General features: G+C 36.2%; 107 protein-coding genes (1 of these 107 only partly in view). 69 read left to right on the top strand and 38 right to left on the bottom strand.

Annotated elements, in window-relative coordinates:
- Positions 1-155, bottom strand: the 5' portion of a protein-coding gene (locus tag GKP30_RS05540; protein ID WP_216828405.1) for an FAD/NAD(P)-binding protein. 1,012 nt of this gene lie to the left of the window's left edge; 155 of the gene's 1,167 nt are visible here — the first part of the coding sequence; its start codon is at positions 153-155; its stop codon lies beyond the left edge, outside the window.
- A 168-nt stretch (positions 156-323) separates the two neighbouring features.
- Between GKP30_RS05540 and dcd the strand changes: the two genes are divergently transcribed.
- On the top strand, positions 324-854 hold the full coding sequence (gene dcd, locus GKP30_RS05535) for a dCTP deaminase (RefSeq protein ID WP_216828404.1): 531 nt from the start codon (positions 324-326) through the stop codon (positions 852-854).
- Between the two features lie 114 nt (positions 855-968).
- On the opposite strand, the gene GKP30_RS05530 is transcribed toward dcd, so the two are convergent.
- Positions 969-2,510 carry a class I adenylate-forming enzyme family protein gene (locus tag GKP30_RS05530; protein ID WP_216828403.1) on the bottom strand — a complete coding sequence of 514 codons (1,542 nt, stop codon included), beginning with the start codon at positions 2,508-2,510 and terminating at the stop codon, positions 969-971.
- Positions 2,511-2,696: 186 nt separating this feature from the next.
- Here GKP30_RS05530 and GKP30_RS05525 point away from each other — a divergent pair, with 186 nt between their 5' ends.
- Complete coding sequence (locus tag GKP30_RS05525) at positions 2,697-4,733, top strand: ATP-dependent Clp protease ATP-binding subunit (RefSeq protein ID WP_216828402.1); 2,037 nt, start codon at positions 2,697-2,699, stop codon at positions 4,731-4,733.
- Between the two features lie 115 nt (positions 4,734-4,848).
- On the opposite strand, the gene arsA is transcribed toward GKP30_RS05525, so the two are convergent.
- The gene (gene arsA / locus GKP30_RS05520; protein WP_216828401.1) at positions 4,849-6,612 is read right to left on the bottom strand and encodes an arsenical pump-driving ATPase; all 1,764 of its coding nucleotides are present in this window, start codon (positions 6,610-6,612) and stop codon (positions 4,849-4,851) included.
- A 27-nt stretch (positions 6,613-6,639) separates the two neighbouring features.
- The gene (gene arsD / locus GKP30_RS05515) at positions 6,640-7,002 is read right to left on the bottom strand and encodes an arsenite efflux transporter metallochaperone ArsD (protein ID WP_216828400.1); all 363 of its coding nucleotides are present in this window, start codon (positions 7,000-7,002) and stop codon (positions 6,640-6,642) included.
- A gap of 158 nt (positions 7,003-7,160) precedes the next feature.
- On the opposite strand from arsD, the gene GKP30_RS05510 reads away from it, so the two are divergent.
- From GKP30_RS05510 to arsC, 3 genes are read left to right on the top strand one after another with little or no spacing between them, the layout of a single operon-like run.
- Positions 7,161-7,514, top strand: a complete 354-nt coding sequence (locus GKP30_RS05510) for an ArsR/SmtB family transcription factor (protein WP_328703122.1) — start codon at positions 7,161-7,163, stop codon at positions 7,512-7,514.
- A gap of 24 nt (positions 7,515-7,538) precedes the next feature.
- Positions 7,539-8,870: an arsenic transporter gene (locus GKP30_RS05505; RefSeq protein ID WP_328703121.1), complete on the top strand. Its 1,332-nt coding sequence runs from the start codon at positions 7,539-7,541 to the stop codon at positions 8,868-8,870.
- A gap of 57 nt (positions 8,871-8,927) precedes the next feature.
- The gene (arsC, locus tag GKP30_RS05500) at positions 8,928-9,347 is read left to right on the top strand and encodes an arsenate reductase (thioredoxin) (RefSeq protein WP_216828399.1); all 420 of its coding nucleotides are present in this window, start codon (positions 8,928-8,930) and stop codon (positions 9,345-9,347) included.
- Between the two features lie 195 nt (positions 9,348-9,542).
- Here arsC and GKP30_RS05495 read toward each other — a convergent pair whose 3' ends face one another.
- The gene (locus GKP30_RS05495) at positions 9,543-9,746 is read right to left on the bottom strand and encodes a hypothetical protein (protein WP_216828398.1); all 204 of its coding nucleotides are present in this window, start codon (positions 9,744-9,746) and stop codon (positions 9,543-9,545) included.
- Between the two features lie 341 nt (positions 9,747-10,087).
- On the opposite strand from GKP30_RS05495, the gene GKP30_RS05490 reads away from it, so the two are divergent.
- The 24 genes from GKP30_RS05490 to GKP30_RS05375 all read left to right on the top strand — a co-directional run bounded on the left by GKP30_RS05490 (position 10,088) and on the right by GKP30_RS05375 (position 41,354).
- Entirely contained in the window at positions 10,088-11,452 is a 1,365-nt protein-coding gene (locus tag GKP30_RS05490) for a sigma-54 interaction domain-containing protein (RefSeq protein WP_216828397.1), read from the top strand.
- A gap of 398 nt (positions 11,453-11,850) precedes the next feature.
- Positions 11,851-12,954, top strand: coding sequence for a TRAP transporter substrate-binding protein (locus GKP30_RS05485; RefSeq protein WP_216828396.1), 1,104 nt, complete (start codon positions 11,851-11,853; stop codon positions 12,952-12,954).
- A gap of 137 nt (positions 12,955-13,091) precedes the next feature.
- Positions 13,092-13,607: a TRAP transporter small permease subunit gene (locus GKP30_RS05480; RefSeq protein ID WP_216828395.1), complete on the top strand. Its 516-nt coding sequence runs from the start codon at positions 13,092-13,094 to the stop codon at positions 13,605-13,607.
- A gap of 2 nt (positions 13,608-13,609) precedes the next feature.
- Positions 13,610-14,938 carry a TRAP transporter large permease gene (locus GKP30_RS05475; protein WP_216828394.1) on the top strand — a complete coding sequence of 443 codons (1,329 nt, stop codon included), beginning with the start codon at positions 13,610-13,612 and terminating at the stop codon, positions 14,936-14,938.
- A 25-nt stretch (positions 14,939-14,963) separates the two neighbouring features.
- Positions 14,964-15,740: a 3-hydroxybutyrate dehydrogenase gene (locus GKP30_RS05470; protein ID WP_216828393.1), complete on the top strand. Its 777-nt coding sequence runs from the start codon at positions 14,964-14,966 to the stop codon at positions 15,738-15,740.
- A 576-nt stretch (positions 15,741-16,316) separates the two neighbouring features.
- Positions 16,317-17,657: an acetyl-CoA carboxylase biotin carboxylase subunit gene (gene accC, locus GKP30_RS05465; RefSeq protein WP_216828392.1), complete on the top strand. Its 1,341-nt coding sequence runs from the start codon at positions 16,317-16,319 to the stop codon at positions 17,655-17,657.
- 107 nt (positions 17,658-17,764) lie between these two features.
- Positions 17,765-18,397 carry a TetR/AcrR family transcriptional regulator gene (locus tag GKP30_RS05460; protein WP_216828391.1) on the top strand — a complete coding sequence of 211 codons (633 nt, stop codon included), beginning with the start codon at positions 17,765-17,767 and terminating at the stop codon, positions 18,395-18,397.
- A gap of 17 nt (positions 18,398-18,414) precedes the next feature.
- Entirely contained in the window at positions 18,415-18,912 is a 498-nt protein-coding gene (accB, locus tag GKP30_RS05455; RefSeq protein WP_216828390.1) for an acetyl-CoA carboxylase biotin carboxyl carrier protein, read from the top strand.
- A gap of 46 nt (positions 18,913-18,958) precedes the next feature.
- Positions 18,959-20,503 (top strand): acyl-CoA carboxylase subunit beta, encoded by a 1,545-nt coding sequence (locus tag GKP30_RS05450; RefSeq protein ID WP_407928586.1) that lies wholly within the window; start codon positions 18,959-18,961, stop codon positions 20,501-20,503.
- Positions 20,504-20,647: 144 nt separating this feature from the next.
- Positions 20,648-22,768 carry a methylmalonyl-CoA mutase family protein gene (locus tag GKP30_RS05445; protein WP_216828388.1) on the top strand — a complete coding sequence of 707 codons (2,121 nt, stop codon included), beginning with the start codon at positions 20,648-20,650 and terminating at the stop codon, positions 22,766-22,768.
- On the top strand, positions 22,765-24,957 hold the full coding sequence (gene scpA, locus GKP30_RS05440) for a methylmalonyl-CoA mutase (protein WP_216828387.1): 2,193 nt from the start codon (positions 22,765-22,767) through the stop codon (positions 24,955-24,957). Before GKP30_RS05445 ends, scpA begins: the two co-directional genes overlap by 4 nt.
- Complete coding sequence (gene meaB / locus GKP30_RS05435; RefSeq protein WP_216828386.1) at positions 24,950-26,077, top strand: methylmalonyl Co-A mutase-associated GTPase MeaB; 1,128 nt, start codon at positions 24,950-24,952, stop codon at positions 26,075-26,077. Before scpA ends, meaB begins: the two co-directional genes overlap by 8 nt.
- Positions 26,078-26,344: 267 nt before the next feature.
- Positions 26,345-27,394, top strand: a complete 1,050-nt coding sequence (locus GKP30_RS05430; RefSeq protein WP_216828385.1) for an EAL domain-containing protein — start codon at positions 26,345-26,347, stop codon at positions 27,392-27,394.
- Between the two features lie 165 nt (positions 27,395-27,559).
- Positions 27,560-30,799 (top strand): BTAD domain-containing putative transcriptional regulator, encoded by a 3,240-nt coding sequence (locus GKP30_RS05425; RefSeq protein WP_216828384.1) that lies wholly within the window; start codon positions 27,560-27,562, stop codon positions 30,797-30,799.
- Between the two features lie 119 nt (positions 30,800-30,918).
- Complete coding sequence (locus GKP30_RS05420; protein WP_216828383.1) at positions 30,919-31,794, top strand: alpha/beta fold hydrolase; 876 nt, start codon at positions 30,919-30,921, stop codon at positions 31,792-31,794.
- A gap of 56 nt (positions 31,795-31,850) precedes the next feature.
- Complete coding sequence (locus GKP30_RS05415) at positions 31,851-33,092, top strand: substrate-binding domain-containing protein (RefSeq protein WP_216828382.1); 1,242 nt, start codon at positions 31,851-31,853, stop codon at positions 33,090-33,092.
- A 111-nt stretch (positions 33,093-33,203) separates the two neighbouring features.
- On the top strand, positions 33,204-33,968 hold the full coding sequence (locus GKP30_RS05410) for an ABC transporter ATP-binding protein (protein WP_216828446.1): 765 nt from the start codon (positions 33,204-33,206) through the stop codon (positions 33,966-33,968).
- Positions 33,955-34,659: an ABC transporter ATP-binding protein gene (locus GKP30_RS05405; protein WP_216828381.1), complete on the top strand. Its 705-nt coding sequence runs from the start codon at positions 33,955-33,957 to the stop codon at positions 34,657-34,659. Before GKP30_RS05410 ends, GKP30_RS05405 begins: the two co-directional genes overlap by 14 nt.
- Before the next feature lie 68 nt (positions 34,660-34,727).
- Positions 34,728-35,597 (top strand): branched-chain amino acid ABC transporter permease, encoded by an 870-nt coding sequence (locus tag GKP30_RS05400; protein ID WP_216828380.1) that lies wholly within the window; start codon positions 34,728-34,730, stop codon positions 35,595-35,597.
- Positions 35,594-36,613, top strand: coding sequence for a branched-chain amino acid ABC transporter permease (locus GKP30_RS05395; RefSeq protein ID WP_216828379.1), 1,020 nt, complete (start codon positions 35,594-35,596; stop codon positions 36,611-36,613). Before GKP30_RS05400 ends, GKP30_RS05395 begins: the two co-directional genes overlap by 4 nt.
- 52 nt (positions 36,614-36,665) lie before the next feature.
- A complete protein-coding gene (locus GKP30_RS05390) occupies positions 36,666-37,703 on the top strand; it encodes a 3-oxoacyl-ACP synthase (protein WP_216828378.1) in 1,038 nt (345 codons plus the stop codon).
- Positions 37,703-38,590 carry an intracellular short-chain-length polyhydroxyalkanoate depolymerase gene (phaZ, locus tag GKP30_RS05385; RefSeq protein WP_216828377.1) on the top strand — a complete coding sequence of 296 codons (888 nt, stop codon included), beginning with the start codon at positions 37,703-37,705 and terminating at the stop codon, positions 38,588-38,590. Before GKP30_RS05390 ends, phaZ begins: the two co-directional genes overlap by 1 nt.
- A gap of 15 nt (positions 38,591-38,605) precedes the next feature.
- A complete protein-coding gene (gene fabG, locus GKP30_RS05380; protein WP_216828376.1) occupies positions 38,606-39,346 on the top strand; it encodes a 3-oxoacyl-ACP reductase FabG in 741 nt (246 codons plus the stop codon).
- Positions 39,347-39,590: 244 nt separating this feature from the next.
- Positions 39,591-41,354: an extracellular catalytic domain type 1 short-chain-length polyhydroxyalkanoate depolymerase gene (locus GKP30_RS05375; RefSeq protein ID WP_216828375.1), complete on the top strand. Its 1,764-nt coding sequence runs from the start codon at positions 39,591-39,593 to the stop codon at positions 41,352-41,354.
- A gap of 72 nt (positions 41,355-41,426) precedes the next feature.
- On the opposite strand, the gene GKP30_RS05370 is transcribed toward GKP30_RS05375, so the two are convergent.
- Positions 41,427-42,368 carry an AEC family transporter gene (locus GKP30_RS05370; RefSeq protein WP_236034908.1) on the bottom strand — a complete coding sequence of 314 codons (942 nt, stop codon included), beginning with the start codon at positions 42,366-42,368 and terminating at the stop codon, positions 41,427-41,429.
- A 208-nt stretch (positions 42,369-42,576) separates the two neighbouring features.
- Between GKP30_RS05370 and GKP30_RS05365 the strand changes: the two genes are divergently transcribed.
- Positions 42,577-44,061, top strand: coding sequence for a class I adenylate-forming enzyme family protein (locus GKP30_RS05365; protein WP_216828374.1), 1,485 nt, complete (start codon positions 42,577-42,579; stop codon positions 44,059-44,061).
- 169 nt (positions 44,062-44,230) lie between these two features.
- Positions 44,231-44,989 carry a TatD family hydrolase gene (locus tag GKP30_RS05360; protein WP_216828373.1) on the top strand — a complete coding sequence of 253 codons (759 nt, stop codon included), beginning with the start codon at positions 44,231-44,233 and terminating at the stop codon, positions 44,987-44,989.
- A gap of 3 nt (positions 44,990-44,992) precedes the next feature.
- Here GKP30_RS05360 and srtB read toward each other — a convergent pair whose 3' ends face one another.
- Both srtB and GKP30_RS23405 read right to left on the bottom strand, forming a co-directional pair.
- Positions 44,993-45,742, bottom strand: coding sequence for a class B sortase (gene srtB / locus GKP30_RS05355; protein ID WP_216828372.1), 750 nt, complete (start codon positions 45,740-45,742; stop codon positions 44,993-44,995).
- A 200-nt stretch (positions 45,743-45,942) separates the two neighbouring features.
- Positions 45,943-47,085 (bottom strand): fasciclin domain-containing protein, encoded by a 1,143-nt coding sequence (locus GKP30_RS23405; RefSeq protein ID WP_236034907.1) that lies wholly within the window; start codon positions 47,083-47,085, stop codon positions 45,943-45,945.
- Positions 47,086-47,405: 320 nt separating this feature from the next.
- On the opposite strand from GKP30_RS23405, the gene GKP30_RS05340 reads away from it, so the two are divergent.
- Positions 47,406-48,413: a TAXI family TRAP transporter solute-binding subunit gene (locus GKP30_RS05340; protein ID WP_216828371.1), complete on the top strand. Its 1,008-nt coding sequence runs from the start codon at positions 47,406-47,408 to the stop codon at positions 48,411-48,413.
- 44 nt (positions 48,414-48,457) lie between these two features.
- Here GKP30_RS05340 and nfsA read toward each other — a convergent pair whose 3' ends face one another.
- The 3 genes from nfsA to GKP30_RS05325 all read right to left on the bottom strand — a co-directional run bounded on the left by nfsA (position 48,458) and on the right by GKP30_RS05325 (position 52,012).
- Positions 48,458-49,204, bottom strand: coding sequence for an oxygen-insensitive NADPH nitroreductase (nfsA, locus tag GKP30_RS05335; protein ID WP_216828370.1), 747 nt, complete (start codon positions 49,202-49,204; stop codon positions 48,458-48,460).
- A 76-nt stretch (positions 49,205-49,280) separates the two neighbouring features.
- Positions 49,281-50,192: a DMT family transporter gene (locus GKP30_RS05330; protein ID WP_407928583.1), complete on the bottom strand. Its 912-nt coding sequence runs from the start codon at positions 50,190-50,192 to the stop codon at positions 49,281-49,283.
- Between the two features lie 53 nt (positions 50,193-50,245).
- A complete protein-coding gene (locus GKP30_RS05325; RefSeq protein WP_216828368.1) occupies positions 50,246-52,012 on the bottom strand; it encodes a B12-binding domain-containing radical SAM protein in 1,767 nt (588 codons plus the stop codon).
- A gap of 191 nt (positions 52,013-52,203) precedes the next feature.
- Between GKP30_RS05325 and GKP30_RS05320 the strand changes: the two genes are divergently transcribed.
- A complete protein-coding gene (locus tag GKP30_RS05320) occupies positions 52,204-52,836 on the top strand; it encodes a hypothetical protein (protein WP_216828367.1) in 633 nt (210 codons plus the stop codon).
- Between the two features lie 51 nt (positions 52,837-52,887).
- Here the strand turns inward: GKP30_RS05320 and GKP30_RS05315 are convergent, their stop codons facing one another.
- The gene (locus GKP30_RS05315) at positions 52,888-53,379 is read right to left on the bottom strand and encodes an AbrB family transcriptional regulator (protein ID WP_216828366.1); all 492 of its coding nucleotides are present in this window, start codon (positions 53,377-53,379) and stop codon (positions 52,888-52,890) included.
- Positions 53,357-53,965: an AbrB family transcriptional regulator gene (locus GKP30_RS05310; RefSeq protein WP_328703120.1), complete on the bottom strand. Its 609-nt coding sequence runs from the start codon at positions 53,963-53,965 to the stop codon at positions 53,357-53,359. The genes GKP30_RS05315 and GKP30_RS05310 overlap by 23 nt, the downstream gene beginning before the upstream one ends.
- 286 nt (positions 53,966-54,251) lie before the next feature.
- Here GKP30_RS05310 and GKP30_RS05305 point away from each other — a divergent pair, with 286 nt between their 5' ends.
- The 4 genes from GKP30_RS05305 (at position 54,252) to GKP30_RS05290 (ending at position 58,272) form a co-directional block, all read left to right on the top strand.
- Positions 54,252-55,274, top strand: coding sequence for an ABC transporter substrate-binding protein (locus tag GKP30_RS05305; protein WP_216828364.1), 1,023 nt, complete (start codon positions 54,252-54,254; stop codon positions 55,272-55,274).
- A gap of 105 nt (positions 55,275-55,379) precedes the next feature.
- Positions 55,380-56,375 (top strand): ABC transporter permease, encoded by a 996-nt coding sequence (locus GKP30_RS05300; RefSeq protein ID WP_216828363.1) that lies wholly within the window; start codon positions 55,380-55,382, stop codon positions 56,373-56,375.
- Positions 56,362-57,156 carry an ABC transporter ATP-binding protein gene (locus GKP30_RS05295; RefSeq protein ID WP_216828362.1) on the top strand — a complete coding sequence of 265 codons (795 nt, stop codon included), beginning with the start codon at positions 56,362-56,364 and terminating at the stop codon, positions 57,154-57,156. The genes GKP30_RS05300 and GKP30_RS05295 overlap by 14 nt, the downstream gene beginning before the upstream one ends.
- A gap of 210 nt (positions 57,157-57,366) precedes the next feature.
- A complete protein-coding gene (locus tag GKP30_RS05290; protein ID WP_216828361.1) occupies positions 57,367-58,272 on the top strand; it encodes a fumarylacetoacetate hydrolase family protein in 906 nt (301 codons plus the stop codon).
- 62 nt (positions 58,273-58,334) lie between these two features.
- Here the strand turns inward: GKP30_RS05290 and GKP30_RS05285 are convergent, their stop codons facing one another.
- Together GKP30_RS05285 and GKP30_RS05280 are read right to left on the bottom strand one after the other, a co-directional pair.
- Positions 58,335-59,102 carry a hypothetical protein gene (locus GKP30_RS05285; protein WP_216828360.1) on the bottom strand — a complete coding sequence of 256 codons (768 nt, stop codon included), beginning with the start codon at positions 59,100-59,102 and terminating at the stop codon, positions 58,335-58,337.
- Positions 59,103-59,214: 112 nt separating this feature from the next.
- Positions 59,215-60,396 carry a KamA family radical SAM protein gene (locus tag GKP30_RS05280; protein ID WP_216828359.1) on the bottom strand — a complete coding sequence of 394 codons (1,182 nt, stop codon included), beginning with the start codon at positions 60,394-60,396 and terminating at the stop codon, positions 59,215-59,217.
- Positions 60,397-60,858: 462 nt separating this feature from the next.
- Here GKP30_RS05280 and GKP30_RS05275 point away from each other — a divergent pair, with 462 nt between their 5' ends.
- Both GKP30_RS05275 and GKP30_RS05270 read left to right on the top strand, forming a co-directional pair.
- Complete coding sequence (locus GKP30_RS05275; protein WP_216828358.1) at positions 60,859-62,259, top strand: aspartate aminotransferase family protein; 1,401 nt, start codon at positions 60,859-60,861, stop codon at positions 62,257-62,259.
- A gap of 16 nt (positions 62,260-62,275) precedes the next feature.
- The gene (locus tag GKP30_RS05270) at positions 62,276-63,133 is read left to right on the top strand and encodes a MurR/RpiR family transcriptional regulator (RefSeq protein WP_216828357.1); all 858 of its coding nucleotides are present in this window, start codon (positions 62,276-62,278) and stop codon (positions 63,131-63,133) included.
- Between the two features lie 64 nt (positions 63,134-63,197).
- On the opposite strand, the gene GKP30_RS05265 is transcribed toward GKP30_RS05270, so the two are convergent.
- From GKP30_RS05265 to GKP30_RS05255, 3 genes are all read right to left on the bottom strand, one after another.
- Positions 63,198-65,138, bottom strand: coding sequence for a TRAP transporter permease (locus GKP30_RS05265; protein WP_216828356.1), 1,941 nt, complete (start codon positions 65,136-65,138; stop codon positions 63,198-63,200).
- A 222-nt stretch (positions 65,139-65,360) separates the two neighbouring features.
- Positions 65,361-66,368, bottom strand: coding sequence for a TAXI family TRAP transporter solute-binding subunit (locus tag GKP30_RS05260; RefSeq protein ID WP_216828355.1), 1,008 nt, complete (start codon positions 66,366-66,368; stop codon positions 65,361-65,363).
- A 190-nt stretch (positions 66,369-66,558) separates the two neighbouring features.
- Complete coding sequence (locus tag GKP30_RS05255) at positions 66,559-67,197, bottom strand: GerMN domain-containing protein (RefSeq protein WP_216828354.1); 639 nt, start codon at positions 67,195-67,197, stop codon at positions 66,559-66,561.
- 283 nt (positions 67,198-67,480) lie between these two features.
- Here GKP30_RS05255 and GKP30_RS05250 point away from each other — a divergent pair, with 283 nt between their 5' ends.
- A complete protein-coding gene (locus GKP30_RS05250; protein ID WP_216828353.1) occupies positions 67,481-68,566 on the top strand; it encodes an AI-2E family transporter in 1,086 nt (361 codons plus the stop codon).
- A 70-nt stretch (positions 68,567-68,636) separates the two neighbouring features.
- Complete coding sequence (locus GKP30_RS05245; protein WP_216828352.1) at positions 68,637-69,005, top strand: rhodanese-like domain-containing protein; 369 nt, start codon at positions 68,637-68,639, stop codon at positions 69,003-69,005.
- Between the two features lie 50 nt (positions 69,006-69,055).
- Here GKP30_RS05245 and GKP30_RS05240 read toward each other — a convergent pair whose 3' ends face one another.
- Entirely contained in the window at positions 69,056-69,187 is a 132-nt protein-coding gene (locus GKP30_RS05240) for a DUF3941 domain-containing protein (protein WP_216828351.1), read from the bottom strand.
- A 126-nt stretch (positions 69,188-69,313) separates the two neighbouring features.
- Here GKP30_RS05240 and GKP30_RS05235 point away from each other — a divergent pair, with 126 nt between their 5' ends.
- From GKP30_RS05235 to GKP30_RS05220, 4 genes are all read left to right on the top strand, one after another.
- On the top strand, positions 69,314-69,592 hold the full coding sequence (locus GKP30_RS05235; RefSeq protein ID WP_216828350.1) for a hypothetical protein: 279 nt from the start codon (positions 69,314-69,316) through the stop codon (positions 69,590-69,592).
- A gap of 102 nt (positions 69,593-69,694) precedes the next feature.
- Positions 69,695-70,486, top strand: a complete 792-nt coding sequence (locus GKP30_RS05230) for a serine aminopeptidase domain-containing protein (protein WP_216828349.1) — start codon at positions 69,695-69,697, stop codon at positions 70,484-70,486.
- 86 nt (positions 70,487-70,572) lie between these two features.
- The gene (locus tag GKP30_RS05225) at positions 70,573-71,394 is read left to right on the top strand and encodes a YitT family protein (RefSeq protein ID WP_216828348.1); all 822 of its coding nucleotides are present in this window, start codon (positions 70,573-70,575) and stop codon (positions 71,392-71,394) included.
- 14 nt (positions 71,395-71,408) lie between these two features.
- Entirely contained in the window at positions 71,409-71,903 is a 495-nt protein-coding gene (locus GKP30_RS05220) for a BsuPI-related putative proteinase inhibitor (protein WP_216828347.1), read from the top strand.
- A gap of 271 nt (positions 71,904-72,174) precedes the next feature.
- Here the strand turns inward: GKP30_RS05220 and GKP30_RS05215 are convergent, their stop codons facing one another.
- The 3 genes from GKP30_RS05215 to GKP30_RS05205 are packed head-to-tail and all read right to left on the bottom strand — an operon-like array spanning position 72,175 to position 76,590.
- Positions 72,175-72,345 (bottom strand): hypothetical protein, encoded by a 171-nt coding sequence (locus GKP30_RS05215; RefSeq protein ID WP_216828346.1) that lies wholly within the window; start codon positions 72,343-72,345, stop codon positions 72,175-72,177.
- Positions 72,342-75,323 carry a DEAD/DEAH box helicase gene (locus tag GKP30_RS05210; protein ID WP_216828345.1) on the bottom strand — a complete coding sequence of 994 codons (2,982 nt, stop codon included), beginning with the start codon at positions 75,321-75,323 and terminating at the stop codon, positions 72,342-72,344. Before GKP30_RS05210 ends, GKP30_RS05215 begins: the two co-directional genes overlap by 4 nt.
- The gene (locus tag GKP30_RS05205; RefSeq protein ID WP_216828344.1) at positions 75,316-76,590 is read right to left on the bottom strand and encodes a hypothetical protein; all 1,275 of its coding nucleotides are present in this window, start codon (positions 76,588-76,590) and stop codon (positions 75,316-75,318) included. The genes GKP30_RS05210 and GKP30_RS05205 overlap by 8 nt, the downstream gene beginning before the upstream one ends.
- 170 nt (positions 76,591-76,760) lie before the next feature.
- Between GKP30_RS05205 and GKP30_RS05200 the strand changes: the two genes are divergently transcribed.
- Both GKP30_RS05200 and GKP30_RS05195 read left to right on the top strand, forming a co-directional pair.
- Positions 76,761-77,063: a hypothetical protein gene (locus tag GKP30_RS05200; protein WP_216828343.1), complete on the top strand. Its 303-nt coding sequence runs from the start codon at positions 76,761-76,763 to the stop codon at positions 77,061-77,063.
- 128 nt (positions 77,064-77,191) lie between these two features.
- Positions 77,192-78,271 carry an NAD(P)H-dependent flavin oxidoreductase gene (locus GKP30_RS05195; RefSeq protein WP_216828342.1) on the top strand — a complete coding sequence of 360 codons (1,080 nt, stop codon included), beginning with the start codon at positions 77,192-77,194 and terminating at the stop codon, positions 78,269-78,271.
- 89 nt (positions 78,272-78,360) lie between these two features.
- On the opposite strand, the gene GKP30_RS05190 is transcribed toward GKP30_RS05195, so the two are convergent.
- Positions 78,361-78,666 (bottom strand): AzlD domain-containing protein, encoded by a 306-nt coding sequence (locus tag GKP30_RS05190; RefSeq protein WP_216828443.1) that lies wholly within the window; start codon positions 78,664-78,666, stop codon positions 78,361-78,363.
- A gap of 156 nt (positions 78,667-78,822) precedes the next feature.
- Positions 78,823-79,533, bottom strand: a complete 711-nt coding sequence (locus GKP30_RS05185; RefSeq protein WP_216828341.1) for an AzlC family ABC transporter permease — start codon at positions 79,531-79,533, stop codon at positions 78,823-78,825.
- Positions 79,534-79,713: 180 nt separating this feature from the next.
- Here GKP30_RS05185 and GKP30_RS05180 point away from each other — a divergent pair, with 180 nt between their 5' ends.
- Both GKP30_RS05180 and GKP30_RS05175 read left to right on the top strand, forming a co-directional pair.
- Entirely contained in the window at positions 79,714-80,274 is a 561-nt protein-coding gene (locus tag GKP30_RS05180) for a helix-turn-helix domain-containing protein (RefSeq protein ID WP_216828340.1), read from the top strand.
- 193 nt (positions 80,275-80,467) lie between these two features.
- A complete protein-coding gene (locus tag GKP30_RS05175; RefSeq protein ID WP_216828339.1) occupies positions 80,468-83,536 on the top strand; it encodes an efflux RND transporter permease subunit in 3,069 nt (1,022 codons plus the stop codon).
- Positions 83,537-83,825: 289 nt separating this feature from the next.
- Here the strand turns inward: GKP30_RS05175 and GKP30_RS05170 are convergent, their stop codons facing one another.
- The 5 genes from GKP30_RS05170 to GKP30_RS05150 form a co-directional block, all read right to left on the bottom strand.
- Positions 83,826-84,431, bottom strand: a complete 606-nt coding sequence (locus GKP30_RS05170; protein ID WP_216828338.1) for a hypothetical protein — start codon at positions 84,429-84,431, stop codon at positions 83,826-83,828.
- A 118-nt stretch (positions 84,432-84,549) separates the two neighbouring features.
- A complete protein-coding gene (locus tag GKP30_RS05165; RefSeq protein ID WP_216828337.1) occupies positions 84,550-85,002 on the bottom strand; it encodes a GNAT family N-acetyltransferase in 453 nt (150 codons plus the stop codon).
- 274 nt (positions 85,003-85,276) lie between these two features.
- Positions 85,277-85,498, bottom strand: coding sequence for a DUF3813 domain-containing protein (locus GKP30_RS05160; RefSeq protein ID WP_216828336.1), 222 nt, complete (start codon positions 85,496-85,498; stop codon positions 85,277-85,279).
- Positions 85,491-85,634, bottom strand: a complete 144-nt coding sequence (locus GKP30_RS05155) for a competence protein (protein ID WP_216828335.1) — start codon at positions 85,632-85,634, stop codon at positions 85,491-85,493. Before GKP30_RS05155 ends, GKP30_RS05160 begins: the two co-directional genes overlap by 8 nt.
- 78 nt (positions 85,635-85,712) lie before the next feature.
- Positions 85,713-86,531, bottom strand: a complete 819-nt coding sequence (locus GKP30_RS05150) for a Cof-type HAD-IIB family hydrolase (protein ID WP_236034903.1) — start codon at positions 86,529-86,531, stop codon at positions 85,713-85,715.
- A 179-nt stretch (positions 86,532-86,710) separates the two neighbouring features.
- On the opposite strand from GKP30_RS05150, the gene ctaG reads away from it, so the two are divergent.
- From ctaG to GKP30_RS05065, 17 genes are all read left to right on the top strand, one after another.
- Positions 86,711-87,640, top strand: a complete 930-nt coding sequence (gene ctaG / locus GKP30_RS05145; protein ID WP_216828334.1) for a cytochrome c oxidase assembly factor CtaG — start codon at positions 86,711-86,713, stop codon at positions 87,638-87,640.
- A 71-nt stretch (positions 87,641-87,711) separates the two neighbouring features.
- Positions 87,712-88,344, top strand: coding sequence for an SCO family protein (locus GKP30_RS05140; RefSeq protein ID WP_216828333.1), 633 nt, complete (start codon positions 87,712-87,714; stop codon positions 88,342-88,344).
- A 286-nt stretch (positions 88,345-88,630) separates the two neighbouring features.
- Positions 88,631-89,122 carry a hypothetical protein gene (locus GKP30_RS05135; protein WP_216828332.1) on the top strand — a complete coding sequence of 164 codons (492 nt, stop codon included), beginning with the start codon at positions 88,631-88,633 and terminating at the stop codon, positions 89,120-89,122.
- Between the two features lie 310 nt (positions 89,123-89,432).
- Complete coding sequence (argC, locus tag GKP30_RS05130; protein ID WP_216828331.1) at positions 89,433-90,485, top strand: N-acetyl-gamma-glutamyl-phosphate reductase; 1,053 nt, start codon at positions 89,433-89,435, stop codon at positions 90,483-90,485.
- Between the two features lie 31 nt (positions 90,486-90,516).
- Complete coding sequence (gene argJ, locus GKP30_RS05125) at positions 90,517-91,752, top strand: bifunctional ornithine acetyltransferase/N-acetylglutamate synthase (RefSeq protein ID WP_216828330.1); 1,236 nt, start codon at positions 90,517-90,519, stop codon at positions 91,750-91,752.
- Positions 91,753-91,776: 24 nt separating this feature from the next.
- The gene (gene argB / locus GKP30_RS05120) at positions 91,777-92,556 is read left to right on the top strand and encodes an acetylglutamate kinase (protein WP_216828329.1); all 780 of its coding nucleotides are present in this window, start codon (positions 91,777-91,779) and stop codon (positions 92,554-92,556) included.
- Complete coding sequence (locus tag GKP30_RS05115; RefSeq protein ID WP_216828328.1) at positions 92,553-93,683, top strand: acetylornithine transaminase; 1,131 nt, start codon at positions 92,553-92,555, stop codon at positions 93,681-93,683. The genes argB and GKP30_RS05115 overlap by 4 nt, the downstream gene beginning before the upstream one ends.
- Before the next feature lie 118 nt (positions 93,684-93,801).
- On the top strand, positions 93,802-94,881 hold the full coding sequence (locus GKP30_RS05110; protein WP_216828327.1) for a carbamoyl phosphate synthase small subunit: 1,080 nt from the start codon (positions 93,802-93,804) through the stop codon (positions 94,879-94,881).
- Complete coding sequence (locus GKP30_RS05105; RefSeq protein WP_216828326.1) at positions 94,874-98,050, top strand: carbamoyl phosphate synthase large subunit; 3,177 nt, start codon at positions 94,874-94,876, stop codon at positions 98,048-98,050. Before GKP30_RS05110 ends, GKP30_RS05105 begins: the two co-directional genes overlap by 8 nt.
- A gap of 49 nt (positions 98,051-98,099) precedes the next feature.
- A complete protein-coding gene (argF, locus tag GKP30_RS05100; RefSeq protein WP_216828325.1) occupies positions 98,100-99,062 on the top strand; it encodes an ornithine carbamoyltransferase in 963 nt (320 codons plus the stop codon).
- 303 nt (positions 99,063-99,365) lie between these two features.
- The gene (locus GKP30_RS05095) at positions 99,366-99,545 is read left to right on the top strand and encodes a YjzC family protein (protein WP_216828324.1); all 180 of its coding nucleotides are present in this window, start codon (positions 99,366-99,368) and stop codon (positions 99,543-99,545) included.
- Positions 99,546-99,925: 380 nt separating this feature from the next.
- Complete coding sequence (locus tag GKP30_RS05090) at positions 99,926-100,681, top strand: alpha/beta hydrolase (RefSeq protein ID WP_216828323.1); 756 nt, start codon at positions 99,926-99,928, stop codon at positions 100,679-100,681.
- Between the two features lie 43 nt (positions 100,682-100,724).
- Positions 100,725-101,645 (top strand): NAD-dependent epimerase/dehydratase family protein, encoded by a 921-nt coding sequence (locus tag GKP30_RS05085; RefSeq protein WP_216828322.1) that lies wholly within the window; start codon positions 100,725-100,727, stop codon positions 101,643-101,645.
- Positions 101,646-101,739: 94 nt separating this feature from the next.
- On the top strand, positions 101,740-101,907 hold the full coding sequence (locus GKP30_RS05080) for a hypothetical protein (RefSeq protein WP_216828321.1): 168 nt from the start codon (positions 101,740-101,742) through the stop codon (positions 101,905-101,907).
- A 63-nt stretch (positions 101,908-101,970) separates the two neighbouring features.
- A complete protein-coding gene (locus GKP30_RS05075) occupies positions 101,971-102,927 on the top strand; it encodes a BMP family ABC transporter substrate-binding protein (protein ID WP_216828320.1) in 957 nt (318 codons plus the stop codon).
- A 17-nt stretch (positions 102,928-102,944) separates the two neighbouring features.
- A complete protein-coding gene (locus tag GKP30_RS05070; protein WP_216828319.1) occupies positions 102,945-103,130 on the top strand; it encodes a ComZ family protein in 186 nt (61 codons plus the stop codon).
- 88 nt (positions 103,131-103,218) lie between these two features.
- Positions 103,219-103,488, top strand: a complete 270-nt coding sequence (locus GKP30_RS05065) for a penicillin-binding protein (protein ID WP_236034902.1) — start codon at positions 103,219-103,221, stop codon at positions 103,486-103,488.
- Positions 103,489-103,590: 102 nt separating this feature from the next.
- Here GKP30_RS05065 and GKP30_RS05060 read toward each other — a convergent pair whose 3' ends face one another.
- Positions 103,591-103,872: a hypothetical protein gene (locus GKP30_RS05060; RefSeq protein WP_216828318.1), complete on the bottom strand. Its 282-nt coding sequence runs from the start codon at positions 103,870-103,872 to the stop codon at positions 103,591-103,593.
- Between the two features lie 250 nt (positions 103,873-104,122).
- Between GKP30_RS05060 and GKP30_RS05055 the strand changes: the two genes are divergently transcribed.
- Together GKP30_RS05055 and fabF are read left to right on the top strand one after the other, a co-directional pair.
- Positions 104,123-105,055, top strand: a complete 933-nt coding sequence (locus tag GKP30_RS05055) for a beta-ketoacyl-ACP synthase III (RefSeq protein ID WP_216828440.1) — start codon at positions 104,123-104,125, stop codon at positions 105,053-105,055.
- A 57-nt stretch (positions 105,056-105,112) separates the two neighbouring features.
- Positions 105,113-106,351 carry a beta-ketoacyl-ACP synthase II gene (gene fabF / locus GKP30_RS05050; RefSeq protein ID WP_216828317.1) on the top strand — a complete coding sequence of 413 codons (1,239 nt, stop codon included), beginning with the start codon at positions 105,113-105,115 and terminating at the stop codon, positions 106,349-106,351.
- 69 nt (positions 106,352-106,420) lie between these two features.
- On the opposite strand, the gene GKP30_RS05045 is transcribed toward fabF, so the two are convergent.
- Positions 106,421-107,407, bottom strand: coding sequence for an LCP family protein (locus tag GKP30_RS05045; protein WP_216828316.1), 987 nt, complete (start codon positions 107,405-107,407; stop codon positions 106,421-106,423).
- A 253-nt stretch (positions 107,408-107,660) separates the two neighbouring features.
- Here GKP30_RS05045 and GKP30_RS05040 point away from each other — a divergent pair, with 253 nt between their 5' ends.
- Complete coding sequence (locus GKP30_RS05040) at positions 107,661-108,947, top strand: acetyl-CoA hydrolase/transferase family protein (protein WP_216828315.1); 1,287 nt, start codon at positions 107,661-107,663, stop codon at positions 108,945-108,947.
- A 72-nt stretch (positions 108,948-109,019) separates the two neighbouring features.
- On the opposite strand, the gene GKP30_RS05035 is transcribed toward GKP30_RS05040, so the two are convergent.
- The 7 genes from GKP30_RS05035 to GKP30_RS05005 all read right to left on the bottom strand — a co-directional run bounded on the left by GKP30_RS05035 (position 109,020) and on the right by GKP30_RS05005 (position 115,266).
- Positions 109,020-109,235 carry a sigmaY antisigma factor component gene (locus GKP30_RS05035; protein ID WP_216828314.1) on the bottom strand — a complete coding sequence of 72 codons (216 nt, stop codon included), beginning with the start codon at positions 109,233-109,235 and terminating at the stop codon, positions 109,020-109,022.
- 15 nt (positions 109,236-109,250) lie between these two features.
- On the bottom strand, positions 109,251-109,574 hold the full coding sequence (locus GKP30_RS05030; protein WP_216828313.1) for a YxlC family protein: 324 nt from the start codon (positions 109,572-109,574) through the stop codon (positions 109,251-109,253).
- Entirely contained in the window at positions 109,558-110,091 is a 534-nt protein-coding gene (gene sigY / locus GKP30_RS05025; protein WP_216828312.1) for an RNA polymerase sigma factor SigY, read from the bottom strand. Before sigY ends, GKP30_RS05030 begins: the two co-directional genes overlap by 17 nt.
- A gap of 77 nt (positions 110,092-110,168) precedes the next feature.
- On the bottom strand, positions 110,169-112,748 hold the full coding sequence (locus tag GKP30_RS05020; protein ID WP_216828311.1) for a CBS domain-containing protein: 2,580 nt from the start codon (positions 112,746-112,748) through the stop codon (positions 110,169-110,171).
- A gap of 47 nt (positions 112,749-112,795) precedes the next feature.
- A complete protein-coding gene (locus tag GKP30_RS05015) occupies positions 112,796-113,443 on the bottom strand; it encodes a hypothetical protein (protein WP_216828310.1) in 648 nt (215 codons plus the stop codon).
- A gap of 100 nt (positions 113,444-113,543) precedes the next feature.
- Positions 113,544-114,374, bottom strand: coding sequence for an ABC transporter permease subunit (locus tag GKP30_RS05010; protein ID WP_216828309.1), 831 nt, complete (start codon positions 114,372-114,374; stop codon positions 113,544-113,546).
- A complete protein-coding gene (locus GKP30_RS05005; protein WP_216828308.1) occupies positions 114,367-115,266 on the bottom strand; it encodes an ABC transporter ATP-binding protein in 900 nt (299 codons plus the stop codon). Before GKP30_RS05005 ends, GKP30_RS05010 begins: the two co-directional genes overlap by 8 nt.
- Positions 115,267-115,343 lie beyond the last annotated feature (77 nt).

Raw genomic sequence — 115,343 nt, 5'->3', positions numbered from 1 at the left:
TCGATAATAGATGTGCAATGACGCCACATGGATAATGGTTGTTCATTTGGATCTATAATGGCTAAATTTTCAATTGAAACTTTATTTTGTTTTAGGAGATATACAGCTGCGGTGCAACCTTGTATCCCACCACCAATAATTAGCCAGTCAAACATGATGTAACCTCCAGTTATATAATCGTAATCATTACTATTTAATATACAAAAACAGAATATAATTTGCAATGTATTCTTTAATGATAGGGGAGAATATGATAAACTACAAATCGGAATAGTTACGTTTTACTAAAAGTGTAAGTATTAGTGAGAGTGAGGAGAGCAGCAATGATTTTATCCGATAAAACGATAAATAAGATGTTGAGAAACGGAGAACTTACAATCGAGCCCTTAACGGAGGGGCAAGTACAACCAGCTTCAGTAGATATAAGATTAGGTACGCATTTTTTAAAGATTGATGAAAATGTAATTGAGTCAATCTCTCTTGAAAAAGAAGCCAAATATATTGAATTTGAGAGCAATGAAGTCGTGATTCCGCCCAACTCGTTTTTATTAGCCACAACCAAAGAATATATAAAACTCCCCAACTATGTAACAGCTTTTGTAGAAGGACGTAGTTCAATAGGGAGGATGGGGTTATTTATTCAGAACGCGGGCTGGGTTGACCCTGGGTTTGAAGGTGAAATTACATTAGAGCTATATAACGCAAACCGACTTCCTATTCGATTAAAATCAGGAAGAAGAATTTGTCAGCTTGTTTTTGCATTAATGGATCAGAAAGCAGGAGCCCCTTATCAAGGGAAGTATCAAGGGCAGCGTAAAGCAGTAGGAAGTCGTATATATAAGGATATTGATTGATGTTAATAGAAGAATATAATTAGAACCCTTCAACTTTTAATGTTTACCACAAGCACCTAGCGTAGAATTTTTGCTAGGTGCTTTACCTTCGTTTTTTGTTGGAACTTATCTAGTCTATATTCGCTTTCCTTGGCCTTGCCAGTGGGGTGCACGAAGTTCTGTTTTAAGTATTTTTCCTGAAGGGTTTCGTGGTAATGCAGACACAAAGTCAACCGATTTAGGTTTTTTGTAGCTTGCTAGTTTACCGTCACAATAGGTAACAACATCATCTTCTGTTAAAGAAACACCTTCTTTAGGAACGACAATTGCTTTTACAGACTCACCCCAAATAGGATCAGGTACCCCAATAACCGCTACGTCTAAAATGCCTGTATGTGTATAGAGAAACTCTTCAATTTCACGTGGATAAATATTTACGCCCCCACTAATAAGCATGTCTTTTTTTCGATCAACGATATAATAAAACCCGTCTTTATCTTGTCGAGCCATATCTCCAACTGAAAAAAATTCCCCGTAAAAAGACTCTCGGTTCGCAAGTTCATTTTTATAATATCCATCTAATAAGTATGGTGCTTTAATATAAAGTTCACCAACTTCACCAGCTGCTACTGGATTTCTTTGTTCATCTAATAGTAAGCATTCGACCATCGGAAATGGTTGTCCGACACAAGCATCTTTATTCCTAATATCCTTTGGCTTAATATTTAAGGTTATGGCTGTTTCTGTAGATCCGTAAAATTCGTGAAGATCTGTTCCTTTAAAATAATTAAGTATTTCATTTTTCGTTTGAGTTGGTAAAGGAGCGCCTGCTGAAATTAGCACACGCATTGATTGGTGGTCATACTTTTCTTTCGTAGCAGCAGGGAGATTAACGATGAAATTAAACATCGTCGGTGCCATAAAAGTATTCGAAGCTTTATATTTTTCAGTTAGCTGCAAAAATTGTTCAGCGTCAAACGTTTCTTGAATGACGACAGTTCCACCAACAATGAGTTGCATTAGTAAGAAAATCCAAGGAGCAGCGTGATAAATGGGGCCAGCAACAATATGAATGTCAGACTCGTCTAATTTATATTCATAGGCCGCTACCATGCCAGTTAAGACTCGAGATCGGTGAGAAATGACGACTGCCTTTGGCTTTCCTGTTGTGCCCGAAGTATAGCCATAATAAAATGGATCGGTTTCGTTAATTGTTACACTTGGTTCTTTAGTAGAACCCGATTGAAGGAAAGCTTCATATTGGTGAAATGGATACTGACCTTGTCCATCTACGACTAGAAGTGTATCTAATTGTGGAGTTGAAGCGATGACATTACGAATGAGATCTTCATATTCGCCAGTTGTTATCATAGCGCGGCATTCAGAATGATTAAGAATATATTCAATGTCCTTACTAAGTAAACGATAGTTGATTGGAACGAGAATTACGCCAATTTTGGCGAGTGCACCAATAATCTCAATATAAGCAGAATGATTTTTCATAAAAACAGCTACTTTGTCACCCTTTTGAAAGCCTTTTTTAGTAAATGCGTTAGCTAGTTGATTCGTTCTGATGTTCAGTTCTTCGTATGTAAGTATTTGGTTGTGAAATATAACCGCAGTTTTTTCCTTATATTTTGAACCATTCTGTTTAAAAAAAGAGCCAACAGTAAGCACAAAACTCACATCCTTTTTGAACAAGTATATAAACATTGTAACAAAATTCTGAAAATAAAAAAATAGAACAATTGGTCAGAGATGGTCAAAAAATAGTTGCCAATATTAGTCATATGGTATATATTTAAATTAATAAATGGTCAAATATAGTCAAAGTCAAATAATGATAAAAAGGAGTGAAAATCAATGAAATGTACAAAATGTCAAACACGTGAAGCAAATGTTTTTTTACAAGTCCAGGTTAATGGTCAAAGAAAAGAATTGACAGTCTGCTCTCACTGTTATGATGAAATTCGGCAAGGGGCTAAGAAGGGCGAAACGTTTTCACCATCTGACTTCCAATTTGATTCAATACCAACTGGAGAGAATTGTTCAACAGGCGCATGTAATCTTGAACCTGAAAAGTCGGGTGTATTAAAACAATTTGGACGTAACTTAACGGAAATTGCAAAAACAGGAATGATTGACCCTGTTATTGGTCGAGAAGATGAAATTGAGCAAGTAACTGAAATTTTAAATCGTCGTAATAAAAATAATCCAGTGCTAATCGGTGAACCTGGAGTTGGGAAAACAGCCATTGCAGAAGGTCTTGCCTTAAAAATTGTAGAAGGTAATGTACCAGATAAATTACGTAATAAAGAAATCATTTCACTTGATGTTGCTTCACTCATTTCAGGAACTTCATATCGTGGACAATTTGAAGAACGCATGAAGCAGCTATTAGATGAATTAGAAGCAAACCAAAATACAGTTCTTTTTATTGATGAGATACATCAGCTAGTTGGTGCAGGTAAAACGGAAGGGTCAATGGATGCAGGGAATATATTAAAACCAGCATTAGCACGTGGTCAAATTCAAGTAATTGGTGCAACAACTCTGAAGGAATATCGAGATATTGAGAAAGATGGTGCACTTGAAAGACGTTTTCAACCGATTATTGTAAAAGAACCATCTGTTGAAGATGCGATAACAATATTAAAAGGGCTAGCGCCAAAATATGAAGCGTATCATTCAGTAAAATACCCTGAAGATGTAATCAAAACATGCGTAGAACTTTCACATCGCTTTATACAAGATCGTCTGCTTCCAGATAAAGCCATTGATTTACTTGATGAAGCGGGCTCAAAGCTTAATTTAAAGGAAGCAGGGAGCAACCAATCTGCTATTGAATCAAGGCTAGAAGTCATTCAAAAAGAAAAGATTAAAGCGGCTGAAAAAGAAGACTATGAAAAAGCTGCAAAATTACGTCAGGAAGAACTGCAATTAGAAGAAAAGCTAAAAAATGCAGCTGCATATCAAGACCCAATTGTAGCTGTTGAAGACATTCAACTGTTAATTGAGAAGAAAACAGGCATACCTGTTCGAAAACTTCAGCAAAGTGAACAAGAAAAATTAAGAAATCTTCAAGCTCAACTAGGTAATAAGGTGATTGGTCAATGTGAGGCTGTAGAAGCTGTGGCAAAAGCAATTCGCCGCAGTCGTGCAGGCTTTAGTCGCTCCAATCGTCCAATTGCTTCCTTCCTGTTTGTAGGTCAAACAGGGGTTGGTAAAACAGAATTAACTAAAGTATTAGCTGAGGAGTTATTTGGAAATAGAGATGCTTTAATTCGTCTAGATATGAGTGAATATATGGAAAAACATACTGTTTCTAAATTAATTGGCTCACCTCCAGGTTATGTAGGACATGAGGAAGCAGGTCAGTTAACAGAACAAATAAGAAGAAAGCCATATAGCATAGTGCTCCTAGATGAAATGGAAAAAGCTCATCGAGATGTTCAACATCTTTTCTTACAAATTCTTGAGGACGGAAGACTGACAGATAGTCATGGCCGAACAGTGAGCTTTAAAGACACAGTCATCGTAATGACAAGTAATGCAAAACAACTTGACCATTATTTTAAACCAGAGTTTCTTAACAGAATTGACACTACAGTTCATTTCAATCAACTAGAAAAAGAGCACTTGCTTGAAATTGTTGAGTTAATGCTAAAGGATGTTTATAAAAAAGCAGCCGAACAATCATTAAACATTGAAATTACAACTGAAGCAAAAGAAATAATTGTAGAAAAAGGGTACGATCCCAACTTTGGTGCTCGTCCGTTAAGAAGAGCAATTCAAGAAAAGATTGAGGACCTAATTGTAGATTTAATTATTGATGAGGAAGATGTCAAAACTGTCAAAGTAGACGCATGCGATAAGGAAATTGTTGTAACTAAAAAATAAAGCCAGTATGCGATAAGGGTAATATTGAAAGGGACTCCCTAGAAAAGGAGTCCCTTTTTATTGTGAATTATTAGTTTTTAAATTTGTATAACAATAAACGCTAGGGTCATCACTCTTATTTTAATAATTGTTTCAATTGTCCTAATCCAATTAACTCTTCAACCTGCCAAGGAATTAAGACGGTTTTTTCCGCTAACTCTTCAGAAACATAACGAATCCATTTAGTTTCTGAATTTGCTCGTTGTAAGAGTATAGAGTCCTTTGTATTAGTTCCATAAAAGCTTTGATTAATGACCCACCATTTTGGAGTAATAGAAGCTCTTTTTAAATCATCTTGTAGCCTTGAAGCTTCAAAGACAGGAGTTGCTTCTGGCAGTGTTACTAGTACTACAGTTGTTTCAGTCGGGTCTTTTAAACGCGGTAAAAGCAACCGAACTGCTTCAGGCATGTCCCCGCTAGAGCGTGTTACTTCACGATGATACGACTCCGCGGCATCTAGTAATAATAATGTATGACCTGTTGGGGCTGTATCAATAACAACAAATGCCTCTTGTCCTTTATGAACGACCGCAGCGAATGCACGGAATACCGCAATTTCTTCGGTGCATGGCGATTCGAGGTCTTCTTTAATATAGGCGAGACTATCTTCATCCAAATCATTAGCTACCTTACTTAAAACCTCTTGCTTGTATTTTTCTACCTCTACCTCTGGATCAATCCTACTAACAGTTAAATTTTCAAAAGGTGTTTCATCATTGAGAATTAGTTCCAAATGAGCAGCAGGGTCAGTTGTCGTTAAGTGAACTGGATAACCTTTTTCTGCTAGGCCGAGTGCAATAGCAGTAGCAGTCGTTGTTTTTCCAACACCGCCTTTACCCATCGTCATAATGACACCCTTTCCTTGCTTAGAAACGCTATCAATTAATTCGTTTAATGATGGTAGAGAAGGTAGTACATTAGAATGTTCTTTAACAAAATCAGATGTACCATAACTAAATAGCTTCGTTAAAGATCTTATTCCAGTTAAAGAAAATGGAACGAGAGGTAAATAAAATGTTTCGTTTTTAGCTATACGTTCAGGCAGAGAGTTTAATGCTTTTTGATGTTTAGACTCTAACGCGTTAGCTATGAAGTCATCATCTTGTTGAGGTTGAAAAACCCCATTAATGATAAATTTTTGGTTTGTTATTCCAATTTCCTCAAGCTCGTTTGCGGCACGAGTGGCTTCTTGCAGTGAAGAATAATCAGGACGAGCTACAAGATAAATCGCCGTCTTTTCGTTATTTGATAAAACTTTAACTGTTGTTTCATAGAGTGCTTTTTTCTCTTGAAGACCAGAGAGAGGCCCTAAACAAGAAGCACCGTGAGTACTTTCATCTAAAAACGAACTCCATGCAGTTGGGAGTTGCAGTAGTCGCAATGTATGCCCAGTCGGAGCCGTATCAAAAATGATATGATCATACGATGCTGTTAGTTCCCCGTTTGCGAGCACATTTGTAAATTCGTCAAAGGCAGCAATTTCAACGGTACAAGCACCCGATAATTGTTCCTCCATATTCGTTATTGCTGCTTCAGGTAGCTTTCCTCTATAAGGGCCAATCACTTTTTCACGATAAGTCGCAGCGGCTTGCTCAGGGTCAAGATTAGCAGCAAAAAGTCCAGGACAAGATGTAATCTCCACGGGCTCTTGAGATAATTCGATTTCAAATACATCCTGCAGATTGGATGCTGGATCAGTACTTATGATGAGAACTTTTTTTCCTGAATGGGCAAGGTGACTAGCTGTAGCAGCGGCTGTGGTTGTTTTCCCAACACCACCTTTACCAGTGAAGAAAATATATCTTGTGTTAACTGCGTTTGCAGGCTGGAACTGTTCCATAAGTAGAACTCCTTTTTATCAACCTTATTATTGAACTTCTAAGTCAATTTTTAATGACTTTGGTTTAGTAACGAATGTGTTAATAGGTAACCCTGTCCATTCTGACAACTCATTTGCCGTCGGATAATTTCCTTTTTTCTTTAGTTCTCCATTGACAATAGTAGCAGGTAACGCATCAGTTCCCTCATCGTCAAGTAGCTGGCTTATTACTTCAGTTGTTACATAAGGTTCTGCATTTTGAGATAAATTATAGCGGACAGCATCTATGTTGTTCTTTTGTAATGTGTGAATATCTTTTGCGATTCGGGTTAACTCTGGGTCTACACTTGGTCCACATATCCCTGTAGAACAACAAAGTGCAGGATCAAAAATTTCAATTTTTAATGACATATTTACATCTCCTTTACAAATAAATAAATTGACATATAAGTATATGCTTATATAATAATGGTTGTAGATCATATTTACAATGAATTTGTTGTGAACAGTTGATGACTATAGTTTTTCTTAATACTTCAATAGCTATGTAAGGGGAAGGAGTGCCGTTCATGAACAATATGACTCAGGAGGTAGACATTAATAAGCTAGCAAATGTTCTAAAGTTATTAGGGGATAAAACAAGACTTACAATGATTGCATTGTTATTTGAAAGTGAATGTTGTGTATGTGAAATGGTTGAATTATTTGAAATGAGTCAGCCTTCCATTAGTCAACACTTACGGAAGCTAAGAGATGCAGGTTTAGTGAAGGAACGAAGGAAAGGGCAGTGGATTTTTTATTCATTAGATGAAACTAATCAGTATTATCCAATTATTGAAAGTTTGTTAAAGCACGTTCCATCACAAAGAGAAAAATTAGACCAACTCGAAGCGTGTGGATTACGCATTATTCAATGTGATTAATCATGTAAAAAGGAGAGAAGAAACGTGACACCTATTATTTTAGCAACGGTGATTTTTTTACTCACGTTAACGCTAGTGATATGGCAACCTAAAGGGTTATCTATTGGGTGGTCAGCGTCTATAGGAGCTGCGTTAGCATTACTTGTCGGTGTCGTAGACTTTGGAGATGTTTTAACTGTAACAGGAATTGTTTGGAATGCGACCTTAACATTTATAGCTATTATTATTATTTCACTCATTCTTGATGAAATTGGATTCTTTGAATGGTCTGCGTTGCATATGGCAAGATTTGCTGATGGGAACGGGGTCCGCATGTTTGTATACGTTGCATTACTCGGTTCTCTCGTTGCCGCATTCTTTGCCAATGATGGAGCTGCACTCATTTTAACTCCAATTGTACTAGCAATGGTACGGGCATTGAACTTTAAAGAAGCTATGATTTTACCATTTATTATGGCAAGTGGATTTATTGCTGATTCAACAAGTTTACCGTTAATTGTAAGTAACCTTGTTAATATAGTTTCAGCTGATTTCTTTGGTATTGGATTTGTGGAGTACGCTACGCGGATGATTGTACCAAACCTATTTTCACTTGTAGCAAGTATAATCGTACTATATTTATATTTCCGCAAAGACATACCTAAAAACTACAATATCGATCAATTAAAGGTTCCACACGAAGCAATCAAAGATCATCGAATGTTTAGATTATCGTGGTTTGTACTTGGTTTACTACTGGTAGGCTACTTTGTTAGTGAATTTATTTCATGGACAAATCCTGTGACAGGTGAAGTTGAGCACTTCCCAGTTTCATTTATTGCCGGTGTTATTGCGATTTTCTTTTTGATTATGGCTAGAAGAAGTCCAGCAGTAAATACAACTTCTGTCATGAAAGGTGCGCCTTGGACGATCGTTGTTTTTTCAATTGGGATGTACGTAGTTGTTTACAGCTTACGTAATGTTGGATTAACAGATGTGTTAGCTCAAGTTTTGGATGCAAGTGCTGATCAAGGATTATTTGCAGCAACGATGTCAATGGGCTTTATTGCGGCGATCCTTTCATCCTTTATGAACAATATGCCAACAGTGATGATTAATGCTTTAGCGATTGCTGATACGCAAGCAACTGGAGTATTAAGAGAAGCACTGATTTATGCAAATGTCATCGGGTCTGACCTTGGACCGAAGATTACACCAATTGGTTCCTTAGCGACCTTATTATGGCTCCATGTTCTTGCAACTAAAGGTGTGAAAATTAGCTGGGGTTATTACTTTAAAGTTGGAATTGTCATTACAATCCCTACATTATTTATTACACTATTAGGCTTATACCTTTGGTTATTACTAATAGGTTAAGTGAAACAAATGGTTTAACAATAGATAAAAATCTATATTGCTAAAGGAGATACAAAAATGAGTAAACCAATTATCTATTTTCTTTGTACTGGAAATTCTTGCCGTAGCCAGATGGCTGAAGGGTTTGGAAAAAAATATTTAGGAAACAAATGGGATGTGTATTCAGCAGGGATTGAAGCTCATGGTGTCAATCCAAACGCAATTAAAGCAATGAAAGAAATCGATGTCGACATTACCTCGCAAACATCAGATGTAATTGATCCTGAAATCTTGAATAAGGCGGATATGATTGTTACGCTTTGTGGTCATGCCAATGATGTATGTCCAGCGACACCACCTAATAAAGACAGAGAGCATTGGGGTTTTGATGATCCAGCGAAAGCAGAAGGAACAGAAGAGGAAAAATGGGAATTCTTCCAACGTGTTCGTGATGAAATAGGTGAACGTATTCAGAGGTTTGCAGAAACAGGAAAATAAAAAAGCCAATAACAATAAATACTTACCCGAATGTTTAATTTGGGGCTGTTAAAATTTGATGTTGATTTATCTCACCATACAATTGGATAAAAATAAGAAGCATCCTCATTGCATAAAAGGGATGCTTCTTTATTCTAACTTTATACTGACTAAGCAGTTGTTCTTTAATAAGGATGCAAAATATTGGTTCATATATTACGTTAAATGTACGTACGCATTTTGATGAATTCTTTCTTTCATGACGTACGTTTGAAAGACCATTTCAAGTGCAGTATCTTCACAACCTACTTTTTCTTTAACATCCTCAAATGTCCCATGTAAGAATTTATCGACTGTTAGCAATTTCTTCATTTTTACGGGGTTATATCCCATTGTCATCACCTTTCCTTTAGTAATCATAGATAAATGGATCCTTTGATGTTTTTATCTATTATTATCATATCGTGTCGAAATAGTCTATAAATGTGATCAAAAATTTTGAAGCAATTTCCAAGTTCATGATCACAAGAGTGAATTTATAAGTATGTACTATATATGTATTAACAACAAAAGGAAAAGGTGAAAGGGTTTTCACTTTATCCATATTCTGATTCGACACAAATTATGAAGCATTATCGTAATAAATAGAATTTAGAAAATTTTTAAATAATTCTTTAATGAAAACCCTATATTAAAAAGGAAAAATTGAATTAATAATTGAAGTAATTATAGAATATGAGAAGATGAAGGAATGATTTCATATGTTAAAATACGATTTCAATAAAGAAATATTAGAGGCTGTAATAGACACTGCTTATGAATGTATTGTAGTTGTTGATAAAGCGGGATGTGTTACATATATAAACCAGTCATACTGCGAGTTTTTAGGTGTAAAAATGGATGATGTATTTGGTAAACATGTTACCGAGGTGATTGAGAATACTCGTATGCATGAAGTTCTTGAGACAGGAAAGGAAGAAATTGCTCAACTACATTATCTTAATGGTACTTATATGATTGCTAATAGAGTCCCTATTCGACATAATGGTGAGATAATTGGGGCTGTTGGGAATGTTGTATATCGGGATAAAGAAGAATGGCAACAGATGAATACTCATATTAAAGGATTGATGTCTCAGCTAGAGTACTACCGTGAGGAGTGGCAGAAAACAACAGGTGTCAAATATAGTTTAGGAGATATTGTAGGGAAATCTGAAAAAATTCAACAAATTCATAGGCAAGTACAGAAAGTAGCTGCTAGTGATATATCGATTCTTTTAAGAGGAGAAAGTGGTACAGGAAAAGAACTGTTTGCCCATGCTATTCATCAATTAAGCAATCGTAGTCAAAAACCATTTGTAAAAGTAAATTGTGGAGCAATACCAGAACACCTTTTAGAGTCAGAGTTGTTTGGGTATGAGGAAGGAGCCTTTACGGGTGCAAAGAAAGGTGGAAAACCAGGTAAGTTTCAATTAGCAAATTCAGGTACTATCTTTTTAGATGAAATTGGAGATATGCCACTGAATATGCAAGTGAAATTATTACGTGTTCTTCAAGAGAAGGAAATTGAGCCAGTTGGCGCAGTAAAATCTAAGGTAATTGATGTTCGGGTTATTACAGCAACAAACCGACCATTGGAAAAAATGGTTAAAGAGGGCCGATTTAGAGAGGATCTATTTTACAGGGTGAATGTTATTCCTATAACTATTCCTCCATTACGAGAGAGAGTGAGAGATATTATTCTCATAGCCTATGCTTTAATCGAGAAGATAACCCAAAAGGTTGGTAAACGAAAGTTAATTCTTTCCCAAGAAGTTGAAGAGGTTTTATTACAGTACCACTGGCCAGGGAATGTTAGAGAGTTAGAAAATGTCATTGAGGCAGCTGTCCATTTTGCTAGCGGAAATGTAATAACAATTGAAGCACTACCTCAATACTTAAAAGAAAACGTGAGCCTTTCTACTGAAGAAAAAACATTAAAAGAAATTCTCGAAGAAACTGAAAGAAAAGTGATAAAGAATATGTTAATAAAGAACAATTATGATAAGTTAAAAACGGCTAAAAGTTTAAATATAAGCAAATCGAGTTTCTATGAAAAGTTAGCAAAGTATAAATTAAAGTATTAACGCATGTATAAAATTCCAGTATTTCGGAATCTAATCCAAAATACTGGAATTTTTTTGTTTATAGCTATCACAAAACACCCTTTCAACAATTGGTTATGTCTATCCCTTTTTATCATTCCGAATATACGGAAGAATTATAAAAACTTACTTTTCTCAAATTTCTGTTATGTTTAACAACTTATTTATAGATATTCTGTCAGAACGATAGATTTAGTTAATCTTTTTTTGTGAGTATAGATGAAATTAGTAAAATTTTATATAGTTTCCCCTTTTGGAACAAAACTTGCATTGCATAGAGTAAGTAAAGATTTGTTAATAGAAGGGAAGGGGATGTGCTTAAAGATAAATGTAAGCGTTTACCTAGTTTGGTATTTTAATAAAACTAAGGGGGAAAAAGAATGAAAAAAATGATGGTAATGCTTTTATCCGTTATTATGATTACTTCTATTTTTATGGTAGGGTGCACGTCTAAAGAGTCATCAGGTGGTGGAGAAGGAAGTTCAGACGCAGGGTATAGTGGTAAAACCTATAAATGGGTGGCGCAGTCACCATGGCCATCAGGAACAACCCTTCATTGGATGGCAGAAGAAATAGCTAGAGATATTACAGCAGCAACGGGAGGGCGTCTAGAAGTAGAAATGCATCCAGCAGGCTCAATTGTAGCAGCATTTGATATTTTAGATGCTGTTGATACAGGTACACTTGATGCCATTCATAGCTGGGAAGGTTATTGGGTTGGGCAAATTCAAGCAGCTGGCTTTTTTGCATCGATGCCTCTAGGAATGAATGAACAGCAATATATGACTTGGGTTCTACAAGATGAAGGTACAGAATTATGGAAAGAAACATTTGCAGATTACAATGTTGAAGTTCTACCAGCTGGTGCCTACACACCAGAAGTTTTCTACCATTCTACTGTTCCTATTCAAAATTTAGATGATCTAAAAGATTTAAGAGTACGTGGTTCCGCCTTCTGGGGAGAAATTCAATCACGCTTAGGGGCTAATGTAATAAATGTTCCAGGTGGAGAGGTGTATCAAGCACTAGAGCGTGGAATGGTTGATGCTGCAGAATTTGCTACCCCAACAGATAACTGGGGGTTAGGCTTCCATGAGGTTGCAGAATATCTTGTTGTACCTGGTGCACATCAACCAACTTCAACTTTCTCGTTTATGGTCAATCAGCAACGTTGGGATGAGCTTCCTGATGATTTAAAAGAGATTGTTATGCTTGTAACTGAAAACATGTGGGGCAAAGCTTGGTCTTATGCCGCTTATCAAGATATGCAAACGATGGAGAAATATAGAGAGCTAGAGGAGCAAGGAAAGCTAACGATAATCGAGTTTGATGAAGGAGATCAAGTTCGTATGAGTGAAGTAACGAATGAATACTATGCCGAGCTTGCTGAGAAAGATGAGCAGTTTAGAAAAGTATGGGAATCACAAAACAAATTCTTAGAAAAATACAACTATTGGAGAGACTTTATGAGTCCTAGTTACTAATGAGTTTAAACTGATTCATAACTAGAAGGTGATCTTCTACTTTCAATTAGGTACGAGAATAATTGGTTAATAATACTGCGTAAAAAGATGAGTTCCTTCTCATCTTTTTACGTTTCAAATCGTCAGGAGGGGTACAAGTGACGAACATCTTACTAAGAGTATCCAGAACTTGTGATGCCATAAGTGAGTGGGCAGGCAAAATAGTTAGCTGGTTTATTGGAGCATTAATATTAATTTTAACGTATGAGGTTGTTTCTCGGTTTGTCTTTAATAAAAATGTCCCATGGGCTATGGATGTTAGTTATATGCTTGGTGGTTCTGCCATTATCATTGGAGCTGCGTGGGCATTAAAAAATCGTCAGCATGTAAGGGTTGACGTCTTTTATGATCGATTTCCAACTAAAATTAAAGCAGTTGTTGATATTGTGTTTATTCTACTATTGTTTTTTCCGTTAATTATCTTTGGACTTTCTAATTCGTTTGATGCTGCTTTGCTTTCATGGCAAAGAAATGAACATATTATGACTGGAAACTGGCAGCCTCCTATATATCCTTTAAAAAGTGCAATTCCTCTCGCATTTTTACTTCTGTTTATTCAAGGAATAAGTGAATTGTGTAAAAGTATTTTACAGCTGAAAGGAAAGGAGGGGTAGTCATGGATGCTAGTGCATTAACTATTTTTATTTTAATGCTTGTAGGTTTAATGATTGGAATTTTTTCTGGGTATTATCTATTTATCGTTTTAGGTGCTCTTGGTTTGTTTTTTGGCCTCATTTTCTGGGGAGAAGGTGTCATTAATTTAATTACATTGAATGCATTTGATACGATTAGAAACTATTCACTCCTAGCTATTCCTTTATTTATTTTTATGGGTAATGTAATCGATCGTTCTGGGATTGCTGAACGATTGTTCCAAGCATTAAGTATCAACTTAGGTAGTATCCGTGGAGGGCTTGCAATCTCAGCATTACTTGTATCGATTTTATTCGGGGCGAGTACAGGAGTTGTTGGCGCAACCGTTGTAACGATGGGAGTATTATTTCTTCCTGCGATGCTAAAAAGAAATTATAACAAGTCTATGGCAACGGGTGTCATTTGTGCAGGAGGTACTCTAGGTGTTTTAATTCCTCCAAGTATTATGTTAATTCTTTATGGACCAGCTGCTGGTATATCAGTTGGTCAGTTGTTTTATGCAGCATTAATTCCAGGTTTATTAATGGGTTTTTTGTATATTGCGTATGTTCTTATCCGCTCGTACCTGAACCCAACGTTTGCACCTGCTATTCCGAAGGAGGAATTAGCTCAATATTCAACAAAGGATAAAGTCATTGGTATTCTCCATATCTTACCTGTTTTAGCAATAGTCTTGGCTGTATTAGGTTCTATATGGTTTGGAATTGCTCCACCAACTGAAGCAGCAGCTGTTGGTGCATTTGCATCGTTAATTGTTGCTGCAGCATATCGTGAACTTAATTTTTCAGTTATTAAAGAATCGCTCTACCGAACTGTACAAGTCTCGGCAATGGTTTACGCGATTATTATCTTTGCAGGCTTTTTTGTAAGTGTCTTTATGCGATTAGGCGGTGGTCGAATTGTTGAACAAGCTATTCTAGCTATTCCTCTAGAAAAATGGGGAATTTTCATTATGATGATGCTAATCGTCTTTGTCCTCGGCCTACTTATGGATTGGATTGCTTCTATTCTAATTATTATTCCTATTTTTACTCCAATTGCTGCGATGCTTGGATTTGATCCTATTTGGTTTGCGACAATGGTTTGTATTATGTATCAAACTTCCTTTTTAACCCCACCATTTGCCTACTCTATTTTTTACTTAAAAGGTGTTGCACCTAAGGAAGTACAAACGTCTGATATTATGCGAGGAGTATGGCCTTTTGTTGGTATTCAAGTATTAACTCTCATTTTATGTGCATTTTTCCCTGAAATTGTATTATGGTTGCCAAATAAGATGATCGGAAATTAGTCATTTAGGAGAAGGAGAGATAGAATTGCTTAACAATCGAGTGGTTTTCATAACTGGAGCTGGTAGTGGTATTGGCTTTGCCCTTGCTGAGCATTTTATAAAAGAAGGTGCCCAGTTAGCAATATGTGATATTAATGAGCAAAATTTGAACCAAGCTGGAGAAAATTTAAAAAGAATATCTGACCATGTACTGCCTATAGTTTGTGATGTAACGAATGAACAACAAATGGCAAAGACTGTTCAACAAATATTTGATCATTATGGAAAAATAGATATATTGATTAATAATGCAGGAAAGCAATTTATTTCAAATATTGAAGATTTTCCAACGGAAGCGTTTGAACTACTGACAAAAATAATGTTAATAGCTCCATTTATTTCAATAAAACATGTACTTCCAATTATGAAAAAACAAAAGTATGGTCGGATTATAAATATAGCCTCAATTAATGGATTAATAGGATTTGCTGGAAAAGCAGCTTACAATAGTGCAAAGCATGGTGTGATAGGGTTAACTAAAGTTGCAGCACTAGAATGTGCTAGGGATGGTGTTACGGTTAATGCACTTTGTCCAGGTTATGTTGATACACCGTTAGTACGAAACCAACTTGAAGATTTATCAAAATCAAGAAATGTAACATTAGAGCGTGTTCTTGAGGATATTATTTATCCGCTAGTACCGCAGCGGAGGCTATTAAATGTCGAAGAAGTTGCACATTATGCAACATTTCTTGCTAGTGAACAGGGTTCTGGGGTAACAGGACAGGCGGTAGTAATTGATGGTGGGTATACGGCCCAATAATAAAGAAGATCTTTGAGACTGATTTATATCAGTCTCTTTTTTAGTGAATTTTCATACAAAACAGTTTAACCTTACCTATAAAGAGCCAAAAAAAACCTATTGTTAAAAGACTTATTTAAATGAATATAGGAAGCCTTTTTTATCAAGGTTTCTAAAGTTGCTTCTTATAAACAATAAACAATAAACAATAAATAAAAAGGCTTTACAAAGGGAATATTACATTCATAAGGTTCTCAATTCATTTTTAAAAGCTTCACGCTCTGCGAAGAGCTTTTCTAAAAGATTATTGATTTTTATATCAAAAAAATTTTTATGAATATTTGTTAGAAGTAGAGACTAATGTTAACTATTAGGTTGCTAGTAGTTTATAAACTTTAATTGTACTCATTAAATATATGTTTACATCAATAAATGTTAACTTAATGTCGAAGTTTGGTTAACTAATAGAGGGTCAATGGTAGCTTTAAACTATATCTTGACAATTCTCGTAAATTTTCATAAAATTCAGGTATACAGACTGACTAGTCGGTCTTGATAAATGAACAAAGCTATATTAAGCGGAAAAAGGGTGAGAGAATGTTTAAAAAGGTATTGATTGCCAATAGAGGAGAGATCGCTGTCCGAGTTATCCGTGCTTGTAAAGAATTAGGTATTGAGACAGTGGCTGTTTATTCAGAAGCAGATAAAGAAGCATTACACGTTCACTTAGCAGATGAGGCATACTGCATTGGACCACACCTTTCTAGTAAAAGTTATTTAAACATGGTTAACTTGTTAAGTGTTGCTGTGAGTACTGGAGCGGACGCTATACACCCAGGATACGGGTTCTTAGCAGAAAATGCAGATTTTGCAGAGAAATGTGCGGAGCATAATATTACATTTATCGGGCCATCACCAGAAGCTATTAATAAAATGGGTGCAAAAGCAGTTGCTCGTGATACGATGCAAGCAGCAGGTGTTCCGATTGTACCAGGTACTGATGGAATTATCGAAAATATTGAAGATGCACTTGTTACTGCTAGAGATATCGGCTTCCCAGTAATGGTTAAAGCGACAGCTGGCGGTGGCGGGAAAGGTATGCGTGTAGCGCAGACTGAGGAAGACTTAAATAAAGCAATCTCAATGGCACAGCAAGAAGCTGAAACCGCTTTCGGTAACCCTGGTGTTTATTTAGAGAAATTTGTTGAGGAACCTCGTCACGTTGAAATTCAAATTATCGGAGATAGCTATGGAAATGTTGTCCATTTAGGAGAGCGTGATTGCTCTATTCAACGTCGACACCAAAAATTAATAGAAGAAGCTCCATCTCCAGCATTAGATGAAGAACTTCGTACACAGATGGGTGAAGCAGCATTAAAAGCAGCTCAAGCTGTTAACTACTGTGGTGCTGGAACGGTTGAGTTTTTATTAGATAAACATAAAAATTTCTATTTCATGGAAATGAATACTCGTATTCAAGTTGAGCATCCTGTATCTGAATTAGTAACAGGGGTAGACTTAATTAAGGAACAAATTTTAGTAGCGAGTGGTGAGAAGTTATCATTTACTCAAGAAGACATTCAAATCGAAGGATGGTCGATTGAATGCCGAATTAATGCAGAAAATCCTGATAAAAACTTCATGCCATCACCAGGGAAAATTGATATGTACTTACCTCCAGGTGGATTAGGTGTTCGTGTCGATAGTGCTGTTTACCCAGGATATACGATTACTCCATTCTACGATTCAATGATTGCAAAGTTAATCGTTCATGGTAGAGACCGTGAGGAAGCAATCGCAAGAATGAAACGAGCGCTGAATGAGTTTGTTATAGATGGTGTTGAAACAACTATACCGTTCCATCTTCGATTATTAGAACATCCAGACTTTATTTCTGGTAACTTTGATACAAAGTTTTTAGAAAAAAATAAAGTTTAAGAAGTAGCAAATAATAGGAAACATCAATAAGGTAAATGCAAAGTGTCTCCTGACTTTTGGAACAAAGGTTCCTAGAGTTGACCGTCTGAAATGGTAGGTGATTTGAAATGACACAATCAACTAAGGAGAGAATAACAGAAGCAGCCCTTCTATTATTTGAAGAAAATGGATTTCATGCAGTAACTGTTGATAAAATCGCAAGAGCGAGTGGGACATCAAAGGGCGGTTTCTATCACAATTTCAAATCCAAAGATGAGTTGCTATATACAATTCATGACTCATTTATCACATATGTACTAGATAAAGCGGAAGAAGCCTACCAAACATTTAACACACCAGCTGAAATATTATATGAGACTGTTAAATCCTTTGTAATGATGTTTGATATGTACAGGCCTCACGTTACTGTCTTTTATCAAGAAAGTTTATATTTAGCACCAGATTATTTTCAATCAATCAAACAGAAACGAGATCGCTATAAAGAAATGATGTTTAAGGTCGTTCAAGAAGGAATAGACCAAGGAGAATTTCGTCCAGAACTCCCTGTTCCTATAACATCAATGGGAATCTTCGGAATGATTAACTGGACATATAAATGGTATAAATCCAATGGCCGATATTCAATTGAAGAAATAGCATCGATTTATGCGGATTTCGTGATGCATTCAATATTAACAAAAGAAGCGGTTGAGAAACCTGAATATCAACGCTTTTTCTTAAAAAATCAATCAAACTTATAAACTAAGGAGTGTTTTTCATGTTTAAAATTACTGATCTTAAAGAACTTATCCGTGCGGTTGACAAATCTACTATTAGTGAATTAACGATTAAAGGTGAAGGGAAACAAGAAGTTACGATTAAACGTGGTACAACAACAGAATTTGCAGCACCTGCTGAAATAGTAGCGCCAGTAGCAGCGCCAACGCCTGCACCAGCAGCGGCACCAGCGCCAGCAGCAGCAGCTCAAGAAGAGAAGCAACCAGAAGCAGCAGCACCAGCTGTAGAAGATGCAAACCTTCATAAGATTACTTCACCAATGGTAGGAACATTCTACTCTTCTCCATCACCTGACTCTGATCCATATGTAAAAGCTGGTGATAAAGTGACACAAGAAAGTGTTGTTTGTATCGTTGAAGCAATGAAGTTAATGAACGAACTAGAAGCAGAAGTTAACGGTGAAATTGTAGAAGTATTAGTAGAAAATGGCCAATTAGTAGAATACGGACAACCATTATTCCTCGTTAAACTTGCATAATTGCAGAACTTAAATACCGATCAGAATGGAGGAATAGACAATGGACATGTTTGATAAACTCGATATTATGGAAGAACGCCGCGAAAAAGTTAAACTTGGTGGCGGTGAAGCCCGAATTGAAGCGCAACACGCAAAAGGCAAGTTAACGGCTCGTGAGCGTATCGACCTTCTTCTTGATGAGGATACATTTGTAGAAATAAACCCTTTCACTGAAACAAGAAGTGCTGAATTTGGTATGGCAGAAGCACCTGGTGAGGGTGTTGTAACTGGATACGGAAAAGTTGATGGTCGTCTCGTTTTCCTATTTGCCCAAGACTTTACAGTGTTTGGCGGAGCTTTAGGGGAAATGCATGCACAAAAAATTGCAAAAGTTATGGATTTAGCTGCTGAAAATGGCGCGCCATTCATCGGTTTAAATGACTCTGGTGGAGCTCGTATTCAGGAAGGTGTCCTTTCACTTGATGGATACGGTCATATTTTCTACCGTAACTCGATTTATTCTGGTGTTATTCCACAAATCTCAGTCATTATGGGACCTTGTGCTGGGGGAGCTGTTTATTCTCCTGCAATCACAGACTTTGTGTTCATGGTAGAAAAAACAAGTCAGATGTTTATTACAGGTCCAAAAGTTATTGAAAGTGTAACAGGGGCGAAAATTAATGCGGAAGATTTAGGCGGTGCACGCGTTCACTCTTCGGTAAGTGGAAATGCTCACTTTACAGCAGCTTCTGAAGAGGAAGTTTTAGCGGAAGTACGTAAGTTAATTAGTTATTTACCACCTAATAACGAACAAAAACCACCAGTAGTAGAGCCGAAAGAGAAGAAGCCTTTAAATGAGCGTATCGATGAATTGCTTGAAGTTGTCCCTGTTGATGGAACGAAGGTTTATGATGTTCGTAAAGTACTTGCCTTAATTTTAGATGATGGCGAATTTATGGAAGTCCAACCTAAATTTGCGAAGAATATCGTAAACGGTTTTGGTCGTATTAACGGAGAAACAGTAGGAATTGTGGCTAACAATCCAAAAATGATGGCTGGTGGGCTTGATATCGACTCTTCTGACAAATGTGCTCGCTTCATTCGTTTCTGTGATTGCTTTAATATTCCGATCATTACGTTTGAAGATGTTAGTGGATTTATTCCAGGTGTTCAACAAGAGCACGGCGGAATCATCCGCCATGGTGCAAAGATCTTATATGCATATTCTGAAGCTACTGTTCCAAAAATTACAGTTATACTTCGTAAAGCTTTTGGTGGTGCGTATGTTGCACTAAATAGTAAAGCAATTGGAGCAGATCTTGTGTTTGCTTGGCCAAATGCTGAGATTGCAGTAATGGGTCCAGAAGGTGCGGCAAATATCATTTTCGCAAAAGAAATTCGTGAAAGTGCTGATCCTGAAGCAACGAGGGCAGCAAAAATCCAAGAGTACCGAGAGCGCTTTGCTAATCCATATGTTGCGGCGGCTAACGGAATTGTCGATGATGTTATCGATCCGCGCGATACGAGAAAGAGCTTAGCGAATGCATTAGATATGCTAAAAAATAAAAAGAAATCATTACCGAAGAAGAAGCACGGAAACATCCCGCTATAAAAAAAGAGTGCGGGCAGGAGAGGGACCTAAAAGTAATTTATATATAATAGATAGAACAAGTGGAGAGTGCCGATTCGGTCGGACGGAGTAAATCGTTTGATAACATCATAATAAGAAGGGAGAGAGCGGTAAGTATTCGTTTGAGTGCTTACCGCAACTATTATGGAAGATAAAAAAGCATTAGAACCATTTTGGGAATTTCCGATTCCATCGTATGATGAATGGCGTGAAGTAACTGAAAAGTCGTTAAAAGGTGCTTCTTTTGAAAAGAAGTTAGTTACCAAAACGTATGAAGGAATTTCCTTACAACCGATGTATCAACGAAAAGATGCACAGGGTCTACCTTTTATCGATTCGCTTCCAGGGCAAAGTCCATTCTTAAGAGGAGCTGGGGCTGTCCCTTCTAAAGATAAGGCATGGGAAATTAGCCAAGAGCTTACGACATCAACGCCTAAGCAGTTTAATCTTGTTGCAAAACACGATTTATCGCGAGGCCAAACTGCATTGAATATTGTTTTAGATGAAGTGACAAAAAAAGGGCTTAGAATAGAAGATGCTCAACAATTAGTTGGGCAATCAGGATTAAACGTTACTAACGTAGAAGATATGCAAACAGCAATAGAAGATATTGATTTAGCGAAGGTTCCTGTTCACATTCACGCAGGAGCTAATTCTGTTCCAGTATTAGCTATGCTTTTAGGGGCTGCTAAAAAGAATAATACTGATGTTTCTGAGCTCAAGGGTGTTATTGGAATGGATCCAATTGGACAATTAGTCGAATATGGTTCAATCAATTACTCATTAGAAGATTGCTATAACGTAATGGCTGATACAGTAAAGTGGTCCAATGAAAATGCTCCATCTCTTCAAACAGTACTTGTTGAGGGAACACCATATCATAATGGTGGAAGTAGTGCTGTCGAAGAGTTAGCATTTTCATTAGCGACAGGAGTTGAATACTTACAGGCATTAACTTCTCGCGGAGTTTCAATCCAAGATGCAGCGAAATCAATAAATTTTGTTTTTTCAATTGGCGCAGATTATTTTATGGAAATTGGTAAACTACGTGCAGCGCGTATTCTATGGGCTAAAATTGTTTCTGCTTTCGGTGGAGAAGAGAATGATGGAACACTTAACATCCATGCACGAACATCATCATGGACTAAAACAAAATACGATCCATATGTAAATATGCTCAGAACAACTTCAGAGGCATTTGCAGCTGCAGTTGGAGGTGCTAACAGTATTCATGTTAGTCCATTCGATGAGCCAATTCAAAAATCAACGGCGTTTTCTCGTCGTATCGCTCGCAATATCTCAATTATTTTACAAGAAGAATCTCACATTGGAAAAACAGCCGATCCTGCTGGTGGTTCTTGGTACATTGAGGTACTAACAAATGAGCTAGCTGAAAAGGCTTGGGTACTTTTCCAACAGGTAGAGGAAACAGGTGGTATTCTCGAAGCATTAAAAGCAGGTATGCCACAGCAGAAAGTCGCTGAAACGAAAACGAGCCGTTTAAATAACATTGCACAACGTAAGGACATCGTTGTTGGGACTAATATGTATGCGAATACAACTGAAAAAGCAATTGAAGTCATACCAGAAGATGATACGACTTTTATTGAACAGCATTTAAGTGAGAAATTAAATGCAAAAGCAACAACAGTACAATTCAGTGCAGAAACAAATACTGTCGATCAAGCTCTTCAGTTTGCTATGAACGGGGCATCGGTTGCTGTTCTTGCAAGCAGTTTACGAAATGCGGATGATATTGTGACAATTGAACCGATCATTGCAAGTAGAGGTGCTGAAAAGTTTGAAGAACTTCGCCAAGCTAATGAAGCGTTTACAAAAGAGCATGGTGAACCAGTTAAAGTGTTCTTAGCCAACCTAGGGCCGATTCCTAGCCATAAAGCCAGAGCAGACTTTACGGCAGGTTTCTTTGAAGTAGGTGGATTTGAAATCATCCGAAATAACGGCTTTATGACTAGTGCTGAAGCATCTCAAGCGGCATTAGATTCAAAGGCTAGCGTTGTTGTTATTTGTGGAAAAGATGAAAGCTACCAAGAACAGGCAACTGATATTATTAAATCAATTAAACAAGCGAACGAAGATATTACAGTTATGATTGCTGGCAAACCTACGGAAGAAGATGAAGTGAACTACCGTAATGCAGGTGTCGACGAATTCGTTCATCTTCGTTCCAACTGCTATGAAGTTTTACGCAAGCTTCAAGTTGAGAAAGGGGTTGTTAAAGGATGACGAAGCCAGATTTTACGAATATATCTTTTACAGCAGAAAAGCCTTCTTCTAATTTAGACAACTGGCGCAAGCAAGCAGAGCAAACGACTGGGGCTTCAATAGAAGATCTAACTTTTCATACAACTGAAAAAATTGATGTGAAACCCCTTTATACGAAAGAAGATACGGAGGGTATGAAGCATCTCGATTATGTTGCAGGGATTGCTCCTTTCTTCAGAGGACCTTACCCAGCAATGTATAAAGCTCGTCCATGGACAGTTCGCCAATATGCAGGTTTTTCAACTGCAGAGGAAAGTAATGCTTTTTATCGACGTAACTTAGCAGCTGGGCAAAAAGGTTTATCGATTGCATTTGACTTAGCTACTCACCGTGGTTACGATTCGGACCATCCACGTGTAGTAGGTGACGTAGGTAAAGCTGGTGTTGCAGTAGACTCCATCTTAGATATGAAGATCTTATTTGATGGCATTCCACTTGATCAAATGTCCGTTTCGATGACGATGAACGGCGCTGTGCTTCCAGTTATGGCTTTCTATATTGTTGCCGCAGAAGAACAGGGTGTTAAACAAGAGCTTCTTTCAGGAACGATCCAAAATGATATTTTAAAAGAATACATGGTACGTAATACGTATATTTATGGTCCTGAAATGTCGATGAAAATCATTGCTGATATTTTTGAATATACATCCAAGTATATGCCGAAATTTAATAGTATTAGTATTTCGGGTTACCACATGCAAGAAGCTGGTGCTACAGCTGATATCGAATTAGGTTACACGTTAGCAGATGGTTTGGAGTATGTTAAGACTGGATTAAAAGCAGGTATTGATATTGATAAATTTGCGCCACGCTTATCCTTCTTCTGGGCAATTGGAATGAACTATTACATGGAAGTAGCTAAGATGAGAGCAGGACGTCTTATTTGGGCTAAACTTATGAAACAATTTAACCCGAAAAACGATAAATCATTAGCACTTCGTACACATTCACAAACGTCGGGATGGAGTTTAACTGAGCAAGATCCATTTAATAACGTTACACGTACTTGTATTGAAGCAATGGCTGCAGCATTAGGGCATACTCAATCGTTGCATACAAATGCTTTAGATGAAGCAATTGCCTTACCAACAGACTTTTCGGCTCGAATTGCTCGTAATACACAACTATACCTTCAAGATGAAACAGGTATTACGAATGTATTAGATCCTTGGGGTGGCTCGTACTACGTAGAATCGTTAACAGCTGAACTTGTTGAAAAAGCATGGGCTCACATTCAAGAAGTTGAAGAGCTTGGAGGTATGGCTAAAGCGATTGAAACAGGCCTACCGAAAATGCGTATTGAAGAAGCAGCAGCAAGACGTCAAGCTCATATCGACTCGGGTAAAGAGTCCATTATCGGCGTGAACAAGTATCGACTAGAAAAAGAAGATCCAATTGAAATTCTTGATATTGACAATACCGCAGTTAGAGAAGCACAAATTCGCAGGCTTGAAAAATTAAGAGCTGAACGTGATCAAGCGAAAGTTGATGCTGCTTTAAATGCGATCACTCAAGCAGCTGAAACAGGAAAAGGAAACTTACTAGAGCTTTCTGTTGAAGCAGCTCGTGTACGTGCTAGCTTAGGTGAAATTTCTGATGCGATTGAAAAAGTAGCCGGAAGACATAAGGCGGTGATTAGGTCGATTAGTGGAGTTTATAGTTCAGAGTTTGGTGATGCAGAACAAGTGAAAATCGTTCGTGAAATGACGGACGAATTTGAAGAGCGTGAAGGACGTAGACCGAGAATTATGGTTGCTAAAATGGGCCAAGATGGACACGACCGAGGTGCAAAAGTTATTTCGACTGCATTTGCTGATTTAGGATTTGACGTTGATATCGGACCGTTATTCCAGACGCCTGAAGAAGCAGCGTTACAAGCAGTTGAAAACGACGTTCACGTGTTAGGTGTAAGTTCGTTAGCAGCTGGTCATAAAACTCTTTTACCACAAGTAGTTGCTGAGTTAGAGCGTCTAGGACGCGGTGATATCGCAGTTGTAATTGGTGGGGTTATTCCAGCCCAAGATTACGATTACTTAAAAGAAAAAGGTGCTGCTGCTATTTTCGGACCTGGAACAGTCATTCCAGTTGCAGCTGAAAAAGTATTAGTAGAAGTAAATCGTAGACTTGGTTATGAGGATAGCAATGAGTAACGATAGATCTAGACCCGAATGGGCGACAGATCAAGCTGAAGGTTATGCAAGTCATTACCTAAAAGGAACTGAAGGGGGACATGACGGTATGACAAGCAATAAAAAAGCGGTGGCGGGGAATTCGTATCCTCGTCGCCGTCAGCTTTCTGTTGACGACTATGTAAAAGGAGTACTAGCAGGTAATCGTGCGATTATTGCTCAAGCCATTACTTTAGTTGAAAGTAACTCACAAAAGCATATCCAGCTCGGTCAAGAAGTATTAAAGAAATTAATGCCGTATACAGGTAACTCGATCCGTATTGGATTTACTGGTGTTCCTGGAGCAGGAAAAAGTACACTCATCGAAGCATTTGGGACGATGTTATGCGATCAAGGTCATAAAGTTGCCGTATTAGCTGTCGATCCGTCTAGTAGTTTATCAAAGGGAAGTATTCTTGGAGATAAAACGAGAATGGAAAATCTCTCGAGGAATCAAAATGCTTACGTTCGTCCATCCCCTGCTGGTGGAACATTAGGTGGAGTAGCTAGAAAAAGTCGTGAAACATTACTTATTTGTGAAGCGGCAGGTTATGACGTTATTATCGTTGAAACTGTAGGTGTTGGTCAGAGTGAAATTACTGTCCGTTCTATGGTGGATTTCTTCCTTGTTATCATGTTGACCGGGGCTGGTGATGAACTGCAAGGAATGAAGAAAGGTGTTATGGAAATTGCTGATGCCATCTTCATAAACAAAGCGGACGGTAATAATAAACAGGCTGCTTTAAATGCAAGAGCTGAATACAATCGCTTATTACACTTTCTTCAACCAGCTACAAAGGGTTGGGAAACACAAGCCTATACGGTCTCTGCTTTAACTGGTGAGGGTGTACCAAATATATGGGAAGTCATTCAAAGATACGAGCAGGAGACAAAATCATCAGGAGTGTTTGACGAAAGGCGAAAACAGCAAATGTTAGATTGGGTAAGGACGCTAATCGAAGACCAGCTAAAAACTCGCTTCTACCAAAATGCAAAAGTAAAAGAAAACATTCCAATCATTGAAAAGCTACTAATTAATGGCGAAACTTCACCAACATTAGCTGTCCAATCACTATTGGAAATTTATGATGAGCAAAATTAAAAAATGCCAGACACCTTATTGATAGGTGCCTGGCATCTTTGATTTTACTCAAGAGAATCTATATAAATTAAGTTAAAATTGACATTTTGCTACAGATTACCTAATCATCTTGTTGGTCTTCACTATAAAAATAGAATAAAATACTTATGAGATATATGATAGTGTTAAAGTCTTTTTAAAACGAGCTTTGTCTAAGGATAGGCCAAGGAAATTATTGAAAAGTTGTTTTATAGAATTTTAAATTTTTAGTTTACTGGGGGAAATCTTATGTCAGTTTGTTCGAGTTGCTCTTCCTTTCCTGATCTTAGTGAAAGCGGGTCATTGTTCATTTATTGTCGTGTAGAAGCTATTTTCTTGCAATTACTTGATAATATAAAGAAAACATATAGTTTAACATACGAAGGGCAAGTAATAAAAATCCCCTATGATACTTTCTTAATGCTAGAGCAGATAGTTAATGATATTGATCATACGTTAGAAGGGAATTCTGAGGGTGTGTTTGGTAGTTGGGGTGATGATCAGAGTCAGACTCAACCATATTTGTTTCCGACAATGACTCGATTTGATCAATTAAAGGAGAGAATTAATCATAGAGATCTACTAACAATTATTAATCAACGCAAATTTACACATCATGTTCAACCAATTATTAGCTTGAAGGATGATTCGCTCTATGGTTATGAGTTTTTACTAAGACAAACTGATAAAGAGTATCCGTTTTTTCCTGGAGAGCTTTTTGCCTTTTCACAGAGAGCTGGATTGCAATCTTTACTAGACAGCCATGCGAGAATTGCGTCAATTGAAGTAGGTGCGAAGCTTCTAGAGGAGGGGCAGAAGCGTTTTATTAATTTTTTACCTTCTTCAATCTATGATCCTAATCATTGTTTGAAGAGTACCTTCAAAGTAGTTGAACAATATAATGTTAATCCTAGTGACTTAGTCTTTGAAGTTGTTGAAACTGAAAACATTAAAGATATGGAACATTTAAAAAGGATTTTTGAAACTTACAAACAGCATGGCATCCATGTTGCATTAGATGATATTGGTTCTGGTTACTCAACAATAGAGGTATTAAAGGAGCTCAGTCCTAACTTTGCTAAAATTGATCGTCAGTTAGTGGATCACTGTGATATAGTCAAAGAAAAGCAGAAAAAACTTAAAGCGATACAAGATGTTGCTAATGGCAATAATATTATCTTATTAGCTGAAGGAATTGAAAGAAGAGAAGAATTACTATACTGTAAAGACATAGGTATTCATCTCGCCCAAGGCTATTATATCGGAAGGCCAGCACCTTTACCTTTACAAAATCAATAAATTTTTTTCTCTTAGCCTGACTGTTATAAGTCAGGCTATTTTGTTGCCTAGTGTTCTATTATTAAACCAATGTATCGTATAATCTTGTGAACGAAAAAATTTTTTATTGACTATTTTGTACCGACCATATGTTAAAATTAGAATATTCAAAAAAGGAGGTTGAATATGTTTAAAAATAGAATACCAGTCGTCCAAACAAAGTTTACTCCTCCGATACTAAAAGAAACGAACATTAGTCGCCTTCATTTAATGAAAAAGATGCGGGCAATGGATAACAACCGTCTAACACTTGTGCATTCAGGACCTGGGTATGGTAAAAGTACATCAATAGCTGCTTATTTAAACAATCAATCTAAACCATATTGTTGGTATTCAATAACGAAAGATGAAGATCATATCCATCCATTTATTATTCATATGATTTACTCGATTCAACAAAAGTATAGTCATTTTGGTCTTCGATTATTGGAGTACTTAATGACAGAAAGTGTCTTAAATATTGAAGATCAGATAGAATATCTTGCATCAGAGTATGTAAATGAATTACTTGGAATAAGAGAAGAATGTATCTTAGTTATTGATGATTTCCATCTTGTTGAAACGACAAAACCTATAGAACGATGGTTATTGTTTATTATTAAACATTTACCAAAGCACGTTCATCTCATTATTTCTAGCCGAGTTCGACCAACATGGGATATTTTTACGAAAATGATTGTTCATGGAGATTTAGTAGAAATTACAGAAAATGAGCTAGCTTTTTCTAAGGATGAAGTAGAAGTTTTATTTTCTGATTTTTATCAAATTCCTATTACAGAACATGAATTAGAACAAATCTATAATAAGACCGAGGGCTGGATTATCGCGATACAAATGGTATGGCAACAAATGAAACTTGATAGTTATATTAGGGAGAATGAATGGGAAGCACAGACGAATGAAGAATTTTTTAGGTATCTAGCACTTGAGGTATTTTCTAAACAACCAATAAGGATCAAAGAGTTCTTATTAAAAACAAGTATTGTTGAAGACCTGCATCCAGTGCTGCTAGAAGAAGTAGTAGGAATACAAAATTCTCGAGACTTATTAAGTGTATTAATTAAACAAAATCTATTAATTTATCAAGTTGGTCAAGAACAGTATAGGTATCATGCTTTATTTAGAGACTTTCTACTACAACAATTACAAGAAAACTCAAGCTTATTTAATTCACTTCATAATAAATTAGCCCAGTATTATAAAGGAAATGGCGATTATGAAAAAAGCATGTATCATTTTGCAGAAATTAAGAATTATGAACAAGTTGCAAAATTAATTCAAGCACAAGGTCTCGATTTGTTAGCACAAGGAAAAATTGAGTTGTTATCAAACTTTATAGATTGTTTGCCAGAAGTATTAAAAACCAAATTTGCACTCATTTGGTTTATTGAAGGTGAAATTAACAGATATTTTTGCTGTTATGAGAAAGCGCTTTCAAATTATAATCAACTAATTGACATTGCCGTAGCTAAAGGTGATTTAATTTGTGAAAGTTTAGGAAATGAAGGAAAGGCTAAAATATTCCTTGATACGATCCAACCTGCTAAAGCAGATAACTATTTAGCCAGAGCCATTGAGTTAATGGAAAAAAGTGATAAAAAGGAAGTTAGAATCCTACACCTATATAGTTTAATGGCAGAGAACCTAGTTAATTTAGGTAAAGCCTTTGAAGCAGAAAAATGGCTCTACAAGTGTAAGCAGCTAGATCCAAGGTATGAAAAAGAAGAGCTAGAATCTCGACTTTATTTAAGAACAGGACGTTTAGAACAGGCTAGGGAGCTTCTTGAAAAGTCCAAAGAAAGAAATGATATAACTAACGATCTATCTCGGTCTCATCGTGAAACTGACTTGATTTTGTCCATTGTATATTCTTATATGGGTGAAGCAGAGCGTTCTAAACGGTTAGCTGAACAAGGTATATTAAGAGGGACCTCAAGAAAAGCACCATTTGTGGAAGCGTGTGGGTGGATTCGGATGGGGCATGCGGTGCAAATTCAAAAACGTTATAAACCGGAGCTAGCGGTTCATTGCTATGAGACAGCGTTAGAATTAATGGATCAACTTAATATGTCTAGAGGTAAATCGGAAGCATACTTAGGTCTTTGTTTACTATATGGGAAGATTGGCGACTATCAAGCTTCCAGAAATGCGGGTGAACTTGCGTTAGAAGAACCGAATCGGGTTAAGGATATATGGCTATCTTCATATATTCACTTAGCTCTAGGTATAGCTGCGTTTTATGAAAAAAACGATAGGGTTGCCGATGAAGAGCTTTTGGCAAGCTACGAAGGGTTTAAGCAGTGTGGATGTTTATTTGGAGAAACAGCTAGTTTATTTTGGTTAAGTCGATTCGCTTTTTCAAGTCAAGATCAAGTAAAATTTATTTCGTTCATGAACAAGTTTTTAAATAGTATAAAAGATTCTCAATATGATTTCTTACTCACCGCTTCAACTTTATACGGTCCTAAGGATGTAGAAGAGGCGATACCGATGTTCTTAGAGGCAAAGAAACAAAGTGTTCGGATTGAACAAACCACGTCACTTTTAAATAAGTTGGGATATGAGCAAATTAGTTTTCACCCAGGTTATACGGTTAAAGTACAACTATTTGGTGACTTCCAAGTATGGCTTGGAGATAAAAAAGTAAATGATAAAGCGTGGAAACGGGAAAAGGCGAAAGAATTACTTCAACTTTTCTTAACGAAAAAAGGAAGGATGCTTTCAAAAACAGAGCTGATCTCACATTTATGGGCAGATGTTGATGAAGAAGCAGCCAACCGTGATTTTAAAGTCGCTTTAAATGCACTCAATAAAGTGCTTGAGCCTAATCGAAAACCGAGAGAAGTTCCGTTCTTTATTACTCGTGAGGGAAGTATGTATGGTTTAAACGAAGAAGCTTCATTCGATATAGATTGTTATGTTTTTCAAGAACACGTTCAACAAGGTATTGAAGAAAAAGACCTTTTTATTGCTAAAGACAAATTGATGCGTGGGCTAGAGCTATTTATAGATGAATTTTTGCCATCAAGAAAATATAATGATTGGTGCAGCGATGAAAGAGAACGTTTTTCATCTTTATACTTAAGAGGTTCCGAAAAGCTAGCCCAGCTTTTTGTTGGAGATGAACAGTTTGATGATGCAATCACCTTATGTGATGCTATCCTCAAAGTCGACCGTTGTTGGGAAGAAGCGTATAGGTTGCTAATGTATAGTTATTATCGTAAACATAATCGCCCGTATGCATTAAGAGTGTTCGAGAAATGTAAGAAAAATCTAGAACAAGAGCTTGGAGTTGAACCGATGGAGTCGACGTTAAGAATGCTTGAGGTGATTAAGGAGCCAGATAATATAGATACGGTCGTTTAAAAGGTAACTCAATTGAAACAAAATGACATGCGCCCATCGCATGTCATTTTAATTTGCAACTATAATGCAACCTTTAAGAATTAAAGTATAGTTAACTACTGAAGCCTAAGGAGGTGTGAATGATGAAAGATACAAAGATATATGCTAATGGATTACACTTTCATATGATCGATTATGGTGGTGAAGGTGAAGAAACAATTATTTGTATACATGGATTAACCGCAAATGGCCGATGTTGGGATGCTATCGCAGAAAAATTAGTTAAACATTATCGAGTAATGGCCATTGATTTAAGGGGAAGAGGAGATAGTTCAAAACCAGCTTCAGGGTACCATGTTAATGAACATGTAAAAGATATTCATGCCATTATCCAACAGTTAAATTTAGAGAAGGTCATCTTAGTAGGTCATTCATTAGGTGCGATGATTGGAGTTGTGTTTTCTTCGATGTATCCTGAAACTTTGTCTTCACTCATTCTAATAGATGGAGGCGAAGACTTAAGAGAGGAGGTAGTTGATTTATTACATCCCTCTATTAATAGAGTTGAAAGAAGTTATGAGAATTTTTATAGCTACATTACTCAAGTAAGTGAAATTCCATTTTTTAGCCCATGGAACAACTACTTAGAACAATATTTCTATTCCGATGTTGTTCATTATGATGACGGGACGGTTATCTCGAAGACAAAAAAGAACATTATCCAAGAAGAATTGGACAATTTAATGCAACCCATTATTAATACATGTCATTCGAGTATCACCGTTCCTACATTAATATTGTGGGCACCAAACTGTTTATTTCATCCTACAGCGTATTTAATTAGTAGAGAAACTGGGACCAAACTTTCTGAAATGATAGATGATAGTAAATTTATAGAAATAAGGGGAGCCAATCATTTTTCAATTTTGTTTCATGAGTTTGAACAGACTTCGTCGGAAATTATTCATTTCTTAAAAGAAGTTCAATCGAAAAAATCAATTGCAACTAAAATGTAACTCTAATCATCCATACTACAATTACAAGAATTTATTAATTTCAAGGGGGAAGTAAAATGGGTAAAAAGAAATTCTTTCTTAGTTTTTTAAGTTTAATGCTCGGTATATTTTTACTTACGGCTTGTGGTTCAAATGATACAAGTAGTGAACCTGAAGGAAATGTAGATCCTGAAGAAATGGATACAGAAACTGAAGAAGTTGTAAGAGTGGGTGTTCTTACTTCACTAACAGGTGCATTAGAGGCATATGGGGCGCAAACTGTGAAAGGATTTGAACTAGGTCTTGAGTATGCAACGAATGGAACGATGGAAGTTGCAGGTAAAAAGATTGAGTACATTATTGAAGACACAGAAACCCAACCAGACGTGGCTGTTCAGAAAGCGACAAGATTACTTGAAGATTACAATGTTGACTTCATTGTAGGTTCGTCTTCCTCAGGAGATACTTTAGCAGTGTTACCGTTAGTCGAAGAATATGAAAAAATTATGATTGTAGAGCCTGCAGTTGCTGATAGTATTACGGGAGCTAACTGGAATAAACATATTTTCCGTACAGGTAGAAGTTCTTCACAAGACGCGATTGCAGGAGCAGCAGCAATTGCAGCTGATGGGGTAAAAATTGCAACGTTAGCACAAGATAATGCATTCGGAAGAGATGGTGTTGGGGCATTTGCTCAAACAGCAAAAGAACTAGGAGCTGATGTTGTTCACGAAGAATATGCAGATCCAGCGGGAGTAGATTTCGCTGCAAATATTCAACGTATTATTAATGCAGAACCTGATTATTTGTTTGTCATTTGGGCAGGAGCAAACTCACCTTGGGGACAATTAGCTGACATGAAAATTCAAGATCGTGGAATTCAAATTTCAACAGGTGCTCCAGATATTGCTGCACTTCGCACAATGGATGCAGTCGTTGGTATGAAAGGTTTTACGGTTTATCATCATAGTCTACCAAGCAATGAAGTGAATGATTGGTTAGTAGAAGAGCATCAGAAACGTCATGGTGGTGAAATGCCAGACCTATTTACTCCAGGTGGTTTTTCAGCTGCAATGGCTGTTGTTCAAGCCTTAGAAAATAGTAATGGTGCAACTGATGCCGATACGTTAATAGAGACGATGCGTGGAATGACATTTGATACACCTAAGGGACCGATGACTTTCCGCCCAGAAGATCATCAAGCGATGCAAACAATGTATGCGATTACATTAGAACGCACAGATGATTTCGATTATCCAGTTCCTGTTATCATTCGTGAACTTTCACCAGAAGAAACAGCACCACCAATATTAAATTAACAACTGAAATGAGGCTGACTCTAGAAGCAAAGGTCATTCATCATCGGAAACTCGATGTAGATTGCCATTGATGAGTCAGCTTCATCCATCATAGGAGGAAGGTGAATGCCAGTGGATGTAATTTTAGAAACGAAAGATTTAACGATAGCCTTTGGAGGACATATAGCCGTTAATGGAGTGAATATTCAAATTGAGCGCAATAAATTGAAGTCCATTATTGGACCAAACGGGGCAGGAAAGACGACGTTTTTTAATATGCTAAGTGGACAATTAAAGCCTACTAGAGGATCGGTACATTTGAATGGTGAGGATATTACGGCATTGACACCTACTGCAAGAGTCCGTTTAGGTATCGGTCGCTCCTTCCAGATTACAAATGTGTTTCCTAACTTAACATGTCATGAAAATGTTCGTCTTGCTGTCCAATCGCAAGCTGGTGTCCGTTATAACATGTTTAAGCATTTTAAGCATTATAAAGAAATTGATCGGAAAACGAGTGAATTATTAAAAACAGTGTTACTTGAAAATAAAGCACAGGAGTTAGCTGTTAATCTAGCTCATGGTGAGAAAAGAAAACTAGAAATTGCCATGCTATTAGCACTGGAATCCGAAGTTCTCCTACTTGATGAGCCAACAGCGGGGATGTCGTTAGAAGAAGTGCCAATGATACTTGATGTTATCCGTAATATCCGTGATGAACGAAATCGGACGATTATTTTAATCGAACATAAGATGGATATGGTTTTAGACTTGTCAGATAGTATAATGGTTCTTTTTCATGGGACCCTTTTAGCTGACGGTGATCCCGAAGAAATTATGAAAAATGAACAAGTTCAATCTGCATATTTAGGAGGGCTCGAAGATGACGCTTCTTAAAGTGGAGCAAATCCAAACATACATTCAACAATACCATATTTTACAAGGTGTTTCTTTTGAAGTAAAAGCTGGAGAAGTAACCGTTTTATTGGGGAGAAATGGTGCTGGAAAAACAACTACACTGCGCTCCATCATGGGTTTAAACCCTATTAAGGAAGGGGCAATAACCTACAAGGAACAAGAGATTCATAGCTTACCAACGTATAAAATTGCTAATTTAGGGATTGGCTATGTTCCTGAAGATCAAGGTATTTTTGGCGCACTTACTGTTGAGGAAAATATTAAAGTAGCAATGAAAAAGAAAGATGATGAAACATTAGAAAGACTAGAATGGATATTGAATTTATTCCCTGATTTAAAGAAGTTTTGGAAGAAGAATGGTGGACATTTAAGTGGTGGACAAAAGCAGATGCTTTCGATTGCGAGGGCTTATGTAAATGAAAATGATTTGTTGCTAATTGACGAACCAAGTAAAGGGTTAGCCCCAATTATCGTTGAGAAGGTAATGGAATCAATCAAACAAATGAAAGAAAAAACAACAGTTGTCCTTGTTGAACAAAATTTTATGATGGCTAGTACAATTGGAGATCGTTTTTACATCCTTGATGATGGACATTCAGTGCACAGTGGAGAGATGGAAGAACTAAAGCAAAATGAAGAGTTAAAACGTCAATATTTAGGAATTGCTTAATTGTAAAGCTACGGTTTTAGTTCAACACTAATTTTCTAGTAGGAAATTGATTTAAAGGAGGGTCAGCTGTGGACTTATTAATAAGTATTACAATTAATGGATTGGCGACTGGAATGCTCATATTCTTATTAGCTGCAGGACTAACGCTAATTTTTGGTTTAATGGATGTATTAAACTTTGCCCACGGTGCTTTATTCCTTTGGGGTGCTTATGCGGGTATTTGGGCATTTGCTACAAGCGGAAGTTATATTGTTGGTGTATTAGCTGCAATTATTGCTGGCGTAATATTAGGGTATTTATTAGAACGTTTTATTATCAAGCCTGTTTACGGAAATCATATTCAACAAATTCTCATTACGCTTGGTGCGATGCTCGTTTTAAGCGAACTCGTAAAAGTAGTTTGGGGACCGAATATTATTCATGCTCAAAGTCCGAGTTGGCTTCAAGGCAGTTGGGAAGTAGGAAATATCTACTTAATTAAATATCGATTATTCATCATTCTAATTGGAATAATTGTCTTTTTCGGCTTGTTATTCTTGTTAAATAAAACGAAGCTAGGGCTCGTTGTAAGAGCTGGAGTTATCGATAAGGAAATGGTTCAAGCTTTGGGGATTAATATTCGTAAGATCTTCTTATTTGTTTTTATGCTCGGTTCAGGTATGGCTGGATTAGCAGGCTTACTGTTTGGTCCTTATTCAGGAGTAATCTATGCAGAGATTGGATTGGAATATGGGATTTTAGCCTTTATTGTTGTAATTATTGGTGGAATGGGAAGTGTACTTGGTTCGATGACTGCAGCAGTCCTTGTAGGAGTATTAGGTGCATATGCAGCTTATTTTGTACCAGAGTTAGCATTAGCGATCAATTTCCTAATCATGTTAGCGATCTTAGTCTTTAAGCCTTCAGGTCTTATGGGGACAAAGGAGGCCGTAAAATGAGCCGTTTAAAACAGTTGTCACGCTTTAAACTTACCTTAGCCGTATTAACGATTGGCTTATTCCTTTTCCCGTTTGTAAATGATTCAAGAACAATGCTTATTATGCTAACGCAAATTTTTATTTTTGCAGCTTTTGCGATGAGCTATGATATTCTTCTCGGTTATTCAGGAATTGTTTCTTTTGGTCATGCGATGTTTTTCGGAATTGGTGCTTATACAGTAGGTATTTGTTTGAAAGCATTTGGAGCTACAATTCCCGTTGTTTTATTGGCCGTCTTGATAACAATTATCTTTACAGCTGTCGTAAGTTATTTAGTCGGAATGCTGACGTTACGCTTAAAAGGTCACTTTTTTGCAATGCTCACCTTAGCCGTATCAAGTTTGTTTGTAGTTGTTGCCGAAAAATGGCGGTCAGTAACGATGGGTAACGATGGGTTTACATTTACGATACCAGATCTTTTCAGAGATCGAGTTTCCTTTTACATTATATGCTTAGCCTTTATGGTGATTATCTATCTTCTTCTTAGACGTTTTACCGAGTCACCGATGGGACGTGTATTACAAGCGATTCGAGAAAATGAACCTCGTGTTGAGTCACTTGGTTACCGTGTAATGCATTATAAAGTTACAGCTAATGTTGTTGCAGGTGTTGTTGCAGGTTTAGCAGGGATCTTATATGGAATGAGTTTGCGATTCGTTAATACTGCCGTATTGTCAGTTGAGTTAACATTAGATGCTCTTCTCATTACGATTATCGGTGGTGTTGGTACTTTATTCGGTTCAATTGTTGGAGCTGCACTCATTGAATTTGCAAAACACGGTCTTATGGATTTAGCAAAGGTGCATTGGATTTTTGAACGTTGGATTATTTTATTTGGAACCGTATTTATTTTAGTAGTTATGTTCTTCCCGAAAGGCATTGTTGGGACCATTCAACATTGGTGGGCGAAATATCAGTATAAAAAAGAAATACGAAAATCTATTCCAAAACAGTCGGGAGTAAATAAGGATATTTAATAAATAAGCATAGGTAGGAGCGTGTATATCAAATGAAAAGAGTGGATGTCGGATGAGAAAAGAAGACATCGGAATTGTAAGCACTGGTGTTTATATTCCAAATCAAATGATGACGAGTACCGATATTGCAGAGCAATCTGGAATTCCGAAAGAAGTTGTAGAAGAAAAGATGGGAATAATGAAAAAGCCCATCCCAGGACCAGTTGATCATACATGCCAAATGGGTATACATGCTGCTAAAAAAGCGTTAGATAAAGGGAACATTGATCCCAAGGAAATAGATTTGGTTATTTATATTGGTGAGGAGCATAAGGAATATCCTTTGTGGACAGCTGGTATAATGTTACAACGGGAAGTCGGTGCAACGAATGCCTGGGCATTTGATGTGGCTCTACGTTGTAGTACGACGATAATGGCTATGAAAGTAGCAAAAGATATGATGATGGCGGACTCTTCAATAAATACGGTGTTACTAGCGGGTGGGTATCGAAATAGTGATTTTATTGATTATTCAAACCCAAGAACTCGCTTTATGTATAATTTAGCAGCTGGTGGAGGAGCAATTGTTTTACAAAAGGGGTATCATTCTAATATTCTATTAGAAAGTCATATGATCACAGATGGAGCATTTTCTGAAGATGTCGTTGTCGTAGCTGGTGGCACAAAACAACCGATGACCAAACAAGCGCTTGAGAAAAAACTAAATTATTTGGATGTATTAGACCCAGAAGGTATGAAGAGACGACTTGAAGAAAAGTCGATGAAAAACTTTATTAAAGTTATTCAACGCTCTTTACAGAAAAGCGGTTATGTTCAAAATGATATTGATTATCTTGGTATCTTGCATATGAAAAAATCAGCTCATGATTATGTACTTCGTGAGTTAGGTCTTAAAGAAGATCAATCGATTTATTTAAGAGAGTATGGACATATTGGACAAATCGATCAAATATTGTCTCTAGAGCTAGCTCTTGATCATGGGAAAATAAAAAATGGAGATATAGTCGTTCTCGTAAGTGCAGGAATTGGCTATGCTTGGGGAGCGACGACGATCCGTTGGGGAACAGCAAATTCAGGAGGTGTTGTATAGTGTCACATACAACGTTGAATTCGGTAATCTTGCCAAATGGTGAGACGATTACTTATCGTGAAAGAGAAGGGGGAAATGAAGTCGTACTTCTCATTCACGGCAATATGACTTCATCAAAACATTGGGATATTTTAATGGATGTTTTACCTTCACAGTACAAACTGTATGCTGTTGACATGAGAGGTTTTGGTGGTTCTTCCTACTATAAGCCGATTGAGTCGATTAAAGATTTTTCAGATGACATCAAATGCTTTGTAGATGCTATTGGTTTAAAAAAGTTTTCTGTAATCGGCTGGTCTACAGGTGGAACCGTAGCAATGCGTTATGCTATTGATTACTTTAGTGATATTAATAAAATTATTTTATTATGTTCGGGATCGACTAGAGGCTATCCATTTGTGAGTGTGAATGAAAAAGGAGAATACATTCGCTTAACGACATTGGAAGAAATCAAAAAGGATGCAACGAAGGCGATACCAGTGTCGCAAGCATATGAACAACGAAATAAAGATTTTCTCAAAGCTGTTTGGAATTCACTTATCTATACAACTAATCAGCCTAATGATCAGAAGTATGACGAGTATCTGGAAGATATGCTAACACAACGAAATTTAACGGAAGTCTATCATGCGCTAAATATTTTCAATATTAGTAATGTTCATAATGGGATCGTAGAAGGAACAGGAGAAGCGAAAAATATTACTCACCCTATCCTCATTTTAGCAGGAGAAAACGATCTTGTGATCACTAAACAAATGACTGAAGAAATAACAGAAGATTTAAATGAACATGCGTTGGTCACTTATTTAAAAGGTTGTGGCCACTCACCACTTATCGATGACTTGGACCAATTAACCTTAGCGATTACGGATTTTTTACAGAAATAACAGGAGGATATAATAATGAGATTAAAAGAGAAGACCGCTATTATTACTGGAGCTGGAAACGGAATTGGGAAAGAAGCAGCACTTACATTTAGTAGAGAAGGAGCCAATGTCGTTGTTGCTGACTTTGACGAGGCTGCTGCAGGTGCAGTTGTAGCTGAACTAAAAGAAAAAGGTGGCAACGCGATTGCCGTAAAAGTTAATGTTGCTGATCAAGAAAGCGTTAACAACATGGTAGCAGAAGCTGTAAGTGCATTTGGAACAGTTGATATTCTAATAAATAATGCTGGAGTTACAGCCGATGCAATGCTACACAAGCTTTCTCCGCAAGAATGGCAAAAAGTAATTGATGTAAATTTAACAGGGGTATTCTACTGTACACAGGCAGTAATACCGAAAATGGTTGAACAAGGAAAAGGGAAAATCATTATGACTTCTAGTGTTTCTGGTATTTACGGGAATGTTGGTCAAACGAATTATTCGGCATCAAAAGCAGGGGTTGTTGGAATGACGAAATCATGGGCTAAGGAACTCGGTGGTCAAGGAATTAATGTTAATGCTGTTGCACCAGGGTTTGTTGAAACAGGGATGGTTGCTAAAGTACCTGAAAAAGTGATTGAGAAATTAAAGACCACAATCCCTGTTAACCGACTTGGTAAGCCTGCTGATATTGCTAATGCCTATTTATTTTTAGCATCAGATGAGTCTGATTATGTCAATGGAGCTGTCCTTCATGTAGATGGTGGAATTATGATGTAACAAGAGAATGAGATCGTTAACATATCAATATGTTAACGATCTTTTTTTGAGGAAAATGTAACTTCTATGAAACTAATGAATGGTAATCTAGCTTTTGAGATAGTTAGAGTAGATAACATTACAAAAACTCCATTTTTTATTTGCTTTAGTAATTGAAAATAGCGTTTCACTTTTCTCACATTAAATTTGGGAGGAGGAAGAAGCATAACTGTTTTCAAAACGATTTGAAAGGGGAGTTTTTTAGATGAGAATTACTAGTACCCTACTGGTTTCACTGTGTCTACTGCTAATGTTTTCAAGTAATGTATTTGCATCTGGATCATTTACAAGTCATTCATTTGGAGGGAAGACTTACAAGCTATATGTTCCAAGTGCTTATAACTCCTCGACACCTACTTCATTAATGGTTATGTTACATGGTTGTACTCAGGATGCAAACCAATTCGCAGCTGGGACAGAAATGAACGTTTTAGCAGAAGAACAAGGTTTTATTGTTCTATATCCTGAACAAACATCTAGCGCGAATTCAAGTAAATGCTGGAATTGGTTTGAGACGGCGCATCAATCAAGAGGAAGTGGAGAACCTGCTGTAATTGCTGGAATGGTCGAGCAAATAATAAATAGTTATTCCATTGATCTAAGTAAAGTATATGTTGCTGGGCTATCCGCAGGTGGAGCAATGAGTGTTATTATGGGTGCTACTTATCCTGATATTTTTTCAGGAATTGGGGTTGGAGCAGGACTAGAGTACAAAGCTGCAACGAACTCTTTACAAGCGTGGACAGCGATGAGCAGTGGTGGACCTGATCCCATTCAACAAGGCAGGTTAGCGTACCAAGCAATGGGACAGCAAGCTAAGGTATTACCAACGATTGTTTTCCATGGAAATAGTGACTTCACAGTACAGTCCATTAATAGTTATCAAGTAATTACTCAATGGGCGAAAACAAATGACCTAGCTTATGATGGACAGGAAAATACTTATTTTTATAACCAAGCAACAGAAGAAATACAAGGTCAAGTACCAGGAGGAAGAAGTTATACAAGGTCTATATATCGTGACCATTTAGGTAATAGATTAATGGAAAAGTATATTGTAGATGGGATGGGGCATGCTTGGTCAGGAGGTAGTTCCATGGGGAGTTATACAGATCCTAATGGACCAAGAGCGAGTGAATTAATATGGGAATTTTTCAATAGTAATTCTCATGAAGAGGAACCAGGAGAAGATGATATTCCATTAGTAACAACCGCCGATCCAGTAGGAGGAACGTATTCTGAACCCGTTTCTATAAATCTTCACACGAATAGAGAGGCGACAACTTATTATACACTTGATGGAACACCACCAAATGAAAATTCAGATATTTATTATATTCCAATAGTAATAAGTGAATCTACAACTCTAAAGTTCTTTTCAGTCGATACGGAAGGTGAAATAGAGGATGTCAAGACAGAGTCATATAATATCAATGGAGAGTCTACAAACACTTCTATTTTGACTTCAATTAATGAAGAGGACGGTTTTGTAGGGCGATTTTCTGCAGATGGTTTAAGTACAGCTATCTTAAAAGTTGGAGATAAAGGGATGTTTAATACGGATACTTATCGAACAATTCTTTCATTTAATACCTCATCATTAGATAGTAATGACATAATAACAGGAGCTGTGCTGCGGATATATCGAAAATCACTAACTGGAAATGTAGGTAGCTTAGAAATTGATCTAAAATCAGGTTACTTTGGTTCATCACCAACATTAGAACAAGCAGACTATTCAGCACAAGCAACGGCTAATAGTATCACTACTGTTCAAGTACCAGCAACCGATCAACAGTACGTAGATATAGAAATACCTAGCAACTACCTTGTTCATTTGAATAAAAGTGGTAAAATTCAAATCCGAATAAAAGCTAGTACGACCGCATCTTTTACAAATAATACTTTAGAGATATATGGTAGCAGTAACCAAGACCTTGCTCCCCAATTAATTCTATCTCTAGAATAACTAAAAAAGGTTTCCCTTGTTAATTAAGGGAAACCTTTTTCCATTCAATCAATATAAGCTCATTCGTTTATCTTAAGTACCCAACATCGAAACGATAAAAGCAATAATTGGAATCGTTAATAAAGATAGTAATGTAGAATATACAGTTGTAATCACAGCAAGTTCTTCATCATTTGAATACTTCGCAAATAGAACGGTTGCTAGCATAATTGTTGGCATAGCAGATAGAATAACGACAATATTTTTTATTAAAGTATCGAGTGGAAGTACAGACATGATAAAAATTGTAACGGTTGGAATGATCAACAAACGTACACCTAGCGGAAACCAAATTTGTCGATAAATAATAAAGCCTTTCTTTTGAAAAAGTGGAGGTAATAACATCCCTATATATAGCATCGCAAGTGGTGCTGCAAGTGCAGAGAGCATACTTGTTAATTGCCTAATAAATTGAGGTGGCTCTAAACCCGTTATAACAGATGTCAGTCCTATAATAATCGCTAATAATGGTAAATTAATTAATGCTTTTAATTGTCTAAATTGAAAATGTTTTTCTGATTGTAACATGTAAATGACAACTGAAAATAAAACAATATCCAAACCAGCATCAAAAATAGCAGCTAATAGTCCACCTATTGGACCGAAGATAGTTGCACAAAGCGGAATACCTATAAAACCTGTATTGCCTAAAGCAGCTAGTATCGTCATTTTTTTAGCAAAAGTACTTTCGAAACGTAATATTTTTGATAAAACCCATGCGAATAATAATGCTGCTAAATGGAAGAAAATCGATAATATAAAAATGATAAGAACTTGATGTAGTAAATTGGTTGTTACCTCTGTATTAAATACACCATTTAAAATAATGGATGGAACAGCAATATTTAAAATAATTAGTATGAGGACATGCTTAATTTCATTCGTTATTGTAACTTTAAATGCTAAGGTTGCCCCTAATGCAATAATAATTCCCATTACCATAATAGAAGTGGCGACAACATAAATATCCATCATAATACCTTCCTAGTTTAAAATAATAATAGTTTCATTGTAACTAAATCTGTAAAACTGTCAAAAAATTGTCGCCCTCGAATTCAGTTTGGGAAAACAAGAACAGCCAATTTTTAAGAAAGAAATCATCCTTTTCTACTTGTAACTCACTTGCAACCTCTTTCTAATAAGATAAACGTGTAAATGTTCATAGTGAAGGAGGGGCGGTAAGATGAGCTGGGATACAGATTGGTTTGCAAATCGGGCTCGTATTACCCCAGACAGAGTAGCGGTAGTCAATGGGGAAACGAACGAAAATTGGACGTATGAACAATTAAACACACGTGCAGAAAACTTAGCAAGTGCACTAAAAGAACGAGGAATTAATAAAAGAGACAGAGTAGCACTACTATCACCTAATCACGTTTGCTATTTTGATCTACTATTTGCTTGTGCAAAGCTTGGGGCTATTTTTGTTCCATTAAATTGGAGATTAGCTAGTCATGAATTAGCTTTTATTTTAGAGGATTGTCAACCAAAACTACTCATTTTTGACGAAAAGTTAGAAGAATTGATTACACCCCCTTTTCAAAGGGTTGCTATCAAGCTTAATGGAAGTGAGTATAGTAAATGGTTATTAGAAAAAGGAGTTAACCAACCAGCAAACGTTGAGAGTTACGAACCACTTGCAATAATTTATACAGGAGGAACAACAGGCAAGCCTAAAGGCGCAGTCCTGACGCATCGAGCGATTTTTTCTAATATAATAAATACAATTACAAGTTGGAATTTAAAGGCTGAAGACACGACCTTAACGTATTTACCGATGTTTCACACAGGAGGGTTAAATGCTCTTTCTCTACCATTGCTTCACATGGGAGGGAAAGTAGTAATTGCTGATCAATTTGACCCAGAGGAAGCTATTAGAATGTTAAATGATCATCAGTGTAGTATCGTACTGTTTGTACCAACAATGTATCATATGCTTATTGAGACAGAAGGTTTTCAATTTAGCTTATTCCCGACAATGCATACGTTTCTTTCTGGAGGTGCTCCGTGCTCATATAAAATATATGAAGCGTTCGCTAGTAAGAGGCTGCAATTTAAGGAGGGGTATGGGTTAACCGAAGCTGGTCCAAACAATTTTTATATTGACCCAGATAAAGTGAAAGATAAACAAGGATCAGTAGGTAAACCAATGCTATATAATAAGGTTCGGATTATTAATGAGGTAGGAAAGGATGTAGCACCAGGAGAAGTGGGCGAAATAATTCTTAGTGGACATCATGTATTTGATCATTATTGGAATCGTCCTGATGCGACAGCAGAAGCGATCAGAGACGGCTGGCTTTATACTGGAGATTTAGGTAAACGAGATGAAGATGGGTATCATTATATCGTGGGTAGAAAAAAGGATATGATAATTACTGGCGGTGAAAATGTGTACCCGCTTGAAATAGAACATATAATAGCAGAACATGAACATGTCGCGGAAGTAGCAGTAGTGGGTGTTTCTGATGAAAAATGGGGAGAGGTCGTTGCAGCATTTATTGTGCCTAAAAAAGGACACACTCTTCTAGTTAATGAAATAGAAAAACACTGTCGAAGATATTTAGGGGGATATAAAATCCCAAGAAGAATTCATCTTGTACCAGAACTTCCGAAGACTCCCGTAGGTAAAATTGATAAAAAAGAAATAATTAAATCAAGTTGTTAAAAGCTGACATAGTGTTGCTACTCATTCGAGGCTGTTGTGAACAGCCTCGAATGTAAAGAGTAGGCTCACTATTTAAGCTTTTTGTTTGAGTAATCCTGCTATCTTAATGATAGATGTTAGGATCTAATCGTATAGTTTAAAGAATAGTGTTTAAATATGGAGGAGCTAAATGATAGACTCACATATCCACCTCTATCAATATGATAATATTGAGAAAAGGATTGATCGATGGAAAAAAGAAGGTATTGAAAAGGTTGTAGCGGTATCAAATGATCTAAAGTCCTCGTATGAAACTTTAAAATTAAAACAACAATATCCAGATTTTATAATCGCTGGTGTCGGTTATCATCCCGAACAGTTACCGATCAAATCATCTGAAATAATAGAATTTAAAAACCTAATTAAATCAGAGAGGAAATTAATCTCTTTTATTGGTGAGGTAGGGCTTCCTTATTATCATTTGGATAAGTTAACAGATGATGAACAAAGACTACATATCGAGCAATTTAGCTACTGGGTCGACATAGCTAAGGAAGAAAAATTACCTTTAGCGATCCATGCTGTTCATTCTCAAGCAGAACAAGCTCTTACAATACTTAAACAGTTACCAGAAGTCCAGGCACACTTTCATTGGTTAAAGGCTCCTGAACAAGTCGTAAAACGGATTGTCGCAGCAGGACACTTTATTTCCGTCACACCAGAGATTTGTTACCGTGAGCGTGATCAAAAGTTAGCTAAAATGGTGCCTATTACGCAATTACTAATAGAAACAGATGGACCTTGGTCATACAATGGTCCTTTTGAAGGAACGGAAACGACACCCTTATTACTGAACGACATCCTTAATAAACTAAAGGAAATCAAAGGAGGACCATTCAGTCAGATTGTTCAGCAAACTGTCTCCAATACAAAAAAAATTTATCGTTAGAAATTATTGTATTCTACGTGCATGTACAACAAATCTAGCATCATCAAAATCATAAGCACATGTAGAAAGGGTAAGTAACTGATCCTCGTGTGTTATGTTAATATCATTTAGTTGAATTTGTGACTTTTTCTGAACTAAATGAAGAAAATCAAGATACTCTTTATCCGAGGAGAAATCCGTAACGATATAATAAAAATCGGTAGCTGTAACATATGCCGAGAAAACTTCCCACTCGGTCTCTTCAGCCAGTGATTGAATAGTAATCGTTCGATTATTTACAAAAAAATCCTCGTTCTCATAATTTAGCAATCCTTTAAACATTGAACCGTCTCTCATATGATGTCCATAAATAATTGAATGTCGATCGGAAAGATCTGGTGTATTCCGAAAATCCATAAAGATCGCGCCTGCATCTGATTTCGAATGTTGAAAATTATGGTCTAGGTAGTAATCATTATCATTCGTTTGAACAACTGGATAATCAATAGAGGTGTTTGGAACCGTAATCCATCCAATCGTATTTTTATTTATTTCTAGCAATGGTTGAAAGCTTTCTATAATTTTAGGTTCTTTTTGATCCTTGTTTTTCTTATGAGTTATTTCCGCATTCGGCAAGGATTCTGTGAACGTTTCTTTGACTGCTGCATACATCCGTTGATTTTTATAACTACCATAAAAGTAATTTACGATATGAAACATTGAAAATAAAAAAATACTAACACATATCCCGATGATCATACGTCTAACATTCATAACAAGCATCCTATCCTTAGATAAAGGGAGCTAATAGCTCCCTTTTATAGAGATTAAGAAAGTATAAAATTCGAAGATGTCTAGCTTCAGGTGCCATGGGCTCTAGGTCGCTTCGGTCCATCAAAAGTGTCTAAAAAGCAAGCTTATTGCTGGCCCTCCAGCGCTTGTCGCCGATAAGCAAGCACCTTGCGCCTTTCTGATTAGACTCTAGCAATCTTTTCTTTTCTAATAAAGAATAATGCAATTCCACCAGCAATTACAGCTAATAAAACATAGATAAGTACTGAATTATTACTTGTTTGCGGAATAGCAGGTGTTGCATCTCCAGACTCTGTAGCACCAGCATTGATTTCCTCTGCTGCCTCTTCTTCGTCAGCAACATCTCCAGTAGGGATTAAAACAGTATCAATAACGTGAATAACGCCGTTTGAAGCTTCAAAATCAGCAGTTACAACCGTTGCGTCATTAACTTGTACTGAGTTGCCTAATGAAATCGTCACTTTAGCGCCGTTTAAAGTCTCAACCTCTGCTCCATCTTCTAGATCAGTAGACATTACTTTGCCTGCCACTACATGATATAAAAGAATATCTGCAAGATCTTCACGAGCTAGTAATTCTTCTCCAGTAACTTCTAAAGCATCTAGTAGGTTAGCAAAAGCTTCATCAGTAGGAGCAAATACCGTTAAAGGACCTTCTCCTTTAAGAGCATCAACTAATCCTGCAGCTTCAGCAGCGGCTAATAATGTTTCAAAGTTACCAGCAGCAACCGCTGTTTCAACGATATCAACTAAACTACTTTCTTCTTCTGTAGCTTCCTCTTCAGTAGTCTCCTCTTCTGTAGCTTCTTCTGTTGGTGGTAATAAAACTGCATCAATAATATGAATAACACCGTTTGAAGCTTCAACGTCAGGAGTTACAACATTTACTCCATTTACTTGTACAGGATCTAAAGTGATTGCAATACTTTCCCCGTTTAATGTAGTAGCTTGCATTCCATCTTCTAGATCACTAGACATCACCTTACCTTCAACAACGTGATATAAAAGAATATCTACTAGTTGATCACTAGCTAGTAGTTCCTCTGCTGTTAAACCTAATTCTTCTAGTGCAGTAGCAAAAGCCTCGTCAGTAGGAGCAAATACTGTGAAAGGACCGTCCCCTTTAAGAGCATCAACTAAATCAGCGGCTTGAACAGCTGCTACTAATGTGTTGAAATCATCAGCAGCTACTGCTGTATCAACAATATCAGCATTGTTCTCTTCAGCAAGTGTTCCCATTCCAAAAGACATGGACATAAGTAAAATAAAAACCAGTGACATGACAAAAACCTTTGATTTGTGCATTTCAATTCCCCCTAATTTTTGGTTGTATAACTAATACACAACAAATGTATAATATATTTATAATAACGTAAAGTTAAAAGCTCTTAATTCTGAAAATTGTTACTATGGACTTATATAGTGATAGGTCTGAAATCCCATAAACAAGTTATTAAAAGTGATACTAATTATTTGCACTGCACGTTCATATTGTAATTAATAGGAGAATGATAGTTATCTATTATGTTTTGTATTTTGTATTAGCTTTGTATAACTAAAGAAATGGCGCTGTTAAAGTTTGGTGTTGATTTTGCTCATAGCAAAAAAATAAGGGGGAGTTGTATGTGAAACAAAGTAATCTTTTCTGTATTATCCTACTTCTAATTTTTGTTGTTTTAGCAGGGTGTACAAGTACAGAAGAAACTAACGTGGTAAACAGTGATGTAAATGCTGTAAGTGTAAAAGAAGAGGGCAGTCGGGAAATAAAGATAGTAACAAGTAAAGATAAAAATACATATTCAATCCTTGGTGAGATACTTGCCAAGCAAATCATTAATACAAATGTTGATAACGTAACAACTTCTCTATTATCCTCTGAAAGGGCCATTGCGAGTCTATATGAGGTTGTAGACGGGCATGCTGACTTTGCGATCGTTGAAACGGATATTGCGTACTACGCTACTCATGCAACAGATTTGTTTGAAGGAAATGTCCCAATTACTGGATTCCATGGTGTAGCATCAATATATCCTGAAGTACTCCTTATTATCGCAAGTCAAGAAAGTGAAATACAAACGGTTGAAGAGCTAGCTGGAAAAAAGGTTGCGGTAGGACAAAGGGGATCAACCACTGAAGCAAAAGCAGATCAAATTCTAAAATTACATGGAGTTTCTTTTGAGGAAATGAATACAAAAAGTATGGATATAGGTGAGGCTATAGAAAACATTAAGGACGGGACGATTGATGCCGCTTTTATTACAACAACCATGGAGTATGAAGAAATAGATTTATTAAATGAAAAAGAGAATGAGATAAGCTTCATTTCAATGAGTGTTGATAAAACGGCAGATATTGAAGGAGAATTTCCCTACTTTATTTCATTGACCATTCCTAAAGATGTGTTTGATACACCAGCTGAAGTGACTACAGTGGCAAACCAAGTAATGCTCATTGTGAACTCAAGTGTAGATGATGATATTGTTTATGAAGTGACAAAAGCAATAATGGAAAATGAAGAAAAGATTAGTAACCAACTTCAATTAGATAAAAATATTGAATTAGATAAAGTTATAGATCCAATCCCAATTGATGTTCATCCAGGAGCAGAACGTTTCTATAATGAGAAGCAATGAAATGCAAGAGGTTGAACAAATTTGTTCAACCTCTTACATTTGATTTATTTTAAATTATTACAACGAAACCCTTGTTGCTTCAACATCTCTGCAATGTTATCGTAGTAAGGTTTGCTATAAAAAGAAGCAACTCGTGTAGACCAATTAGAAGAAGTTTGGCCATTCGTTCGGTCAAGCGTATACTTTTCCATTTGTTGATCATATGTATCGATAATGTCTTTTAAGTTTGAATTATAAGTTTCCTTATGAAAAACAGCTTCTTTTGGGAAACGTGGTTTATGTCCAGGATCTTCTGCAGCGTACCCAATGCATAAACCTGAAATAGGAATTACGTATTTAGGAAGCGCTAATAATTCTATGACTTCTAGAGGGTTACGGCGAACCCCACCAATTGGAACACAACCTAACCCGAGTGATTCGGCAGCAGCAATGGCATTGCCCATCGCAAGGCCAACATCTGTTGCCCCGACTAATAATGAATCGACCTCATTTTCGACTGCAAGTTGTGTACCTTCTTTTTCCGCAGCTAATGATGCACGATAAAAATCAGCACAAAATACAAAGAAAACAGGAGCCTCATCGACATATTTTTGGTTGCCTACAAGTTCGGCCAATTTCTTTTTTGTTTGTTGATCTTTTACAGAGACTATTGAAACTTGCTGTCCATTTATCCATGAGGGAGCAGCTTGAGCAGCTTCAACAATCGCTAATAGGTGATCTTCACTTACTGGGTCGTTTGTATAACTACGGATGGATCTGTGGTTTTTTAATATATTAATAACTTCATTCATCTAGTTTCCCTCCTAGTCTTTTCAACTAAGGATAAGACTTTTAAAGAGGAAAATCAATTTTTTCAACCGTTTGCCATTAAGCTGAATGATCCATCTTTGTTTTTCTTTGGAATTTGGGCATAGATATATTCTGTACGAAGATTACTGAACAGATGACGAGAATAACACCAATATATTGCCAAAGAGTTAAAATTTCATAATAAAAAAACATACCAATAAAGGCTGCAACGACAGGCTCTAATGTGGCAATAATAGATGCTTTTCCAGCTTCAACGTGTCTAAGCCCTTTTGTATATAAAATAAAAGCCAATACGGTTGGGAATAATCCTAAACTACCAGCGTAAACCCATAGTTTTATATTGTTTAATTCACCAATCCACGTCCACACTTGACTGACAGGTAGGGTAAATAGTGCAGCAAATAAAAACGTATAAACGGTTACTGTCATCGGATTATACTTTTGTAAAGCGAATTTTCCAAAAATGCTGTATAAGCCATAAAATAGTCCAGAGCCTATACCTGCAATGACTCCAAGAGTTGTCATTGTTATAGACCCATTTGGTAACAGTTCAACTACGAGTATACAGCCGAATAAAGTCAAGGTAAGAGACAGGAGCTTTCTCGCCGTTAATAGCTCCTTAAATATAAGACGAGATAAGACAAGGACAAAAGCAGGAGCGGTGTATAGAAGTATTGCTGCTACTGATATGGAGGTTTCTTGGATTGCAACGAAGAAACACCAATTAAAAAAGACGATACTAATAATTCCAGTACCAATGAATAATGGACTATCTTTTAAGCGAACTCGAAGCCATTGTCGATTGACGAGAAGGCAATAGCTTAACAAAAAGATAACGGCACAACTGACACGGAGAGCAACAACTTGAAGTGGGGTTAAGCCGAGGCTATAAAGTTCTTGAACAAATAATCCAATTGTCCCCCAAAGAGCTGCACCTGCAGCAATCGATAAATATGCCCAACGATTCAAGTTCATATCCCTCCCTTTAAGATGCATGCTCTAAAGCTATTAGAAAAAACGCCTTATGAAAAGGCGCCTTGTTCTAATTGGTTTAAAGTGCATGTGTAATGTGTAGCTTTGTGTTCTTTTGGGTTAAAATAAGCGATAATTAACTGTTGGTTATTAATCACTTCTTTTGTTTTTATATAATGATCGAGATCAAAAGCAATCACTTCAATCATTGTATGCTTATGAAGGTCTTTTTCTGACAAACTTAATTGCGTAAATTCTTCAGATACATACTCTGGATAAGTGGCAATAGATTTTAAATAATGAGATTGCTGATCTTTCGTTAAGGAGAAATTCCACCAAGTTGTTCGCGGCTTATGTTTATGACGGATAAAATAATCATAAACCATTAAACCGTGAATGATCTCTAGGTTCTCCGTCTTTCTTGCTTGCAAAAATTCATATAAACGACGGAATAAATCCTCAAGCTGATGACCAATCTTAGACCAGCCTTGCTTGTCCCAATAGTCCCCAAATTGTTGGAAAAAGTCAAAGGCCGAATCAAACTCTTTTGTGACTAAGTATTCGATTGTTTCATCCATACGGTGATCATTCCAATACTTCTCTAACACATCCTCGACACGTTTTATTCTTACGATATCACTAAAAGGTAGAATATTGTTTCCAAGAATTTCATATGGAGCATGATCCATATAAACATAACCATGATCTTTTGCTCTTAATCGTAATCCCGTTCCTCTTAACATTTTTAAGAAACCAAGTTGCAATTCTTCTGGACGAAGAGCAAACACATCATTAAATGTCTTCTTAAACGAATCATAATCTTCCTCAGGTAAACCAGCAATTAAGTCTAGGTGTTGGTCAATTTTTCCACCTTCTTTAACAAGTGTTACCGTTCGTGAAAGCTTTTCAAAATTTTGTCTTCGTTTAACAAGTTCATTTGTAGCATCATTCGTTGACTGTACACCAATTTCAAATCGGAATATACCAGCAGGTGCGTTTTCGTTTAAAAACTCAAGTACTTCTGGACGCATAATATCTGCTGTTATTTCAAATTGAAACACGCAGCCCTCATGGTTATCAATAAGGAATTGAAAAATTTCAAGGGCGTAATCCCGTTTAATATTAAACGTTCGATCAACAAACTTAATTAGCTTCGCACCACTTTTAATTAAGAACAGTAAATCTGATTTGACACGTTCAATATCAAAATAGCGAACGCCGACTTCAATAGAAGATAAACAAAATTGACAGCTAAATGGACAGCCTCGACTCGTTTCAAAGTATGTCACACGTTTTGAGAGAGCTGGTAAATCTTCTTGAAAACGATAAGGGGATGGAATAGCATTTAAATCGAGTTTAAAGCTTGGTGGATTAACAATACCTTTTTCGTCTTTACGATAAGCAAGACCAAATACCATATGAAATTTTTGATCACTATTTAACTCATCTAATAGAAGTTTAAACGTTTCTTCGCCTTCTCCCACAACGATAAAATCAGCATGTGGAATTCGATCAAGCCAATAGGCTGTATCATAAGAAACTTCAGGTCCACCAAGGACGATCGTTACGTCTGGCATAATTTTTTTAAGCATCTCAACAACTTTAATCGTTTCTTCTATATTCCAAATATAACAGCTAAAACCAATCACATCAGGCTTTCTTTGATAGAGATCCGTTACAATATTCATGACTGGATCTTTTATTGTGAATTCGACCATTTCTACAGGATAATCTGGTTCAGCATAAGCTTTCAAACAGCGAAGCGCAAGACATGTATGGATATACTTCGCATTTAATGTTGTAACAACGACTTTCATTCCATTTACCTCTATTCTATATGACTATAATTTGTGATAATTTGTTAAAAGGGGTCTTTGGAAACTATAACGACAGTAATAATGAAAAAGATAACCCTTCATGCTCATTGTTTTACTTATGAGCAGTAATTTATACGTTAAGTATGATACCATATTTTCTATGGATAATTATATAGATAGGATTTGATATTATGTTGTTATTATTTCCAAGCTGGCTTTTTATTGTTTTAGGCGTGTTCGTAGTTGCCTTGATTTGTGCTGTTTTCTCTTTACTTATTTCGAGATGGATGAAAAAGAAAGAGTTAAAAGATAAACGATTAGAAAATATTTCAGCATTTTTAATTGTCATCGTCGTTGTTGCTAGTGCTATGTTTGTCAAAGAGAATATGTTTGTAACGGCATATGAAGGAAGTATCATTGTAACGGAAGCCAATGAAGTAGAAGTGGAATATACTAGTGCGGAATTCTTAACATTTAGTGATGTTGTCGTAATTGAATATCTTTTTACCCAAATGAATTATGGCGAAGAATTTGAAATTAGTAACCTAAAGGACGGTAGTTTACGAGTAGGTGTCGTTTTTGATGACTACAAGCCATTAATAGGATATATGCAGAAGTACGAAGATGAAGGTATTGAACGATACTTAAGACACCATTTTCCTTTTGATATTTATTATGAACGTGAACATGCTGGAGAAATTAATCGCGTAATTGAACAAAATGATCAAGGCCAATCCTGTGAAGAATTGCAAACTATAATAGAGACAGAATTGCAAAGAATAGAAGAAGATTACTACCAATATGAAGTAGAATGTAGAAAATAACGAGGGTGACATCTGTCAACCTCGTTATTTTTTCGTTATCAACTAAAAAACTTATCGTATGAATAAGTAATAGATGAGAAATGGCATGGCACTAACAATGAGCATTAGACGGAAAAGGTGAAGTGTAACAACAGTGGGAACGGACACGGGATATTTTTCAGCAAGTACGATCATTTCAGTCATTCCTGCTGGAGCAGTGCTACAAACTGCTGTTAATGTATCGAATTTAAGAAATTTCTTTAGAAATACTGCTAATAATAATGCACCGCTAATTTGTAATAATGGTAATAGAAGTGCAGGTAACCATATGGTTGAAAGTATAGAAAACGTTTCTTGACTAAATGTGAGCCCAATGCTACCACCGAGCAGCATTTGAATGATTCGTTTGGCTTTACTTGGTAATGGAGGTAGTTTATTTGTCTTCATTTGAACCATTGCAACCAATAATAAAGCACCTAGTAATGGACCTAAAGGAAAGGATGTCATGAAGCCAAGCCAGCCACCTAGTAATGCTAGCAGACTAGTGATGACCCAACGTTTCATATTGTTTTCCTCCTTTTTGCACCTCTTTACGATACAAGTAATCAAGTAAAATTGGAAAAATCGTCATGACACTAAGAACTCTAATAAGATGAAGCATAATGACAACAGGAGCATGTAATGACAATGTTTTCGCTATGGTAGCCATTTCAATCATTCCCCCTGGTGCTGCAGACAAAATAGAAACACTTTGATCAAAAGACGAGACTTTTGCCAGGATAAATCCACTAACAAGAGTAATGAAAAAAACACTAAATGTAATAGCAACAAGACTTGTAGCTAGTTGACGCAACTGTGCTACTGATAGTTTCATAAACGTTAATCCTACCATAAGTCCGAGCATTACTTGGAGAAGGAAAGCCATTGGAACCGTTGTTTCTAAAGTCAACAAATGAAATGTTTTCGCCAAACCAACAGCAAACATCGCCCCTATTATTGTACCAACAGGAAGCCTTAATTTTTGTCCGATCGTGCCACCAATAACTGATAAAGCAATAAAAAGTATGAACTGTAATACATCCATTGTAAATCGATCCTTTTCAACCGTGTTATCTTTCCCTACTGTATTGAAATGATAGGTTATTTGCAAGAACAATTTAGTGTTGAAGTGAAATCCTATTTAAGCCAAATATTTTATGTGAATTATCGCAAAGGTTTATTCCTTTACAAAAGCTATTCTGAAAAACAGTATAAACAAACGATTTAGAAAATATTCGCTACTAAAAAAGGACATTCATTCTATTTTTTGGAGTTTAAACGCGTATTTGCACAAACGCTTTAAACCGATAAAAAAAGTTGTTTACAACTCATTGATAGATATACTATGATAATACATAACTATTAGAAAATTATAAAAATTGTAGGGGGAAATGAAGATGAAAAAGTGGATGAAATTAGTGGGTACTGCGGCTGTTGGCATTATGGCACTATCTGCTTGTGGTCAGCAAAGTAGTGCACCAGCTGAACCAGAAGAAAATAATGCTGGAGAAGAAGCACCAGCAGAAGAAGAAGTAACATTTAAAATTGGGGCAACACAAATTGTTGAACATCCATCACTAGATGCTGCTTATGAAGGCTTCAAAAAAGCGATAGAAGATGCAGGTCTTTCAGTATCCTATGATTTCCAAAGTGCACAAGGAGATCAAAATAACGTTCATACAATCGCAAATAACTTTGTTGCGAATAATGTAGATTTAATTTTTACAAACTCAACAGTAAGTACATTAGGTGCATTAAATGCTACTAACGAAATTCCTATCGTATTTGCTTCTGTTTCTGATCCAGTATCAGCAGGACTAGTAACTGCATTAGACGAGCCTGGTGAAAACATTACAGGTGTAATCGATTTACATCCTGAATTTACAGAAAAAACTGTACAATTCATCGAAGAAAATTTCGAAGGAGCAACAGTAGGTATTATCATTGATTCTGGTGAGCAAAATTCAATTGCCCAACTAGAAGCTGTAAAAGCAGCTATGGAAGGTACTAGTCTTACACTAGTAGAGCGAAGTGTAGACTCTTCAGCAGTAGTAGCTGAAGCTGCTCGTTCTTTAGCAGATCGCGTAGATGTTTTCCTAATGACGACGGATAATACGGTCGTTCAAGGTCTTGGTGCTTTAGTTGGTGTAGCAAATGACTATGATATTCCATTAATCGTAGGTGACCCTGAATCACTAGAGGGTGGCGGATTTGCAACTTATGGAGTTGATTTCTTCTCGATCGGTTACCGCGCAGGTGAAATGGCTGTCCAAATTTTAAATGGTGAGAAAGTACCTTCTGAAATTAATGTAGAAATTCCACCAGAGCTAACATTACTAATCAATAAACAGGCTGCAGAAGAACAAGGTGTTGAGTGGAATGGTCAATGGGATGAAAGTGCTGAAGTAATTAATAACTAATAATTAGTTAAAGGGCGGGACTGGCTCAAGAAGCAATCTATTATTATCCTTGAGTCAGTCACGTTACTAGAGAAGATATTTCTAGATAGAGAGGAAGAGGTCACCATGTTTATCTCAATTTTTGGCTCAATAGAATCTGGAATCATTTATGCACTTATGGCACTAGGGGTCTACCTCACCTTTCGCATCCTTGATTTCCCCGACCTGACTGTAGACGGGAGCTTTGTGACAGGAGCAGCAGTTGCTGCGATGATGATTATTAATGGCTATTCTCCAATCATTGCAACATTAGTCGCTGTTATTGCTGGTTTTATTGCTGGTTGTGTCACAGGGATTCTTCATACGAAAGGTAAAATTAATCCGTTGCTGTCTGGTATCTTAATGATGATCGCTCTTTATTCAATTAACTTAAGAATAATGGGGCGACCTAACTTACCATTATTAAATGAAACGACAATTGTTAAACAACTAACTGGATTTTGGCAAACACTAGGATTTGATCAATTTTTTAATGGCATTTTAATGTTTCTAGGTGTACCACAGCTTCCACGTACATGGGCAGTCGTATTCTTTGCCCTCATCGTTACATTAACCGTAAAAGTTTTATTGGACCTATTCTTAAAAACAGAAGTTGGACTGGCACTTAGAGCAACAGGTGATAACAAACGAATGATTCGTAGTTTCTCTGCAAACACGGATTACCTAATCATATTAGGTTTAGGAATTTCAAATGGTCTTGTTGCTTTATCTGGAGCTTTAATCGCCCAATATGGCGGCTTTGCCGATGTTGGAATGGGTATCGGGATGATTATTATAGGACTTGCATCGGTAATTATAGGTGAAGCTTTATTCGGAACGAAGACGATTGCTCGGACTACGTTAGCGGTCATAGGTGGAGCGATCATCTATCGAATCGTTTTAACACTAGCCCTAAGAGTCGAGTTTTTAGAAACAGGAGATATGAAGTTAATTACGGCCTTTATTGTTGTTGCGGCACTCGTTACCCCGAAAATACTTGCTGCTCGCAAAGAAAAACGGAGACGATTAAAGAAGCGTACCGAACTTTCAAAAATAGGGGGGAATGGAAATGTTGCATCTTAATGACATTAGCATTACCTTCAACGAAGGTACACTTGATGAAAAGAAAGCCTTACAAAATATTAATCTAGAATTAAATTCAGGAGACTTTATTACTGTTATCGGAAGTAATGGAGCAGGGAAGTCAACTTTGATGAATACGATTTCTGGAACACTATCCCCAGATGTCGGCGAGGTTGTCATTGATGGTAAACCAGTTACACATTTACCTGAATACAAACGCTCTACTTTAATTGGCCGTGTCTTCCAAGACCCTATGGCAGGAACGGCGCCGACGATGACCATACAAGAAAACTTAGCAATGGCTTATTCAAGAAATAAAAAAAGAACGCTTCGATTTGGTGTAACGAAAAAAAGAAAAGACATGTTTCGGGAGTATTTAGCAACGTTAAATTTAGGGTTGGAAGATCGTCTCACAGCAAAAGTAGGATTGTTATCAGGTGGAGAGCGCCAAGCATTATCTCTACTAATGGCTACGTTCACTGAACCAAAAATTCTCTTGTTAGATGAGCACACAGCTGCGCTAGATCCATCAAGAGCAGAGCTCATTACACGCCTTACAGGAGAGATCGTTCGTAATTTCAACTTAACGACTTTAATGGTTACGCATAATATGCAACAAGCGTTAGATCTAGGTAATCGATTAATTATGATGGATAAAGGACAAATTATATTTGATGTTCAAGGAGAAGAAAAACAAAGTCTAACAATTGAAAAACTCCTTGCAGAGTTTCAGCGTATCCGTGGTGAACAAATGGCAAGTGATAAGGCTGTACTTGGTTAAAATAATAGGTAATCTTGAGGGGGAGCGTGGACACTATTAGTCAGCTCCCTTTTTATTTTTTGAGCCTATGTATTGATAATCGTTGATTCAACTTGAACAAAGTTTACCAAAAAACTCTTAAAAAAAGTAAATTCATTCTGCACCGAGAAAACTGAATAAGTAGTTTTAATAATATCCCAAAGATAAATATATTTAGGTAGGTGGTAATTGATGAGGTTTGCTACATTTGAATTGAAAGGGTTACAACGTATTGGATTTATTAGTAATGATGATGCGAGGATTATAGACCTAGAAAAAGTTCTTACTAGTAAAGGTAGTACTATTGGAATACCGAAAACATTACTGGAAGCAATTGACTTTGGTGAAGCGTTTATACATGAAGTGAGGTCAAGCATAGAGTGGCTTGGTCAAAGAAACATAGCTGATTACTCTTTTCTTTTTTCAGATCAAGAAGTGAAGTTAGTTGCACCGATACCTAGACCAAAAAAGAACATTTTTTGCGTAGGGAAAAATTATGCAGCTCATGCGATTGAGATGGGAAGTGAAAAAGATATTCCTGAACATTTATTAATGTTTACGAAAGCACCGACTGCTGTGATTGGACCTGAAGAATATGTATTAAATCATGCTCATTTAACGAATGAGTTAGACTATGAAGGAGAAATAGCGATAATCATCGGTAAGAAAGGTAAGGCTATAAAAGAAGAAGAAGCTCTGGACTACATATTTGGATACACATTACTTAATGATATTACGGCGAGGGATCTCCAAAAGAAACATAAACAATTCTTTTTGGGTAAAAGTTTAGATACGACATGCCCTATTGGCCCGTGGATTACACACTCAAGTGTAATAAAAGATAAAGAGTTAAAGATTGAAACGAGGGTCAATGGTGAACTGCGACAACAAGGTAGTACAGATCAGATGATATTCTCTATTCCGACAATTCTTTCGGTTATTTCCCAAGGAATGACGTTAGAGCCAGGTGATATTATTGCAACTGGGACGCCATCAGGAGTAGGAAGTGGATTTAACCCTCCTAAGTACTTAAAATCTGGTGATTGTATTGAGGTTATAGTGGACGAATTAGGTGTATTAAAGAATGTAATAAAATAGCTCTTAAATAAAAATATATTTATAAAAGGCTGACTTACCCTTTGGCTAGCAGGGAAATCAGCCTATTTTAGTGTTATTGTTAATGGAAAATCCCAAAGTTGGTCTTGAAGACGGTGTCTTTTAATTTTTAATGTAAGTGGATTTGGAATATCTATAGCAAATTCATAGTTAGCAATAACTGAATAATTGAACTTTCCTAGTTCAGTAGAAGTAGATACTGGATATATTTCCTCTCCAGAATACAAGATCGTTGTTTCAATCCCCTGCACGTTATGAACATCCTCAATATATAGCATTAACCTATTTCTGTCGGTTTGAATTCTCGCAATATTTAAGTCGTTTTCAACCTTGTTTTCGACATCATGTTTTAGGTTTTCAAATAAAACAGATTGACGATAATACATAGGCTTGGCATAGAATAGTACAGCTAATTCAGCACTGTTTGAGTTTAATTCTGGTTGGAAGTATTGTCGAAAATAAACTTTATTTTCAGGAAGAGCTTCCCCATCATCTGTTGTCCGAATAACTTCGGTTTTAACACTCGCATATTCATTTCCTAAATCATCTTCAATTACCCGTTGTAATGAAAACGAAAAGTGTTTTTCATCAATTGGATAGGGACCAATTTGTTCAATTTCAAAGGATAAGTAGAAAGCATTTTCATCATTTACGATTGAAGTGGAGTGACCAGTGTAAGCTACAGAAAGATGTTGGTTTTCAAAATATGGAGGAGAGGAGATTGACTTTGCTACTTTCGATTGATTGCCCAAACTACAACCACTAATTATTAACGTAATAGCAAGAATATAAGAAAGGATGGTTAGTTTCATGACGCACCTCTCAATTAAGATAGTTCCATTCTATCATTTTCTTTTGTTGTCGAATAGTAAATAAATAATAGAAAAACAAAGAAGGCTGACATTTATAGTCAGCCTTCTAATCTTATTTTACGAGCTCTTTACTCTTTTTACCTTGTGGTACATCAGGTAATTCATTAACAGAAATAACTTTATCAGTTCTCTTTGTTGGTTTTGTCCAATACTGCTCGTTTCCAGGTAGATCATCAAACCAAGCAGCATCCTTAGGACAGTCTAGCACCATAAATTTACCGTATTCATTATCACGTGACTGGTGATATTTTAAATAGGCTTTTCCATTTTCAATCGCTAAAATTTCAATTTTACCAGATGTATGACTCATTGATAAGCGAACTCGTTTACCTAAACCAGACGTGCGAGCCTTTGCTCCTTCAACGATATTATAAACTTCTTCAAGTGATAAGACGAAATCTTTGTTACCTGCAACTGGGCGGTTTACAAAGAAATAGTAAGGTGTTACACCAGCCCAAGATAGTTTATCTAACAATTCACCTAGAACGACTGGGTCGTCATTAATTCCTCTTAATACTGGAGTTTGGTTGACAACAATAGCACCAGCATCATGAAGAGCTTGGAAGCCTTTTCTCGCTTCATCCGTAATTTCTACGGGGTGATTAATATGAGCCATAATGTAAATTCGTTTTTCAGGAGTAGAGAATTCACGAATTAAATTTAGTAATTCTTCGTCTTCATAAATACGCATCGGGTTAAATACTGGTAATTTAGAACCGATACGGATAATTTTTACGTGATCAATTGCACGTAATTTTTCTAAAATATAACGTAGCTTTTTCGTTGCAAGAATTAATGGATCTCCACCAGTCAGTAGAACATTATTAATCTCTGGTGTATTGGCAATGTATTCTAATCCTGGATCTACATCAGACATAGCTTCTTTAACATCATTACGGAATAAACGTTTACGGAAACAATAACGGCAATACGCTCCGCAAACCTCAGAACAGATAAGTAGTGCTGTTGTTTTATATTTGTGCTGACACCCAGGAACTGCATAGTTGGTGTCTTCATCGGAAGCATCCCAGCGCCCATACTCATCTAATTCGTTCTCGTTCGGTATGACCAACTTCCGTATAGGATCGTTCGGATTATTCCAATCAATTAAACTTAAGTAGTACTCATTTACCCTGAAAACAAATTTATCGGTAATTTGTTTCAGTTTTTCTCTTTCTTCTTTTGGAATTTGCTCAAGTTTGTCAATGTTCATAATGTACTTCGGCTGAGCCACAACTATCAACCTCCAATATTCGTATTCTAGCAACATTATAGCAAGATTAATAGAAAAACGTCAAAAAAGAAAGAAATAATTAGTATCCATATAAAAATGAAGGATTTAATTCAATTTGTCTATGTATAAAAACAATTATGAAAGTTGACATTCAAAAAATACGAATATGAAATAAATATTTCATATTCGTATATTTTAGCTTTTAAGTATAACCAAACAAATACTTTGATAGCATAACAAAAAAAGTGTAAAAAACAGTCTAGTATATAGTTGTTCACACGATAAAAATAGGCATAATTTACAGGCCCAAATAGATTAAAATTGTTCATTTTTGAATTTTTCACTTCATAATATATAAAAATGAAAAAAATCATTCATATTTCGGTCGTATTAGTGTATTATGAAATATATCCTTCATATAAAGTTAAAATGAAGTGAAAATTTCAATTGGGGGAAAATACCTTGGCTATTAGAAGAGTGAATCAGCATCCGATTGTTACACTGTCAAATAAGACAAAAAAGTCTTATGAGTTTTTCAAACAGTCTAAAGAGGTAATGCCAGGAGGTGTTACTGCTAATATTAAGTATTTTGCACCATACCCTATTGTGATGGAAAAGGCAAACGGTGCTTATATTACTGACCTAGATGGAAATGTGTATATTGATTACTTGCTATCCTACGGAGCTCTGATGCTTGGACACGGGGATAAAAGAATAAAGGAAGCAGTAATTGAACAAATAGATAAAGATGGGACGAACCTTTTTGGAACACCACATGGATTAGAAGTGACAATGGGAAAGAAAATTAAAGAGCATTATCCAAGTATAGATTTATTGCGATACACGAACTCTGGAACTGAAGCAACACAACTCGCATTACGAATTGCTGCTGCTTATACTGGAAAGCATAAAATTGCTAAGTTTGAAGGCCATTACCATGGTGGTTATGATCAAGTATTACTAAGTGTAAATCCTTCTCTAGAAGATGCAGGTAACGCTAAGAAACCAAAGGCAGTTATGGAGTCAAAAGGGATGGATACCTATCATCAAACAAATACGATTATTCTTCCATTTAATGATATAAAGGCATGTGAAAAGATTTTAAGGGCAAATAAGGATGAACTAGGAGCTCTTGTTTTAGAGCCTGCTCAAGGAGGCTTTATATTAGCAGAGAAGGACTTTGTTCATCAGATTAGGGCTCTAACTGAACAATTGGGGATTGTATTGATCTTTGATGAGGTTAAAACAGGTTATCGTCTCGCACTTGGTGGTGCACAACAATTGTTTAATGTTAAACCAGATTTGACTACTTTAGGAAAAGTAATCGGTGGAGGATACCCAATTGGTATTGTTGGGGGAAAGAAAGAGATTATGATGGAAAGTGCTCCAACGATAGCGGCCGATGTTTTTGATACGAGTCAAAGTAAAAATTCTTCAGCAAAAGAGGTTTTGTTTCATAGTGGAACGTATAATGGTCATCCGACTATTCTTGCAGCAGGACTGAGAACGATAGAGGTTTTAGAAAAAGAAATAGATCGTGTAATCTCGATAACAGATGAATTAAAATCAAGGTTGGAAAGATTATTCAAATCCTATAACATTCCAATGAAAGCGGTTGGCGTGGGTTCAATTTTTAGTGTAATATTGACGGAGAAAGATAAAATTCTAAATTATCGGGACCTTCAAAAAACCGATCTAGCGACTAGAAAAGAGATCGATTTGCATTTATTAGCGGAAGGAATTTATACGAAACCATTAAATCGCTATAGTTTGTCAACTGCTCATACAATGAAGGAAGTAGAATTAACAGTTTCTGCTTATGAAAATGTATTGAAAAAGTTGTTCGGAGGACCTCGATACTAAAAAGGGATGAGGTTTTATGCTTCAGAGTGACGTATACAAAAGGATTGTAGATAATCTCGATAAAATGAGTAAATCTCAAAAGAAGATAGCCAATTATATTATTAATAATACTGAAACTGCGCCGTTTCTAACTGCTTCCAAGCTGGCTAAGAATGTTGGGGTTGGTGAAGCAACAGTTATACGATTTGCTGTTTTTATAAATTATAAAGGTTATCCAGACTTTCAGCGACATTTACAAGATGCATTAAAAAGAAAATGGACATCAGCTGAAGTATTTATGAAAACAACAGATGAAAAAGACTCACCAGAAAACTCTTTAAAAGAAGTGTTATCGGATGATATTCAAAACCTAAAAAATACATTACACCAAATTAGTCCAGAGAATTTTGAGCAAGCAGTAAAGGAAATTAAAAAAGCAAACCGAATTTATATTATTGCCTATCGAAGTGCAACGAGTCTAGGAATGTTTTTACAATTTTATTTAGATCTTATTTTACAAAATACAGAGATGATTAATCAGTCTGATGGGATGAGTGAACATTTATTAGATATTCAAAAAGACGATTTAGTCATTGGTTTTGGCTTTTCTCGCTATACAAAAAGAACGGTTGAAGCTTTAAAATATGTAAAACAAAGAGAAGCAAAAACAATAGTAATTACAGACCATCTTATGTCACCACTCGTACCATATGGTGATATTAACCTTATATCTTCTACAGAAATCAATTCCTTTATAGATTCTTTTTCAGCGCCGTTTAGTATTATTAGTGCATTAATTACAGCTGTTACTCGTTCGGACCATGAAAAAGTTGAAAAGCGTTTAAATCAACTTGAAGAGCTATGGGATAACTTTGATGTCTTTTATGAGGAGTGATGAGAAAGAGGCTATAATATACAGCCTCTTTTTTCTCATTCTCATGATTAAAGCAATGAGTGTTTTATTGAGTATTTGTTACAACTGCTTTTTTACGAAGAGATTGAACGATAGTAATCGCAACAAGAATCGCTACACCAGAAAGCGAAACTAATAAATTTCCAGGGTAGATTAACATAATTCCTGAAACGAATAATGCAATTCTTTCATACAGCTTTGGATTAGTTACATAGTAATTCATCATACCTGCACTAATTGCCATCATCCCAATAAAAGCAGTAATTAATGGCGGCAATAACGTCGTAATTGTAGCATCTTGTAGGACAAGGACTGGATTATAAACAAAGGCATAAGGTATTATAAATGCAGCAATCGCTAGCTTTAAGGCTGTTACCCCGGACTTCATCGGATTGGCCCTTGCGATCCCCGCTCCAGCGTATGCGGCTAAACATACTGGTGGAGTAATATCTGCGACAATTCCAAAGTAAAAGACAAACATGTGAGCTGCAATATCTGGTACTCCAAACATGATAAGAGCAGGTGCAGCCATTGATGCCGTTACAACGTAGTTAGCTGTTGTTGGTAGCCCCATACCGAGTAGGATACAAGCGATCATCGTAAAGAATAATAGTAAGAAAAATGATCCACTTGCTAGATCTAAAATTCCTCCAGCAATTTTTCCACCAAGGCCTGTCATAGTAACAATACCTACCACAATACCAGCACTCGCACACGCCGCAATAACTGGTAGTGCAACACGTGCACCTTGTTCTAATACATATAAGATTTTCCAAAAACCAAGTCGTGTTTCTTTGCGGAAGAAGCTGACAATAAAAGCAGTTGCGATACCAGCGAGTCCAGCAAATGTTGGTGTATATCCTGCGAGTAAGATCCCGATAATGGCGACGAGCGGCAAAATCAAATCAAGTTTTTTTAGTAGTCCAGCAATAGAAGGAAGTTGTTCTTTTGGTAAACCAAGGATATTATGTTTTTTTGCTTCAAAGTGAACGCCCATCATAACACCAGAGAAATATAGAATTGCTGGAATGATTGCAATAATAATAATTTGACTATAAGGTGTGCCAGTGTATTCTGCCATAATAAAAGCTGCTGCTCCCATTATCGGTGGCATAATTTGTCCACCAGTTGAAGCACTTGCTTCTGACGCTGCTGCAAACTCTGGCCTAAATCCAGCTCGCTTCATCATAGGAATGGTAAAGGATCCAGATGCTACAGTATTAGCAACACTACTTCCTGTAACCATTCCTTGTAATGCACTTGCTGTAACCGCAGCTTTTCCTGTACCACCAGTATATTTACCAGTTGCTCTAAAAGCTAAATCATTAAAGAATTTTCCAATTCCTGTATGGACAAGCATAACACCGAAAAATAGGAATAAGAAAATGTAAGTAGATGAAATTTGAATTGGTGTACCGAATATAGCACTAGAGCTAAAATACATTCTTACAGATAAAACAGACCAGTCAAAGCCAGCATGACCAAAGTAGGGAATTCCCTGCCCCCAAACACCGTATGCAAGGGCTGCCGATGCGATTACTACAATTGGTAGTCCAACAGCACGTCTTGTCGCTTCAAGGACTAATACAATTCCAAGTGTAGCTACGACAATGTCTATTGTTTCAAAACCAAAGATTATAGCGCGGTTCGTTAAGCGTTCATAGTTCCAAACGAGATAAAAGTTTACGTACAATGCAAGTCCTGCCAAGATAATGTCGTACCATGCAACTCCTGGCCGTTGAATTAATGTACGTTTAACTGGATAAAGAAGAAAGATTAGTGCAAGACCAGCACCAACATGAATAGCACCCTGAATCATAGAACGGTAAGGTCCAACAAATGCAGTGTATAAATGGAAGAATGTCATTGAAATAGCAATGACGCCTACGATCCATCCCCACTTACCAAGTGCCTGTCTGTATGCTTGCTCTTTATCATACTTGGCTAAAAGTTCTTTCTCTAGCTCCTTATTGTTTTTTTCTGCCAAAGAAGTCACCACCTTATAAATAAATTTCTCGACGGAAGGGTAGGATTAAGTTCCTGCCTTTTCGTCGAGAATTTCATATTTTATGTTTAAAAAGAAAAGAAATGAAGCTTTCCTTAGTAGTTTCCCTCTAATTCATTAAGTATTAGTTTAAATTTAATTAAAGCCAAGAAGGAGGATGACACCATTCTTTTTGTGTGTCATCCTCTACTTAGCATGTACGTATTAGTTTAATCCTGCTTCTTCAAAGTAACGCTCAGTACCAGGGTGAAGTGGTAATCCTTCAGCTCCAGATAATGCGTTATCTTTAGTTAAATGTCTTCCTTGTTCGTGAGTGATGTTCTCTGCATTTTCAAATAATGCTTTTGTAATTTCATAACCTAGCTCTTCACTAATTTGTGAAGTTGACCCTACTAATACAGCATACGCTGTAACAGTTTGCACTGGCTCTGTTAAGAATTCGTATGCATCAGCTGGAATTTCATAAGCCATATAACCACTAGTTTCTTCAATTTGACCTAATTGCTCAGCATCAATTGGTAGGATTTTAACATCACGTTGTAACGCTAACTCTGTTACACTACCTGCTGGTAGACCAAGAAGACCGAACGATGCATCAATTTGTCCGTTTTGTAAACGATCTCTTGCATCACCGAAACCTTCTTCAAAAGAGTCATAATCACCATCTTCGATACCGTAAGCAGCTAAGATAGCTTTTGCTGCAGCTTGTGTACCACTACCAGGAGGTCCAATTGCAACACGTTTTCCTTCTAAGTCAGCTATGGAATTAATTCCAGTTCCTTCAACAGTAATAATTTGCATTACTTCAGGATAAATGTGTCCCATAAAACCGAAGTTCTCAACATTCATGCCTTCAAATTCACCTTTACCATTTAATGCATCAAGTGCAGGAAGGTGTACAGTCATCCCAAGTTGAATTTCGCCTCTAGCAATTCGAGCTAAGTTATCATTACTTGCTCCAGTTTCAATGGCACTTACATTAAATCCTTCAACATCAACATTAGCATTTAGGACTGTTGCGATTTCAGTACCGAGTGGGTAGTATGTACCACCTGTACTCCCTGTTCCTAGTTGTAAATCCGTTCTAAAATCCTCTGCAACTTCAGGTGCGTCTTCAGCTGCACCTTCTCCGCCTTGATCAGTTCCACATGCAGCAAAAACTAACATGGCTAACAGAGTTACAAATAGAAATAGCATTTTTTTCATTTGCATGATATAAAAGCCCCCTTATATAATATTTTGCAAACCATTTATAATATATCTATATGTAGGTGAATCTGTCAAATTTCATATTAGTTACTAAATTAAGGGGATTTTCTAAAACTTTCAACATTATCTTGTGAAGAGCCAAATAAAAAAACGGTAGTAATTATACTACCGTATCGACGTATTAAAATAGAATTCAGTTGAGTTTTTCAATTGTGCTAGGGTCCATTGCTTCAATAGGTTCACTGGTGTCAACATGACCTGCTAATGTATTATGTTTTTCACCATCAATTAGTATTTGAGTTCTATCAAAGCCAAATTGTTTCATAACTAACGCGATTTGTTGTACAAGCATTCCTTCTCCACCTGATCCAACAGTTACGTTAAGTAATTCTTCCGAGAAAGATACATGAGCAATTCCGTCTTCTTCTTTAACGTACTGAACTTTAACATCTGAAGGAATTAAAGAAAATAATTCCTCATGTGCAGGGCCAGCAATTGTAAGTTCCATGGTTTTAAGGAATAGTTCATCTACTTCAGCCTCAATAGTTGTTTCTACTTTATACAAATTCATCACTTGTGAATCAGCAAAGTATAATTCAACTACATGAATGTTATCTTCAATAGCTGTCTCTTCATTGGTCTCATCTTCAATAACTGGTTCAGTTTCCTCTTTAACCTGTTCATCATTTTCTTCAATCAACTCTTCATTGTGATCAGAGTCAATTCCACTTCCACTTTCTTCAGGATCGATTGGGCCCTCTCCTTGTCCACAAGCTACTAGAATAAGTGCAATAAGGATTGATACTAATAAAAGCTGTAGTGAGTTTTTCATATAGATCCCCCTAGTTCGTAGAAGTTGGTTTTGTTATTCTAATTTTATTAAACCGACTTCTTTTATTGGTAATAGTAATTGAAAACCAATTTTTTTCTATTTTACAGTATAGTGAACAAATTTCAATCCCTTTTTAACGAACGGAAAGGTGGAGACAGGAACTGGACATTACGTAAGTTTTAAAAATTTATTAATTGAAGAAAAATTCATTCTAGTTGAATTCCCGTTAGCTAGTAATGATATAATGGATACGTTAACACAATTTTACATATGGGGTGAGAAAATGCCTCGTGGCAAATTTTTCTACTTTTGTTATGGAGTTATACTTATTTTTTTAATAATATTTTTAGGGTCAAAAGTGCAATTTATTTTTAGACCAATTGTTGTCCTCGTTCAAACCTTATTTGCACCAATTATTATTGCAGGGGTTTTATATTACTTGTCACGTCCTTTTGTTAATCTATTGTCTAGATGGATACCAAGGGGAATATCTATCTTAATTTTATATTTAAGTGCAATTTCTATCGTGACATTACTTGTGCTATTAATTGGACCAGAATTACAGCGTCAGTTTAACAGTTTAGTTCGAAACATGCCGTTTTTTATAAATGAAATGCGGGATCTACTTATTAAGTTACAGGAAAATGAATGGGTCGCAAGGTTTCAACAAAATGAAAATTATACAATAGAAGAATTAACGTCTAGGTTTGTTGAATATTTAAACGAAATTGTTTCAGCGGTTGGAACGAATGTTGCTGCATTTATCGGCTTTATTACAAACATTCTTATAATTATGATTATCATTCCGTTTGTACTCTTCTACATGTTAAAAGAAGGGGAAAAAGCGCCAAGACAAGTACTACGCTTATTACCAGCAAAACAGCAACAGGAAGGCCGACATATTTTAGGTGATATGGACACTGCTTTGAGTTCTTATATACAAGGTCAGATCATCGTCAGTTTTTGTGTTGGCGTGTTATGTTATATTGGATTTCTGATTATCGGTATCGATTACCCGCTTGTATTAGCATTAGTTGCCATGTTTACAAATGTTATTCCTTTTGTAGGTCCTTGGATTGGAACCATTCCAAGTGTAATTGTAGCTATGTTCCATTCTCCTTTAATGGTGTTTCTCGTCGTTGTGGTCATTATTATCGTTCAACAAGTTGAAAGTAATTTAATTTCACCACAGGTCATGGGAAGAAAACTAGCGGTTCACCCTTTAACAATTATTTTACTTCTCTTGGTGGCTGGTCGTTTTGCTGGCTTGTTAGGGTTAATTTTAGCAGTACCAACATATGCAGTTGGAAAAGTAATTGTCAGTCATACCTATCGATTATGGAAACTCAAGAAGTATCCAATTGACTAAGGGTAAACTAAGTAGTTTTACTCAAAGCCGAAACCAGTCCAAATTTAATTCTATAGATGAGGTGATTTACGTGTCATATGAACTAGATGGTATTAAGCAAATCCCATTTAATGAATTGCAAGAAATTATTAATGAAGGAAAACCAGAACCGATTATTATTGACGTTCGTGAACCTGAAGAATATGTTGAGGGGCATATTACAAATATCCCTCTAATACCAATGCACAATTTACCAGCCTTAATTAGTGAGTTTGAAAAAGATAAAGAATATATTTTTGTTTGTCGCAGTGGTAATAGGAGCCAAAATGTTGCACTTTTCTTTAAAGATCATGGATTTGAAAAAGTAGCAAATTATGCAGGTGGTATGCTTGGGTGGCAAGGAGAAATATCGACGGGGCTAGAACGTGTTATTTCTGAAGTGAAAGAACTATATAAATAAAAAGGATGACAGCTGTCATCCTTTTTTTATTGGTTGATATCGTTAGCGTATTATAGGTGGTCTGTCTTTTTAGAGTATTGTCTTTTACCATGTTCCGCATTTTTCTCACGGAGAATGTTCTTTTGTTGACGTTTAGCATTGTTATCTTTTTTCTTCTTGTCATCGTCCTTTGTTACCGACATTTAAGTTCCCTCCCTCATAATCGTTGTTCTTCTTTATTGTATCCATGCACTATTAATTCATCCGATACGTTTAACGATTTTTAATACGGGTATTAGTTTGATAACAATAAATGAGGAGGGTTATAAATGATTGGAAAGATAATGGCAACTGCAGTAGCAGCAGGAGCAATAGGAACTGTCGTATTTACACTAAAAGATAAAAGTAAACGTGACAAGGTAAAGAATAAGTTTAGGAAAAACCAACGTTCAAACGCAATTGAAATTGATAAAAATGCGGGACATCCAGACCCTTACGATATTAATGATAATACGATGGTAAGTGAGGGAGCGTTATACGCAGTTCAGCGTTATAATGAAGAAGTGGACGAAACAAATAGCGATAAAAAAATATCTTACTATAATTAGGAGCTGATAATTTCAGCTCTTTTTGTTTTTCCTTTTTATTGAGATGCGATAAAATAAATAAAACAAATGATATGTATAATTTAACATTTTTTGGAGGTTGTTATGTTCTCAATTGTACGAGAAACAATAGGTTCGGTCCCAGCTTTACATGTAGCTAAAGCAGAAAATTTTCATAATCCTTTACCACTTGTTTTATTTGAACATGGATATACTAGTGCAAAGGAGCATAACCTTCACTATGCCTATTTATTGGCTGAAAAGGGGTTTCGTGTAGTTCTTCCCGATGCATTGCATCACGGTGAACGAGAAAAGAACATTTCATTCGAGCAACGTGAATTAAAATTTTGGGATATTGTCGTGCAAAGTATTTTAGAAATTGCTGATATAAAACAAGATTTAGAGCATCGTAAGCTAATTCAAACTGAAAAGATTGCACTAGCTGGAACTTCAATGGGGGGAATTGTTACATTCGGAGCGTTAACGCATTATGATTGGATCCATGCGGGGGGTTCTTTAATGGGTTGTCCAAACTTCGAGGAACTAGCAAAAACGCATTTAACGCTCCTTAAAAATCAGAGTAGGGTTAGCGATAAATCGTTACAAAATCTTGAAGAAAAAATCAATTTTTTAACTAAGTTTGATTTGACGAACCAAAAAGAGAAAATTCGTAATCGTCCTTTATTTATTTGGCACGGTGAAAGAGATGACGTAGTACCGTATTCAATGACAAGGAATTTTGTTAAAGACGTTCAACATTCAATAGCTGAAAGTGAACGTAACCTAAAATTTGTCAGTGATCCATTAGCTGATCACAAAGTTTCCAGAGAAGGGCTATTAACCCTAGTGGATTGGCTAGAAAGTAACATTATTCAAACAGGTGAAAAAGCTCGCTGATTGTCAGTGAGCTTTCTCTTTTATCAGTGTTTAATATATACAGTAAAAGTTAAAACTACAAGTAGCAAGCAGAAGTAGGTGAATAAATGGAAAATGTAAAAAAATTAATTGCAGTCATAATTGGGGCACTTCTTTTAGCAGTTGGTTTAAATATCTTTCTTATTCCTGCTAATGTATTCGCTAGTGGATTTACAGGGGTTGCGCAGCTCATTGCAACTGTCATCCCGTTATCAACAGGGATCCTGTTATTGATTTTAAATATTCCTGTTGCAATCCTAGGGTGGATAAAAATAGGTAAAGCCTTTACTCTATATAGTTTTATCAACGTAGTTCTTACCACATTTTTTCTAGAAATTATACCTGTTATTGAAATTTCTACGGATCTTCTATTAAATGCGGTATTTGGAGGGGTCATATTAGCTCTTGGTGCGGGGATTACCTTAAAATGGGGAGCATCTTCAGGTGGTTTGGATATAATTGCACTCATCTTATCGCGTAAAAGTGACCGTCCAGTCGGTATTTACTTTTTTGTCTTAAATGCGTTAATTGTTATTACTTCAGGGTTATTATTTGATTGGGAGAGAGCTCTTTATACTCTAGTTACCCTATATGTAAGTTCCAGAGTGATAGACGCTATTTATACACGTCATGTTAAATTAACTGCTTTTATCATTACAAAAAATGCTGATAAACTCAGAGAGGCTATACATAATCGAATGACTAGAGGTATAACACGGTTGCCTGCTAAAGGTGGGTATTCACAGGAAGATAAAGAAATGTTAATGATTGTCATAACGAGATATGAACTCTATGAATTAAAGCAAGTTATTCAAGAAGTAGACCCAAGTGCTTTTACAAATATTGTGGAAACTGCAGGAGTTTTTGGCTTATTTAGAAAAGAATCATAGAAAGGATGTTGAGGATGAAAAAATTCCTTAGTTTATTAATAATAATGATAGTAGCTATGGTTGGGTGCGGTACGTCTGATGAAGTTACGGAACACGTTGACGAAGGAAAGCAAGGAGGAGAAGAAGTGAGTACATTAGCAACATCTCTAAAAGTAGAAAAAGAAGAGGATAAACTGTCATTTACAATTTCACTTACAAATAAGGGTGAAGAGGCAGTTATGTTAGAATTTCCGACAGGACAGCTTTTTGATTTTATCGTCGTTAATGAAAAAAGTGAAGTCCTCTATAAGTATTCTGAAGGAATGATGTTTACCCAAGCAATTGTTCAAAAGGAAGTAGGTCCTAGTGAAACGATTTCATTTAGTGATGAATGGGATTTAATGGTAGACGGTCAAAGAGTACCTCCAGGCCGTTACCGAGTGTTAGGTGAACTGCCAATTATGACAGTCAACGGTAGCGAAGCATTTAGAGAGCAATTTCTTGTTGAAGAAAATGTCATAATAGAATAATTATCATACTAAACAAAATATAAGCTTTATTCTTGTCTAAAATTTATAAGATGGTTGTAGTAAGTAAGAGAGTGCAAATTATATAATTTGTACCTCTTTTTTTATGTTTTAACAACAGGAATGGGGGTTAGTGAAACCTAAAGCAAGCGAAAAACGCTTTTCAAAGAGCATGTGATGACTCAAAAGAGAAAAGCATTTATTATGTTTGACTTCCTGAGCTTATAATACAAAAAAAGGCGGCCAAAATGTTGGCCGCAATCTTTTAAACAGCTTACGATGAAGTCCACTCTTTTTTAGCTGCATGTTGAATCGCTTCGATTAATTCACGCCATTCTTTACCGAGTTCCTCTGGACGGGGACTTTGGAATTCTGGTCGAAGGAATTCTCCTGTTCTACTACCTCGCCAATATTCGTTAAAAACGGGTGGTAATGTATTTTTCACGAAGGATCACTCCATTCAAGTAAAGATTTTAGTTCACTCGTTGATAATTCAGAGATACTTGTTTCATTTACTGACAATACATCCTCTGAAAGTGATTGTTTTTTGATGAGGAGTCGATCAATTTTTTCTTCAATCGTACCTTTTGAAACCAGCTTGTGAACAGTTACTTTTTCCGTTTGGCCAATCCGGTAGGCTCTATCCGTAGCCTGATTTTCAACAGCAGGGTTCCACCAACGGTCATAATGGATCACATGGTTTGCTGCGGTTAAATTTAAACCAACTCCACCAGCACGTAGTGATAGGATGAATATTGGCTTTTTAGGGTTTGATTTGAATTCGGAAATAAGTTTTTCACGTTCTGGTCGAGCTAAGCCACCATGGAGGAATGGAACTTCAATATTGAATTGTTCAGCAAGCCCTTTTTGTAATAACTCGCCCATCTCCCTATATTGAGTAAAAATTAACAGTTTTTCTCCGTTGTCGATGATTTGCTCAACTAGCGTAAATAATAAATCCCATTTTTCAGAGCGATTATGAAGCACTCCCCCTTGATCTTTTAAAAATTGTGAAGGGTGGTTGCAGATTTGCTTCAGTTTTGTAATACTACTTAAAATTGTTGCCCTGCGTTCCATTGAACTTTTCTCATCGATAGAAGTTAAAAGTTCGTTTACGACGGCTTGATACAGTGATGCTTGTTCTGCAGTAAGTCCGACTATGTATGTTTGCTCTGTTTTATCTGGCAATTGAAGCTCTAATGCTTCGTCTGATTTCTTTCTTCTTAATAAAAACGGTGAGATGAGTAGTCGTAATTGTTGTACTTTCTTTTCGTTTGGAAGTGTGCTTTCAATTTCTCTAATAAAAGCTCGTTGAAACTGTTGAAAATTACCTAAATATTTATCATTAAGCATATCCATAATGGACCATAATTCTTTTAATTTATTCTCAATTGGTGTACCCGTTAAGGCGATGCGATGAGAAGCTTTTATTAATTTGATGGCTTTTCGTTGTTTTGTTTCAACGTTTTTTATTTGTTGTGCTTCATCAAGAATAAGTCCGTTCCAAACAGTATTTGTGAAGATTGTATCATCACGAAACGCCAATGCGTAGGAAGTAATGATAATATCATATTCCCAATCAGTTACATCTTTATCTGTAAGCCGGTCACCCCCATGGTGCACAAATATTGATAAATGAGGAGCAAACCGTTGTAATTCTTCCTCCCAGTTTCCTATGAGTGATGTTGGACAAATAATGAGAAAAGGTGTAGAAGAATGATTACCCGATTGGTTTTCGATCACTGCTAACATATAAGCGATTGTTTGAATAGACTTTCCAAGTCCCATATCATCAGCAAGACAAGCACCAAAGCCAACTCTACGCATATGAAACAACCATGACATTCCATCTAATTGATAAGGCCTAAGTTCTCCTCTTAAAGAAGGAGGTGGAGGCATGGTAGTAACTTGTTTATTGAGTGTGTTATCGATTGCGTTCGCTAACTTTTCATCCCACTGAATGGAAACTGAAATTCCTTCATTTTCCTCGGCATCGTCTAGTAAATAGGCTTTCCACGTCTCTAGAAGAGAAGTCTCGCTATTTTTTTGTTTGTTTAAGTATGTTTTTAAATGTTTTGCTTCTTTAGGATCCCAATAGAGCCATTTTCCGTTCCATTTGATAAATGGTGTTTTTAAATTAACTAATTCGGTAAATTGCTCGTGTGTAAGTTTTTCACCGTTCAAGACGATTTCAAAGTTGAAATCACTAATGTTCTCCCAATTAAAAAGTGATTCATTATCACTTGAAATATCAGTAGGTTTATCAGCAACAAAAATGTTTGTTTGAAAGTGATAAGGTCTCTTTTTTAACCAGTTTGGAACGACTACACCTATTCCTATACTACGTAACTGGTCATACTGATTGGTTAGAAGATTGTAGACGACATCCTTGGATACTAGTGCAGTTGGATGAGTTATTGATAGAGAAGAAAGTTCAGGGGCGAGTTGAACAATCTCGTAAATATCCTCTTTAAGTCGGGTTATCGGATTAACTCTCCAAGGATGTTGCCCGCCATGTAAATCTTCAAGTGAAACAATAATGGATGGATCTTTCCGATCTTGTAAGAAGATCATAATCTGCCAGTTTTCTTCATCATCTTGAGTTGGCTCTTCAATTGCAATAGTTGTTTGAAATGGTACAGCTGGTATTGCACCAAGTTCTTCAAGAAATGTTTTATTATCTGCAGGTTGTTTTCTTGATTCATCTAATAGGTAATGTTTTGAAGCATGCAGCTGTTCAAATGCGTGTTGAACCTCGTTATCCTTTGCAATAAAATATTGAATAAAATGACTGCAAAGATCATTTGCCAATTGTTTAAAAGATGGGTTTTCTTGATGATTATTAGGGAAGTGAACACCAGACTCCATTAATGAAAAGGATACGGGAGGTATTGTTGTTTCCCAGTCTTCCCAATTCCATTTCGCCAACTCCCAAGATCCTGTTTGGGAGAGGATTAGGTTGCCGTTTAGAATTTCTGTCTGCAACAGTGAAAAAACATTAAGCCAATAGACAAAGTCGCTGGCCAAAGTTATCTTGGGTAATTTTTCCCAGGATTTCATATTCTCAACGTAGCGTGGTAAATCTTTTTTGTGAATGACGATTCCTTCTAATGGAAATATAAAATCGGTTGAAGTGGCATTTGCTTGATAAACGAGAGTTTCACCTACTTCACTATAGAATACTCGATCTTGAACAGGTGCCTTTAAAGATGCTTTTTTTGTTTGTACAAATGTCCCATAAAAAGTTGAAGGATCATTTTGAAAAAGCGTTAACTTTAGCTCAAATGGTGAATATAAAAATGGATATTGGAAGTTCAAGTAATCTTTATATTTTTTATGTTGTTTCTGTTCACCCCAGATAAAGAAAAAATCACCTACCCATCCACCATGGATGAGGACGTTAGTTGGATTATAATTACTCATCAATCGTTTTCATCTCCTGAATTAATGCACGGTAAGTTTTATAAGTTTGACTAAAAATCGTTATAAATTGTTTAAAGCGGTCAGGTTGATTTGATAAATGATACAAACCCTTTAACTTTCTCATATACATAACAGCTTCTGAGTAATGAGAGCGCATTTTCTTCTCTACTAATCGAACGATAAACTGGTGATAAATCGGGATTGTTCGATCTGGAAGATGCTTTTCAAGCTGCTCAAGTAATTGCTGCTTTTCATTACTAAGTTGAAATGGATGATGTTCATTATTTAAAAAATAATAGATCGCAGCGTCCCAACGTTTTTCGTAAAGAAAAATTTGCATCATTAAATTCTGTATTTGTGGATATGTTAGCTGGTCACTAAGGTGTTCAGAAACTCTATCAAATAAAAGATGTCGTTCTTTTTCATTTAGTGAGGATGATAAATCCTTATAGGTTTCGAATGTAGGACGATTCATCCATTTGCTTAAACGGCTTGTTAAATCAAAAGATGCATAGTTTTTTTCAACTAAAGTGTTATAAAAAGGCTGTAGTTTTTCAAGGTGTCCGTTCCAACTAGGTGAGAAAAGGTCAAACCACCTTTGAATCGTATCCCACTCTTGACGACTGTTTAATAGTGTAAAGTGATGATACAAATCATTGGCAGTTAGTCTTTGTTTATAACTTTTTAAGTAAGTAAGTGATCCGACGCCATCTTGACATATTAATGCTAATAAACTAGTGGTCATTGATAAATTAAAGTGATCTTCATATTCGTTGTGCAATTGTTTGAAATATTGATAATAAGAATGTGCCCAGTTTTCTTGTTCATTTTCTATAAGCCACTTAGCGAGAATATCGCTCCAAACTAAACTTCCAGTATTCAGATATTTTGTATAAAGTTGAATAAAAACCTCAGTAATTGTTTTCCTTTCCTTTATCGATAATGTATGATTGTGTTCTTTTAGTAAGGTGATAACGCGATTCCCTAGTGAAGATAAGAACTGATCAAATCTTCGTTCATAGGCAGAATAAGTTGTAAATTTTATCCCTAAAGATAGCAAACCGTTCATGATCATCAACACTTTATCAATAATGAGTAACGGTTGATAACGTTGATGAGTGTGAAGGTTTTCAAATATATTTTCTGCTAGCTCTGAAATTTGTACATCCTTTAAGTAGCTGGCTGTAGATAGTTTTTTATATAGTTCAAGAATATCACTTTCAAGATCGTCGACTTCTTGAGTAGTATACTGTTTTAGATTAAGCATGGGATCAATCCTTTTATTTACTATTTCCTAGGATGGTCAAAATGACATTATTATAACAATAGTATCAAAAAAGCTTGTAAGATGCTCAAAATTAAAGAAGGAATTATTCAGTACATAAAGAAAGAGAAACATATAAATTATTTTTAGACGAATAGAAAGGAGTGGGTGAGATGAGTATTCGTAATAAAATGCATATTGAGCGATTGCTTTTATCTTTTTGTGATTGGGCCGATTATGATTCCATTCTATATAAAAATTATTTTGTTTTTGATGATAAAGAACGTGGTGGTATTATTACATTAATGAAAACAAATGGTCGTTGGTCGATTCATAGAAAAGGTGAAGAGTATTGTGATCCTGAAGAAACAGTTCTAGAAGGAGACGCTGTGAAAAAGCTTTTATGGAATCATCGGGCTGCTGTCAATCGATCAATAAAAGCACTTCAAGAAAAAAAACAAATGGTTTTAAACTAAATGCTATATTAGAAAGGCTGTTTAGAAGGCTTTGTTGGTTTTGGAAAAAGAGATATAAATAAAGGGTAGAAGGAGAATTTTAAGTATCCTTCTATCTTTTTACGAATAGGGTGGAGGAGGAGCTATCAATGTGGTTTGAAACAAATTTAACCAAATTATTAAATATAAATTATCCAATCATTCAAGCTGGAATGGCTGGTGGGCCTACGACACCGGAATTAATCGCTACAGTGTCAAATAGTGGAGGGCTTGGAACATTAGGTGCAGGTTATATGAGCCCAGAAGAGATAAAAGAAGCGATACATAAAATTCAAACATTAACAAACAAACCGTTTGCTGTAAACTTATTTATTCCCGAAGATGTTTTGGTGGAAGATCAAAAAGTGCTAAAAATACATAATACACTACAAAGTTTTTATGATGAGCTAGGCATAGAGCAGCCAGTTTTACCAAAGACGTGGGGGCCGTCGTTTGAACTGCAAATGAAAGTAATCATCGAAGAAAAGGTACCTGTCTTTTCCTATACATTTGGAAGTCTAGATCATAAATGGGTTGAACAATTAAAAGCTAATGGTACAAAGATTGTCGGGACTGCAACAACCGTTAAAGAGGCAAAACTACTTGAAGAAATGAATGTGGATGCGATTGTTGCTCAAGGAAGTGAAGCGGGTGGACATCGAGGTACCTTTGCTTGCAAGGCTGAGGATGCAATGATTGGTACAATGGCACTTGTACCTCAAGTCGTTGATGCTGTAAATATTCCTGTCATAGCTGCAGGTGGAATTATGGATGGAAGAGGTTTACTAGGAAGTTTATCACTTGGGGCAAGTGGAGTTCAAATGGGGACTGCTTTTTTAACAACGAAAGAAAGTGGAGCAAATCAGTTATATAAAAATACATTAATTGAAGCGACTGAAGAGGATACAATTGTCACGATTAAATTTTCAGGTAAAGCTGCACGTGGATTGAAAAATGAATACACCGAACGTTTAAAAGACCTTCCTGACAATGAAGTACCAAGTTATCCAATTCAAAATTCGTTAACCCAACCTTTACGTAAAGAAGCTGCGAAACAAGGGAAAGCTAAGTGGCTGTCGATGTGGGCAGGACAAGGGTTGCGTCTCACCCAAGTAGAGGGGGCAGAACAAGTAATTAGGCGAGTGATGGACCAAGCTAGTAACACTCTTAACCTACTCAAAAACGATTAAAAAGCTGATCAATAGTTGTCAGCCGAAAAAATATGAATTTAGAAGGGCTGTGCTAATGATCGATGGAATCCTCTATTAGCACAGCTTTTTTAGAAAAAGATAGAAACGATAGTTAATACCCCAATGCTGCTTAAAACGACGACGATTAAATTTGCGCCAAGATAGGCAATAACCGCAGCTGTTAATCCACCAATAATTCCAAACATGATATTGTCATGGACTGTTAAAATACCTGGAAAGATTAATGCTCCTAATGCTGCGTATGGTACATTCCGTAAAATAGCTTGTAGTTTGGGAGGAATTTTATTGGCATCCAGAAACACGAGTGGTAACATTCTGGGAATGTATGTAACTAATGCCATTCCAGCTATAATCAGGAGAATGCTAGTATCTATCATTATGAGACACTCCTATGCAATGTTTTAATTCTATGTTTAACCCCAGTTACTAAAGTTTAAGGGACTTAGCTCTTCTACTAAAAATAGTCAACATCGACTAGTAAGTACTTGTCGTGCTCCCCTATTTTATTTAGAGGCTTGAGCCGTACACCGTTAACTGGTTGCTTCTGCTTTTCCTGCAATAAGTTCAATTACAATACAGGAAGTTAACGTAGCGCATATAATTGCCCAACCGCTTGGAATAAATTGAGATAGTACAAGGTTTAGGATTGCAGCGAAAACGGCTAATGAAACGACTTTCCGATGCTTTTTCAAGGAAGGCATTAATAATGCGATAAACATAGCATATAAAGCTATCGCCATGCTTTGTTGCAGTGTTTCAGGTAGAATTGAACCGACAAGATACCCTATTCCTGAATTAATTACCCAGCTGCCGTATGCAATTGAAGCGACTCCGACGACAAAGCCAGTTTTGATTTTCCCTTCCTGTGTTGTCGTTACTGCAAAGACTTCATCGGTAATCCCAAACGAATATAATGCTTTTTTGATTGGATGGTCTTGTTCAACTTTTTCACTAACAGCAGCGCTCATTAATAGGTGACGAATATTAACGATAAAGGTAGTAAAAATAATTTCAAGAGCACCTGTACCAATTGCTATTAAATTTAATGCCATATATTGTGCTGCTCCAGCAAAGACGAACATACTCATTGCAACGGTTTCAATAAAACCTAAACCAGTTCCTTTAGCTAAAAGGCCGAATGTAATAGCTGCAGGAGTGTAACCGATCGCAATGCCAATACCAGCCATAATCCCCTTCATAAAAGAGTTATTTGCGTGGCTAGCGCTCGCTAAAGTTGCCATTCTATTCCCTCAATTCTAGAATAATATGATTATAGATTTTTTACTTAGGCTGTACTTTATTATTAAATTGCTGTTAATCGCCTAAAATAATTACTAACACTACATCTGATTATATTATTTTGTATGTTATGATATGCTGAATTGTAAACTATAATATACATAAATTCAAGGAGATTTTTCATGTCTAAAGTAAATTTAAATCAAATTATTGGTAAAAGGCTTAAACAAATAAGGTTAGACAGAGGATTAAGCTTAGATAAGCTGGCCCAATTAACAGAAGTTAGTAAACCGATGCTTGGACAAATAGAAAGGGGAGAGTCCAACCCGACTGTCAGTACATTATGGAAAATTGCTAATGGCTTAAAGGTGCCTTTTACAACTTTTATAGAGGAAGAGAAACCCTTTATACAAAAAGTAAGTCGACAAGAAATTGAACCTTTAATAGAAGAAACAGGAGTTGTTCAGGTCTATCCGCTTTTTCCAAAAGAGTACCAGAAACCATTTGAGATATTTTCACTTATTCTTGAACCAGGATGTAACCATGAATCAGACCCTCATGCTTATGGAGTGGAAGAATACATTTTTGTTGAAAAAGGTGTAATGGAAATAAAGATTGCAGATGAGCCATTTGTTATTGGGGAAGGTGAAGGAATTAGATTTTCCGCTCATTTTAAGCATAAATACATAAATAAGGGCGAGCAAGATGCAATCGCAACGATGATTATTTATTATTCAGTTTAGCTAGCTCAGGTGGGGTGAAAAGATTGAGTAGATACATTTTCCTCAAAGAATTTCATTCCATATTCAATAACGGGCCGAAATTTTACTTAATACTTTAACAGAGCTTTTTTTTTAATTAGGAATAAAATATTGTAATTTAGTTATTCATGCTGTATAACAAATGTATAAGGTTTGTTATTGGAGGGTGAGAGCTATGTTTGATTGGTTAATTAAGAAGTCAAAAATAACATTGATGCTTTTGTTTTTTTTGACACTGATCGGATTAATTACTTTTTTTCAATTACCGCAACGTGAAATTCCAGAGATTTCTCTACCTGTAGCTTCTATTTCAACGATTTATCCAGGAGCGAATCCAGGAACGGTTGAGCGTTCTATAACTGTTCCTATTGAGGAGGAGTTAGAACGAATTGAAGGAATTAGTAAACACAGTTCGATTTCAGCAGCAGGTGTTTCTACTATTATTTTGGAGTTAGAAGATGGAATTGATCAAGATAAAGTGTTATCAAAAGTAAGTCAGGCTATAACAAATGTTTCTACTACGTTCCCAGACGGGGTTTTATCACCTACTATCAGTGATGACCGGGCAATAGGTGCTTTATCCTCCTACCATCTGGTGACAGATGACGCTTATGAAGAACTTTACGCCTTACAGCCGATGGTTACTGAATGGCAAAGAGCTATAGAAGCGGTCACAGGTATAAAAGGAACGATCGTAAAAGGGATTCCAGATCAGGAACTGTTACTGACACTTGAACAAGAGAAAATGAATGAGTTTGGCATTTTACTTCCGAGTGTTTTAGCAGCCTTAGAGGGAGAATTTGATCAAGTTCCATTAGGAAAGGAAGAACGAAATGGTTCCTTAAGCCAATTAACTCTACCAGTTATAAAAGACGTTGATCAGGTTGGGAAGTTAGTTGTTGGTATTTCAAATGAAGGTGAAGCAGTTGCATTGAATGACATAGGTCAAGTTGAAATCAAGTATGTCAGTCCAACCGACATTATTACGTATGAAGGTAAGAGAGCCATTTCCTTTACGGTCATTCCAGAAAAAGGGATCGATGTACCATCACTTCATCGAACGATTGATGAGAGATTATCTGAATTGAGTAAGGATCTCCCAAGCACCGTAAGTATAGATCTGTTTTATACGCAAGACAGTATTGTTACAGAAATTTTTACTGATTTAGCCATTTCATTTATTATCGCTGTTATCGTCGTCATCATCGTTACATTATTAGGGTTGAATTTAGCATCGGCAGTGATTGTTGCGTTGGCAATTCCAACCTCGATTTTACTTGGTTTAATACCACTGCCATATTTAGGAGTAGACCTAAATCAAATTTCCATTATCGGTTTCATCATTGCCTTAGGGATACTAGTTGATGATGCAATCGTTGTAAATGATAATATTGAACGCAGATATAAACTGGGTGATTCGCCACTAGATGGAGCTTTAAATGGTACGAGGGAAGTCAGAGTTTCTATTATTACCTCTACATTAGCAATTGTTTTTACTTTCTTACCACTTGTTTTTATTACAGGAAGTGGTGGAGACTTTATACGCGCCTTACCAAGTGTGTTAATTACAACGATTATTGCTTCAACAATTATTTCATTGACTCTTGTTCCGATTTATCGAATTTGGCGTCAGAGAAAGCGGAAAGCCGAAAGAAAGTTCGATAATGGATTACTAGGAAAACCGATTGATCAGCTAGCAAATTGGTACGCCGATAAGGTCCTAGGAAGTATTGTTCGAAAACCATTACGCGTTGGTATACTTGGCCTTGTTTTATGTACAGCTGTATATGGCTTAGTACCATTTATTCCAGTTGTATTCTTCCCAAGTGCTGACCGTCAAGAAGTGACTGTTGACGTTATTGCACCAGTTCAAATGACGCTAGAGCAAACCGACGAACTAATGACTTCGATAGAAGAACGCATGAGAGAAGATGAAGGCATTATCGAAGTAACTCGCTTTACTGGTTCGGGTGTGCCACCGTTATTTGGTTCGGCACTTACTGGTCCAGGTGAAAATACAGGACAATTGCTCGTTCGTGTTAAAAAAGAGAAACAGTCAGCAGAGGAAACGATTAGTAAATGGAGCGATATTTTACAAGAGGAGTTTCCTTCAGTTGAGACGAAGTTAACGACGATTGAAGCAGGGCCGCCAGTCGGAGCACCGATAGCTGTCAAAGTTTCAGGAAATGAAATAGAATCTATTCTTGATATCGTAAATGATCTAAGAAACTCAATCGCAATTATGGAAGAAACACGAACTGTAGTTGATGATGTAGGTGAACCATTGCCAACGACTATCTTTGAACCAGACCGAAGTATACTTAACGATTATGGAATTTCAATGAAAGAAATTAGTCAGCAAATTCGGTTAGTTACGGAGGGAATACCTGTTGGCCAATTTGATGATGGTTTTAACTATTATGATATGAGGTTAGTTATTCAAGGTGAAGGTAGGCAGGGTGATGTGGATTTATCACAACTTGCAGTAGTAGGTGAAACGAATCAAGGACCACCAACTATCGTAAATTTAGATGAATTGTTAACGATAAAAAGCTCTGAAGAAATACAACGGATCCCACATGAAAACGGAGTAAGAACCGTAACTTTAAGGGTATATCCACGAGAGGATATGAAAGCATCCTTAGAAACAAAAATATACGATTATCTAGATAGCTATACGTATAGTGAGGATTATACAATAAGTGTTGGCGGTGAAACTGAAGCCAGAAGTGATTTCTTTATTGAGGTCGGTAAGCTATTTATTGTTGTCGTTTTCCTAATTTATATTGTAATGGCGATACAGTTCTACTCTTTATCAACTCCGATTCTTGTTATGAGCACAGTATATTTAGCGATTTCTGGTGCAGTAATTGGCTTATTTATTACTCAAACAGGATTAGGTTTTATGGCAATGATGGGTGTAGTATCGTTAGCAGGTATCGTTGTTCGAAACTCAATCGTTCTAATTGAATTTATTGAACAGCGAGTTAAAAGTGGCTCTCTTTTAAAAGAAGCAGTCATTGAGGCGGGGAGAGCACGGTTACGTCCGATCTTACTAACGGCTTTAACAGCAATTGCTGCATTAGTTCCAATTGCATTAAGCGGCGACGTGTTATTTACTCCGTTAGCGATCTCTATCATTTCAGGAATATTCTTTTCAACATTCTTTACATTATTGTTAGTTCCAGCATTATACACAGTAATTGCAAAGCGTAAAATGAAGAAGCTTGAAAAAGTTAGTTAAGGTTAGTTAGTGATAGGGGAAGTTTAAAAAGATAAAATATTCGGTGTGAATGGAAATTAAGGCTGACTCTTATATGTGTCCCTCAGTTGCAAGATAGTGCCTACAGATTTGTAGAAGCTATCTACAAATTGAGGATCTGACACATCATTAGAGTCAGCCTCTTTTTGTTGTTCACAGTTGGAAGGTGATGATCATAAGGTAAGAACTTTGTGAAATACTTGGAAGTGAAGTAAAGCAAAAGTTGTTACATCTTTATCATATACTGCTTTTTATAATTTTGTAGCTCATTTTATAAGAGTTGAGATACTTCTTCTTTACGGTTTAGCAATTTACGTAGCCGTTTTTTGTGGCTTTTGATTTTTTGTTCGTCGTTTTCTTGGATCGCCTCATGCAACTCCATCAATTCATAGTCAATTTCCATTTTTGTAATATTATAAACTGTTTGAGGCTCTAGGTTATGACCATACTCCCTGTATTCTACAATTGAACCATTCCTATTCATAATAATTTTTTCACTCCCATCAATTTCGATAATAGACTGAATACTCCCCGTCTTGTAACTCGTAATGTATTGGGGGCCCCCAGTACCAGTGAACTTTTTTACAACACCATTTCCATAAAACCTAGAGATAATAACTTCAAGGGCCTCGACGATGATTTCATCGTATACCGTTAGAAATTCAACATCTAACGTAAGAAAATCATTATTTCGAACAAATGGTATTTCGTAAAGTGTTTCATGGTTGTCGATAATAAGTAAGATAGTATCGTCTTCATACCGCCAAAAGAGTGAGAAGTTTTCATTCATCATTTTCTTAATAAATTGATGGAGTGCATGCTTGGACAGTTCCACATGGAGATTGTTAAATTCTGCTTCGTAGTAATAATAAGACACGGGCCACACTCCTTTATCGCTGTCATGACTAAGATTTCTGAAGGTTGCTACTATACTATGAACAACGAAATTAAAAAAGAAGTAAAAAATAAAACTGTTGAATATACCTTCAACAGTTTTAAAATCTAAACCCGTATCGTTTGGATATGATGTCGTAAAACCCTAAGGAATTATATAATGCTTTTGTTGCTTCATTATTAATTCCAGTTTCTAACTCAATTCCTTTTATGTCTTCATTTTCTGACCAATAAATTATTTTAAGAAGAAGTTTTTTTGCAATTCCACGATTTCTATATTCTTTATGAACATACAAATCGTTTAACCATATATAATGTCCGCCCTTAGTAATACTAATTCCTATATTAAAGAATGCAGCCCCGATGATAGCACCTTCAAGCTCTGCAACAAAGATATGTGCAGAGGAACCATCTTGGAGTGCAAGATTAATAGCTTCTAAAAGCCGTTCGTAGGCATCTTCTTTACCTAGCGATTCCATTTGTCCCATTAAAAGATCAGCAATACGTATGCGTAATGATTGATCTGCATCTTTTGGTACTTCAAAAATTTTCATAAACCCTAGTCCCCCTATTCAAGACTAATATATTCTTTATTATCTTGATCATTACTAATCGTTCATTTTCTACAATAAAATCGATTCTCCATTTAATAGAGTAACATAAAACTTAGAGGGGGGGTAGAGTAATAAAACGAATCTTCAATTAGTTGCTAAATGATTTGAAGCGAATAGAAATTTAGGAATACTAAAGTTCACGAAATGAACCTCACCTAATATAAAGGAAATAAGAATTACCTTTATATTAGGTGAGGTTATTGGAATTTATTGATTATTGATATTCATTATCAATATTATTAAGAGAATTTTGCATTTCTTCTAATTGATCTTTTTGAGCAATCGTTGAATTTGCAAAAGCCGAAAGTAAATTATTTCTTGCTTTTTCTACTTGAATCTGAGCAGCACGCGTTTCTTCAGGTGTAACCGCATGTTGAGTCATTTGTTCGGCTAATTCCACTGCTGTACGTGCTTCTTGTAACAGTTGATTACTCATGACAATCCCTCTTAGAATTACCAGTTGTGTTTTCAGCTTCAGCCATTGTTGTTACATTATTATAGCGTTCGTTTTTAGGTTGAACGGCATCTTTGCCTTGTTGGAATTCGCGTTTGGATCGTGATTTTTTACTCATGTATGTTTGCTCCTTTAAAAAAATTTTTTAAGAAATTTTACTCTTACGCAAATATATTTTTTCCAAGGAGCATTGGTCTTATGTAAGTTTAAGGTTAAGCTTTTCTTCCAAGTAAATGGCTATACCATCCTCTTCATTACTAAGAGTAATATCATTAGCAATGGACTTTAACTGTGAAATCCCATTTTTCATAGCAACACCAGTACCAGCAAATTCAATCATTTCAAGATCATTATCTTCATCCCCAAAAGCGATAATTCGTTCCTTTGGAATATCATAGTAATCAGCAATTCGTTTAAGACCAATGGCTTTATTCATTCCTGCACGAATGATTTCAATAATATTCCATGGTGCACCCCAAGATCGCTGGTCTACAACTTCAGCATGTGCCTCGTCCAATAAATTACGAAGATCATTAACATGTTCATCTTTTGGATGGACAAGTACAGACGTAGGATCATCCTGTAATATTTTTAGTAAGTTACCATAATCAACAGGGTTTTGTCCTAATGTAAAATTTTCAATAAATACTTGATCATAGTAACGTAGGTAATAATCATCGATAACTTCTACCATAATATTATTGACTCTAAATGCTTCACAAGTTTCAATAATTGTTTTAGCTGTTTTTACGTCTAGCGGGGTGTGGTAATAGCCAAAGGAGCTATTTAAAGGATGATGAACAAATGCACCGTTAAAATTTACAATGGGAGTAGTTAGTTTCAGTTCATTATAATATTGTACGCTTGCTCTATAAGGTCTTCCAGTTGAGATACAGACGATATGACCTTCAGCTTTTGCCTTTTCAATCGTTTTTTTTGTGCGTGTAGAGATCGTTTTATCGTCTTTTAACAGTGTGCCGTCCAAGTCAAGGGCAATTAAATGTGTATTGCTCATAATTTGACTCCTTTACGTTCAAAATATTGTTAGAAATTAGCCATCACTTTACTGCTTAGGAAAAATAGTAAAGTGTGCTATAGTTATAAACGAGAGTATCATATATCTTTTATTTACACTACTAGCAGTAATTTTATTCCCTATAATTGTAGGAATGCACTCGATAGGAGGAAGACAAAGTGTTACAAGAATTATTTTTAAACTTTGGTTTTCGTGCATTATGGACACCAGAGCTCATAATTATATTATTCTTCGTAGGTTTGCTCTATTTTCGGTTGATCGGTAAATGGCGCCATCGTTTCGTTGGTTCTGAACCTGTATCGGCCAGTCAAAAAACGTATTTTATTCTCGGTTTAATTGCTCTTTATTTCGGATGGGGAAGTCCTTTTTATGTGGCTGGGCATATGATGATTAGCTTCCACATGGCACAGATGGTTTTTGCTTATTTTATAGCAGTACCTTTATTTATATTAGGTATGCCTAAATGGGTTTTTAAAGCAATTATCCATAAAGCAAAAGGAACCATTTTTCAGCGATTAGGAAAGTTTTTCTTTAACCCGCTTATTGGGGTATTATTCTTTAACTTTCTATTTTCTGTATATCATTTACCAAACATCTTTGACTTTTTAATGCAGAATATACCACTTCATAGTGCTTATGAAATGCTCATGTTTGTAGCGGCATCACTTATGTGGTGGCATATGATTGCTCCAATCCCAAGTAAGGCAAATCTTTCTGATTTAAGAAGAATGGGGTATATTTTTGCAAATGGTATTTTGATTACACCAGCTTGTGCACTTATTATCTTTGCACCAACAGCAATGTATAGCGTTTATACAGATCCTAATTTGTGGGCTAATATGATGGCACTCTGTTTACCAGCAGGGGCAGAAATTCCTTATAGTTTATTTACCAGTGGTGAAAATCCTTTTTCACCAATTAATCCTCGTTCTGATCAACAGCTAGCAGGTATCTTAATGAAAATCATGCAAGAAATTACGTATGGATTTACACTAGGGTATGTATTTAAGCAATGGATTAAGAAAGAGAAACAATCTGAAGGACCTACAATTAGCGATATTCCAGTAACTCACACAATTAAAAATTAATTTATAGTTTTATCTATAAGTGGAGCATTACATGCTCCACTTATAGAAGTGATATTTAGGAGTTGTTACTTATGAAACATAATTTCATTCATTTCTTTCAGCGAGCTAAGATACTACTACCGGTATTGGTGTTTTCTGTTTTGTTAAGTGGATGCGGATGGATCTACCATACTGACAAAAAAGACGATAGTGTTGGTGATCTTACAGCAGCTAACTTAACGGTCATTCCTTTTACATCTGTAAATCAATCTGGAGAAACGGTCACTCATGAAGACTTGCACGGAAGCTTATGGATAGCAAATATGGTATTTACACGCTGTCCAACAGTTTGTAATTTGATGACACCAAACTTTAGAGTGTTACAATATGCTCTTGAAGAAGAGGGCTTAGATGTTAAGATGGTTTCATTTACAGTTGATCCTGATTACGACACACCTGAACGCTTAAAAAAATATGGTGAAAATAATGATGCTGATTTTTCACGTTGGATGTTTTTAACAGGGTTCTCTGAGGAAGATATTTCAGAAATTGCAACTAAAACCTTTCAAACACTCGTTCAACCATTACCAGACGGTGAGGATATTATGCATGGAACAAGTTTCTATCTAGTTGATGAAGAAGGAAATGTCATTCGAATGTACGATGGATTAAAAGCAGACCCTGAACCAATCATTAATGATTTAAAACGATATTTACAACAATAATTTAATTTTCTCAATGAAATATTCCCACCTTTAACAGACTATTTATCAAAAAACGTGTAGAGTTTTTCTACACTTTTTTTGATATAAGCATCTAAGAGTTTTACAAACCCCTAAAGTACAGAAGAGAGAACACCTCGTTTATTCACAGTAATCCATTGATACATTCTATAGTCTTTAACCCTTACAAAACCAGTTGCTAACCATATACTATGGTATAAAGCTAATATTAAGATAATCCGTTTATTTGAATGTCCTATACAAAAATATAGGAAGGATAAATACAATTATGATTAATAAGAATATAAGAAATTCTATTAATTTATGGTTATCAAAAATGAAATATTACCAAAACCTAAATTTTTTGCAAAGGGGTAATATTGCAAAAAAGATATTAAAGTTACAATATAAAATTATTGGGCACGGTTATCATAGAATTGTTTATGATCTTGAAAATGGATCTGTACTAAAAGTAGCAACTTCTATAAATGGAATAAATTCAAATATAACTGAACATCATATTTATACTCAATCTCCCCCACATTTGCTTAAATACCTTAGTCCAGTAAAAGCATTTGGATATGGTTGGTTAGTTATGGAAAAAAACACAGAAAAAATTCAAGATGATAATGGAACGTATAAAAATAAATTGACTGTGCTTAGGGAGAGTTTTATTAGGGAAGGGATAATACCAAAAGATCTGAAAAGGGGAAATTTAGCATTATCCTATGAAGGTGAAATTATCGTCATTGATTATGGAAATTTTCAAATAATAAACTGATCTGAACTATAACAGTATTACGAAAAGAACAAGGCACTCATTTCTTCTAGATGAGCGCCTCTTTTTTATATAGATGTATAATTCTTTAAAGAGTTTTTAATAAAAGTAATGCCAAGGCGGCAAGCTATGACTAAAAATTTTCTAGCATTATAGTATAAGTAAATGGTAAATGAACTAAGTGTAAGAAAATTCAACAAAAAATAAAAATACAGTTGCATTTATTTTTATTCATAATTATAATTATACACAACGTGAAGAATATGGAATTGGTTAAGAATTTTAACAACTACTATTTGGAGGAGGAGAACATATGAAAGCAGCAATTATTGGGGCAACAGGGTACGGTGGAGCAGACCTAATCCGGCTACTACATAATCATCCAGAGGTTGAGTTACGTTCTGTTCACTCTTCCTCACAACAGGGAATTAAGATAAGTGATAGTTATCCGCATTTACAAGGAATTACTGATTTAGAGCTTAAAGATATTGATCCTTTACTTATAAAAGAGCAAGCCGACGTTGTATTTTTATCAACACCACCAGGAGTATCGAGAGACATTTCGAGTCAGCTATTAGAAGTAGGACTTAAGGTTATAGACTTATCAGGTGACCTTCGTTTAGTCGATGGGAAAGTCTATGAAAAATGGTATGGAATCGATGCTGCAAAAGCTAGTTTACTAGAAAAAGCAGTATATGGCTTACCTGAATGGGAAAAAGAAAAAATACAACAAGCTGAATTAATATCCAACCCAGGGTGTTATCCAACTGCTACATTACTTGGGCTTTTACCACTTGTGAAAAATGAATTAGTGGATAATCGAAGCATAATCATTGATGCTAAGTCAGCAGTTTCAGGTGCAGGAAGGTCGCCTTCGGCTGTCACTCATTTTAGTGAAATGAACGATAATTTTAAAATATATAAAGTAAATCAACATAAACATATTCCTGAAATTGAACAAGGCTTAAATGTATATGGAGGAGATGTTCCTTTTGTAACTTTTAGTACACATCTTGTTCCAATGACAAGAGGAATTATGTCCACAATCTATATAAATAGTAATAGTAATAGTAATAGTAATCAGTTAACTGAAAAAGAGTTACGAGAACTTTTTGAAGAAACATATAAGAACGCACCATTTGTTCGAATTAGAAAAACAGGTCATTACCCTTCAACAAAGGAAGTATACGGTACAAATTACTGTGATATCGGAATCACTTATGATGACCGTACTGGCAGAATAACCGTTGTGTCAGTTATTGATAATTTAATGAAAGGTGCAGCAGGTCAGGCGATTCAAAATTTAAATATCATGAACGGTTATGAGGAGACTTCAGGATTAAACTATATCCCGACTTACCCTTAAGCAATTGGGATTACGAGAGGTGGAATACAGGATGAATACATTAAGTAAAAAAGCGGATACAGTTAGTCCAGTTGAAGGTGGAACGATTATTACACCAAAAGGATTTTCCGCTGCAGGAGTATACACAGCAGTTAAAAAGAAGCGCCTTGATTTAGGTGCAATCATTTGTGAAGTACCTGCAAGCAGTGCAGGTGTCTATACATTAAATAAAGTTCAGGCCGCACCATTAAAAGTAACGAAAGAAAGCATTGCAACTGAAGGAAAGTTAAGAGCTATCATCGTAAATAGTGGAAATGCTAATGCTTGTACAGGAAAAAGAGGATTAGAAGACGCATACGAAATGCGTAAGCTTGGGGCAGAAAAGTTTTCATTACCTGTTCACCAAGTGGCGGTTACTTCAACTGGAGTAATCGGAGAATTTTTACAGATGGATAAGATTAAAAAAGGTATATCAGAATTAGAGCCAGAAGCTTCGTTTGAAGGTGCTAATCGCTTTAATGAAGCGATTTTAACAACAGATACAGTAAAAAAACATGCTTGTTATAAGACGAAAATTGATGGGAAAGAGATTACAGTTGGCGGAGTTGCCAAAGGTTCAGGAATGATCCACCCAAATATGGCGACCATGCTTGGCTTTGTAACAACGGATGCAAACATCCAACCTGAAGACTTACAAAAAGCCTTATCATATGTGACTGATAAAACGTTTAATCGTATTACTGTTGATGGAGATACGTCAACAAATGATATGGTTGTAGTCATGGCTAGTGGCTTAGCAAATAATAACCCATTAAATGAAGAGCACCCAAATTGGTCAGATTTTCTTACAGCTCTTGAAAAAACATGTGAAGGGTTATCCAAAAAAATTGCTAGAGATGGTGAAGGCGCAACAAAACTGATTGAAGTTCAAGTAAAGGGCGCTAAAAGTGATGAAGAAGCAGGGAAAGTTGCTAAACAAATCGTAGGTTCTGACCTTGTTAAATCAGCGATATATGGTACAGATGCAAACTGGGGACGTATTATTTGTGCGATAGGCTATAGTGGTGCTGATATTGATCCAGAAACAATAGATATAGCATTAGGACCAATTGAAACATTAAAAATGAGTCAACCAGTTCCTTTTTCAGAAGCAGAGGCAACAGCGTATTTAAACAATGAAAATATTACGATAAAAGTAGATTTACACGTTGGCGATGGTGTTGGTAAAGCGTGGGGCTGTGATTTAACGTATGATTACGTCAGAATAAATGCAGGTTATCGTACGTAAGCGATAACGGTGAAGGGGAGAACTATGAAAGAGATTGTCGTTGTTAAATGTGGTGGTAGTACAATCGGGGAACTTTCAGATGAGTTTTTTCTAAGTATTAAATCTTTAAAAGACGCAGGGAAATCTCCTGTTATTGTCCATGGTGGGGGACCAGAAATAAATAAACTTTTAACGATGATGAAAATAGAGAGTGAATTTATCAATGGCCTAAGAAAAACTACAAAAGATGTTTTAGATACTGCAGAGATGGTTCTTTGCGGAAAAGTAAACAAGAATTTAGTTATTAAATTACAGGTTGCTGGATTAAATAGCATTGGTTTATCAGGTTGTGACGGAAAGCTGATGACAGCTACACCGATTGATAAAGAGAAGCTTGGGTATGTTGGGGAGCCTGTATCGATTAATAAAGACATGCTGCAACAGTTGATTGATAGCGATTTAGTTCCTGTTATAGCTCCAATTGGTATTGGAGAAGATGGCGAACGTTACAATATTAATGCTGACACAGCAGCTGGCGTCATTGCTGATGCATTAGGTGCAAAACAGCTATTATTTGTAACAGATGTACCTGGTATTCTAAAGAATGGATCATTACTTGAGCAAGTAACGACAGAAGAAGTAGAACAACTTATCGAAAGTGGAACAATTTACGGTGGAATGATCCCCAAAGTGAAAGCGGCTATTAAAAGTCTTCAAGGTAAGATTGAAGCGGTAATGATTGTCAATGGAAAAGGAACTTCATTAACGAAACACGGTTCAATCGTTGGGACAAAAGTTATTAAAGAAAAGGTGGCTTTAACATGAGTTCTATTTTTCCAACGTATGCTAGATGGGATGTAACAGTCCAAAGAGCAGAAGGAGCAACATTAATAGATACGGACGGTAAAGAATATTTAGATTTTACATCGGGAATAGGTGTTTGTAACTTAGGACACAACCATCCGATTGTTAATAAGAAAATTAAAGAGCAATTGGATCAAGTTTGGCATGTTTCTAATTTGTTTCATATACCTACACAAGAACAAGCAGCAACGATATTAACTGAAAATACGTGTGGCGATTATGTTTTTTTCTGTAACAGCGGTGCAGAAGGAAATGAAGCAGCAATAAAACTTGCCAGAAAATATACAGGAAAGTCTAAAATCATTTCTTTTAAGCAATCATTTCATGGACGTACATTTGGTTCAATGTCTGCAACTGGCCAAGAAAAAATACATGAAGGCTACGGACCATTACTTGAACAGTTTGAATATGCTGTATTCAATGATATTAATTCCGTAAAAAGTTTAGTAGATAATCAAGTCGCTGCGGTTATGATTGAAGTAATCCAAGGAGAAGGCGGGGTTCATCCTGCAGACCCAAGATTTATGGAAGAGCTTCAACAATTGTGCATTGATAATAAAATTTTATTGATTGTCGATGAAGTACAAACAGGTATAGGAAGAACGGGCAAGGCATTCGCTTATGAGCATTACGACCTCTCACCAGATATTATCGTTTCGGCTAAAGGATTAGGTAACGGCTTTCCAATCGGTGCTGTTATCGGAAAAGAAAAATTAAAGGAAGCTTTTGGCCCAGGAAGTCATGGCTCTACCTACGGAGGAAATCCGTTAGCAACAACAGCAGCATGTGCTGTTATGTCACAAGTCTTTCAACCCGAATTTCTGAAGGAAGTAGAAGTTAAAGGAAACTACTTTATGGAATTATTAAATGAAAAGTTAACTTCAACTTTTGTTAATGAAATAAAGGGTAAAGGGTTAATGGTTGGCATTGAATGCAATGGTGAGGTTGGATCTTTATTAACAGAGATGCGAGAAAAAGGATTTTTAGCGCTAAGTGCAGGACCTAACGTTATCCGATTATTGCCACCATTAACAGTCACTAAAGAACAATTAAAATCAGCAGTATCGGTATTAGCTGAAGTTTTATAGAGAATGGAATTTGCTAAAGTAAGAACTTAGGATAGAATTTTTTTTTGCTGCTTATTGAATAAAAATACTTTAATGAAAATAAATATACGGACATTGAGTGTGCTGAGGAGGAAAAGGGATGAAAGGCTATTTAGTACTCTCCACAGGGGAAACATTCGAAGGGGAATGGGCTGGGAAAGAAACGGACGTGTACGGTGAGGTCGTTTTTTTTACTGGAATGACTGGCTATCAAGAGGTGATAACAGATCCTTCGTTTAAAGGTCAAATTGTTGTATTTACGTATCCCCTGATCGGAAACTACGGTGTAAATGATATTGATAACGAAAGTCATCAACCACAAGTTTCTGGTGTTATTATGAGTGAATGTAAACCTAGTGGTTTCCACTATGAATCAAAACAATCTTTTAAGGACAATTGTCAACTTGCGGGGATACCCATGCTAACTGGAATTGACACACGTGCTGTTGTAAAGCGTATCCGTGAGCTTGGTGATATGGGTGCGATTTTAACGACTGACTTAAATCGAGTAAACTTCGACCAATATGAGCCAATTGAAAACTTAAATCTTGTAGAAGAAGTTTCAACTAAAGAAGTGGTCACTTATGGTGAAGGAGAGTCACATGTTGTCCTCGTCGATTTCGGTTATAAAAAGTCCATCGTCGACACTTTAATAAAATTTGGTTGTAAAGTGACGGTAGTACCGTATAATTCATCGTTTGAAACAATAAAAGCTTACCAGCCAGATGGTATTCTTTTATCAAATGGACCTGGTAACCCTAAGCAGATGCTTAACCAATTAAATGACATTAAAAAACTAGCAGTAACTTATCCTACTTTCGGGATTTGTTTAGGTCACCAGTTACTAGCACTGGCATTTGGAGCAGATACAGAAAAGCTGCGTTTCGGTCACCGTGGCGCAAATCAACCTGTCCAGGATTTACTTTCAAAAAGAGTATACATGACTTCACAAAACCACAGTTACGTAGTGAACGACAGCTCACTGCAAAATACGGGCCTTGTTGCTCGATATAAAAACATCAATGATGGCTCAGTTGAAGGGCTCGTTCATACGGATTTGCCAGTAGCTTCGGTACAGTTTCATCCAGAGGCACACCCTGGTCCATCCGATAGCGAAGAGATATTTTCAATTTTCATAACAGAAATGAGCAGCAAGAGGAGAGAGAAAGCTTATGCCTAAAATTACGTCGATATCGTCAGTGCTTGTGATCGGCTCTGGTCCAATTGTGATCGGGCAAGCAGCAGAATTTGATTATGCAGGAACACAAGCATGTCTTGCACTTAAAGAAGAAGGAATTCGAGTAATTCTCGTAAATAACAATCCAGCTACAGTTATGACTGACGAAGCGTGTGCTGACGTAGTTTATTTTGAACCGCTTACAATTGAAAGTATTGAAAGAATTATTCAAAAAGAACAGCCAGATGGTCTATTAGCAACTTTAGGTGGTCAAACTGGATTGAATTTAGCATTAGCATTGCATAAAGCAGCGATCTTAGAAAAATATAATGTTCAACTATTAGGGACGCCAATTGACTCAATTATGAAAGGAGAAGACAGGGAAGAGTTTCGTAGCTTAATGAATGAGCTAAACGAGCCTGTTCCTGAAAGTCAAATTGTTTCAACTATTGAGGATGCTGTATTGTTTGCTAACTCGGTTGGATATCCAATTATTATACGACCAGCTTATACTCTAGGTGGAGCTGGTGGTGGGATTGCCGCTGATGAAAGTGAGCTTCGATATATAGTGAAGGGTGGACTTGCAGCAAGTCCGATCACACAGTGCTTAATTGAACGTAGCATTGCTGGGTTTAAGGAAATTGAATATGAAGTCATGCGTGATGATAACGATACGTGCATTACCGTTTGTAATATGGAAAATATTGATCCTGTTGGTATTCATACGGGAGATTCAATCGTTGTTGCTCCATCACAAACTTTAACAGATGTTGAATACCAAATGCTTAGATCGGCATCAGTTAAAATCATTCGAGCATTAGGAATTGTAGGTGGTTGTAATATTCAATTCGCGCTTGATCCTGAAAGTAAGCAATACTATCTAATAGAGGTTAATCCTCGTGTAAGTAGATCGTCAGCGTTAGCTTCAAAAGCAACTGGTTACCCAATTGCTCGTATGGCGGCGAAGTTAAGTATAGGTTACCATCTCCACGAACTTCTTAATCCAGTAACTGGACATACGTATGCAAGTTTTGAACCTGCACTTGACTATGTCGTCGTTAAGTTTCCACGTTGGCCATTTGATAAATTTGTTGATGCTGACCGCCGCCTTGGGACACAAATGAAGGCAACGGGAGAAGTCATGGCAATAGAAAGAAACTTAGAGAGTGGTATTCAAAAGGCAGTTCGTTCGTTAGAGGTAAAGGCAGAAGGATTAGAACTTCCTGCTCTTAAGAAGTGGAATGAAGAAGAGCTTTGGAATGTTGTAGAAAAAGCAGATGATCGACGGTTTTTCGCCATCTTAGAATTATTACGTCGAGGGATTACTATCGATAGCTTACATGAGCAGACGAAGATAAATTTATTCTTTTTAACTAGCTTTAAACAGCTAATTGATTTGGAGAATGAGATTAAAAAGACTTCCCTTGATGAGGTAAATAAAGAGGAATTTATTAAATATAAACGCTTCGGATTTTCTGATGAATGGATGAGCCAAGTATGGAAAGTAACTTTGCAAGAAGTTCGATTGAAGAGAAAATCATACGGTATTAACCCTTCTTATAAGATGGTCGATACGTGTGCAGCCGAGTTTACAGCAAATACCGCTTATTATTATTCAAGCTGGCATGGTGAACATGATGTAGATGTTTCAAGTCATAAGAAAAAAATTCTTATAGTCGGCTCTGGACCAATCCGAATAGGGCAAGGTATTGAATTTGATTATTGTTCAGTTCATGGTGCGATTAGTTTAAAGAAGCTTGGCTATGAAGCAATCATTATTAATAATAATCCAGAAACAGTAAGTACCGATTATGAAATGGCGGATCGTCTATATTTTGAACCATTAACAGTCGAAGACGTGTTAAATGTGATTGACCTTGAGATGGTTGAAGGAGTTATCGTCCAATTAGGTGGGCAAACGGCCATTTCACTTGTACAGGGGCTAGAACAAGCTGGTGTTCATCTCTATGGCACGACAATGGACACGATTGATCAGCTTGAGGATCGTGGAAGGTTTTACGACTTTATGAAACGTGTAAATGTTCCCCATATCCCAGGTGTTACCGTATATGATGAAATAGGTTTAATTGAGCAAGCAGAGAAGCTTGGCTACCCAGTATTACTTCGACCATCTTATGTTATCGGTGGTCAAGGAATGGTGGTCGTAACGAGCCGTGATGAGATGATTAATTATATTAATATGAAAGACCAAACAATCGTCTTTCCAATTTTAATAGATGCGTACTATCCTGGAGTTGAAATAGAAGTTGACGCCCTTACGGATGGTGAGGAAATATTAATTCCTGGTATGTTTGAACATATTGAAAAAGCTGGTGTTCATTCTGGGGACAGTATGGCAGTGACACCGCCATTTTCCCTTGCTGAACAAGTAAAACAAGTAGTCTATGAATATACGAAGAAGATTGCTAAGGGTATGGACTTTAAAGGTATCTTTAATATTCAATTTGTCCTTTATCAAAATCAACTTTATGTGATTGAGATTAACCCAAGAGCATCACGAACCGTTCCGATCTTGAGTAAAGTAACAGGTTTGAATATGGTGGATGTAACAGTACAGCTATTATTAGGTCAGTCATTAAAAAGTCTTGGGTTACCAACAGGATTTCTACCTGAAACTAATTATTTCACAGTAAAAGCACCTATCTTCTCGTATAGTAAGCTCGGTGGGTTAGATCCGATATTAGAAGCCGAAATGAAGTCTACAGGAGAATTAATTAGTATTGGTAATACAGTCGAAGAGGCGATGAAGAAAGCTTTTGCTTGGAGTGAAGGTCATATTCCGCCATTGTACCGTAAAAAAGGTATTATTTTTGTCAACGTTGCAGAAGAAGAACTCACCGAATTTCAACCACTTGCAAAAAGAATAATAGATTTAGGATTTTCCATTGCTCAAGAAGAGCAGCAAATTCCTAATAGCATCCAGCTACCTTTTAATGAATGGGTTGAACAAGAGGATGCAGTAGCTTATATCAGTATACCTAAAAAAGGGTATAAAACGTGGAAAGAACAAAGACAGCAAGCGTTGAAAAATCGGGTAACTGTCATAACAGAAACGACAACGTTAGCGATGATGCTAGATAGTATAAATGAAAATGCAGATGAGGTTATTTCCATTCAAGAATGGATGCATCGAACAAAATCAAGTGTATAAGAGGGGTTCTTTTGTCCTCTTTTCGAACTCAAGTTAAGGATGTGATCAAATGCTTCAATATGAAACGAAAATAGATGCTAAACAACTTAAAGGAAAAGATTTTTTGACATTACTTGATTTTAGTTCGGACGAAATCTTCTACTTACTAGAATTGGCAAGCAAGATGAAGAAAGAACAAAAAGACGGGAAAATTTCGAATGTCCTTCAAGGAAGATCTTTAGGAATGATCTTTGAAAATGCGTCGACAAGAACCCGTGTCTCATTTGAAGTGGGCATGACACAATTAGGGGGACATGCATTATTCTTAAGCCCTCGTGATCTCCAAATTGGAAGAGGAGAGCCTATTTCTGATACAGCACAAGTATTATCTCGTTATGTAGATGCAATCATGGTTCGTACGAATAGCCATGAAAAAGTAGAGGAACTTGCAAAATATTCAACGGTACCAGTTATAAATGCACTTACTGATTTTTACCATCCCTGCCAAGCTTTAGCGGACCTATTGACTATTTATGAACATAAAGGAAGTTTTCAAGGTAATAAGCTTGTATATGTTGGCGATGGAAATAATGTTGCTCATTCTTTAGTTATAGCTGCTGCAAAAGTAGGTATGGATATTGCTGTTGCAACACCAGTCGGTTACGAAATGAATAGTGATATTATTGAAAAAGCACAGGAAGTTGCCAAAACTACTGGTGCAACGATACTTATTACAAACGATCCGATCGAAGCAGTATCGGATGCTGATATCATCTATACTGACGTATGGGCAAGCATGGGGTTTGAATCTGAACAAAAAGAGCGTGAAGAGGCATTTGGACCATTTCAAGTTAATCATTCATTAGTAAGTTATGCAAAGAGCGATTATATATTCTTACATTGTCTGCCTGCACACCGAGGGGAAGAAGTAACTGCAGAAATAATTGATGATAGTAAGCATTCCGTCATTTATGATGAAGCAGAGAATCGCCTCCATGTTCAAAAAGCAATACTGGCATCAGTAATTAAGTAATATTCATTAAATTTTATAAAAAGCGTGCTGGGTATGTAGAGCCCAACACGCTTTTTAATATTTCAGATATGTTGATATGGACTGCTTTAAACTCATTTAAATGGCGCTAAAATTCCGACTTTAAGCCTTTAAGGAAAAAGTTGCTAAGTGGGAGATATGCACCAGTAACAACCCATCGTTCACCTAGTTCACAGTGGAGGATGAAGCAAAAAACCACTTAAAGTAGTTTCGTTTTCTAGACGATACGTAAAAAAACTGCAAGTGGTTATATTAATAAATGTACATTGAAAAGGGGTGAAATTTATGGGACAAAACCACCAATTTGTACCAGGTCAAAAGGTTCCGAACAACGGAATTTATGTTGAAATAGGTGAGACAGGCAGTATGGTACAAAATCCAAAATCAATCAAATTAAAGGCTGGAGATACGTTCCCACAAGCATCAAATCAAAATAGAAAATGGATGCCTAAACGTAAGCCATAAATGAAAAGCAAGGGTGACTCAATCAATAGCTTGTATCCAAAAGGTACAGATTGAGTCACCCTATTACAATAAAGCTTATGGGTGTCATAATAATTAAAGGGCATTTTCTTAAAGATTATACATAAGAATAATAAGAAATAGGGACATATGTTGGAGGTTCTTATGGAAAATTTAAAAGCTGAATTAGATGCATTATTAGAGCAAACTGAAAGTAATTTAACTGAAATAGGAAGAAACAGATTGCAATCTCTTTTGGAAGAGTTAACGAGTGATGAAAAGTAGCCTCATAACCAATCTTACTGTCTGTTATTGCATTTCTCGAATGATTGCATAAATTAATTAGAGACGGTTCGAGAAATTTATCATGAGGATGAGGAAAAATGAGCGTAAGCGAACGGTTTTTTTGTATTCATGAACAGTGGAATGTTGTCCATTTACCAGAAAAACCGAATGGATTTGCAATCCTTTTAATTGGTGATACTGATCACTTTGTAAATGAGAAGACATCGTTGTGGCTGCAACATCCAGAACGTTTAAAGTTTATAAACACACTTCGGCACGAAGGCTATACAGTATTCACTTCTAATTTTTTTGGACGGCATTGGGGAAGTAATATGGCTTGCGAGTTGGCTGAAAGTCTCTACAATTTTATCTTGAAGCATGAAATATTAAATCGTCATATTCATATTATTGCTGAAGGGATGGGCGCACTTTTAGCCTTAAAACTCTTTGAAAGAATGAAGCAAAATATTCGCTCGACGATTATGATTAACCCCTGTCTGCATTTATACCGCTATTATAAAAAGGAACGAAAAAATCGTTTGTTTTATAAGCGGTTGCTTTCAGAGTTATCTACAGCTCATAATGTAGAGAAGGAAGAAGTGGAAGAAAAAATTTTAAAGAAAAATAATTTATGGAAATATCACAATCGTATCCCTATGTATATTTTTCATGAAACAAGCTATAGAAAATATAGGTTTGAAGAACACAGTAAGCGATATGAAAAATATCGTTTAGAAGAGAATAGTCCTATCACTTTAACGCTATTCTTACCTGGAAAATCAATTTCATATTTTAGTAAGCCGATATTTTCATTCTTACGTCAATATGAAAAAAAATTATCAAGTCCTCTCTAAATGGAAATCATTAGGGAGGATTTGTTAAAGATGGAGGGAAAGTATGAAAAAAATCATTGTTACAGGAGCCTTGGGTTTTATTGGTTATCACTTGTGTTCGAAATTAATTGAAGCAGGTCATGAAGTAATTGGTATAGATTCAAAGATCAACAATGATCAACAACGTCAAGCAGAAGAGAGATTACTTCATATTGGAAGAAACTCTTTATTTTCACTCATCGAACAACCAATTGAGAAAGTTGATTTTACAGCAATTTTAGAAAAAGATACTGTTATTTATCATCTAGCTGCATCGACTCAAACGGATAATCAATGGAATCGCATACGAGAAACAATACACCATAATGTAAAAGCAACAGAACATTTAATAAATGCTATTGCAGGTACAGATAAAGGAAGACTGGTTTATAGTTCAACAATTCAAGTGTACGGAGAAAGAACAGGTACAATAACAGAAAAGACTCCATCTAATCCGATAAACCCATACGGATTAACAAAAATGGCTGGAGAATCCCTATTAATTCAAAAAAGTAAAAAAAGTGATTTAGATGTAGTCATTGTGAGATTACCAACAGTGTATGGACCGTCCCAACGAGAGGATATGGCATACCACCAATTATTAAAATCTAAGATTTTAAATAAACCTTTCCCTGAAATCGTTGACCGTTCAACATATGATATACTATTTATTGATGACGTTGTTCACGGATTACAATTAGCGGGATCTACTAAAAATGTAAATGAAATATATAACTTAGCCTCTGGAAAGAAACGACAATGGTATAAAGGTAAAGAGCTAATTACAGGAAGCAAAGATCCAGGGTGGAAGAATGTACGTGAGGAAGTACTTATTTCCAATGAAAAGGTTAAAGAAAAACTGGGGTTTGTTGAACAAACAACTATTGAAGAAGGAATTAAAAAACAAGAGGAATATTTAAAGAAAGTAGTGGATCTGCGAATATAACTAAGGTTTTTGGATGATTTGGTCCATTCGGTCGCTTTCCTTCTATTAAAATATTAGGTAAAATTAATACTAGTAAAATTAATGGAGGAAACTATTGAACACAAAAACGGTTATAATTGGGTTTTTACTCTTTTCGATTTCTACAATTGTAAGTTTTATAGTCATTGATAGTATCACTGCGATAAATGACGGGATTGTAGTAATTATTGCTTTAGTTATTGGATTTTTAATAGAATATTTGTATCGTAAGAAAGCGATCTAGAAAGGATGACAGCAGGTCAAACAACATCTATTCGACTAGTTGTTTGACTTAGGTGACTACTATATGAGAAAAGTGTCTTTTTGTTTATTTTTAATATTAGCATTGGTTTTAAGTGGTTGTACAAGCAATCCATCTTCTTCAAATTTAAATAAAGTTGGTTTATTGTTAGAAGATACGATTGATGATAAAGGTTGGAACTTTAAAGGGTACCAAGGGTTATTAAAGATTCAATCAGACCTAAATGTAGACGTTTATTTTAAAGAAGAGATTGATACACTACAGAAGGTTAAGAGTGCAGTCAGCGAGTTCCACGAAAATGATGTGAACTTAATTTTTGGCCACGGTCGAGTATTTGCAGAATACTTTAATGAGGTTAGTACTCAATACCCTGATATTCATTTCGTAAGTTTTAACGGTAAGGTAAATGGAAAAAATGTAACTAGTTTGCATTTTAATAGTCATGCTATGGGCTTTTTTGCTGGAATGGTTGCTGCTAAAATGTCCGATTCAAATAATATAGGTATTATTGCCGCCTTCTCATGGCAGCCAGAGATTGAAGGGTTTATTAAAGGTGCTGAATATCATAATAGTGACATTAATGTTACTATTGAGTTTGTCAAAGATTGGGCAGATGTCGAGAGGGCCCTACAAATATTAGAGAATATGAATAAAGACGGGGTAGACGTATATTATCCAGCAGGTGACGGTTTTCATATCCCTATCATTGAAGAAATAAAGAAAAATGGACATTTTGCAATTGGTTTTGTTAGTGATCAATCTGACTTAGGTGACTCAACTGTTTTGACAAGTACGGTTCAACATGTTGATAATCTTTATCAGGTTGTTGCACAACGTTATAACAGTGGTCAATTAGAAAGTGGAAACCTATACTATGATTTTGGCGATGGAGTTATAACGTTAGGTGAATTTAGTTCTATCGTTCCCGAAGAATTTCAAGCAGAAGTTCTTGCAGCGATCGATAACTATATAAATACAGGTAAATTACCAACAGAAGAATAATATATGAGGTGAATAAGATGAATGTAAATCCAGAACTACAAATGAAATTCATGCAAATAGCGATGAAATATATGCCTGAAGGGAAGGCAATTCTAGATGAAAAAGGTATTGAACTAAATATGGATGATTTACAACCAATGGTTAATATGCTTGTTAAGGTAATGAATGAAGCGTATGAATTAGGAAAACAAGAAAGAGAATAAATAAAAATTTGAATTGTTTAGACATGCTCATAAGAAAGGGCGAGTACATAGGATAAGTAGTGAAAACATGAAGAAGGAGTTTTGCCTAATGAACTACTATCCGATGTATAGAGATGGTGGAGGATATGGACATCATCATCGTCAATTTCCAGTACTGCCATTTTTAGCTGGCTTAGCAGTAAGTCCTTTCTTATTTGGTGGATTCGGTGCTGGTGGTGCTTTCGGTGGTCCACAGTATGGCCCAGGCTTTGGTCCACAATACGGTCCACAATTTGGCCCAAGTTATGGTCCACAATTTGGTCCTGGTTTCGGTCCACAATTCGGCCCTGGCCCTTACCATGGCGGGGGTATTTGGTAATAAATAGTATATAGCACTATAAGTGACTGACTCATAAAAAAGTTCTACGCACCTAAGACGACGAAAAGACGCTGTGGTGCGTAGACACTTTTGAGTCAGTTTTTATTTTTTGTTGGTGAAAAAAGATTGTAGATTTGAAAGCATCGGTGAGAGTTTTGAGAGGTATGGTCCAACTACTTGGGCGATTTGAATAATGTGCTCTAGTTGACTCGTTTCTTGATTTGAGAATTGCTCATTGTTCGGATCGGTTTGACTAGACGCTTCTGTAGCCTGATTACTCTGGTCAATTTCCTGTTCATTTCTCGGCATTGGCCTCGGTGGACCGAACATTAACTGATCAAAAAAATCGCCTTGTGATTCTGGTGACTTGTTCTCATCATTCATAGTAAAGTTCCTCCTTGCTTTAAAAATAAAAATATACATTTTCTATTTTTGGATTGCCCCTTATAGTAATAGATATGCTAGTACATAATGATTAGTGTTTAGTTAATACGCCCATTTCCATTCGATATGACAGAATATAGACAATACGGAACTTTTAAGATAAAATTAGTACTAGGTCATAATAATTGATAGTAAATATGTATGGATATAAGTTTGTTATTGTTAAGGGGGAAGGAATATGGGAAAAGAAATAAATGCTGGTATACTTGGTATGGGAAGTTTTGTAGGGGATCGTATTATTGCCAATGCTGAATTTGAAAAAGTACTTGATACGACTGATGAATGGATCAAAACAAGGACCGGAATTGAGGAAAGAAGATTTGCTTCTGAAGAAATAAATACTTCTCATATGGCATATGCAGCAGCCAAAGAAGCAATTGAAAATTCAGGTGTAGCTCCAGAGGAAATTGATTTAATTTTAGTTGCAACAGTTACCCCAGATATGCCATTTCCTTCTGTTTCGGCAATGATTCAAGATCAATTAGGTGCAAAAAATGCAGCGGCGATGGATATAAGTGCTGCTTGTGCTGGATTTATATATGGACTAGTTACAGCACAACAATTTATTAAAACAGAAGCGTACAAGCATATACTCGTAGTTGGGGTAGAGAAGTTATCAAAGGTCACTGATATGTCAGATCGGAACACAGCTGTTCTATTCGGTGATGGGGCAGGAGCAGCAGTTTTAGGACCTGTTTCAGAAGGGAGAGGTATTCTATCATTTGAACTTGGTGCCGACGGTAGTGGAGCAATGCACATCCATCAGAAGGAATTCATTCATATGAATGGACGTGAGGTTTTTAAGTTTGCTGTACGTCAAATGGGTGAATCCTCATTAAGAGTATTGGATAAGGCGGGGTTAACTAAAGAAGATGTTGACTTCTTAGTACCACATCAGGCAAATATTCGTATTATGGAAGCTTCAAGAGAACGGCTGGAACTACCAATTGAAAAAATGTCTGTAACAGTAAATAAGTATGGTAATACATCGTCATCTTCCATTCCAATTGCACTAGTTGAAGAATTAAAGGCAGGCAAAATTAAAGACGATAATTTAGTAGTCCTAGTTGGTTTTGGTGCGGGTCTCGTTTGGGGCGCAGTTGCCATTCGTTGGGGGAGATAATCTTTCAGATTTTGACTAAACGTAGTTAATGACGTTATAAAGGAGAGAGAGAGTAATATGAAAAGACGAGTAGTGATAACAGGATTAGGAACAGTTTCACCAATTGGTTGTGATGTTACGACTATGTGGAATAATGCTATATCAGGTGTGTCTGGTGTTGGACCTTTAACACGAGTGGATGCATCAAAATTCCCAATGAAAGTTGCTGCTGAAGTATCTGATTTTGATCCAACACAATTCATGGATAAAAAAGAAGCGCGTAAAATGGATCGTTTTACTCAATTTGCTGTTGCAGCGTCATTAATGGCTCTTGAGGATGCTGATTTAAAGATTACTGATGAAATTGCACCGCGAGTAGGAGTGTGGATTGGGTCAGGAATCGGTGGAATGGAAACCTACGAGCAACAATTCCGTACTTTTGAAGAAAAAGGTTACCGACGCGTTAGTCCATTTTTTGTTCCGATGATGATTCCAGATATGGCTTCTGGTCAAGTTTCGATTGTTACTGGTGCAAAAGGGATTAACTCATGTACAGTAACAGCTTGTGCTTCGGGTACAAATTCAATTGGAGATGCGTTTAAGGTAATCCAACGTGGAGATGCTGACTTCATGATCACTGGTGGTGCAGAAGCACCAATTACCGATATGGCTGTTGCAGGATTTAGTTCGGCAAAAGCCATTTCAACGAGTGAAGATCCAAAAACTGCCTCTAGACCATTTGATTTAAACCGTGATGGATTCGTTATGGGTGAAGGAGCTGGAATTCTAATTCTAGAATCACTTGAATCAGCTCAACAGCGTGGGGCAAAAATCTATGCTGAAATCGTTGGTTATGGGGCAACAGGTGATGCTTACCATGTAACAGCACCAGCACCAGAAGGTGAAGGCGGAGTAAGAGCGATGCGTCAAGCAATTGAAGACGCAGGACTACAGCCAGAAGACTTTGACTATATGAACGCACATGGTACAAGTACACCTTATAACGATAAATTTGAAACGATGGCCGTAAAAACTGTATTTGGAGACCATGCAAAAGATTTAGCAATTAGTTCAACTAAATCAATGACTGGTCATTTATTAGGGGCAGCAGGAGCTGTAGAGGCTATTCTTACTGCAAAAACGATTGCGGAAGGAATTATTCCCCCAACAATTAACTATGAAACACCAGATCCAGAGTGCGATTTAGATTATGTTCCAAATGAAGCCAGAAAAAGAGAAGTTAGAGCAGCAATTAGTAATTCTTTAGGCTTCGGTGGACATAATGCGTGTATCGTTCTAAAAAAATACGCTGAATAACATACATTTACAATGGTGCCAGGCCCCTTTAGTTCACTAAAGGTGCCTGGCACCATTTTTATCTTTACATCAATCGTTTTTGAACTCGAAAAATTCAAGTAATGCTTGTTTATTTTTTTCAATATCTAACTCTAGGACTAGTCCAGCATGGGGGTAACGTTTATCTGTGAAACTTTGTTCGATTGGAATCGTTAAGGTTTCAATATCACCTATAGGTTTAAGAAAAAAATCAGTACCAAGGCTTAACACTTTTCTTGTACTCATATTTGTATCTATATATGGCTCAATTGAACCGATTAATTGAGGAATTTTCGTTACCCCGCGGATTGTAACCATTTCATCTTTCAAGGTTGACAGTACCTCTTGTTGCCTCCGAACTCTACCGAAGTCATTTTCATGGTCATCCCTAAATCGGACATACTTCAATGCTTCTTTTCCCTTTACAATCTGCTTACCAGGTTCAAAGTTTATTTTCATTGATGATTTATACATTGGATGCTCGACATTTATCTCGATGCCCTCTGGTGCAATTGTATCAACAACTCGCTCAAACCCTTCAAAATTGACCATAGCATAATAATGGAGGTCAATATCGAAGTTTTCCTTTATTGTCCTTCGTAATAGTTCTGGACCACCAAGAAAGAATGAAGCATTAATTTTATTGCTTTGATGATCTGGTATCGATACATAGATATCACGCATGATTGACGCTAATTTTGCCGTTCCTGTATTTGGATTATATTGTCCGATCATTATAGTGTCTGTCCGAGATCTGTCGCCTTCAGGCTTGTCTACACCAATTAAAAGAATATGAATGGGCTCATTCTTCTTTTGTTGTTCGGCTTGAAAGAAGATCGGTTCACGTTCATTCTGATCATCAATAAATGATGATTCCCCAAGGTTTTCTAAAGAATTTTTTCGAGCAGTTTCATAGCCGATTTTCCCATAAGCAAAAAAGCCTATAACTAATAGGAGAGATAGGGAAGTTATTAGCGCCAATCTCTTTCTCCATTTATTATGTTTATGCCTTTTTCGGTTGTTCACACGTGAACTCATAAAATCGAGAAACCTCCTTTCCAATGATAGGCGTGAAGCATTCTTCACATAGGTTTGTAACTACTGACTGTCGAGTATTGAATGAAAAGTGAAATTATAATAACAATTGAGTAAAAACGAAATAATAGAACTAATTTCAAATAAATTGACGATCCGTTCTTTGTTAAGTTAAGTTATAAGTCCGTAGTAATGTTAGTATTTGTCGATATTGGCTATGTATTAAAAATTTTTTTAGTGAGTCGTTGGAGGATTTATGAATATTACTAAAATGTATGAACAGAAGCGGAAGACATCTAGTAATGAAGCTGTAGCTATTATTAAGCCCAAAACTGATATAATCGTACCATTAGCTGTTGGTGAACCACCTGGGCTGTTAGATGCACTACCAAAAGCAAATCACCTTGAAGGAAACCGTCTTTATCAAATGCTTTCCTTAAGACCAGTGTTGAATTTAGATAAAAGTAAAGTAAAGGTTATTTCCATGTTTTTAAATAAAGATGAACGAAGAGCCTTTTACGATCATGAAATTGATTTATTGCCAAATCATTTTTCGGATTTACCATATATCTTAAATGAGATAACAACAAATCGTGTATTGATGGTGACAGTATCACCAATGGATGAAAATGGATATTTTTCACTCGGGACAAATTGCGATTACATTCCATTTTTAATTAATGAAAATGTAACAATTATCGTTGAAGTTAATGAACAAATGCCAAGGACATTTGGTAAAAACCAAATTCATATCAGCCAGGTTGATGCTATTAACGAGAACAACCAGGCACTACCAGAAACTCCAATAATCCCCTTGAGGGAAGAAGATAAAATTATTGGGAACTCCATTGCAGAGCTAATAAAAAATGGAGACACGTTACAAATTGGTTTTGGTGCAATTCCAAATGCTATCATGAATGATTTAAAATCGTATCAAGATTTAACGATTTTTACAGAAATGATTCCAGATCAAGTTGTAGACCTTTTTGAAAGTGGTGCGGTATCAAACCGCTCTAATCCATTAGCTCCTGGTAAGATGACAGCAACCTTTGCGTACGGTACCAAACGTCTATACGATTTCATGCATGAAAATAGTGATGTGTTTATGCTACCAGTTGATGAAACAAATGATGTACGTCATATTGCAAGTATCGACCGAATGGTAACAATAAATGCAACAGTAGAGGTAGATTTCCTTGGTCAATGTAATTCTGAAACGATTGGTGGGCGCTATTACTCATCGACAGGTGGTCAAGGGGATTTCGGAATTGGAGCTAGAATGGCAAAAGAAGGGCGAGGAGTCATTTGTTTACACTCTACAGCTAAAAATGGCGAGATTTCTAAAATTGTTCCAACATTACCAAGTGGTGCTGTCGTAACGACTTCAAAAAATGATGTTGATTATGTGGTAACAGAATACGGAGTGGCTAAGCTTCGAGGAAAAACGATCCGAGAGCGAACACAAAATTTAATTAATATCGCGCACCCAAAATTTAGAGAAGAATTAACGTTTGCAGCGAAAAAAATGGGCTTTTTCATATAGTAGAATATTGTGTTACATTTTACATTTTTACATCCGTTGTTAGAAAATAATAAGAATGGAAGCTGACAGTAGTCAGCTTCTTTTTGATTGGAGTTTTTTTACGATTACTCTAGACCAAAGTAAATAGACGATTAAAGGAAGAGGAGCATGGATCAGGCCCCAGATGCCCCAAAACCAGCGTTGATGACCACGCTTTCTTGCATCGATAAATAGCCAGGTACTCTGAATAATGAGTAAAGTAGCGATGAGGAGCCAATGGTAAATGGTTAAATCTTGTAACTCATTCATTTTGAAAACCCTTCCTCACCGATAATGTTTTTTCAATCGATATAAAAAGTAGCCAAATAAACAAGAAATGATTGCCAGCTGTCCAACGAACGTAATGAAAAAGAAATTTACATAGCTCCATAAAACTAGGGTGATAACAAATATTGCGATAGCCCAAAATATGATCAGCTCTTGATATAGTTTCTTCTTTTGTTCGGTCTGAACTGTTTCAACAAGCTGCTCAAGTTCACATAAAGAAGGGGGAGTAACTTTAATATTTTGTTCAAGCTCTAATAATGAACCATGTAAATCTTTTTTTAATTTATTTAATTCTTTTTCGTGATTATTTCGATGATTCATCTTTACCCAACTCCTTCCTTAGTTGTTGAATAGCTGTATGAACTCTGGATTTAACTGTACCTTCAGGGATGTTTAGAAAACGTCCAATTTCATCATAAGAATAACCGTAATAATGTTTTAAAATGAGCGGCAGCCGAAACTCTTCAGACAATTGATAAAGCTGTTCTATAGTATCTGTCCAATTTGTATCTGGTTGGCTAGAAGCCTTCTTCATTAATTCACCATATTGTTGTTCTTTTAACCATCTATTTTCTGTCTTTTTCTTTCTGAGAAAATCGATATATAGATTGGTTCCAATCTGAATTAACCAAGTCGAAAATTTGGCTTTCCCATTATATTGATGAATTCTTTCAATACATCTAATCATTGTTTCTTGAGTAAGGTCTTCAGCAAGTGAAGGCTGCAATGTTGCTTTAATCAAATAATGCTTTAAAAATGCATAATGTTGCTGAAGAAGCATGGCCATGGCCTTTTTATTTCCATTCTTAGCTTCCTTAATTAATAGGTCTTCTTTCATGAAGATACTCCTTTAGTAAATTCGCAAAGAGATATCAGATGGCTTTGTTAATATTACGATTAACAGGTAAAAATCGTTCATTTGAATTTTTCTATTAACCAGGTAAATGCTTCAGCCTCATTATTTACTTTCTCGTTTAATATTGCTATCTCAAGGTCTAATAAAACATTTGAGAATAAGGGACCTGGCTTAAGGCCATAGTTTTTTAAATCTTCGCCAGTTAGATATGTTGGAAGGTAACTTCTTTTTTCTAAATAGTTCATAACGGATTGCTGGCACGAAAGCTCTTCGTCGACAATATAGAATATAATCGCCTCAACTGAATATGGTTTTAATAAACGGTGTAAATTACCAATATCCTCTGTATCTTCTTGCCAATTCACATGAGACTTTAGATCAAAAATTTCTTTTATAAATTTTCTATCCTTTTTTGTTAAAGCAAATGGTTTAGCAGTTTCAAATGCATCTTCATAGTAAAATGGGATTAATAAATACATAAACCAACTAGGCTTCTTGTTTAACAACGTTTTCAATCGATTGTTCATGTAAAACTGTTCAAGCCGCTTTGCATGGGTGACGCTCGGTATAGTTTGGGTTTCTTGTATGCCAAACTGTTGCCAAAACTGTAGATCAAATAGACGATTAATTCCTTCAGAAGGATGTTCTTCATTAAACAGCTTTTCTAACTCGTGGATAATCCGTGTAGCTGATAAAGCTTTCATTTTATCAATTGATATTAGAGCTAATTCCTTAGTATGATCATCCATTAAAAATTGAAAACGTGTCTCAAAGCGAACGGCTCGCAATATTCGGGTTGGATCTTCGATGAAACTCAAGTTGTGTAAAATTTTTATGGTTTTTTCTTCAAGGTGTGTCTTACCTTGAAACGGATCAACGAGTTGACCAAATTTCATTTGATTTAGACAGATTGCCATAGCATTAATCGTAAAGTCACGACGATATAAATCTTCCTTTAACGTTGAATGTTCTACGTCAGGTAAGGCGGCTGGATGGTCATAATATTCTAGTCTAGAAGAGGTAATATCAATCTTTAGCCCTGTTGGATGAGTCCAAGTTGCAGTACCGAAATCTTCGTGAGTTTTGACTTCACCACCATAATCTTCTACCAAAAGTTTGGAAAAATGAATCCCGTCTCCTTCTACGACAATATCAATATCATCATTTTCCCGACCTAACATAATATCACGAACGATTCCACCGATTAAGTAAACAGAAGTTTGAGCATTTGTACCTGTAGTTCCAATGTCTTTTAATAAATGAAAAACCTCCCCTGACAGTTGATTTTTCATTTGGGCTCGTAGATTATTTTGTAACTCATTTAGCGCTGATTTCTGTAAGTCTTCTTTCAACGCTTGATTATGTAAGATTTCAATAACGTTTGTACGTGATAAAATCCCAACAAGCTTTCCTTGGTCAACTACTGGCAGACGGCCAATATCATGTTTGATCATAATGGTTTGTATTTCTTCTAATGATGTATCTGGATCAATTGAGACGACTTTGGAACTCATATATGCTTTAACAGGCGCATGACCTAGACCATGGTGTGTTGCCTTATCTAGGTCACGGCGTGAAATAATTCCAATGAGTTCTTCTTCATTTACAATCGGAAAACCAGTATGACCGTAGCGATACATTAGGTTAGCTGCTTCTTCAATGGTCATCTCTGGTGGAATTGATTTAACAGGACTTGCCATAATTATTCGAGCAGTAATCGCAGGTTTAATTATTTGCTTAATTGTACTAGTTACTTGTGCAACAACCTGTTCTAAATTTACTTTTTTTAGCGTGGCAGACGCAGCTTTTTCATGACCACCACCGCCGAACTCGTTCATTAGTGGAAGAAAATTAATTCGGTCAGAGCTCGCTCTTCCGACAATATAAACACGTTTTTGCATTTCTACTATTGTCAGAACAGCATCTGCACCTGTCGTTTCTAATAGTTTTCTTGTTAAGGTTGATAAACCACCTTGAAATTTTTTCTGTTGATAAGAACTAACAATGATACTTAAACCGTCTAGTTCAAATTCAGTTGACTGGAGAAGGAGGTGGTTAAATATCTCTTGCTGTTGTTGAAATAACATTTGATCAGAAAAGCGTTGAATGATTTCTAAATTCATTCCGTTTTCCATTAAAAAACTAGCCGCTTGTAGGTCGCGAGAAGTCGTGTTGGAATAAGTAAATGAACCGGTATCTGTGTAAATACCCAATCCAAAAACTGTCGCTTCAAAAGAAGAAATCGGCAGTGAACGCTTCCTTATTTCTTCAATTAATATCGTTACCGTAGCACCAACAAATTCAATGGTACCACTCTGACTTTTCACATCATCTTCTTGAGGTGGGTGATGATCATAAACGGTTACTTTTACCGTATTGGTGTTAAGTTCTTTTGCGTAATTGCCTGTTCTTTCAAGAGAGGCAACATCGACTAATATAAGCTCTGTAACGTTAGACCAATCGATGGTGTGATCTTGAATTAAATCGATACTATCTCGATAAATCGCTAAAAATTGTTTAACAGCAGCATTTTGTTTATCGGAAACGACTAGTTTTGCGTTAGGATAAAGTTTCTTAGCAGCTAACATTGAAGCTAGTGCATCAAAGTCTGTATTTACATGCGAAATGATAATTTGCAATTTGTAAATCCTCCCCGAAATAGTAAATCTGTAATTGTTAATACTTTTTAAGTTTCTTCTTCGATAATAAGACCTTTATATTCAAAAGGTGTTGCTTCGTATGGATTAGCAGTTTGATTTTTTATACGAATTTTCGTTAACGATTTATAGCTCTCAATGATTAATTGTCTAAACTTAATGAGTAATTCCTCAAAATCGGTCTCATCACTTTGAATAAACTTAATAAATTTTCTAGGTAAAAAGAATAAGAAACCTTGAGGATCTTCTGTTATACCTAATTGTTCCATTTCAGATTGAAATGGTTGTAAGGTTTGTCTTACGTTCCTCACGTGCTGACCGCTAACCGTTTGATCATAAGAATATAACGCTTTGAGAGTCTGATTATATTTTGAAATAAGGTTGTCCGTTTGTTTAATTAACTTTTGTTCATGAATATCTAAATCCTGTATTGCCCTAAGTAATACCTTTTCTTGATGATAAAAAGTTTTAAATTCCTTCTTTAGGTCATTAAGCTTTTCATAGTAATGATCGTAGGAGTTTAAATAATTTTCTGATGGTTGTTCAGTGTTATTTTTCCCTTTTTCAACTGGAGCTAACGGTTCTATTTTATTAACATTTTGTGCGTTCATACGGTTTACATAGTTGGCACGAATTCGATTCGTACGCAAAGAAGAAACTCTCGTAATTCGGTTCATAATCTTTCCCCCTCTATTTATTTTATCGAAATAATGGGAGTAGCGTTGAAGAAAAACAGAAAAATATGAGAAAATTTAAGAGGCTGCCAAAGACAGCCCCTTAAATTTGTTGCTCTGATAACTGAAAGCGATCATTCCATTTTGCTGCGAATTGGATAAGTATAACGTTTAAGATTAGTAATACGAAGCCAATTATAATTAAAACAGCATTACTTAGAAAGAGTAAGCCAGTTAATTGACTGACGACTAATACTACAATGGGAAGAACGATGATACTGCCTAGTTGATAAGCTTCTTGATAGCCTTTTACTTTAGCTGAAATAATGACATTGAAAAGGATAACCAATATACTAAGTAACGGTGTAATCCAAACAATAAGGATAATCCATTCCCAGGTTGGGAAAATTATTTTTTCAAACATAGGATAAGCAACGAGGTTCGTCACAATCCCATATAAGATGGCTGTAATAAATGTAATTAAAACTGCAGGTATAAAGGCCGATAATATTTTTCCAATAAAAATAGTTTTCATAGAAATAGGTGCAAATAGTAAACTTTCTAAAGTTTTTCGTTCCTTTTCTCCGACAAAGCTATTAGCAGATATTACACTTGAAGCCATTGCAGGAATAATCATGAAAAAGGGTGTAAATCCATAAAGCATAAAAAAATAAATGAGTTGATGGTTAAGGGAAGGTAACTCTCCTAGGACTTCTTTTAATGTTCCTTCAGGAAGATCTTGTATAACGTTAACGATGGTATCTGTGTTTCCAATGGCTGCTAAATCAAAAAATCTTGCAGAAATTAATAAGGCACTAGGAAGGACAACGCCTAGAATGATCGGGACAATGAGCATCGGTAACCAAATTTGAATGTTGGAAGAAATAGCTTTCATATCCTTGGTGGCAATCGACCACATAGCTTTTTTATTCATTTCGATGTCTCCTTCTAATCTTAAAGTAGAATGCTTCTAAGTTATTATTTAGAATTTCAGCAGAGTACAGTTTACCTTGAGCCGTAATTTCTTTTAACACTTGAGAAACCGTTTCTAGGTCAGGGAGAGTAAGCCTAACTCCATCAACTTCTTCTGTAACAGAAAACTGTTTTTCAATTAACAAACTAAGAGGAAAATCACCCTTAATCTTGATTTCAACCTCGTCTAAATATTTTTGTTCTAGCTCATGTCTTGTACCTTCCTCAATCTTCTTGCCCTCTTCAATAAAAATATAGTGATCACATACTGTTTCAAGCTGTTCTAAAACGTGAGAACAAATAACGATTGTTGTTTGCTCCTGATGATTTAGTTGCTTTAAATAAGATAAAACGAGACGAATACCATCAGGGTCCAACCCGTTTGTGGGTTCATCTAAAAACAGTATTTTCGGACGATGAAGTAAAACTTTAGCTAAACCGAGTCGCTTTTTCATTCCTGTACTGTAGGTTGCAACTTTACGATCGATAAAAGGGCTTAAATGAAACAATTCAATTAATTCCTCAATTCTGCTATGCTCTATTTGTGGATATAGAGAAGCGAAAAATTGTAAGTTATCAAGCCCTGTCATGTCCTCATATAATCCAGCGTTTTCTGTCATGGTTCCACAAAAGGAACGGATGTCATCTCCACAATCGTTCGGACTTAATCCGTCAATTTGTAAAACTCCACCACTAGTCCCGATTATCCCGTTCATCAAACGAATAAGTGTTGTTTTTCCAGAACCATTCGGGCCAATTAAACCGACAATTTGACCCTTTTCTATAGCAAAACTAATCCCTTGGATAACATTGTGATCTCCGAATGACTTTTTTAATTGTTCTACTAAAATCATAGCTACTCACCACCAATTTCTTATTTTACTGTTATGACGATTATCAATCTTAAAACGTTCATTTAAATTACATGCAG

Source organism: Alkalihalobacterium elongatum, assembly GCF_019024285.1.
In the GTDB taxonomy this organism is placed as follows: Bacteria; Bacillota; Bacilli; order Bacillales; family Bacillaceae_F; genus Alkalihalobacterium; species Alkalihalobacterium elongatum.
Note: the sequence above shows the minus strand (reverse complement) of the source record. Positions and strands in the feature narration are given on the sequence as shown.

What these genes read in the sequence shown, in the direction of transcription:
- GKP30_RS05270 (WP_216828357.1), top strand. Translation starts at nt 62,276, where the DNA reads ATGCTTCAGAGTGACGTATACAAAAGGATTGTAGATAATCTCGATAAA.
- GKP30_RS05375 (WP_216828375.1), top strand. Translation starts at nt 39,591, where the DNA reads ATGAGAATTACTAGTACCCTACTGGTTTCACTGTGTCTACTGCTAATG.
- GKP30_RS05105 (WP_216828326.1), top strand. Translation starts at nt 94,874, where the DNA reads ATGCCTAAAATTACGTCGATATCGTCAGTGCTTGTGATCGGCTCTGGT.
- GKP30_RS05075 (WP_216828320.1), top strand. Translation starts at nt 101,971, where the DNA reads ATGAGAAAAGTGTCTTTTTGTTTATTTTTAATATTAGCATTGGTTTTA.
- GKP30_RS05230 (WP_216828349.1), top strand. Translation starts at nt 69,695, where the DNA reads ATGTTCTCAATTGTACGAGAAACAATAGGTTCGGTCCCAGCTTTACAT.
- GKP30_RS05510 (WP_328703122.1), top strand. Translation starts at nt 7,161, where the DNA reads ATGAACAATATGACTCAGGAGGTAGACATTAATAAGCTAGCAAATGTT.
- GKP30_RS05485 (WP_216828396.1), top strand. Translation starts at nt 11,851, where the DNA reads ATGAAAAAAATGATGGTAATGCTTTTATCCGTTATTATGATTACTTCT.
- GKP30_RS05160 (WP_216828336.1), bottom strand. Translation starts at nt 85,498, where the DNA reads ATGAGTAATCAACTGTTACAAGAAGCACGTACAGCAGTGGAATTAGCC.
- GKP30_RS05235 (WP_216828350.1), top strand. Translation starts at nt 69,314, where the DNA reads ATGATTGGAAAGATAATGGCAACTGCAGTAGCAGCAGGAGCAATAGGA.
- GKP30_RS05015 (WP_216828310.1), bottom strand. Translation starts at nt 113,443, where the DNA reads ATGAACCGAATTACGAGAGTTTCTTCTTTGCGTACGAATCGAATTCGT.
- GKP30_RS05090 (WP_216828323.1), top strand. Translation starts at nt 99,926, where the DNA reads ATGAGCGTAAGCGAACGGTTTTTTTGTATTCATGAACAGTGGAATGTT.
- GKP30_RS23405 (WP_236034907.1), bottom strand. Translation starts at nt 47,085, where the DNA reads ATGCACAAATCAAAGGTTTTTGTCATGTCACTGGTTTTTATTTTACTT.
- GKP30_RS05175 (WP_216828339.1), top strand. Translation starts at nt 80,468, where the DNA reads ATGTTTGATTGGTTAATTAAGAAGTCAAAAATAACATTGATGCTTTTG.
- GKP30_RS05110 (WP_216828327.1), top strand. Translation starts at nt 93,802, where the DNA reads ATGAAAGGCTATTTAGTACTCTCCACAGGGGAAACATTCGAAGGGGAA.
- GKP30_RS05285 (WP_216828360.1), bottom strand. Translation starts at nt 59,102, where the DNA reads ATGAAACTAACCATCCTTTCTTATATTCTTGCTATTACGTTAATAATT.
- GKP30_RS05405 (WP_216828381.1), top strand. Translation starts at nt 33,955, where the DNA reads ATGACGCTTCTTAAAGTGGAGCAAATCCAAACATACATTCAACAATAC.
- GKP30_RS05415 (WP_216828382.1), top strand. Translation starts at nt 31,851, where the DNA reads ATGGGTAAAAAGAAATTCTTTCTTAGTTTTTTAAGTTTAATGCTCGGT.
- sigY (WP_216828312.1), bottom strand. Translation starts at nt 110,091, where the DNA reads ATGAAAGAAGACCTATTAATTAAGGAAGCTAAGAATGGAAATAAAAAG.
- GKP30_RS05085 (WP_216828322.1), top strand. Translation starts at nt 100,725, where the DNA reads ATGAAAAAAATCATTGTTACAGGAGCCTTGGGTTTTATTGGTTATCAC.
- srtB (WP_216828372.1), bottom strand. Translation starts at nt 45,742, where the DNA reads ATGAATGTTAGACGTATGATCATCGGGATATGTGTTAGTATTTTTTTA.
- GKP30_RS05395 (WP_216828379.1), top strand. Translation starts at nt 35,594, where the DNA reads ATGAGCCGTTTAAAACAGTTGTCACGCTTTAAACTTACCTTAGCCGTA.
- GKP30_RS05010 (WP_216828309.1), bottom strand. Translation starts at nt 114,374, where the DNA reads ATGAATAAAAAAGCTATGTGGTCGATTGCCACCAAGGATATGAAAGCT.
- GKP30_RS05135 (WP_216828332.1), top strand. Translation starts at nt 88,631, where the DNA reads ATGATTAATAAGAATATAAGAAATTCTATTAATTTATGGTTATCAAAA.
- GKP30_RS05005 (WP_216828308.1), bottom strand. Translation starts at nt 115,266, where the DNA reads ATGATTTTAGTAGAACAATTAAAAAAGTCATTCGGAGATCACAATGTT.
- GKP30_RS05200 (WP_216828343.1), top strand. Translation starts at nt 76,761, where the DNA reads ATGAGTATTCGTAATAAAATGCATATTGAGCGATTGCTTTTATCTTTT.
- GKP30_RS05095 (WP_216828324.1), top strand. Translation starts at nt 99,366, where the DNA reads ATGGGACAAAACCACCAATTTGTACCAGGTCAAAAGGTTCCGAACAAC.
- GKP30_RS05300 (WP_216828363.1), top strand. Translation starts at nt 55,380, where the DNA reads ATGTTTATCTCAATTTTTGGCTCAATAGAATCTGGAATCATTTATGCA.
- GKP30_RS05195 (WP_216828342.1), top strand. Translation starts at nt 77,192, where the DNA reads ATGTGGTTTGAAACAAATTTAACCAAATTATTAAATATAAATTATCCA.
- GKP30_RS05475 (WP_216828394.1), top strand. Translation starts at nt 13,610, where the DNA reads ATGGATGCTAGTGCATTAACTATTTTTATTTTAATGCTTGTAGGTTTA.
- meaB (WP_216828386.1), top strand. Translation starts at nt 24,950, where the DNA reads ATGAGTAACGATAGATCTAGACCCGAATGGGCGACAGATCAAGCTGAA.
- GKP30_RS05070 (WP_216828319.1), top strand. Translation starts at nt 102,945, where the DNA reads ATGAATGTAAATCCAGAACTACAAATGAAATTCATGCAAATAGCGATG.
- accC (WP_216828392.1), top strand. Translation starts at nt 16,317, where the DNA reads ATGTTTAAAAAGGTATTGATTGCCAATAGAGGAGAGATCGCTGTCCGA.
- GKP30_RS05390 (WP_216828378.1), top strand. Translation starts at nt 36,666, where the DNA reads ATGAGAAAAGAAGACATCGGAATTGTAAGCACTGGTGTTTATATTCCA.
- GKP30_RS05525 (WP_216828402.1), top strand. Translation starts at nt 2,697, where the DNA reads ATGAAATGTACAAAATGTCAAACACGTGAAGCAAATGTTTTTTTACAA.
- GKP30_RS05450 (WP_407928586.1), top strand. Translation starts at nt 18,959, where the DNA reads ATGTTTGATAAACTCGATATTATGGAAGAACGCCGCGAAAAAGTTAAA.
- fabF (WP_216828317.1), top strand. Translation starts at nt 105,113, where the DNA reads ATGAAAAGACGAGTAGTGATAACAGGATTAGGAACAGTTTCACCAATT.
- nfsA (WP_216828370.1), bottom strand. Translation starts at nt 49,204, where the DNA reads ATGAATGAAGTTATTAATATATTAAAAAACCACAGATCCATCCGTAGT.
- argJ (WP_216828330.1), top strand. Translation starts at nt 90,517, where the DNA reads ATGAATACATTAAGTAAAAAAGCGGATACAGTTAGTCCAGTTGAAGGT.
- arsC (WP_216828399.1), top strand. Translation starts at nt 8,928, where the DNA reads ATGAGTAAACCAATTATCTATTTTCTTTGTACTGGAAATTCTTGCCGT.
- scpA (WP_216828387.1), top strand. Translation starts at nt 22,765, where the DNA reads ATGACGAAGCCAGATTTTACGAATATATCTTTTACAGCAGAAAAGCCT.
- GKP30_RS05315 (WP_216828366.1), bottom strand. Translation starts at nt 53,379, where the DNA reads ATGAAACGTTGGGTCATCACTAGTCTGCTAGCATTACTAGGTGGCTGG.
- GKP30_RS05065 (WP_236034902.1), top strand. Translation starts at nt 103,219, where the DNA reads ATGAACTACTATCCGATGTATAGAGATGGTGGAGGATATGGACATCAT.
- GKP30_RS05295 (WP_216828362.1), top strand. Translation starts at nt 56,362, where the DNA reads ATGTTGCATCTTAATGACATTAGCATTACCTTCAACGAAGGTACACTT.
- GKP30_RS05320 (WP_216828367.1), top strand. Translation starts at nt 52,204, where the DNA reads ATGTTGTTATTATTTCCAAGCTGGCTTTTTATTGTTTTAGGCGTGTTC.
- argC (WP_216828331.1), top strand. Translation starts at nt 89,433, where the DNA reads ATGAAAGCAGCAATTATTGGGGCAACAGGGTACGGTGGAGCAGACCTA.
- GKP30_RS05255 (WP_216828354.1), bottom strand. Translation starts at nt 67,197, where the DNA reads ATGAAAAACTCACTACAGCTTTTATTAGTATCAATCCTTATTGCACTT.
- GKP30_RS05490 (WP_216828397.1), top strand. Translation starts at nt 10,088, where the DNA reads ATGTTAAAATACGATTTCAATAAAGAAATATTAGAGGCTGTAATAGAC.
- GKP30_RS05305 (WP_216828364.1), top strand. Translation starts at nt 54,252, where the DNA reads ATGAAAAAGTGGATGAAATTAGTGGGTACTGCGGCTGTTGGCATTATG.
- GKP30_RS05425 (WP_216828384.1), top strand. Translation starts at nt 27,560, where the DNA reads ATGTTTAAAAATAGAATACCAGTCGTCCAAACAAAGTTTACTCCTCCG.
- GKP30_RS05185 (WP_216828341.1), bottom strand. Translation starts at nt 79,533, where the DNA reads ATGGCAACTTTAGCGAGCGCTAGCCACGCAAATAACTCTTTTATGAAG.
- GKP30_RS05165 (WP_216828337.1), bottom strand. Translation starts at nt 85,002, where the DNA reads ATGAAAATTTTTGAAGTACCAAAAGATGCAGATCAATCATTACGCATA.
- GKP30_RS05210 (WP_216828345.1), bottom strand. Translation starts at nt 75,323, where the DNA reads ATGAGTAATTATAATCCAACTAACGTCCTCATCCATGGTGGATGGGTA.
- GKP30_RS05030 (WP_216828313.1), bottom strand. Translation starts at nt 109,574, where the DNA reads ATGAATCATCGAAATAATCACGAAAAAGAATTAAATAAATTAAAAAAA.
- GKP30_RS05150 (WP_236034903.1), bottom strand. Translation starts at nt 86,531, where the DNA reads ATGAGCAATACACATTTAATTGCCCTTGACTTGGACGGCACACTGTTA.
- GKP30_RS05225 (WP_216828348.1), top strand. Translation starts at nt 70,573, where the DNA reads ATGGAAAATGTAAAAAAATTAATTGCAGTCATAATTGGGGCACTTCTT.
- GKP30_RS05155 (WP_216828335.1), bottom strand. Translation starts at nt 85,634, where the DNA reads ATGAGTAAAAAATCACGATCCAAACGCGAATTCCAACAAGGCAAAGAT.
- fabG (WP_216828376.1), top strand. Translation starts at nt 38,606, where the DNA reads ATGAGATTAAAAGAGAAGACCGCTATTATTACTGGAGCTGGAAACGGA.
- arsA (WP_216828401.1), bottom strand. Translation starts at nt 6,612, where the DNA reads ATGGAACAGTTCCAGCCTGCAAACGCAGTTAACACAAGATATATTTTC.
- GKP30_RS05325 (WP_216828368.1), bottom strand. Translation starts at nt 52,012, where the DNA reads ATGAAAGTCGTTGTTACAACATTAAATGCGAAGTATATCCATACATGT.
- GKP30_RS05460 (WP_216828391.1), top strand. Translation starts at nt 17,765, where the DNA reads ATGACACAATCAACTAAGGAGAGAATAACAGAAGCAGCCCTTCTATTA.
- GKP30_RS05180 (WP_216828340.1), top strand. Translation starts at nt 79,714, where the DNA reads ATGTCTAAAGTAAATTTAAATCAAATTATTGGTAAAAGGCTTAAACAA.
- dcd (WP_216828404.1), top strand. Translation starts at nt 324, where the DNA reads ATGATTTTATCCGATAAAACGATAAATAAGATGTTGAGAAACGGAGAA.
- argF (WP_216828325.1), top strand. Translation starts at nt 98,100, where the DNA reads ATGCTTCAATATGAAACGAAAATAGATGCTAAACAACTTAAAGGAAAA.
- argB (WP_216828329.1), top strand. Translation starts at nt 91,777, where the DNA reads ATGAAAGAGATTGTCGTTGTTAAATGTGGTGGTAGTACAATCGGGGAA.
- GKP30_RS05370 (WP_236034908.1), bottom strand. Translation starts at nt 42,368, where the DNA reads ATGATGGATATTTATGTTGTCGCCACTTCTATTATGGTAATGGGAATT.
- GKP30_RS05430 (WP_216828385.1), top strand. Translation starts at nt 26,345, where the DNA reads ATGTCAGTTTGTTCGAGTTGCTCTTCCTTTCCTGATCTTAGTGAAAGC.
- GKP30_RS05035 (WP_216828314.1), bottom strand. Translation starts at nt 109,235, where the DNA reads ATGAATGAGTTACAAGATTTAACCATTTACCATTGGCTCCTCATCGCT.
- GKP30_RS05420 (WP_216828383.1), top strand. Translation starts at nt 30,919, where the DNA reads ATGATGAAAGATACAAAGATATATGCTAATGGATTACACTTTCATATG.
- GKP30_RS05140 (WP_216828333.1), top strand. Translation starts at nt 87,712, where the DNA reads ATGAAACATAATTTCATTCATTTCTTTCAGCGAGCTAAGATACTACTA.
- GKP30_RS05495 (WP_216828398.1), bottom strand. Translation starts at nt 9,746, where the DNA reads ATGATTACTAAAGGAAAGGTGATGACAATGGGATATAACCCCGTAAAA.
- GKP30_RS05045 (WP_216828316.1), bottom strand. Translation starts at nt 107,407, where the DNA reads ATGAGTTCACGTGTGAACAACCGAAAAAGGCATAAACATAATAAATGG.
- GKP30_RS05360 (WP_216828373.1), top strand. Translation starts at nt 44,231, where the DNA reads ATGATAGACTCACATATCCACCTCTATCAATATGATAATATTGAGAAA.
- GKP30_RS05260 (WP_216828355.1), bottom strand. Translation starts at nt 66,368, where the DNA reads ATGCAAATGAAAAAAATGCTATTTCTATTTGTAACTCTGTTAGCCATG.
- GKP30_RS05365 (WP_216828374.1), top strand. Translation starts at nt 42,577, where the DNA reads ATGAGCTGGGATACAGATTGGTTTGCAAATCGGGCTCGTATTACCCCA.
- GKP30_RS05250 (WP_216828353.1), top strand. Translation starts at nt 67,481, where the DNA reads ATGCCTCGTGGCAAATTTTTCTACTTTTGTTATGGAGTTATACTTATT.
- GKP30_RS05240 (WP_216828351.1), bottom strand. Translation starts at nt 69,187, where the DNA reads ATGTCGGTAACAAAGGACGATGACAAGAAGAAAAAAGATAACAATGCT.
- GKP30_RS05205 (WP_216828344.1), bottom strand. Translation starts at nt 76,590, where the DNA reads ATGCTTAATCTAAAACAGTATACTACTCAAGAAGTCGACGATCTTGAA.
- GKP30_RS05115 (WP_216828328.1), top strand. Translation starts at nt 92,553, where the DNA reads ATGAGTTCTATTTTTCCAACGTATGCTAGATGGGATGTAACAGTCCAA.
- GKP30_RS05220 (WP_216828347.1), top strand. Translation starts at nt 71,409, where the DNA reads ATGAAAAAATTCCTTAGTTTATTAATAATAATGATAGTAGCTATGGTT.
- arsD (WP_216828400.1), bottom strand. Translation starts at nt 7,002, where the DNA reads ATGTCATTAAAAATTGAAATTTTTGATCCTGCACTTTGTTGTTCTACA.
- accB (WP_216828390.1), top strand. Translation starts at nt 18,415, where the DNA reads ATGTTTAAAATTACTGATCTTAAAGAACTTATCCGTGCGGTTGACAAA.
- GKP30_RS05290 (WP_216828361.1), top strand. Translation starts at nt 57,367, where the DNA reads ATGAGGTTTGCTACATTTGAATTGAAAGGGTTACAACGTATTGGATTT.
- GKP30_RS05060 (WP_216828318.1), bottom strand. Translation starts at nt 103,872, where the DNA reads ATGAATGATGAGAACAAGTCACCAGAATCACAAGGCGATTTTTTTGAT.
- GKP30_RS05040 (WP_216828315.1), top strand. Translation starts at nt 107,661, where the DNA reads ATGAATATTACTAAAATGTATGAACAGAAGCGGAAGACATCTAGTAAT.